This window comes from Acetobacterium sp. MES1, from assembly GCF_002237635.1.
GTDB lineage: Bacteria > Bacillota > Clostridia > Eubacteriales > Eubacteriaceae > Acetobacterium > Acetobacterium wieringae.
The window spans coordinates 1-115,343 of sequence record NZ_MJUY01000060.1; the positions used below are offsets into that span (position 1 = coordinate 1).

At 44.1% G+C, this 115,343-nt stretch carries 105 protein-coding genes, 5 tRNA genes, 1 pseudogene and 1 riboswitch (1 of these 112 running past the window's edge); of the genes and pseudogenes, 91 read left to right on the forward strand and 20 right to left on the reverse strand.

Going from position 1 to position 115,343, the window contains the following annotated elements:
• Window positions 1–129: 129 nt before the first annotated feature.
• The 19 genes from BI182_RS16105 to BI182_RS16195 all read left to right on the forward strand — a co-directional run bounded on the left by BI182_RS16105 (window position 130) and on the right by BI182_RS16195 (window position 16,039).
• Window positions 130–561, forward strand: coding sequence for an arsenic metallochaperone ArsD family protein (locus tag BI182_RS16105; protein ID WP_286809351.1), 432 nt, complete (start codon window positions 130–132; stop codon window positions 559–561).
• Between the two features lie 254 nt (window positions 562–815).
• Complete coding sequence (locus BI182_RS16110) at window positions 816–2,249, forward strand: nicotinate phosphoribosyltransferase (protein ID WP_286809353.1); 1,434 nt, start codon at window positions 816–818, stop codon at window positions 2,247–2,249.
• Between the two features lie 42 nt (window positions 2,250–2,291).
• On the forward strand, window positions 2,292–3,338 hold the full coding sequence (locus BI182_RS16115) for an L-threonylcarbamoyladenylate synthase (RefSeq protein WP_286809355.1): 1,047 nt from the start codon (window positions 2,292–2,294) through the stop codon (window positions 3,336–3,338).
• Window positions 3,339–3,356: 18 nt separating this feature from the next.
• Window positions 3,357–3,806: a ribose 5-phosphate isomerase B gene (gene rpiB / locus BI182_RS16120; protein ID WP_286809357.1), complete on the forward strand. Its 450-nt coding sequence runs from the start codon at window positions 3,357–3,359 to the stop codon at window positions 3,804–3,806.
• Between the two features lie 179 nt (window positions 3,807–3,985).
• Window positions 3,986–4,327 (forward strand): AtpZ/AtpI family protein, encoded by a 342-nt coding sequence (locus BI182_RS16125; protein ID WP_286809359.1) that lies wholly within the window; start codon window positions 3,986–3,988, stop codon window positions 4,325–4,327.
• The gene (locus BI182_RS16130; protein WP_263992895.1) at window positions 4,305–4,706 is read left to right on the forward strand and encodes an ATP synthase subunit I; all 402 of its coding nucleotides are present in this window, start codon (window positions 4,305–4,307) and stop codon (window positions 4,704–4,706) included. Before BI182_RS16125 ends, BI182_RS16130 begins: the two co-directional genes overlap by 23 nt.
• Window positions 4,707–4,768: 62 nt before the next feature.
• Window positions 4,769–5,431, forward strand: a complete 663-nt coding sequence (gene atpB, locus BI182_RS16135) for a F0F1 ATP synthase subunit A (RefSeq protein WP_286809361.1) — start codon at window positions 4,769–4,771, stop codon at window positions 5,429–5,431.
• Window positions 5,432–5,455: 24 nt separating this feature from the next.
• Window positions 5,456–5,758, forward strand: coding sequence for an ATP synthase F0 subunit C (gene atpE / locus BI182_RS16140; RefSeq protein WP_026393411.1), 303 nt, complete (start codon window positions 5,456–5,458; stop codon window positions 5,756–5,758).
• Between the two features lie 71 nt (window positions 5,759–5,829).
• On the forward strand, window positions 5,830–6,081 hold the full coding sequence (gene atpE / locus BI182_RS16145) for an ATP synthase F0 subunit C (RefSeq protein ID WP_026393412.1): 252 nt from the start codon (window positions 5,830–5,832) through the stop codon (window positions 6,079–6,081).
• A 48-nt stretch (window positions 6,082–6,129) separates the two neighbouring features.
• The gene (gene atpE / locus BI182_RS16150; RefSeq protein WP_026393412.1) at window positions 6,130–6,381 is read left to right on the forward strand and encodes an ATP synthase F0 subunit C; all 252 of its coding nucleotides are present in this window, start codon (window positions 6,130–6,132) and stop codon (window positions 6,379–6,381) included.
• A 60-nt stretch (window positions 6,382–6,441) separates the two neighbouring features.
• A complete protein-coding gene (atpF, locus tag BI182_RS16155; RefSeq protein WP_070371628.1) occupies window positions 6,442–6,948 on the forward strand; it encodes a F0F1 ATP synthase subunit B in 507 nt (168 codons plus the stop codon).
• Window positions 6,945–7,487: a F0F1 ATP synthase subunit delta gene (locus BI182_RS16160; protein ID WP_070371627.1), complete on the forward strand. Its 543-nt coding sequence runs from the start codon at window positions 6,945–6,947 to the stop codon at window positions 7,485–7,487. Before atpF ends, BI182_RS16160 begins: the two co-directional genes overlap by 4 nt.
• 16 nt (window positions 7,488–7,503) lie before the next feature.
• Entirely contained in the window at window positions 7,504–9,012 is a 1,509-nt protein-coding gene (atpA, locus tag BI182_RS16165) for a F0F1 ATP synthase subunit alpha (RefSeq protein ID WP_070371626.1), read from the forward strand.
• A gap of 23 nt (window positions 9,013–9,035) precedes the next feature.
• Complete coding sequence (gene atpG, locus BI182_RS16170) at window positions 9,036–9,926, forward strand: ATP synthase F1 subunit gamma (protein WP_070371625.1); 891 nt, start codon at window positions 9,036–9,038, stop codon at window positions 9,924–9,926.
• A gap of 87 nt (window positions 9,927–10,013) precedes the next feature.
• Window positions 10,014–11,414: a F0F1 ATP synthase subunit beta gene (gene atpD / locus BI182_RS16175; RefSeq protein ID WP_070371624.1), complete on the forward strand. Its 1,401-nt coding sequence runs from the start codon at window positions 10,014–10,016 to the stop codon at window positions 11,412–11,414.
• 15 nt (window positions 11,415–11,429) lie between these two features.
• Window positions 11,430–11,831 (forward strand): ATP synthase F1 subunit epsilon, encoded by a 402-nt coding sequence (gene atpC, locus BI182_RS16180; RefSeq protein WP_070371623.1) that lies wholly within the window; start codon window positions 11,430–11,432, stop codon window positions 11,829–11,831.
• Window positions 11,832–12,048: 217 nt separating this feature from the next.
• Window positions 12,049–13,380 carry a UDP-glucose dehydrogenase family protein gene (locus tag BI182_RS16185; protein WP_148636760.1) on the forward strand — a complete coding sequence of 444 codons (1,332 nt, stop codon included), beginning with the start codon at window positions 12,049–12,051 and terminating at the stop codon, window positions 13,378–13,380.
• A 1-nt stretch (window position 13,381) separates the two neighbouring features.
• Window positions 13,382–14,257, forward strand: coding sequence for a UTP--glucose-1-phosphate uridylyltransferase GalU (gene galU, locus BI182_RS16190; protein ID WP_286809365.1), 876 nt, complete (start codon window positions 13,382–13,384; stop codon window positions 14,255–14,257).
• 84 nt (window positions 14,258–14,341) lie between these two features.
• Complete coding sequence (locus BI182_RS16195; protein WP_286809367.1) at window positions 14,342–16,039, forward strand: phospho-sugar mutase; 1,698 nt, start codon at window positions 14,342–14,344, stop codon at window positions 16,037–16,039.
• Between the two features lie 129 nt (window positions 16,040–16,168).
• Here the strand turns inward: BI182_RS16195 and BI182_RS16200 are convergent, their stop codons facing one another.
• Complete coding sequence (locus BI182_RS16200) at window positions 16,169–17,692, reverse strand: LCP family protein (protein WP_250934390.1); 1,524 nt, start codon at window positions 17,690–17,692, stop codon at window positions 16,169–16,171.
• Between the two features lie 283 nt (window positions 17,693–17,975).
• Between BI182_RS16200 and rfbD the strand changes: the two genes are divergently transcribed.
• The 19 genes from rfbD (at window position 17,976) to BI182_RS16295 (ending at window position 42,719) form a co-directional block, all read left to right on the forward strand.
• The gene (gene rfbD / locus BI182_RS16205) at window positions 17,976–18,836 is read left to right on the forward strand and encodes a dTDP-4-dehydrorhamnose reductase (protein ID WP_070371618.1); all 861 of its coding nucleotides are present in this window, start codon (window positions 17,976–17,978) and stop codon (window positions 18,834–18,836) included.
• A gap of 98 nt (window positions 18,837–18,934) precedes the next feature.
• Complete coding sequence (gene rfbA, locus BI182_RS16210) at window positions 18,935–19,804, forward strand: glucose-1-phosphate thymidylyltransferase RfbA (protein WP_148636751.1); 870 nt, start codon at window positions 18,935–18,937, stop codon at window positions 19,802–19,804.
• Window positions 19,805–19,812: 8 nt separating this feature from the next.
• A complete protein-coding gene (gene rfbC, locus BI182_RS16215) occupies window positions 19,813–20,379 on the forward strand; it encodes a dTDP-4-dehydrorhamnose 3,5-epimerase (RefSeq protein ID WP_070371616.1) in 567 nt (188 codons plus the stop codon).
• 33 nt (window positions 20,380–20,412) lie between these two features.
• Window positions 20,413–21,516: a dTDP-glucose 4,6-dehydratase gene (gene rfbB, locus BI182_RS16220; protein WP_070371615.1), complete on the forward strand. Its 1,104-nt coding sequence runs from the start codon at window positions 20,413–20,415 to the stop codon at window positions 21,514–21,516.
• Between the two features lie 82 nt (window positions 21,517–21,598).
• Window positions 21,599–22,408, forward strand: coding sequence for an ABC transporter permease (locus BI182_RS16225; RefSeq protein WP_286809371.1), 810 nt, complete (start codon window positions 21,599–21,601; stop codon window positions 22,406–22,408).
• Window positions 22,409–22,440: 32 nt separating this feature from the next.
• Window positions 22,441–23,637, forward strand: coding sequence for an ABC transporter ATP-binding protein (locus tag BI182_RS16230; RefSeq protein WP_286809373.1), 1,197 nt, complete (start codon window positions 22,441–22,443; stop codon window positions 23,635–23,637).
• Window positions 23,638–23,658: 21 nt separating this feature from the next.
• Entirely contained in the window at window positions 23,659–25,869 is a 2,211-nt protein-coding gene (locus BI182_RS16235; RefSeq protein ID WP_286809375.1) for a glycosyltransferase family 2 protein, read from the forward strand.
• A gap of 116 nt (window positions 25,870–25,985) precedes the next feature.
• The gene (locus BI182_RS16240; protein WP_286809376.1) at window positions 25,986–28,811 is read left to right on the forward strand and encodes a GBS Bsp-like repeat-containing protein; all 2,826 of its coding nucleotides are present in this window, start codon (window positions 25,986–25,988) and stop codon (window positions 28,809–28,811) included.
• Window positions 28,812–28,931: 120 nt separating this feature from the next.
• Window positions 28,932–30,935: a GBS Bsp-like repeat-containing protein gene (locus BI182_RS16245; protein WP_286809378.1), complete on the forward strand. Its 2,004-nt coding sequence runs from the start codon at window positions 28,932–28,934 to the stop codon at window positions 30,933–30,935.
• A 110-nt stretch (window positions 30,936–31,045) separates the two neighbouring features.
• Entirely contained in the window at window positions 31,046–32,029 is a 984-nt protein-coding gene (locus tag BI182_RS16250) for a glycosyltransferase family 2 protein (protein WP_263992905.1), read from the forward strand.
• 92 nt (window positions 32,030–32,121) lie between these two features.
• Window positions 32,122–32,988 (forward strand): glycosyltransferase family 2 protein, encoded by an 867-nt coding sequence (locus tag BI182_RS16255; RefSeq protein WP_263992906.1) that lies wholly within the window; start codon window positions 32,122–32,124, stop codon window positions 32,986–32,988.
• Window positions 32,989–33,009: 21 nt separating this feature from the next.
• Window positions 33,010–34,407 (forward strand): undecaprenyl-phosphate glucose phosphotransferase, encoded by a 1,398-nt coding sequence (locus BI182_RS16260; protein WP_070371608.1) that lies wholly within the window; start codon window positions 33,010–33,012, stop codon window positions 34,405–34,407.
• A gap of 190 nt (window positions 34,408–34,597) precedes the next feature.
• Window positions 34,598–36,574 carry a DUF7657 domain-containing protein gene (locus BI182_RS16265; RefSeq protein WP_263992907.1) on the forward strand — a complete coding sequence of 659 codons (1,977 nt, stop codon included), beginning with the start codon at window positions 34,598–34,600 and terminating at the stop codon, window positions 36,572–36,574.
• A gap of 10 nt (window positions 36,575–36,584) precedes the next feature.
• The gene (locus BI182_RS16270; RefSeq protein ID WP_286809381.1) at window positions 36,585–37,529 is read left to right on the forward strand and encodes a glycosyltransferase family 2 protein; all 945 of its coding nucleotides are present in this window, start codon (window positions 36,585–36,587) and stop codon (window positions 37,527–37,529) included.
• Between the two features lie 84 nt (window positions 37,530–37,613).
• A complete protein-coding gene (locus BI182_RS16275) occupies window positions 37,614–38,774 on the forward strand; it encodes a glycosyltransferase family 2 protein (RefSeq protein WP_286809382.1) in 1,161 nt (386 codons plus the stop codon).
• Window positions 38,775–38,853: 79 nt separating this feature from the next.
• The gene (locus BI182_RS16280) at window positions 38,854–40,557 is read left to right on the forward strand and encodes a hypothetical protein (protein WP_286809384.1); all 1,704 of its coding nucleotides are present in this window, start codon (window positions 38,854–38,856) and stop codon (window positions 40,555–40,557) included.
• Window positions 40,554–40,922, forward strand: a complete 369-nt coding sequence (locus BI182_RS16285; RefSeq protein ID WP_286809386.1) for an EamA family transporter — start codon at window positions 40,554–40,556, stop codon at window positions 40,920–40,922. The genes BI182_RS16280 and BI182_RS16285 overlap by 4 nt, the downstream gene beginning before the upstream one ends.
• On the forward strand, window positions 40,912–41,262 hold the full coding sequence (locus BI182_RS16290) for an EamA family transporter (RefSeq protein WP_286809388.1): 351 nt from the start codon (window positions 40,912–40,914) through the stop codon (window positions 41,260–41,262). Before BI182_RS16285 ends, BI182_RS16290 begins: the two co-directional genes overlap by 11 nt.
• 71 nt (window positions 41,263–41,333) lie before the next feature.
• The gene (locus BI182_RS16295) at window positions 41,334–42,719 is read left to right on the forward strand and encodes a DUF3329 domain-containing protein (protein WP_286809389.1); all 1,386 of its coding nucleotides are present in this window, start codon (window positions 41,334–41,336) and stop codon (window positions 42,717–42,719) included.
• Window positions 42,720–42,821: 102 nt separating this feature from the next.
• On the opposite strand, the gene BI182_RS16300 is transcribed toward BI182_RS16295, so the two are convergent.
• Window positions 42,822–44,084 (reverse strand): LCP family protein, encoded by a 1,263-nt coding sequence (locus tag BI182_RS16300; protein ID WP_286809391.1) that lies wholly within the window; start codon window positions 44,082–44,084, stop codon window positions 42,822–42,824.
• A 273-nt stretch (window positions 44,085–44,357) separates the two neighbouring features.
• Between BI182_RS16300 and BI182_RS16305 the strand changes: the two genes are divergently transcribed.
• From BI182_RS16305 to BI182_RS16330, 6 genes are all read left to right on the forward strand, one after another.
• Entirely contained in the window at window positions 44,358–44,927 is a 570-nt protein-coding gene (locus BI182_RS16305; protein WP_286809392.1) for a hypothetical protein, read from the forward strand.
• A 4-nt stretch (window positions 44,928–44,931) separates the two neighbouring features.
• Window positions 44,932–46,506: an MFS transporter gene (locus tag BI182_RS16310; protein ID WP_286809394.1), complete on the forward strand. Its 1,575-nt coding sequence runs from the start codon at window positions 44,932–44,934 to the stop codon at window positions 46,504–46,506.
• A 256-nt stretch (window positions 46,507–46,762) separates the two neighbouring features.
• Window positions 46,763–47,533 (forward strand): transporter substrate-binding domain-containing protein, encoded by a 771-nt coding sequence (locus BI182_RS16315; protein ID WP_070371598.1) that lies wholly within the window; start codon window positions 46,763–46,765, stop codon window positions 47,531–47,533.
• A gap of 160 nt (window positions 47,534–47,693) precedes the next feature.
• A complete protein-coding gene (locus BI182_RS16320; protein ID WP_286809395.1) occupies window positions 47,694–48,359 on the forward strand; it encodes an amino acid ABC transporter permease in 666 nt (221 codons plus the stop codon).
• The gene (locus BI182_RS16325) at window positions 48,340–49,068 is read left to right on the forward strand and encodes an amino acid ABC transporter ATP-binding protein (RefSeq protein ID WP_070371596.1); all 729 of its coding nucleotides are present in this window, start codon (window positions 48,340–48,342) and stop codon (window positions 49,066–49,068) included. The genes BI182_RS16320 and BI182_RS16325 overlap by 20 nt, the downstream gene beginning before the upstream one ends.
• A 125-nt stretch (window positions 49,069–49,193) precedes the next feature.
• Window positions 49,194–50,339: a hypothetical protein gene (locus tag BI182_RS16330; protein WP_286809396.1), complete on the forward strand. Its 1,146-nt coding sequence runs from the start codon at window positions 49,194–49,196 to the stop codon at window positions 50,337–50,339.
• Between the two features lie 50 nt (window positions 50,340–50,389).
• Here the strand turns inward: BI182_RS16330 and BI182_RS16335 are convergent, their stop codons facing one another.
• The gene (locus tag BI182_RS16335) at window positions 50,390–51,628 is read right to left on the reverse strand and encodes a glycosyltransferase family 2 protein (RefSeq protein ID WP_070371594.1); all 1,239 of its coding nucleotides are present in this window, start codon (window positions 51,626–51,628) and stop codon (window positions 50,390–50,392) included.
• Window positions 51,629–51,917: 289 nt separating this feature from the next.
• Window positions 51,918–52,130, reverse strand: coding sequence for a hypothetical protein (locus BI182_RS16340; RefSeq protein ID WP_286809399.1), 213 nt, complete (start codon window positions 52,128–52,130; stop codon window positions 51,918–51,920).
• A gap of 151 nt (window positions 52,131–52,281) precedes the next feature.
• Between BI182_RS16340 and BI182_RS16345 the strand changes: the two genes are divergently transcribed.
• The 6 genes from BI182_RS16345 (at window position 52,282) to BI182_RS16370 (ending at window position 58,968) form a co-directional block, all read left to right on the forward strand.
• Entirely contained in the window at window positions 52,282–53,157 is an 876-nt protein-coding gene (locus BI182_RS16345; protein WP_286809400.1) for an efflux RND transporter periplasmic adaptor subunit, read from the forward strand.
• Window positions 53,157–53,846: an ABC transporter ATP-binding protein gene (locus tag BI182_RS16350; RefSeq protein ID WP_286809402.1), complete on the forward strand. Its 690-nt coding sequence runs from the start codon at window positions 53,157–53,159 to the stop codon at window positions 53,844–53,846. Before BI182_RS16345 ends, BI182_RS16350 begins: the two co-directional genes overlap by 1 nt.
• On the forward strand, window positions 53,839–55,011 hold the full coding sequence (locus BI182_RS16355) for an ABC transporter permease (protein WP_148636926.1): 1,173 nt from the start codon (window positions 53,839–53,841) through the stop codon (window positions 55,009–55,011). Before BI182_RS16350 ends, BI182_RS16355 begins: the two co-directional genes overlap by 8 nt.
• 20 nt (window positions 55,012–55,031) lie before the next feature.
• Complete coding sequence (locus BI182_RS16360; protein ID WP_148636927.1) at window positions 55,032–55,703, forward strand: response regulator transcription factor; 672 nt, start codon at window positions 55,032–55,034, stop codon at window positions 55,701–55,703.
• A gap of 18 nt (window positions 55,704–55,721) precedes the next feature.
• Window positions 55,722–57,035, forward strand: a complete 1,314-nt coding sequence (locus tag BI182_RS16365; protein ID WP_070371588.1) for a sensor histidine kinase — start codon at window positions 55,722–55,724, stop codon at window positions 57,033–57,035.
• A gap of 244 nt (window positions 57,036–57,279) precedes the next feature.
• Complete coding sequence (locus tag BI182_RS16370; RefSeq protein WP_286809405.1) at window positions 57,280–58,968, forward strand: HD domain-containing phosphohydrolase; 1,689 nt, start codon at window positions 57,280–57,282, stop codon at window positions 58,966–58,968.
• A gap of 87 nt (window positions 58,969–59,055) precedes the next feature.
• Here the strand turns inward: BI182_RS16370 and BI182_RS16375 are convergent, their stop codons facing one another.
• From BI182_RS16375 to BI182_RS16385, 3 genes are read right to left on the reverse strand one after another with little or no spacing between them, the layout of a single operon-like run.
• Window positions 59,056–60,984, reverse strand: coding sequence for an ABC transporter ATP-binding protein (locus tag BI182_RS16375; RefSeq protein ID WP_228880875.1), 1,929 nt, complete (start codon window positions 60,982–60,984; stop codon window positions 59,056–59,058).
• On the reverse strand, window positions 60,981–63,215 hold the full coding sequence (locus BI182_RS16380; RefSeq protein ID WP_286809407.1) for an ABC transporter ATP-binding protein: 2,235 nt from the start codon (window positions 63,213–63,215) through the stop codon (window positions 60,981–60,983). The genes BI182_RS16375 and BI182_RS16380 overlap by 4 nt, the downstream gene beginning before the upstream one ends.
• Window positions 63,212–63,739, reverse strand: a complete 528-nt coding sequence (locus BI182_RS16385; RefSeq protein WP_286809409.1) for a MarR family winged helix-turn-helix transcriptional regulator — start codon at window positions 63,737–63,739, stop codon at window positions 63,212–63,214. The genes BI182_RS16380 and BI182_RS16385 overlap by 4 nt, the downstream gene beginning before the upstream one ends.
• Before the next feature lie 195 nt (window positions 63,740–63,934).
• Here BI182_RS16385 and BI182_RS16390 point away from each other — a divergent pair, with 195 nt between their 5' ends.
• The 3 genes and pseudogenes from BI182_RS16390 to BI182_RS16400 form a co-directional block, all read left to right on the forward strand.
• Entirely contained in the window at window positions 63,935–64,663 is a 729-nt protein-coding gene (locus BI182_RS16390) for an AzlC family ABC transporter permease (protein ID WP_286809414.1), read from the forward strand.
• Complete coding sequence (locus BI182_RS16395; RefSeq protein ID WP_070371582.1) at window positions 64,660–64,995, forward strand: branched-chain amino acid transporter permease; 336 nt, start codon at window positions 64,660–64,662, stop codon at window positions 64,993–64,995. Before BI182_RS16390 ends, BI182_RS16395 begins: the two co-directional genes overlap by 4 nt.
• A 38-nt stretch (window positions 64,996–65,033) precedes the next feature.
• A pseudogene (locus tag BI182_RS16400) lies at window positions 65,034–65,171 on the forward strand (MerR family DNA-binding transcriptional regulator); the annotation flags it as partial.
• A 203-nt stretch (window positions 65,172–65,374) separates the two neighbouring features.
• On the opposite strand, the gene BI182_RS16405 reads toward BI182_RS16400, so the two are convergent.
• Window positions 65,375–65,731, reverse strand: coding sequence for a winged helix-turn-helix transcriptional regulator (locus BI182_RS16405; protein WP_148636934.1), 357 nt, complete (start codon window positions 65,729–65,731; stop codon window positions 65,375–65,377).
• Between the two features lie 138 nt (window positions 65,732–65,869).
• On the opposite strand from BI182_RS16405, the gene BI182_RS16410 reads away from it, so the two are divergent.
• Window positions 65,870–66,178 (forward strand): pyridoxamine 5'-phosphate oxidase family protein, encoded by a 309-nt coding sequence (locus tag BI182_RS16410; protein ID WP_148636935.1) that lies wholly within the window; start codon window positions 65,870–65,872, stop codon window positions 66,176–66,178.
• A gap of 236 nt (window positions 66,179–66,414) precedes the next feature.
• Window positions 66,415–66,891 (forward strand): tRNA (N6-threonylcarbamoyladenosine(37)-N6)-methyltransferase TrmO, encoded by a 477-nt coding sequence (tsaA, locus tag BI182_RS16415; protein WP_286809418.1) that lies wholly within the window; start codon window positions 66,415–66,417, stop codon window positions 66,889–66,891.
• Between the two features lie 8 nt (window positions 66,892–66,899).
• Here tsaA and trmB read toward each other — a convergent pair whose 3' ends face one another.
• From trmB to BI182_RS16430, 3 genes are all read right to left on the reverse strand, one after another.
• Window positions 66,900–67,556, reverse strand: coding sequence for a tRNA (guanosine(46)-N7)-methyltransferase TrmB (gene trmB / locus BI182_RS16420; protein WP_286809424.1), 657 nt, complete (start codon window positions 67,554–67,556; stop codon window positions 66,900–66,902).
• Between the two features lie 24 nt (window positions 67,557–67,580).
• Window positions 67,581–69,059: a ribosomal protection-like ABC-F family protein gene (gene abc-f / locus BI182_RS16425; RefSeq protein WP_250936207.1), complete on the reverse strand. Its 1,479-nt coding sequence runs from the start codon at window positions 69,057–69,059 to the stop codon at window positions 67,581–67,583.
• Between the two features lie 335 nt (window positions 69,060–69,394).
• Window positions 69,395–70,297, reverse strand: coding sequence for an SPL family radical SAM protein (locus BI182_RS16430; protein ID WP_286809426.1), 903 nt, complete (start codon window positions 70,295–70,297; stop codon window positions 69,395–69,397).
• Window positions 70,298–70,474: 177 nt separating this feature from the next.
• Between BI182_RS16430 and BI182_RS16435 the strand changes: the two genes are divergently transcribed.
• The gene (locus BI182_RS16435; RefSeq protein WP_286809428.1) at window positions 70,475–71,620 is read left to right on the forward strand and encodes a transglutaminase domain-containing protein; all 1,146 of its coding nucleotides are present in this window, start codon (window positions 70,475–70,477) and stop codon (window positions 71,618–71,620) included.
• Window positions 71,621–71,683: 63 nt separating this feature from the next.
• Here BI182_RS16435 and BI182_RS16440 read toward each other — a convergent pair whose 3' ends face one another.
• The 3 genes from BI182_RS16440 to thrC are packed head-to-tail and all read right to left on the reverse strand — an operon-like array spanning window position 71,684 to window position 74,511.
• Window positions 71,684–72,118 (reverse strand): ACT domain-containing protein, encoded by a 435-nt coding sequence (locus BI182_RS16440; RefSeq protein ID WP_286809432.1) that lies wholly within the window; start codon window positions 72,116–72,118, stop codon window positions 71,684–71,686.
• A gap of 4 nt (window positions 72,119–72,122) precedes the next feature.
• Window positions 72,123–73,013: a homoserine kinase gene (thrB, locus tag BI182_RS16445; protein WP_286809437.1), complete on the reverse strand. Its 891-nt coding sequence runs from the start codon at window positions 73,011–73,013 to the stop codon at window positions 72,123–72,125.
• Window positions 73,006–74,511 carry a threonine synthase gene (gene thrC / locus BI182_RS16450; protein WP_148636940.1) on the reverse strand — a complete coding sequence of 502 codons (1,506 nt, stop codon included), beginning with the start codon at window positions 74,509–74,511 and terminating at the stop codon, window positions 73,006–73,008. The genes thrB and thrC overlap by 8 nt, the downstream gene beginning before the upstream one ends.
• A gap of 150 nt (window positions 74,512–74,661) precedes the next feature.
• Between thrC and BI182_RS16455 the strand changes: the two genes are divergently transcribed.
• Together BI182_RS16455 and BI182_RS16460 are read left to right on the forward strand one after the other, a co-directional pair.
• A complete protein-coding gene (locus BI182_RS16455; protein ID WP_148636941.1) occupies window positions 74,662–75,915 on the forward strand; it encodes a homoserine dehydrogenase in 1,254 nt (417 codons plus the stop codon).
• Between the two features lie 20 nt (window positions 75,916–75,935).
• Window positions 75,936–77,144, forward strand: a complete 1,209-nt coding sequence (locus BI182_RS16460) for an aspartate kinase (RefSeq protein ID WP_286809444.1) — start codon at window positions 75,936–75,938, stop codon at window positions 77,142–77,144.
• A 66-nt stretch (window positions 77,145–77,210) separates the two neighbouring features.
• Here the strand turns inward: BI182_RS16460 and BI182_RS16465 are convergent, their stop codons facing one another.
• Window positions 77,211–78,659 carry a TrkH family potassium uptake protein gene (locus BI182_RS16465; RefSeq protein ID WP_286809445.1) on the reverse strand — a complete coding sequence of 483 codons (1,449 nt, stop codon included), beginning with the start codon at window positions 78,657–78,659 and terminating at the stop codon, window positions 77,211–77,213.
• Entirely contained in the window at window positions 78,659–80,029 is a 1,371-nt protein-coding gene (trkA, locus tag BI182_RS16470; protein WP_187389185.1) for a Trk system potassium transporter TrkA, read from the reverse strand. Before trkA ends, BI182_RS16465 begins: the two co-directional genes overlap by 1 nt.
• A 238-nt stretch (window positions 80,030–80,267) precedes the next feature.
• Here trkA and BI182_RS16475 point away from each other — a divergent pair, with 238 nt between their 5' ends.
• Complete coding sequence (locus tag BI182_RS16475; RefSeq protein ID WP_286809452.1) at window positions 80,268–81,932, forward strand: GspE/PulE family protein; 1,665 nt, start codon at window positions 80,268–80,270, stop codon at window positions 81,930–81,932.
• A 9-nt stretch (window positions 81,933–81,941) separates the two neighbouring features.
• Window positions 81,942–83,168, forward strand: coding sequence for a type II secretion system F family protein (locus BI182_RS16480; protein WP_286809456.1), 1,227 nt, complete (start codon window positions 81,942–81,944; stop codon window positions 83,166–83,168).
• 149 nt (window positions 83,169–83,317) lie between these two features.
• Here the strand turns inward: BI182_RS16480 and BI182_RS16485 are convergent, their stop codons facing one another.
• Window positions 83,318–83,602: a hypothetical protein gene (locus BI182_RS16485; protein WP_070371565.1), complete on the reverse strand. Its 285-nt coding sequence runs from the start codon at window positions 83,600–83,602 to the stop codon at window positions 83,318–83,320.
• 428 nt (window positions 83,603–84,030) lie between these two features.
• Here BI182_RS16485 and BI182_RS16490 point away from each other — a divergent pair, with 428 nt between their 5' ends.
• The 28 genes from BI182_RS16490 (at window position 84,031) to BI182_RS16625 (ending at window position 110,366) form a co-directional block, all read left to right on the forward strand.
• Complete coding sequence (locus BI182_RS16490) at window positions 84,031–85,221, forward strand: FprA family A-type flavoprotein (RefSeq protein WP_070371564.1); 1,191 nt, start codon at window positions 84,031–84,033, stop codon at window positions 85,219–85,221.
• Between the two features lie 45 nt (window positions 85,222–85,266).
• The gene (mnmA, locus tag BI182_RS16495) at window positions 85,267–86,343 is read left to right on the forward strand and encodes a tRNA 2-thiouridine(34) synthase MnmA (protein WP_070371563.1); all 1,077 of its coding nucleotides are present in this window, start codon (window positions 85,267–85,269) and stop codon (window positions 86,341–86,343) included.
• Window positions 86,344–86,535: 192 nt separating this feature from the next.
• Window positions 86,536–88,596, forward strand: coding sequence for a hypothetical protein (locus BI182_RS16500; protein WP_286809467.1), 2,061 nt, complete (start codon window positions 86,536–86,538; stop codon window positions 88,594–88,596).
• Between the two features lie 11 nt (window positions 88,597–88,607).
• Window positions 88,608–89,291 carry a response regulator transcription factor gene (locus BI182_RS16505; protein ID WP_070371561.1) on the forward strand — a complete coding sequence of 228 codons (684 nt, stop codon included), beginning with the start codon at window positions 88,608–88,610 and terminating at the stop codon, window positions 89,289–89,291.
• Complete coding sequence (locus tag BI182_RS16510; protein WP_070371560.1) at window positions 89,278–90,591, forward strand: sensor histidine kinase; 1,314 nt, start codon at window positions 89,278–89,280, stop codon at window positions 90,589–90,591. Before BI182_RS16505 ends, BI182_RS16510 begins: the two co-directional genes overlap by 14 nt.
• Complete coding sequence (locus BI182_RS16515; protein ID WP_286809482.1) at window positions 90,588–91,727, forward strand: iron-containing alcohol dehydrogenase; 1,140 nt, start codon at window positions 90,588–90,590, stop codon at window positions 91,725–91,727. Before BI182_RS16510 ends, BI182_RS16515 begins: the two co-directional genes overlap by 4 nt.
• Before the next feature lie 97 nt (window positions 91,728–91,824).
• Window positions 91,825–94,032 carry a DNA helicase PcrA gene (gene pcrA / locus BI182_RS16520; RefSeq protein WP_070371558.1) on the forward strand — a complete coding sequence of 736 codons (2,208 nt, stop codon included), beginning with the start codon at window positions 91,825–91,827 and terminating at the stop codon, window positions 94,030–94,032.
• Between the two features lie 30 nt (window positions 94,033–94,062).
• The gene (gene ligA, locus BI182_RS16525) at window positions 94,063–96,054 is read left to right on the forward strand and encodes an NAD-dependent DNA ligase LigA (RefSeq protein WP_502691646.1); all 1,992 of its coding nucleotides are present in this window, start codon (window positions 94,063–94,065) and stop codon (window positions 96,052–96,054) included.
• A 138-nt stretch (window positions 96,055–96,192) separates the two neighbouring features.
• Complete coding sequence (gatC, locus tag BI182_RS16530) at window positions 96,193–96,480, forward strand: Asp-tRNA(Asn)/Glu-tRNA(Gln) amidotransferase subunit GatC (RefSeq protein ID WP_148636950.1); 288 nt, start codon at window positions 96,193–96,195, stop codon at window positions 96,478–96,480.
• Window positions 96,481–96,489: 9 nt separating this feature from the next.
• Window positions 96,490–97,962: an Asp-tRNA(Asn)/Glu-tRNA(Gln) amidotransferase subunit GatA gene (gatA, locus tag BI182_RS16535; protein ID WP_250934428.1), complete on the forward strand. Its 1,473-nt coding sequence runs from the start codon at window positions 96,490–96,492 to the stop codon at window positions 97,960–97,962.
• Between the two features lie 3 nt (window positions 97,963–97,965).
• Entirely contained in the window at window positions 97,966–99,402 is a 1,437-nt protein-coding gene (gene gatB / locus BI182_RS16540) for an Asp-tRNA(Asn)/Glu-tRNA(Gln) amidotransferase subunit GatB (RefSeq protein WP_148636952.1), read from the forward strand.
• A gap of 127 nt (window positions 99,403–99,529) precedes the next feature.
• Window positions 99,530–100,255, forward strand: a complete 726-nt coding sequence (rph, locus tag BI182_RS16545; protein WP_420840484.1) for a ribonuclease PH — start codon at window positions 99,530–99,532, stop codon at window positions 100,253–100,255.
• A gap of 13 nt (window positions 100,256–100,268) precedes the next feature.
• Window positions 100,269–100,868 carry an RdgB/HAM1 family non-canonical purine NTP pyrophosphatase gene (gene rdgB, locus BI182_RS16550; protein WP_070371552.1) on the forward strand — a complete coding sequence of 200 codons (600 nt, stop codon included), beginning with the start codon at window positions 100,269–100,271 and terminating at the stop codon, window positions 100,866–100,868.
• 56 nt (window positions 100,869–100,924) lie between these two features.
• The gene (locus tag BI182_RS16555) at window positions 100,925–101,410 is read left to right on the forward strand and encodes a metallophosphoesterase family protein (protein ID WP_070371551.1); all 486 of its coding nucleotides are present in this window, start codon (window positions 100,925–100,927) and stop codon (window positions 101,408–101,410) included.
• Between the two features lie 26 nt (window positions 101,411–101,436).
• On the forward strand, window positions 101,437–102,342 hold the full coding sequence (locus tag BI182_RS16560) for an ABC transporter ATP-binding protein (protein ID WP_148636955.1): 906 nt from the start codon (window positions 101,437–101,439) through the stop codon (window positions 102,340–102,342).
• Window positions 102,343–102,350: 8 nt separating this feature from the next.
• A complete protein-coding gene (locus BI182_RS16565) occupies window positions 102,351–103,133 on the forward strand; it encodes an ABC transporter permease (protein WP_070371549.1) in 783 nt (260 codons plus the stop codon).
• A 121-nt stretch (window positions 103,134–103,254) separates the two neighbouring features.
• Window positions 103,255–103,328, forward strand: a tRNA-Gly gene (locus BI182_RS16570).
• Window positions 103,329–103,347: 19 nt separating this feature from the next.
• Window positions 103,348–103,424, forward strand: a tRNA-Arg gene (locus tag BI182_RS16575).
• A gap of 25 nt (window positions 103,425–103,449) precedes the next feature.
• A tRNA-His gene (locus tag BI182_RS16580) sits at window positions 103,450–103,526 on the forward strand.
• 26 nt (window positions 103,527–103,552) lie between these two features.
• A tRNA-Gln gene (locus BI182_RS16585) sits at window positions 103,553–103,629 on the forward strand.
• A gap of 85 nt (window positions 103,630–103,714) precedes the next feature.
• Window positions 103,715–103,790 (forward strand) — tRNA-Lys (locus tag BI182_RS16590).
• Between the two features lie 135 nt (window positions 103,791–103,925).
• Window positions 103,926–104,666 carry an alpha/beta fold hydrolase gene (locus BI182_RS16595; RefSeq protein ID WP_286809510.1) on the forward strand — a complete coding sequence of 247 codons (741 nt, stop codon included), beginning with the start codon at window positions 103,926–103,928 and terminating at the stop codon, window positions 104,664–104,666.
• Window position 104,667: 1 nt separating this feature from the next.
• Window positions 104,668–105,210, forward strand: coding sequence for a peptide-methionine (S)-S-oxide reductase MsrA (msrA, locus tag BI182_RS16600; RefSeq protein ID WP_175440947.1), 543 nt, complete (start codon window positions 104,668–104,670; stop codon window positions 105,208–105,210).
• A 19-nt stretch (window positions 105,211–105,229) separates the two neighbouring features.
• Window positions 105,230–105,598 (forward strand): YccF domain-containing protein, encoded by a 369-nt coding sequence (locus BI182_RS16605; RefSeq protein ID WP_070371547.1) that lies wholly within the window; start codon window positions 105,230–105,232, stop codon window positions 105,596–105,598.
• A 362-nt stretch (window positions 105,599–105,960) separates the two neighbouring features.
• Entirely contained in the window at window positions 105,961–106,902 is a 942-nt protein-coding gene (locus tag BI182_RS16610) for a methionine ABC transporter ATP-binding protein (RefSeq protein ID WP_410171686.1), read from the forward strand.
• The gene (locus BI182_RS16615; RefSeq protein WP_286809528.1) at window positions 106,892–107,551 is read left to right on the forward strand and encodes a methionine ABC transporter permease; all 660 of its coding nucleotides are present in this window, start codon (window positions 106,892–106,894) and stop codon (window positions 107,549–107,551) included. The genes BI182_RS16610 and BI182_RS16615 overlap by 11 nt, the downstream gene beginning before the upstream one ends.
• 109 nt (window positions 107,552–107,660) lie before the next feature.
• A complete protein-coding gene (locus BI182_RS16620; RefSeq protein ID WP_148636957.1) occupies window positions 107,661–108,473 on the forward strand; it encodes a MetQ/NlpA family ABC transporter substrate-binding protein in 813 nt (270 codons plus the stop codon).
• A gap of 315 nt (window positions 108,474–108,788) precedes the next feature.
• A riboswitch (glycine riboswitch) is annotated at window positions 108,789–108,906 on the forward strand.
• A gap of 44 nt (window positions 108,907–108,950) precedes the next feature.
• Window positions 108,951–110,366: an alanine/glycine:cation symporter family protein gene (locus BI182_RS16625; protein ID WP_228880805.1), complete on the forward strand. Its 1,416-nt coding sequence runs from the start codon at window positions 108,951–108,953 to the stop codon at window positions 110,364–110,366.
• Between the two features lie 60 nt (window positions 110,367–110,426).
• Here the strand turns inward: BI182_RS16625 and BI182_RS16630 are convergent, their stop codons facing one another.
• Window positions 110,427–110,717, reverse strand: a complete 291-nt coding sequence (locus BI182_RS16630; protein WP_148636959.1) for a hypothetical protein — start codon at window positions 110,715–110,717, stop codon at window positions 110,427–110,429.
• A gap of 188 nt (window positions 110,718–110,905) precedes the next feature.
• Between BI182_RS16630 and BI182_RS16635 the strand changes: the two genes are divergently transcribed.
• From BI182_RS16635 to cobT, 3 genes are all read left to right on the forward strand, one after another.
• Entirely contained in the window at window positions 110,906–111,577 is a 672-nt protein-coding gene (locus BI182_RS16635; protein ID WP_250934433.1) for a response regulator transcription factor, read from the forward strand.
• The gene (locus BI182_RS16640; RefSeq protein WP_286809534.1) at window positions 111,574–113,199 is read left to right on the forward strand and encodes a sensor histidine kinase; all 1,626 of its coding nucleotides are present in this window, start codon (window positions 111,574–111,576) and stop codon (window positions 113,197–113,199) included. Before BI182_RS16635 ends, BI182_RS16640 begins: the two co-directional genes overlap by 4 nt.
• A 78-nt stretch (window positions 113,200–113,277) precedes the next feature.
• Window positions 113,278–114,330 (forward strand): nicotinate-nucleotide--dimethylbenzimidazole phosphoribosyltransferase, encoded by a 1,053-nt coding sequence (gene cobT / locus BI182_RS16645; RefSeq protein WP_148636961.1) that lies wholly within the window; start codon window positions 113,278–113,280, stop codon window positions 114,328–114,330.
• A 97-nt stretch (window positions 114,331–114,427) separates the two neighbouring features.
• Here the strand turns inward: cobT and BI182_RS16650 are convergent, their stop codons facing one another.
• Both BI182_RS16650 and BI182_RS16655 read right to left on the reverse strand, forming a co-directional pair.
• Complete coding sequence (locus BI182_RS16650; protein ID WP_286809535.1) at window positions 114,428–115,147, reverse strand: hypothetical protein; 720 nt, start codon at window positions 115,145–115,147, stop codon at window positions 114,428–114,430.
• Window positions 115,144–115,343: the final stretch of an ATP-binding cassette domain-containing protein gene (locus BI182_RS16655; RefSeq protein WP_286809536.1), read on the reverse strand. The gene runs 637 nt beyond the window's last position; the window shows 200 of its 837 coding nt (coding positions 638–837); the start codon falls outside the window, past its right edge; its stop codon occupies window positions 115,144–115,146. Before BI182_RS16655 ends, BI182_RS16650 begins: the two co-directional genes overlap by 4 nt.

Consider the following 115,343-nt stretch of genomic DNA (forward strand, 5'->3'; position numbering starts at 1 on the left):
TACTCCTCCTCACGTGATTTGTAGTTTACTGTTATCCCTATGGCTATAGAATAAAAACAATAACGCTCGAACGCAAGATGTTTCAGGACGTTTTGTGCCTTGAGTGAAACGAAAGGAATGGTTATAAATATGAAAAAAGTAGAATTTTACGAACCAGCTGGCTGTGCCAGCGGCATTTGTGACCCGATGATCGAGGCCGATCTGCTTCGCATTGAGCATATGGTAAAGGATTTAAGAGAACGGGGCGTTGCGGTAACCCGTTATAATGTGATGGATGATATGCCAGCTTTTATGGAAAGCTTTATTGTCAAAGAAGCCATTGCGACCAAGGGGATTGAGTGTTTGCCGTTGACCATTGTTGATGGAAAAATCGAAATGATGGGAAAATACCCCACTGATTTTGCTCTGGCAAAATGGGCGGGATTGCCCTGGAGCGATCTTGAAATTTATGCGGAACGGGAAAAGCGGGGAAAAACTGTGTTTTTGGGCTTTGGTGAGGAAATGAAAGGGAACGACTGCGACGATAGCGATTGTAGCGGCGATTGTGATAGTTGTGGCTGATTAGTAAAATAATTCGTAAAAAAAAATGAAATGCGAGAGCATTTCTTTTTTTTGACAAAAATTACCACAAGAATTTATTATCGCAATTGTATATTTATTAACAAGGAGAATATTAGCAAAGGATTTCAGCGAAAACGGGGAAAAATCGGGCAAAAATCGGGATTCGCCTGCAAATATTTATATTGAAAAAGTTTGTATTTTACCCTAATAAAGTGGTAGAATAATATGCAATGTGAAAAGAAGGAGAATTTAGTATGCAATTTGACCGAAAGCTTCAGCTTGCAACGGACTTATACCAATTTACCATGGGAAATGTATACGTTCAGGATGGCAAGGAAAAAGAAGAAGCAGTCTTTGACGTTTTTATCAGAAACAACCCATTTGCCGGGGGTTACACTGTTGTAGCCGGATTAGAGCAGGTGATTGAATACATCAAGGGCATCCGGTTTACCAGTGAAGATACGGCATTACTGAAAAAGAATCATCCTGAATTTTCACCCGCTTTTTTAGCTTATCTGGAGAACTTTAAATTCGAAGGGGAAATTTTTGCCATTCCGGAAGGGAGCATCATTTTTCCGATGGAGCCGATTATTCGGGTCAAAGCGCCGCTAATCCAAGCTCAGATAGTGGAAACGACGATTCTGAGCATTGTTAATCATCAGACCCTGATTGCCACCAAGGCTGCCCGGATTATTGAAGAAGCCCGGGGAGATGTGGTGATGGAGTTTGGGTTACGCCGAGCCCACGGAACCGAAGCCGGTTTTTATGGTGCCCGGGCGGCCGTTATTGGTGGCTGCGCCGGAACCAGTGTGGTGGAAACCGAAGCGATGCTTAATCGACCGGCGATGGGAACCATGAGCCACAGCTTTATTCTGAGCTATGATACTGAGCTGGAAGCCTTCGAAAAATACGTTAAGTACAATCCCGATAATGCCACCCTCTTGGTGGATACCTACAACACTCTGGAAAAAGGCGTGCCTAACGCCATCAAGGTTTTTAAAAAAGCTTTGGCCGAAGGGGCGATTACTGGTCGCTATGGGATTCGGATCGATTCTGGTGATTTGGCCTATTTCAGTATCGAAGCTCGAAAAATGCTCGACGAAGCCGGACTTCACGATGCCGGGATTGTGGCTTCATCAGATCTGGACGAACACCTTATTAAAGATTTAAAAAGTCAGGGGGCAAAAATCAATTCATGGGGTGTTGGCACCAAGTTGATTACCGCCTATGATTGTCCAGCTTTGGGTGGTGTGTATAAACTGTCGGTGATTTCCAGCAAAGCAAAACTGAAGGTTTCCAATGATCCGGAAAAGATCACCAATCCCGGATACAAGAAAATATTTCGCATCTATGGGAAGAGTAATGGGATGGCCCTGGCGGATCTGATTACCCTGGAAGATGAAACCATCAATGAAGATGAACCACTGACTATTTTTCATCCGGTGCATACCTGGAAAAAACGAATCATCAATGATTATTATATTCGGGAATTGCTGGTACCGGTTTTTATCAATGGAAATTGTGTTTATCAGTCACCGACGATTGCAGAGATTCAACAGCACTTGAAAGATGAAAAAAATAGTTTATGGCCAGCGTTTAAGCGGATGATCAATCCCCATGTGTATCATGTCGATTTATCTGAAAAGCTTTGGGCACTGAAACAAAAGCTGTTAAGTGAGGCTGAATAAAATTTAAGTTGTGATGATGACTTAAGAAAAATGGATACAATCATGAAAACAAAAATAATAAATATAGAAGTGCTTGATGAGTCGGCTTTAGCGGACTTGGAAGCGGTTGCCAGTCTAATCCGATCTGGGGGCACGGTGGTATTTCCCACTGAAACAGTTTATGGCCTGGGTGCCGATGCACTAAATCCTCAGGCGATTAAAAAGATTTTTGCGGCTAAGGGCAGACCGGATGACAATCCGCTGATTGTTCATGTCGCCAGTCTGGATGATGTGAAGCCATTGGTTGCCAATATTCCAGAGCAGGCAAAAAAACTGATGCAAGTATTCTGGCCAGGTCCGTTGACCATTATTATGGAGAAAGCGGCATCAATTCCCACTGAAGTAACGGGGGGACTGAATACGGTGGGGGTTCGCTTGCCGGATCATCCCATTGCTCAGGCCTTTATTAAAATGGCAGGTTGCCCGATTGCGGCACCCAGTGCCAATCGTTCAGGCCGTCCCAGCCCAACCCAGGGAAAGCATGTCCTGGAAGATTTGGATGGGCGGGTTGATGGTATTATTCTATCTTCCGATACGGATCTGGGTTTGGAATCCACGGTGATTGATGTGACGGTGGAGCCGCCAGTGGTGCTGCGGCCAGGGGATATTACCCTGGCAGAACTACGGGAGATTTTGGGTGAGGTGGCGGTTTCTGCCAATGTAACCGAAAATGTGGTGCCGGAAAAGGTTTCATCCCCAGGGATGAAATACACCCACTATTCACCCAAGGGCGAACTGGTGGTGGTTAAGGGAAGTCCGGAAGAAATCCGGGACAAAATTAACCGGGCACTATCGCATCATAAAGGAAAGACAATGACGATTGGGGTGCTGGCCAGCGATGAAACCATGGGCTTTTATCGGGAAGGCCTGATTATTTCTCTGGGCAGCCGAAATGATCCCAAAGAGATGGCCAAAAACCTGTTTTCACGACTTCGGACCTTTGATGAATTGGGGGTTGAAAAAATATTTGCCGAGGATATTCCCTTGAATAATGAAACGTTGGCATTAATTAATCGTCTGTATAAGGCGGCCGGTTATGCCTTTATATAAATAGGAAGGAAAATAAGAATGAAACTTGCAATTGGATCAGACCATGGTGGACTGGCATTAAAAGAGGTTGTTAAAACATTTTTAATCGAACAGGGACACGAGGTGGTTGACTACGGAACAAAAACAGCTGATTCTTGTGACTACCCCATTTACGGGGAACGGGTTGGCGAAGCGGTAAGCTTTGGGGATTGTGACCGGGGCATCGCAATTTGCGGAACGGGTCTGGGAATTTCCATGGCGGTTAACAAGGTGCCGGGTATCCGGGGAGCTTTGTGCACCAATGAGTTTATGGCCGAAATGTCACGAGAACACAATGATGCCAACGTCCTGGTATTGGGTGCCCGAGTTTTGGGAGAGGGTCTGGCATTGCGGATTGTCAAAGTCTGGCTGGAAACGGAGTTTGGTGGAGACCGTCATCAACGACGGATCGATGGAATTACAGCCATCGAAAAAAAATATTCAAAATAACAAAAAAATAGAATTGCTGTATATACAAGTCTATAAAATTGTGATACTATATGTAAAAGATTTCACGGAAAAGGATAAATATTAGTCTTTTCCTTTGGTTTGTAGATTAATTAACAAATTGGATGGCAAAAAATAACAGGAATACAACGAAATATTACTGTAAAGGTTTGGAGTGTTGAATGAAGCGGGAAAAAGAGAAACCGTATAAATACCTGGCGATGATCTCACAGATTGGGATATCCGTACTTGTCCCGGTTGGCATTATGATTTTTATCGGCAAGGTTCTGGATTTCTATTTTCATACGGGCAACATGGTGGTGATTATTTTAGCGGTGCTGGGAGTCATGGCTGGTTTGCGAAACATGTATGTAATTCCTCTGCGGTTGAGTGAAAAGGCTCAGAAATTAACAGAAGAAAATGAGACGGATGAAGAACGGGCCGCCAGAAAAAAGCGGGCACAAGACTATCGGGATCAGATAAAGAAGGAAGATGAAAACGATGAAAACGATACAGAGTTTTAACAAGTTATCTTTAGAAACACGAATAATGATTGAAGGTGGATTGGTCAGTCTCGGTTTGATGCTGTTTAGTTTTCTCACCAAAGATCCGCTGGCTTTTGCCTTGGGTGTGCTCTTTGGCGGCGCTTACAGTATTCTTAATTTTCGACTCATGCAATTAACCTTTAACAAAGCGATGAAAATGCCATCGGCGAGGGCTCAAAAGTATGTTCAGACCAGATATTTTTTGAGATACCTGATAACCGGTGTTGTTATATATGTGGCAATTATTAATCCCTGGGTGAACATCATTGGTGTTTTACTTGGGTTGGTTGCCGTAAAAATTTCAGTTTTAATCAATACAACAGTATCAAAAAAAAACGTCTTGATCAATGAGGCGTAAAAATCCAAAAACACAATAGGCGTTTTTAATTTAAAACGTCTGGACAATGAGGTGAAAAAACAATGGAAGGCCCAAAAATTTACGGGTATATCTACGGATTCCCAATCACACAAACACTTGTGAACACCTGGATAGTCATGGTGATGATTCTGGTTGTGTGTGCTATTTTGACAAAAAATATGCAAAAGCGTCCAGGAAAAGCCCAAGTCATTGCTGAAACCATTGTCACGGTTATGGATAGTTTAGTCGGCCAAACGATGGGAAAAGATAAGATGAAGTTTGCTCCTTGGATGCTTGCTCTAATTATGTTTCTCGCGTTTTCGAACACGTCTGGAATCTATGGTCTGAGATCTCCGACAGCCGATTTAAACTGTACAGTTGGCCTGGCTTTGATGACATTCTTTATGACCCAGTTCTTTGGTTTAAAATCAAAGGGATTGGGAGGCTACCTCAAGGGTTTCCTTGAGCCGATGCCGTTCTTGCTGCCAATTAATATCATTGGCGAATTTGCCAACCCGGTTTCTCTGTCTTTCCGTCTTTTCGGAAACATGCTTGGTGGCGGGATTATCATGGCACTGCTGTATTCAGCGTTAGCAGGACTGTACTTCTTCCCGATCGTACTTCCTGTACCATTCCATTTCTATTTTGATATCTTCTCAGGATTATTGCAAAGCTTTATCTTTACAATGCTATCCATGGTGTTTATTTCTGGGGCTATGGATTAATGGGAGAGAAAGGGAGGAAACGGTATGATTGGTGATGCGAATATTGTAGATTTTTTATTGCAGTTTCTCGGTCAGTTTGATGGTATTGATGTAATCAAAGCATTTTCAGCCATTGGCGCAGGGACTGCCATGATTGCTGGGGTAGGACCTGGTATTGGCCAGGGATTTGCCGCCGGTAAAGGTGCAGAAGCAGTGGGAATTCGGCCCGATTCCCAAAGTGATATTATTCGAACAATGCTATTGGGGGCAGCAGTTGCTGAAACCACCGGTATTTATGGGCTCATCGTCGCATTGATTCTACTCTTTGCGAATCCCTTCATGGGGTAGTTGTCGTACTGATTTATTCATTACGAATCCCTTTTAGAAGGGAAGGAAATTTTTAGGAGGAACGTTTAATTATGGAAGGTTTAGATTTTATTAAAGCGTGTTCAGCCATTGGTGCCGGTATTGCGATGATCGCTGGGGTAGGACCTGGTATTGGTCAGGGTTTTGCCGCTGGTAAAGGTGCTGAAGCGGTTGGTCGTCAGCCAGAAGCACAAAGTGACATCGTTAGAACCATGCTTCTTGGTGCAGCGGTTGCTGAAACCACTGGTATTTACGGGTTGATTGTTGCATTGATCTTATTATTTGCAAACCCATTTCTTGGTTAATTAAAAATAATTTTAAATTTCGGTTGAAATTAGGAGGAAGAAACACAAATGGAAGGTTTAGATTTTATTAAAGCATGCTCAGCTATTGGTGCCGGTATTGCGATGATCGCTGGGGTAGGACCTGGTATTGGTCAGGGTTTTGCCGCTGGTAAAGGTGCTGAAGCGGTTGGTCGTCAGCCGGAAGCGCAAAGTGACATCGTTAGAACCATGCTTTTAGGTGCAGCGGTTGCTGAAACCACTGGTATCTACGGTTTGATTGTTGCACTGATTTTACTTTTTGCCAATCCTTTTCTTGGTTAATAGGTGATTCTGTAATGAAATACGTTAATGCTTATGAATTAGAAAGGGGGCTATAACATTATGGTTGAATACGCAGGCTTAGTTGGAATTGACTTAAAACTCTTGGCGGCAACGATCGTTAACTTTATCATTTTCTTTTTGCTATTAAAAAAATTCTTTTACGAAAAAGTTAAAGATATTATTGCAAAAAGACAAGAGGATGTTTCGGCTGAAATCGTCGGTGCTACCGAAAAGAATGCCGCAGCAGCGAAATTAAAGCAGGAATACGAAACATTATTGGCGGATATCCGTTCCAAAGAACGTGAAATTATTCGTGATGCAAATGTGGAAGCACAGGCTCAAAAACACGATATTATCGAAAAAGCTCATGCTGATGCAAAACTGATCATGGAAAAAGCCATGGCTGAAATTGAAGTTGAAAAACGTAAAGCGATGAATGAGGTTAAATCAAACATCGTGGATCTGTCACTCTTTGCAGCTGAAAAGATTATCCACAAATCCATGGATCAGAAACAGCATGAAAAGATGATTCTTGACTTTATCGATAAGGTAGGGGAAGCTAAATGAGTTTAGTAGCGAAAAGATATGCCCAGGCCTTATTCGACACTGCCGTCGATAAAAACATTGTTGATGGAATGTATGATGAGTTTTCTTCGGTCATTGATCTTTTCAAGTCTGAAGCCGGATTAATGAATCTGATGTTAACCCCTTCAATGAATACTTCTGAAAAGAAAGGTGTTCTTGGCCGGGTTTTTGGAGACTCATATAATCAGTACTTGAGAAATTTTTTAAACATTCTTTTGGATAAAAATCGTTTCGAATTTCTGTTAGAAATCCACGATACATTCAAACAGTTGGTGTTACCCTATAAAAACACAGTGGAAGCCCGGGTTCTAACCGTGGTGCCCTTGGACGAAGCCCTGCGGGTCGCCTTGGAAGCGAACCTGGCCAAACGTTTTGATAAAAAGGTGATTCTTGAAAATGTCATCGATGATTCAATTCTTGGTGGTGCAGTGGTTTATGTTGGGGATCAGGTAATTGATGGGAGCATCAAAAATCAGTTAAGTCAAATGAAAACACAAATGAACAGTCTAAGACTACATTAAAAAGAGGTGAGTAAAGTTGAATCTCCGACCAGAGGAAATAAGTCAAATTATTAAAAATGAAATAGAGCGTTATCAAGATAAGCTTGAAGTCGTCGATGTCGGTACGGTCATTCAAGTTGGAGACGGGGTTGCCCGTGTTCATGGTCTTGAAAATGCTATGGCAGGTGAGCTTTTAGCTTTCCCGAACGAGGTTTACGGGATGGTATTAAATCTTGAAGAAGATAACGTCGGTTGTGTTCTTTTAGGTTATGATGATAACATCGTTGAAGGTGACATTGTTCGTTGTACCGGTCGTATTGTGGAAGTGCCAGTTGGTGACGCCATGATTGGCCGTGTTGTTAATGCTTTGGGTTTCCCCATTGATGGAAAAGGCCCAATTGCCACTGACCACCATCGTCCCGTTGAGGTTAAAGCACCGGGGGTAATCGAACGTGAATCAGTAAATCAACCGATCCAAACCGGATATAAAGCGATTGACTCGATGATTCCCATCGGCCGTGGTCAACGTGAGTTAATCATTGGTGACAGACAAACCGGTAAAACCGCACTGGCGATTGATACCATCATCAACCAGAAAGGTGAAGATGTTATCTGTATCTATGTTGCCATCGGCCAGAAAGAATCAACCGTTGCCCAGATCGTGGGACAATTGGAAGAAAACAACGCCATGGATTATACCATCGTTGTTTCAGCCAGTGCTTCACAATTGGCACCACTGCAATACCTGGCACCATACGCTGGGGTTACCATGGCGGAATATTTCATGAATGAAGAACAAAAAGATGTTCTGATCATTTATGATGATTTATCAAAACATGCGGTTGCTTACCGAGCCATGTCCCTGATTCTCCGTCGTCCACCAGGACGTGAAGCCTATCCAGGGGATGTATTTTACCTCCATTCACGGCTTCTTGAACGAGCTGCCAAGCTTAAAGCGGGCGGATCGATCACTGCTCTGCCAATTATTGAAACCCAGGCAGGTGACGTTTCGGCCTATATCCCAACCAATGTAATTTCGATTACAGATGGTCAGATCTTCCTGGAAGCTGAACTTTTCCGTTCCGGTATTCGTCCAGCCGTTAACCCGGGGATTTCGGTATCGCGAGTTGGGGGGTCTGCTCAGATTAAATCCATGAAAAAGGTTGCCGGACCACTGCGAATTGAGTACGCTCAATATCGTGAGTTGGCATCATTTGCCCAATTTGGATCAGATCTGGACGAAGCGACCAAGGCTCAGCTGGCAAAAGGGGAACGAATCGTTGAGATCCTGAAACAGGATCAATATGATCCAATGAATGTTGAGGATCAGGTTCTGATTCTTTATGCAGCAACCAATGGTTTCCTTTTAGATATTGAAGTTAAAAATATTCGTGAGTTTGAAAAAGGTCTGATTGCATACGCCCAGAAGAATTATGCACAAATCATGGCTAAAGCAAAAGGTAAGGATGGCCTTTCGGATGAGGTTGTTGCAGGTTTTGCTGAATGTATTGAGGCTTATAAAAAAGTTTTCAGTAAATCTGTATAGATTGTCAGCGGAGGTGATTCTGAGTGGCAGAAAATGTACAAGATATTAAACGTCGGATAAAAAGTGTAAACAGTACAAAGCAAATCACCCATGCCATGGAACTGGTGGCTTCGGCTAAACTGCGAAAAAGCCGTGAGCTGGCCGAAGGTCGTCGCCCTTATTTTGAGGCCATGATTGAAAGTATGGGACGCATTGTTGAAAAAAGTGGAAGCACCCGAAATGTTTTCATGAACCAGCGTGACGTTAAAAAAGTTGCCTATATTGTCCTGACTGGTGATAAGGGTCTGGCTGGTGGCTACAATGCCAATGTTTGCAAACTGGTTGAGGATCACATAACAAACAAAGAAGATGCTTATATTTATGCCGTTGGATCTCGTGGTCGGGATCATTTCAGAAACCGCGACTACACGATTCAGGGTGAATATCTCGGAATTTCCGAACGACCAAACTTTTTTAATGCCCGGGAAGTGGCGGCAGTAGTGATGGAAGGATTTAAAAAAGGCGAATATGACGAAGTTTATGTTGTCTACACCAAATTTATCTCTACCATTTCACAACATGCCAGCCTCATGAAATTACTTCCTCTCAGCGTGGAAGATCTCAAACCGGCAAAAAAAGTGGAAGCGGTCGAAAATGAAGGAAAAAGCAAAGATCTTACCGTCATGCTCTATGAGCCCGATCCGGAAGAGCTGCTAAATCAGCTGATTCCGAACTTTGTCAGTAGCACCGTCTATGGCGCAATGATCGAAAGTGCCGCCAGTGAACAAGGTGCCCGTCGAACCGCCATGGAATCGGCAACAACCAACGCCAATGAGATGATCGATGGTTTGACACTGAAATACAACCGTGTCCGTCAGGCAGCAATTACTCAGGAAATTTCTGAAATTGTTGGTGGGGCGGAAGCATTGAAATAATAACAATTTGCATAGGGCAGGATCACAATTCCTGCCAGACAGAAAATTATTAAGTGCAAATTAATTTGCACAAGGAGGTTATAGGGAATGGCCCAAAATATAGGGAAGGTTGTTCAGGTTATTGGACCAGTTGTCGATATCAAGTTTCAAAAAGATCAACTGCCAAAATTGAACAACGCAGTAAATATTGAACTCAATGGACACACCCTGGTTGTTGAGGTAGCTCAACAACTTGGAGATGACATTGTCAGATGTATTGCAATGGACTCTACAGATGGTCTGGTCAGAAATCAGGAAGCTGTAGATACTGGAGCATCAATTGCCGTGCCAGTAGGGAAAGCAACCCTTGGCAGAATGTTTAACGTTTTGGGTGAACCAATCGATGGAAAACCCTTTGATACGACTGGCGTGACGATGCACCCAATCCATCGTCATCCACCCAGCTTTGAAGAGCAACAAACCCAACCAGAAATGTTTGAAACCGGCATCAAGGTTGTTGACCTGATCTGTCCTTACGTTCGAGGTGGTAAAATTGGTCTGTTCGGTGGTGCTGGTGTTGGTAAAACCGTACTGATCCAGGAACTAATTAACAATATTGCAACCCAGCATGGTGGTTTATCCGTTTTTGCCGGTGTTGGTGAACGTACCCGTGAAGGAAATGACCTTTACTACGAAATGATGGAATCTGGGGTTATTGATAAAACATCCCTCTGCTTTGGTCAGATGAATGAGCCACCAGGAGCCAGAATGCGTATTGCCTTAACTGGTCTGACCATGGCAGAATATTTCCGTGATCAGGAAGGTCAGGACGTACTGCTGTTCATCGATAATATCTTTAGATTTACCCAGGCGGGTTCAGAAGTATCGGCGCTTTTAGGTCGGATGCCAAGTGCGGTTGGTTACCAGCCAACTCTGGCAACTGAAATGGGTGCCTTACAGGAACGAATTACCTCTACCAGCAAGGGCTCAATTACATCGGTTCAGGCTGTTTACGTACCTGCCGATGACTTAACTGACCCGGCACCAGCGACTACCTTTGCCCATCTGGATGCCACCACGGTACTTAACCGGGCCATCACCGAAAAAGGTATTTACCCAGCAGTAGATCCATTGGATTCCACTTCTCGTATTCTTGATCCCAAAATTGTTGGACAGGATCACTACGACACGGCTCGTGAAGTACAGGAAATTTTACAACGTTATAAAGAACTGCAGGATATTATCGCAATCTTGGGGATGGATGAATTATCAGACGCTGATAAAATTACCGTATCCCGAGCGCGAAAAATTGAGCGTTTCCTTTCTCAACCATTTAACGTTGCGGAACAGTTTACCGGTACTCCAGGGGTTTATGTAACCATTGGCGAAACAATCAAGGGCTTCAAAGAAATCCTTGAAGGAAAACATGATGATTTACCAGAAAGTGCCTTCCTGATGGTTGGGACGATCGAAGACGCAGTTGCAAAAGCAAAAAAAATCAAAGGTTAGTTGAGGTGAGTTTTAATGGCTGAAACGTTCAGATTAAAAATCATTGCTCCAACCGGTATCTTTTTTGACGATGATATCGAGCGTATTGTCATCCGGGGAACAGAAGGGGAGTTTGCCGTGCTTGCAGAGCATACACCGCTGACAACCTCAGTAGCCATTGGTACCTTTAATATTATTTTTGGCGATAAAAAAAGTAAAAGCGGCACCCTTTTAGGGGGCGTTGCCACCATTAATCCCAGAGAAACCATTATTTTAACCGATGCAGCTGAATGGCCGGAAGAAATTGATCTTAAACGGGCTCAGGAAGCAAAAGAGCGGGCACTACAACGTCTTAAGGACGACAAGTATGATGCGGCTCGGGCTCAGGCAGCTTTGGAAAGAGCAATTGCTCGTATCAATTCAAAAGAAGGTTTATAATTAAACAATTTATAATAAAAAGACCATCGGGATTCGATCAGGGATCCCGGCGGTCTTTTTTTATTGGGGCAAGTATTTTAATGCGCTTTTTTTTGTGCTATAATTCAAGTTGAAAGTTAAGACCATTGGGTGTCAATCGAGGAATGGTTAAAGTGAGAATGAACAAGGCTGCAATGGAGAGAAAACTTAAGCGATCATGGCAAACGGAGGATAAAGAATGAATATTTGTATTATTGGTTTGGGTATTTTAGGAATAACCTACGGCTCGATTCTGTCCGACTCGGACGTCAATGTCATCTGTGTTGATACCGATGAGGAAACAATCGATATGTTATCCGAAGGCGAATTGCCAATTTATGAACCGGGCTTAAAAGCATTGGTGTCAACCTCAGTATCAACTGGCCGCTTGTACTTCAGTTCGAATATTCAAAGCGCTATCAAAAAAAGTGAGATTATTTTTATTACCTGTGAAGTGCCAACCAATGATCATGATTTTCCAGATCTGCGCTTTATGAAGCCGATTGCCCAGAGCATTGGCAACCATATGGAAACCCCGATAACGGTGGTGATTAAATCCACCGTTCCCCCGGGTACCTGTCAGATCATAAAACAGACCATTCAAAAAACGCTGGATGAACGGGAAGCAGATATTGCCTTTGATGTGATCAGCAATCCTGATTTTGCCCGGAAAGGTTCGATGATCAAGGATTGTCTGGTACCGGATATGGTGGTGATCGGATCGGATTCAAAAGCAGCAGTGGAACGGTTAAAAAGTGTTTATGACAGTCTTCACGTCCGGGAAGAGAATTATGTGATTACGGATCCCCAGAGCGCAGAAATGATCAAATATGGGGTCAACGCCTTTCTGGCCACCAAACTCTCGTTTATTAACGAGATGGCTTTGCTGTGTGAAAATGCCAATGCCAATATTCTCGATGTTTCCAATGGCATGGGTCGGGATGAGCGAATTGGTAAAGGCTTTCTGGAAGCCGGTCCGGGCTATGGTGGCAGCGATCTGCCTAAGGACTCCAAGGCCCTGGTGGAAATCGCTAAAGCCTATGGCGAAGATTTTATGGTGCTTAAAGGTGCCATTAAAGCCAATGAAAAACAGAAAAACAAGATGGTGGAAAAAATTAAGCGGACAATGGGCAATCTGGACGGAAAAACCATTGGCATTTTAGGTTTGTCCTACAAACCGGAAACGACTGACATGCGGGAAGCGCCCTCGATTAATATTGTTAAGGGTTTAGTTGCCGCTGGGGCCAGGATCCAGATTTATTGTCCGGAAGGAAATCAGGAAGCCAAATGGCGGTTACATAACGAAAAAGATGAGATTAGCTATTGTCACAATGTTTATGAAGCGGCTCAAGATGCCGATGCCCTGGTGCTGATTACCAGTTGGCGGGAGTTTAAAGGGATGGATCAGGAGCGGGTTCGCACGGTGATGAAAGATCGCTTTTTCTTTGACTTCAGAAATTTGTTTGGCGATGAACCGCCTAGAGGCTTTATATATTCAGGCTTGGGGATTCCAGAAAGGGAGATAAATTAGCATGAAAAAAGTACGCAAAGCGGTGATTCCAGCAGCAGGATTGGGTACCCGGTTTTTACCAATTACCAAGTCAGTGCCAAAAGAAATGCTGCCAATTGTGGATAAACCAACGATTCAGTATATCATTGAAGAGATTGTGGCATCAGGAATTGAGGAGATACTGATAATCAACGGCCGCAATAAAGACAGCATCATCAACCACTTCGATAAGGTGCCAGAGCTGGAAGCGCTGTTAAAAGCCGGTGGCAAAACTGCGGCGCTGGAGCAGGTGGAAGCCATTACCAACATGGCAAAAATCTTTTCAGTGCGACAGAAAGAAGCCAAAGGTCTGGGGCATGCAGTCCTTTGTGCTAAAGAATTTGTGGGCGATGAACCCTTTGCGGTGGTTTTGGGGGATGATATTGTCTATAACGATGAAAACCCAGCCCTGATGCAAATGGTCGATGTTTACAATGCCTATGGAGCCTCAGTTATCGGGGTACAGCAGGTGGCGCCGGATCAGGTCGACAAGTATGGAATCGTATCCGGTGAGGCGGTCAGTGACCGGGTCTTTCAGGTTAACGATCTGGTTGAGAAACCGGCCATCGGCACGGCACCATCAACCCTGGCAATCCTGGGACGGTATATTATCACCCCGGGGATCTTTGAGGTGCTGGAGCACACTGGTAAGGGGGCTGGCGGTGAAATTCAACTCACCGATGGACTAAAAACCCTGGCCACCATGGAAAAAATGTTTGCCTACGACTTTGCTGGCAAACGCTATGATGTGGGTGACAAGCTGGGTTTTCTCCAGGCCACGGTGGAATATGGTTTAAGAGACGGTAAACTGGGTAAAGATTTTAAAAGGTATTTAGAAACCCTGTTAAACGACAAATAAACAGCCGATTCCGACTGGCATGAAAACGGGCCGATGCCCCGATTCAGAGACATTCATCCGTAATGGATTGGAGAAAGGAACACGATGGACTATAAAAAAGCGTATCAAAACTGGTTAGATCAGTTGGAACTCAGTGAAGAACTCCGGCAGGAATTGGAAGCCATCACCGATGAAAAAGAAATTGAAGATCGCTTCTATACCGATCTGGAATTTGGCACCGGTGGCATGCGGGGGAAAATGGGTGCTGGCACGAACCGCATGAATATTTACACCGTCGCCAAGGTGACGTATGGCTTAGGAAAGTACTTGTTGCGGCAGGATATTCAGAACTGGGAAAAGGGGGTCGTCATTGCCTATGATTCCCGTCACAACTCCCGAAAATTTGCGGAAGCGGCCGCTGGGGTGCTGGGTAAAATGGGCGTTACCGCCTACCTTTTTGAAGAACTGCGGCCCACTCCGGAACTGTCATTTGCTGTCCGCGAGCTGGGAGCCGCTGGCGGGATTGTGATTACAGCGTCCCATAATCCCAAGGAATATAATGGGTACAAGGTCTATGGGCCCGATGGCGGTCAGATGGTAACCGCTTCGGCGGATGCCCTGATTGCCGAAATCGCCAAGATACCGGATGTTTTTGGCATTCCGATGATGACATTGGCAGAAGGCCGTAATCAAAAGGTCATCAAAATGGTTGGTGAAAATATGGATAATGCCTTCACGAAAGCGGTTACCGCTATTTGCAAGCCCAATCCCAACAGTGAATTGAAAGTTGTTTACACGCCACTGCATGGATCTGGTAATCAGCCGGTGCGTCGGGTGTTGGCAGAACTCGGTTATCGGCATGTGACGGTAGTACCAGAACAGGAATTGCCGGATGGCGATTTTACGACCGCACCCTATCCCAACCCGGAAGACCGATCTGTCTTTACCTTGGCCATGGCGTTGGCCGATGAATGTGGTGCCGATATTATTATTGGCACCGATCCCGACTGTGATCGGGTTGGTGTGGTAGGCCGAAATCAAAAAGGGGAGTTTGAAGTCTTTACCGGCAACCAAACCGGGGCCCTTTTGGTTGATTATTATCTTAAAACCCGCACCGATCTGCCGGATAACAAGGTGGTGATTAAAACGATCGTTACCAGTGAACTGGGTGGGCTTGTGGCCAAATCGCATGGTGCTGGCGTTTTAGATGTTCTGACCGGTTTTAAATACATCGGTGAATGCATGACTGATTTTGAACAAACCGGCGATTATACCTTTGCCTTTGGTTACGAAGAAAGTTATGGTTACCTGGCGGGCAATTATGCCCGGGATAAGGATGCCGTGGTTGCTTCAGCCCTGGTTTGTGAAATGACCGATTATTATAAGAAACAGGGTAAGACTCTTTACGAAGCCCTGATTGAGTTATATAAACAACATGGTTATTTTATCGAAGATGTGGTGGCCTTGACCCTTGAGGGAATCGAGGGGAAAACAAAGATTAATCAAATTATGGAAAAATTCAGACAAGTCAGCTTTCCAGGTTTTGCCGATGCCAAACTGATTTGTTTTAACGATTATGAAGCAGGCATCAGCACGGACATGGTTTCGGGAGTGAAAACAACAATTGATCTGCCCCGATCAAATGTTCTAAAATTTGTTTTTGATGACTATTCCTGGTTTGCCCTGCGGCCATCAGGAACTGAGCCAAAACTAAAGATTTATTTCTCGGTAACCGGGAAGACTGCAAAAGAAGCTGGAGAAAAGAAGGATCTGCTTAAACAGCAGGTAACGGATTTAATCTAAGCGTTACAATCACAGGTGTTAGCAGAGTAAAAGAAGAAAAGAAAGGCGTTATCCCGATGCTTGGGATAACGCCTTTATACGTTTAGGTTTGATAAGTTTTTATAATTAGATTTAGTAAAATAATCTGCACTAATTACTGCTCTCTGAAGACGTGTCATCGCTACCGCTGCTATTGTCGGTGGTACCTGAATCCGTTGAGCCTGAATCATTGCCTGAATTGGAGCCCGATCCAGAGTCAGTACCAGTACCAGTACCAGAAGCAGAGTCACCTGAACTGGAATCAGATCCTGAAGAACTGCCGCCCGAACTGGAAGCGCCCGAACCGCTGGAGCTTCCCGACGAACCGGACCCTGAGGACTCAGTGTTGGAATAGGATGATCCCGAACTGCTGGAGTTGGAATAGTCACTGCTGCTGTCACTGGAACTGGAATCAGTGTAGGATGAGGATGAGCCGGTACCTGCGAAGTAGGCAATGGCATCACTGATTTCCTTGACCCGGGCTGATGGCACATAAGCTGTATAGTTACTAGAACCCGAGCTGGTGCCTGATGAAACGCTGGTGTTTGAACTGGTGGTGGGAGCGCTGACGTTGGTTCGATTACCAGTACTGGCGGAGGTGCTGTCAGCGCTGGCGTTTTGTGTTGCGGTGGTAGAACTGCCGCTGGTTGATGCGGTGTCCGTTGTGGTGGTCGTCTGAACGGGTCCATAAATAAAGGCATGGAGGGCAATGACGTTATCCACCAGACTGGTTGGTACCACATAAGAAACACTGCTGATCATGGCGGTGGTTGCATGGGCGTCAGTAGGCAATCGGAACTCCAGAAATTGCTTGTCCGGAGAGTCTAAAAAGGCCTTGGCATAGGTTGTGATTTCGCTAATTGAAAGGGTGGTTTTGATGTAGGGATAGACCTTGCTTAATAGACTGAGGCCGGTGGTCATATCGATATTGAAGGCTTTGTCAGCAATTTGTCCGACAACTTCCCGCTGTCGTTCGGTTCGATGGAAATCATCGTCACTAAAGCGGTTTCTGGCATAGGCCAGGGCCTGAACCCCAGTGATGGTTTGAACACCCGTTGTTTCCAAATAGGGGTCAGCCTTGCCAACTTTGTCGTTGACATCGTCAATATATTTATTGGTCCATTCCAATACGTCTTCGTTCTGAACATTGACTTCGACCCCGCCCAGGGCATCAACGGTATCGACCATCGCATCGAAATTAACAATGACATAATCTTTAATGTTTAAATCAAAATTCTCGTTGAGGGTTTTAACAGCCAGTTCCGGTCCGCCATAGGCATAAGCAGCATTAATTTTATCAAGACTTTCATAGGTGTCTTTGGTTTCCGGTATCTGAACCAATAAGTCACGCATTACTGAGGTGACCTTGATGTTGCCGTTGCGGAAATCCATGGAGACGATCATAATCGTATCGGTACGATCCCCTTCAATGTCGCTGCGTCCGTCAACGCCAAAAACAGCAATATTGACGGTATCGATATCGAGGTCGTTATTGACGGCCAATTCGGTTTCATCCATCTTGGGTTCGGCGACCATTTCATTTATCTGGCTGATGGTATTAAAGCCATATACTAGTCCAGTGCCTATTAATGAGACGATCAAAAACAGGATGACTAAAATTATTTTCTTTTTCATGAAGGTTCCTTTCAAATTAGCGAACTAAAATCATATCAACCAATAATACCATAAATTTGCTTAAAAAAACATTGAATATTATTAAGGAAATAATAAATTGTGGGAAAAACAGGATTATGTGGGTAACGGAATAATCTTAAATACCTGAAAGAATCTAGAAAAAAATAGACTTTTATGGGGATATCAAGTATAATGACAATGAATTTTTATGGCTTAACTGCATAAAAACAGCGAAAAATCAGAAAAAAATAACAGTAAAAAGAATGATGAAATAAGGTGAAATATGAAAATTTTATTAACCGGTTCCAATGGACAGCTGGGTCGGGAGTTAACCCGGCAACTCGCGAAAAAAAAGATTGACTTTGTTGGATATGATATTCCCGAGTTTGATATTACTGATAAAGAAAAAATGACGGCCATTATTACCAGTGAACAGCCAACCGTGATCATCAATTGTGGGGCACTGACCAATGTGGACGGCTGTGAAACCCAAAAAGAATTGGCCATGGCCATTAATGCGACTGGCCCCCAATATTTAGCAGAAATCGCCCGGGATCGGGATATTGTGTTGGTTCAGGTTTCGACCGATTATGTTTTTGATGGGAGTGGGATTATTGAAGCAGGTGCGGTACGGCCTTATCGGGAAACCGATCCCACTGATCCCAAAACGGTCTATGGCGAAAGCAAAGCGGCTGGAGAAAAAGCCGTTTCTGAAATAGCGCCCAAGTATTTTATTGTCCGCACCGCCTGGCTGTATGGAGACGGCAACAACTTTGTTAAAACGATGCTGGAGCTGGCTTCAAAACATCCAAAATTGACGGTGGTCAATGACCAGATCGGTTCGCCGACCAGCACCGTTGATCTGGCGGCAGCGATTATTGATTTAATCCATACCGATCATTACGGCATTTATCACGGCACCTGTGAAGGACAATGCAGCTGGTACGATTTTGCCATCGAGATCTTCCGCTTATCAGGGATTGACATCCCGGTGGAGCCGGTAACCTCCGAGCAGTTTGTCCGGCCAGCGCCCCGACCTAAATACTCGGTGTTGGAGAACAAAGCGCTAAACGACCTGCAGCTGAACCAGTTCAGACCCTGGCAGATTTCCTTGGTCGAATATCTGGATAATTTAACGAAGTAAGCATTTAAAAGCGTACCCTTCATGGTTTTGCGGCAACCCGCCTCAGAACTTACGGTACGCCAGGAATCTGAAAATAATTTACAAGAGAAGAGGTTATTATGAAAGGTATTATATTAGCCGGAGGTTCCGGCACCCGACTTTATCCCATCACCCGGGCAGTGTCCAAACAATTATTGCCCATCTATGATAAACCAATGATTTACTACCCCCTGGCAACCTTGATGTTGGCGGGGATTAAAGATATTTTAATTATTTCCACACCCCACGATCTCCCGATGTTTGAACGACTTTTTGGTTCCGGGGAGGAATTGGGGTTGAATTTTGCCTATGAAGTCCAGGAAGCTCCCAATGGTTTGGCCGAGGCCTTTATTATCGGTGAAAAATTTATTGGGGACGATAGTGTTGCCTTGGTTTTAGGGGATAATATTTTCTATGGTCATGGCTTTACGGATACCATCAGAAAAGCGGCAGAGTTGCAAAGTGGGGCAGTTATCTTCGGATACCCGGTAACCGATCCGGAACGTTATGGGGTGGTTGAGTTTGCTAAAGATGGAACCGTCCTCTCCATTGAAGAAAAACCGGAAAATCCAAAATCCAATTTTGCGGTGCCGGGGCTTTATTTTTATGATAATAAAGTAGTAGAGATTGCCAAAAATATTAAACCCTCGGAACGAGGGGAACTGGAAATTACCACAGTTAATGAAACCTATTTAAAACAGGGGAATTTAAAGGTGGAACTGTTTGGTCGTGGTATGGCCTGGCTCGATACCGGTACCCACGATAGTTTAATTGAAGCCTCCAATTTTGTTGAAACGATCCAGAAAAGACAGGGGCTTTATGTATGCTGTGTCGAAGAAATTGCCTACTTACGAAATTTTATTGATAAAGAACAGTTGTTAAAACTGGCAGAACCGCTGAAGAAAACAGCCTACGGTCAGTATCTGATTCAGCGTGCGACAGGCAAGTAGGTGGACTGATGGCAAAGATAAATGTAATTAAGACAAAAATTGACGGACTGGTGATCATTGAACCATCGGTTTTTGGCGACCATCGTGGTTATTTCATGGAAACCTACAATGAAGAAGAATTTCACAAAGCCGGTTTAACGATGCGCTTTGTTCAGGATAATGAATCTAAATCCGGTAAAGGCGTCTTACGGGGGCTGCATTTTCAGACCAAATTCTCCCAGGGAAAACTGGTACGGGTGACCCGGGGCGAGGTTTATGATGTCGCCGTCGATCTGCGAAATGGCTCACCCACCTATGGGCAATGGGCCGGGGTGTTGCTGACTGAAGCAAACAAGACCATGTTTTATATCCCGGAAGGCTTTGCCCATGGCTTTTTAGTGGTTTCTGACGAAGCCGTGTTTAACTATAAGTGCACTAATTTATATGCCCCGGAATATGATGGCGGAATTCGCTGGAATGATCCGGAAGTAGGGATCCAGTGGCCGCTTGATACAATCGATGAGGTGCTGCTTTCAGAAAAAGACGGACAGCTGCCCTTCTTAAGCGAGATCCGAGATAGCTTAAGATTTGAATAGATTGAATTTGATAGAGATAGAAATGGAGTAATCATGAAAACAGTATTAGTCACCGGTGGTGCCGGATTTATTGGCTCAAACTTTGTAAAATACATGCTCGATCAGCACCCGGATTATAAAATCGTTAATGTCGATGCGTTAACCTATGCTGGAAATCTGGAAAACTTAACGGATATTGAAAAGAATCCCAATTATGTTTTTGAACGTGGGGATATTGTCGACCGGCCGTTTATTCAGAATCTTTTTAACACCTATAATTTTGATACGGTCGTGAATTTTGCTGCCGAATCCCATGTTGACCGCAGCATTGAAGATCCGGAGATCTTTATTAAAACCAATGTGATGGGAACCCTGGTGCTTTTGGATGAAGCCAAAAATCACTGGCAAACCGGAAAAGATGACTGCGGCTACCCGACCTATCGGGACGGTGTTCGCTATCATCAGGTTTCCACCGATGAGGTTTATGGGGCCCTGGGAAAAACCGGGATGTTTACCGAAACCACCCCGATTGCGCCCAACAGTCCTTACTCGGCATCCAAGGCCAGTGCTGATTTGGTGGTCCGATCCTATGGACAGACCTTTAAGCTGCCAATCACCATCAGTCGTTGTTCCAATAATTATGGACCCTATCATTTTCCGGAAAAATTGATTCCGTTGATGATTTCTAACGTGGTGGCCTTAAAAAGCCTGCCGGTTTATGGCGATGGCATGCAGATCAGAGACTGGCTCCACGTTAAAGATCATTGCAGTGGCATCGACACCATCCTGGAAAAAGGGGTGGCTGGGGAAGTCTATAATATCGGTGGCAATAATGAAAAAGCGAATATTGAGATTGTCAATTTAATTATTGAAAATGTTGGGGAAATGCTCCGCTCCGGGAAATACCCAATTGATAATGATGGTTCAAAAATCAGCAAAGAACTGATTACCTATGTCGAGGATCGCCTGGGACATGACCGTCGTTACGCCATTGATAACACCAAAATCACCACCGAACTGGGCTGGGAACCATCCTACACCTTCGAACAGGGAATTGTTGAGACCATTGAATGGTATCTAAACAATCAGGAATGGCTGGAACAGGTGAAGTCGGGTGACTACCAGCAGTATTATCAAAATATGTACGGAAAAAAATAAAACTAAGAAAAAGTAGAATAGATGTAAATGAAAAAGCACAGTTTTTGTGCTTTTTCATTTAAAATAAGAATGAGGTGTCAGTTTGTATTTGTTTAAAGATTTAATGGATTATATCAGAGATTTGGTTGCAAATCGGAAACTGATTCAGAAATTTTCCATCAATGATTTTAAGTCCCGGTACGCCGGTTCGTTTTTGGGGATTATGTGGGCGTTTATACAGCCGACGGTTAACATTGCCGTATACTGGTTTGTTTTTGGGGTGGGATTAAAATCACCACCAACTAATGGTGTACCATTTATTTTATATCTCATCACTGGTATTATTGTCTGGTTTTTCTTTTCTGAATCATTTGTCAATGGCACCAATTGTTTTCGGGAATACAGTTATCTGGTTAAAAAAGTGACCTTTAATATTAAGATCCTACCGACAGTAAAAATAATTTCATCATTATATACCCATATTTTCTTTATTGGTTTTGCAATAGTGATGTTACTCATCTACAATCATTCATTGTCACTGCACTTTATTCAGATTTTGTATTATCTGCTTTGCCTAATGGTTCTGTTAACGGGTCTAACTTGGATAACTGCATCGCTTCAACCGTTTTTTACGGATATTCTACAATTTATTAATGTTGGGATGCAGGTGCTCTTTTGGGGCACACCAATTGTAGTACCTGTTGAAACATATCCTGAGAATCTATTATGGATTATGAAATTAAACCCTTTGTACTACATTGTCCAGGGATATCGGGAGGCATTTTTTGGAACAGGCTGGTTCTGGGAACACCCGGTAATGACGGCATATTTCTGGGGTTTTAGCTTTGTATTGCTGCTAATTGGAATTGCGGTATACCGGAAATTAAGACCTCATTTTGCTGATGTCTTATAGAAAATGTTGATCACGGATCAGTGGAGGAAATTATGTCAGATGTGGCAATTAAAATAGCCGACGTTACAAAAATATATCAGCTCTATCAACGGCCGATGGATCGCCTAAAAGAATCCATGAGTCTGTTTAAGAAAAAAGAATACCATCATAAATTTTATGCCCTGAACAATATCAATCTGGAAATAAAAAAGGGTGAATCGATTGGGATTGTGGGTAAGAATGGATCAGGAAAGTCGACTTTACTGAAGATTATTTCTGGCGTACTAACCCAGAGTAAAGGTAATGTTACTGTTGACGGCAAGGTGTCCGCCCTGTTGGAACTGGGAACCGGCTTTAATCCCGAATATACCGGAATCGAAAACATCTATTCCAATGGTCTGATTATGGGTTACAGCAAGGAAGAAATGGATGAACGGTTGGATGATATTGTCAATTTTGCGCAAATTGGCGAGTACATTTATCAGCCAGTCAAAACTTATTCCAGCGGTATGTTTGCCCGATTGGCCTTTGCGACCGCCATTAATGTCGATCCGGAAATATTGATTGTCGATGAAGTTCTGGCTGTTGGTGATGCAAAATTCCAGATCAAGTGCATCAACAAAATGGAAGAATTTAAAGCTTCGGGAAAAACAGTACTTTTTGTTTCACACACCCTGGAACAAATCAAACGTTTCTGTACCAAAGCAGTGTGGATTGATCAGGGCGAAATGCGGATGTTTGATGAGGTCACCCACGTCATTGACATGTATGAAAGTGAAATGCTAAAAGAATCGATGGAACAGAAGGCTCTTGAAGAGGGCAAACAGCTACAGGATAACTACGAAATTGAAGCCCATCTGGGAAAAATCACGGCGATGCGCTGTAATAAAGAAACATTGAACACCTTTGATGATTTTATCGTGGATATTGAGTATGAACTGTACGATGATATAAAAAGCGAGCCGTTGGTGGGGGTGGCCTTTTACACCATCGACCGCCAATATATTTTTGGTCCAAACACCCATTTGGATGGGGTGACGATCCCAAAAACAAAAGGAATCCATCATGTCCGTTATGTCGTGCCCAAGCTGCCTCTGCTGGGTGGAAAATACGAGGTAGACATCGGACTTTTTACCAATAAGAGCATTGTCAACCTGGACTATGAAACAGCGGCCTTTGTAATTGCGGTAGTAGCTGACTATTTTACCGAGGGTCTGGTTCATATGGAACACCAATGGGAAATCGTTTAGTTTAAAAGAAAGGTTATGGGAATGAGAAAGAAATCAGTTATTGTGCAGGAAGAAATTAAATATTTTATCGACAAGATTGTCAAGGATGAAGCAAGTCAATGTGCCACGGTTCAGGGCTGGGCCTTTAATACCAAGACCAAAGAGCCGGTCGAACTTTATTTATTGGGAAGAGAAGCCGTCGGGGTTCAGTTTAAACGGGATTTCCGGATCGACGTCAATAACAAGTATGCCTTGCCTGATGATGCCAAGGTTGGCTTTATTATCGAGTTTGATAAAAACACTTATGGTGAAAAACTAAAACTTAAACTAACAGATGACACGAATATTCGCATTGTGCCGATTAACTTGAAGAAGAATTACGATTATTTAAAAAAGCCGAATCTGTTTAATGCCAAACGATTGGCTGGTGTGACAACCCGAACTGTTGGATATCTCAGTCGCAACGGCTTAAAAAATACGATCCGAAAAATCAAGTTTGAACTGAAATATAAGAATCAGGAAAACTATGATTTTTGGATTGACGTTCATGAAGATTATGACAGGAAAAAAGTTCTGGCAGAAATCAGTGGTTTTTCATATAAACCTAAGGTTTCCATTGTTATGCCGGTGTATAATGTAGAAGAACAATGGCTCAGGGCCTGCGTTGATTCGGTTTTAAATCAATATTACGAAAATTGGGAGTTGTGCATTGCCGATGACAATTCGACGGATGCCCATATAAAACCATTACTGGAAGAGTTTAAAATGCTGGATTCTCGCATCAAGGTGGTTTACCGGGAAGAAAATGGTCATATTTCAGAGGCTTCCAACTCAGCCCTGGCGATCGCCACTGGAGAATTTGTGGGTCTATTGGATAATGACGATACTCTGGCCGAATTTGCTCTCTACGAAGTGGTTAAATTATTAAATGAACACCCGGAAGCAGATCTTATTTATAGCGACGAAGATAAGCTAAGTGAGGACAATAAACGCAGCCAGCCATTTTTTAAAACCGACTGGGCGCCCGACATTCTGCTGGCGACCAATTACATTTGCCATTTTGGGGTCTACCGCAAAACCATCATCGATGAGATCGGCGGCTTTAGAAAAGGCTATGAAGGGGCTCAGGATTACGATCTGGTGCTGCGTTTCACCGAAAAAACGAATCAGATCTTCCATATTCAAAAGATTTTGTATCACTGGCGGATGATCAGTAATTCCACCGCCGTCAACCCGGATTCAAAAGGTTATGCCTTCGAAGCTGGTCTTAAGTCTCTGGAAGATGCTCTGGACAGACGGGGAATAAAAGGGATGGTCAGTCATGGAGCCTTCCCAGGCGTCTATAACATTGAGTATGAAATTGTCAATGCAGGCCTGGTATCGGTGATTATTCCCACCCGGGATAATGCTGCTGACTTAAAAGCCTGTATTGATTCCATCTATGAAAAAACGATCTATGAGAATTTTGAAATTATCGTCGCCGATAACGGCAGTGAAAAAGAAGACACCTTCAAACTGTTTGAGTATTATACCAGAAAATATCCGCAGCAGTTTAAGGTTGTGCGAATTGATATTCCGTTTAACTTTTCAAAAATAAATAACCTGGCGGTTAAGGAATCGAAAGGCGAATATCTACTGTTTTTAAATAATGACATCACCGTGATCACCAAAGGCTGGATGAAACGAATGGTCAGTTATGCGCAGCAGGAACATGTTGGGGCAGTCGGGGCAAAACTTTATTATCCCGACAACACCATTCAGCACGCAGGCGTTCTATTGGGAATGGGCGGCGTTGCCGGTCATGGACATGTGGGATTCCCCCGGGGGGATTATGGTTATTTTGGAAAACTGGTCACCACCAATAACTATACCTCCGTGACGGCCGCCTGTATGATGGTGAAACGGGAAGATTTTGACCGGGTCAATGGATTCGAAGAAAAATTGACGGTTGCTTTCAACGACGTGGATTTCTGTCTCAAACTTTACGAAGCCGGAAAATTCAATGTCTGGCTGCATGATGTAGAGCTTTATCACTATGAATCAAAATCCCGAGGGGCTGAAGATACCTATTCAAAATACAAGCGTTTTAACAGTGAAATCAAATACATGAAAGATCACTGGTTGAACTATATCAAGAATGATCCTTACTACAACCGGAATTTAACCCGGGTTGACGGAAATTACGCCATTTGTGTGGATATTGTGGGTTATGTAAAAGGTAAAACAATTGAAGATGAAGAAAATGAGATTTAACTTAAGTACGCAAAAGATGTAACGAATAAATTGACGATGTAAAATTTTTATGCTATTATCGTTACAACTATCAATATAATGACAACAGGAAAAATTTAAAAGAAAGGAGGAAAATAATGACGCAGATAAAAAATTTAAGAAAGCAGATTGCGCTAGGAGTGGTGATGGTTCTGGCCTTGCTGACCTTTTTTTCGTATTTTAGTCTGAGCGTGGAGGCAGCAAGCACCACTATCGTGGTTAATCCAGGGCACCAGTCAGGAACCGATACGGGAGCAGTTAATAAAACAACCGGTATTAAGGAAGTGGATCTCAATAATGCGTTGGCTATTAAAATCGTCACAACTTTACGGAATAATGGCTATAATGCCATGCTGAGTCACCAAATTCCTGGAAACCCTGGATTGCCAACCATGCTGGCAACAACAACCAATAATTCGACAGCGGTATGTAGCGCTGCCAACAGTTTAGGAGCTGATTTGTTTATCAGTGTTCATCATAACTCCGGGGCAGCGACAGCCAGTGGTTATGAATTTTACTGGAGCAGTTATCACCCATCGGTTGATAACAACGGAATTTATCAGAAAGCCGGCTTATGGAGCGATGGGTCGCTGGCAGATTTGGATGCAACACCCCCAACCATAGCCTTGAAATCCAAGGAACTGGCCAACTTGATGAATACTAATTTCAGCAAAAATTTAACCTATGTTCCCAGTCGTAATAAGATTGTGGAGCGGGATGATGCTTATACAAGAAAAACAAGCATGCCATCAGTGCTGATTGAAGCGGGTTTTGTGTCAAACAATGCGGAATCACAGAAATTGGCCGATGGAACCAATCAGCAAAAAATGGCGGATCAGGTTTTAGCCAGTGTCACTGAGATTTTTGGCGCTGCCACATCACCAATGACTGCATCTGGTTTTACGGCCACGGTGAGTGGTGATAAAATCACGGCCACGGTTAAAGGTGTTTCGGCACCTAATGGATTACAGGTTATTTATATCCCGACCTGGAGTGATGATTGTGGCCAGGATGATTTGAAGTGGTATACAGCTTCCAAACAAAGCGATGGCTCTTACAGTGTGACTATTGATGTAAAAGACCATGGTTATACTAGTGGCGATTACCAATTGCATTGTTATGGTGTCGATTCAAACGGGAAGTATACAAAACTCGGCGAAAGCACAGCTAATGTTAATGCATCTGTGCAGAAAAAAATGAGTGCCAGCAGTGTAACAGCAAGTGTGACAGGGAATACCATTACGGTTAACGTAAAAGGTATTAAGGCACCGGGAGGCATCACCGATCTGTTTATCCCAATTTGGAGTGAAACCGGCGGTCAGGATGATTTGAAATGGTACACTGCCACCAAACAAAGTGATGGCAGTTATAAGATCACCGTTGATATTAAAGATCACAAATATGATGGTGGAACCTATAATATTCATGCTTATGGAAAAGATAACACTGGTTTAATGACATTTTTAGGTAGCACGACAACAGCGGTGAAGGTTGATTCAATGACGGCAACCAGTGTCACCGCAGTGGTATTAAACGGAAAAATTACAGCAACCATAAAAGGCATTACGGCTCCTTATGGCATTACCGAAATGTTAATCCCTGTCTGGAGCGAAACCGGTGGTCAAGATGATATTAAATGGTACACCGCCACCAAGCAAAGTGATGGTAGCTACAAGTTGACGCTGGATATTAAAGATCATAATTACAACAGTGGAGACTATATTCTTCATGCTTATGGAAAAGACAGTAATGGCAAAATGACCTTTGTCGGCGCTGCAAAAGCTAACGTTGTGGTTCAACCGATGACGGCAACCAGTGTTACGGCCAGTGTCTCCGGCAATAAGATTACGGCAACGATAAAAGGAATTAGTGCCCCTGGTGGTATCAAACAAATTTCGGTACCGGTTTGGAGTGATGCTGACGGTCAGGATGATCTGGTTTGGTACCTTGCTGAAAAACAAAGTGATGGCAGCTACATGGTCACAGTCGACATTAAAGATCACAAGTATGTTGGCGGTACTTACAGTATTCATGCTTATGGAACCGAGTTTAGCGGAAGAATGACCTTATTAGGGAATACCTCAGCGAATATTACGGCGACAAAACCGATGACCGCATCAACCGTGAAAGCAGTTGTTAATGAGAATATTATTACAGCAACAGTGAGCGGTATCACCGCACCGAATGGAATTAAAAGTATTTTGATTCCAACCTGGAGTGACATAAATGGTCAGGATGATATTAAATGGTATACAGCCACCAAAAAAAGCGATGGCAGTTTTCAGGTGGTAATTGATACCAAGAATCACAATGGTAACAGTGGTACTTATTCGATTCATGCCTATGGTGTTGAATCCGATGGACGATCGGTATTTCTGGGCAATACGTCAGTGAGTGTCCGTTATGTAGAAACCCCGATCATGGGGGCTTCGACAGTGACTGCGGCACAACTTGTAGCCTATTATAAAGGAACTGGAAGTGTCTATCCACAGCTTTACAATGATCTTGGTGTTAATTTAGAAAGATTTGCAGAGCTTTATGTGCAGGAGTGTAATGCCGAAGGCGTTCGGGCGGAGGTTGCCTTTGCCCAGGCAATGCTGGAAACTGGAAATCTTCAGTTTGGTGGGGATGTCAAAGTTTCCCAATTCAATTTTGCCGGGCTGGGAGCCACTGGCGGCGTACCGGGATTTGATTTCGCAGCAGTATACGGAAGTAGCAGCACAGGTCTCCAAACTGGAATTCGAGGACATGTACAGCATCTAAAATGTTATGCCAGCAGTGCAGCGCTCAATCAAACCAAGGTTGATCCACGCTGGAATGATTCCCTGCGATTGCGCGCCGTTTCTGTTGAAGAACTGGCCGGAACCTGGGCAGCTGATACCACCTATGCAGGTAAGGTTAAGGCGATTATGAAAAAGTTTTAGTTGATTAAAAGACGGAGCTGAAGAAATTCAGCTCTGTTTTTTTATATCTTAGACTTGACGCCGACAATGGTTCAATGATAGGGTAGTGAAAAGTCCGGGATTAATTTAAGGTGAGGGGAAATGAAAAAAAAGAAGTGCAATTCGATAAAATCGTTGGTGATCTGTTGGGCATTGATTATGTTTGTTTCAGCAGGTCAAATCCTGGCACAGGATGAAATGGAATTTGCTGTTCAGGAAAATGCGTTATCAGAAAAAACGGAAGTACGGACAGACACAAAACCGGCATTGCAACCGGAAAACCCGGAAACAACTAAAGATACTGCAGGCAGTGATAATGCAGATGTAAAGGTTGATGAAGTGGATGCGGTAACAACGAACGATCAAAATCCGGATGAAGAATTGAGTGAAACAGTAAAAACAACAACTGGGGTTAGTGATCTGAGAATCATCATTTCACAAGCGGCAGAGAATAAGACTCAGTTTACGGTCAGTACCATCGGTTGTGCTGGAAAAGCTGAGATTGGCAGGGTTTTGTTTCCAACCTGGACAGCACGGAATGGCCAGGATGACTTGCATTGGTATGAGGGAACCCGGGATAAAAATGGGGAGTTTTGCATCACCATCGATAGTAAAGACCATGGATACGAGACAGGATCTTACTTGATCCATACCTACATCCATGGACAGCAGGGTGAAATACTAAAAGTTGTTGGAAGTAGTTATAATCTTGAAGAATCTCAGCCTGTTATTTCGATGACAGAAGTATGGAATAACTGTTTTAAGGTAAGTATTTCAGGGCTAAGCAACCGCTATGGCGTCAGCGATGTTGTTGTGCCAACCTGGACACAGATCAACGGTCATGACGATCTGCGCTGGGAAAAAGCTACCTATGTAGGAAATGATACCTGGGAAGCGGTGATAAATATCGCTGATTATAAACAAAGCTATGATACCTTTATCAGTCACGTCTACGTTACCGATAAAAATGGACAACAGAAGTATCTCGGAGCGACAACGAAAATCAGTGACAATCCGTTTATAAAAGATCCATTAAAAGTTGCGGCACATCAGCAGGAAAATGATGGATCGAAGTTTGTCATTAGCACTCAAAACTGCAGCAAAAAGCCTGGGATTAAGCAGGTCGATTTTGCGGTATGGTCAAATCGCAATGGCCAGGATGAGATAAGATGGTATCAAGGGGTGCTTGGCGCAAATGGAGAATACCTTGCCTCGGTGGATATTGAAAACCATGGATTTGAAACCGGCCCATTTATTATCCATACTTATATCAAGGGAAATAATGGAGAGACTATTTCTTTTGCAAGCGTTAACTTTACATTGGCAAAGCTTAATCCCATCATCGAGTATGATAAGGCGGTGCTGAATAATACCTTCAAAATCCGGATCAGGAATGTGGGAAGTGAAAACGGTGTGACCGCCATCATGATGCCAACCTGGAGCCGTTCAAATGGTCAGGATGATCTGCGTTGGGAGCCGGCAACCTATATTGGCAATCACACATGGGAAGCCAACATTAATCTGCGAAACTATAACATTATTGTTGATGCGTTTATTTCGCATGCTTACCTGGTTGATAAAAACGGAAAAATGGTTTTTGTTAAGGACTCCAGTAAAACGATTTTACAGAATACGGCAACAGTATATGGTTTTTATAATTATCCGCTGGATAAAAATTATAAACCCAATCCCAGCGATCCCACCGATTGGTTTGGACCACGCTGGGGTGATATTCACGAAGGGGTTGATATCCCGGCACCCTATTATGCCTCCTGCTATGCAGTTGGCAATGGTATTGTCGAAAAAGCCGGTTTTTTTATGGGCTATGGTCGCTACGTCCGAATCCGCACCACTGATCGCTACGGTGAAAGTGTTTCCTTCTTTTATGGACATCTGCAGGAAATTAACGTGGGTGTGGGACAGTCGGTAAGTAAGGGCCAAAAAATTGGCTCAGTCGGGGGCTCTGGTTATAACGCCCAACGAACCTATATCGATAATGCCTATGGACCGCATCTGCATTTTGGAGCAATCGCCAATGCTGATGATGCCTGTGTCGATCCGGAAATATGGATTGACTTTCACAACCCTTACAGCAATGCAAATTGAGATAGTGCCCAAAAGAGAGACTGGGAAAAGTTCCTGGTCTCTTTTTGTTTAGTAAAGGAAGATCCTATGTTATAATAAAACGGATTATGGATAGAAAAAAGGACGGTTTTATGAAGTGTGATATTTCAGTTATTATACCAAATTTCAATGGGGAGAAGTTTATTGCCAATTGTCTGGATAGTATGATGATACAAAGTTTTAGAACATTCGGGCACATGGAAATTATTGTCGTGGACGACTGCTCCAGCGACGCCAGTATCGAAATCATAAAAAATTATGAAAATGTAACACTGGTGGAAAACCCTGTTAATTCGGGTTTTGATAAGTCGGTCAACCAGGGAATTCTGGCCAGTCATGGAAAATATTGTCTGCTTTTAAATAACGATGTGGTGGCGGATCCCGATTTTGTGAAATATTTATATCTGCATATTGATGATAATCCCCGAATCTTTTCGGTGAGCTCGAAAATGATCCGTTTTTATGAACGGGATAAGCTCGATGACACCGGCGATTTTTATAATATTCTGGGCTGGGGATATAAACGGGGCGATGGCCAATCGGTAAATGCGCATAATAAGCCAACTGCAATTTTTAGTAGCTGTGCCGGGGCGGGGATTTACCGCCGATCGATTCTAAATGAGATTGGCTTGTTTGACGAAGCTTTTTTTGCCTATATGGAGGACGTTGATATCGGATACCGTGCATTGATCAATGGTTATAAAAATCGATATGAACCCAAAGCAATCTGCTACCATATTGGCAGCGCAACCACAGCAGAAGGCCAAAAGTACAGTCCCTTCAAGGTTCAGATTTCAGCCCGCAATAATATTTATGTCGCATATAAAAATATGCCATTTGTTCAATTACTGGTTAACAGCCCGTTTTTATTTTTGGGGTTTATCGTTAAATACATAACGTTTGCCAAAAGGGGCTTTGGCCAGGATTATCGAGCTGGGATTAAAGAAGGTCTGAAAAAGCATCGAATCATGACGAAGGTTCCTTTTCAGTTTCGAAATCTGAAGCATTATTTTTTTATTGAAGTCCAATTGATAGTGAATGTATTTAGACAAGTTGAAAATAAAATAGGCAAGTAAAACAGTTTTTAGATCGGCCCTTCCATATTTGTGGGGGGTATGGTAAAATATAATGTCTTTTGAAAGACAAAATGGCTTAAGAAAGGCTGAAAATGGATTTATCGATTATTATTGTTAATTATAAAACAGAAGAATTGACATCAAATTGTATTGATTCAATTATAAAAAGTAATACCAGAGGATTGTGCTATGAAATTATTCTGGTCGATAATGCTTCTGATGATGGCAGCATCGAAGCCATTGAAAAGCAGTTTCCAGAAATAACGATTATCAAAAACAGCGAAAACCTGGGCTTTTCAAAGGCCAATAACATCGGTATGGCGGTGGCAAAGGGCGACTATATACTCTTGCTCAATTCCGATACCATTGTTGATCTGGATACCTTAAAAGGTGCCCTGGCTTTTATTAAAGATCACAAACATATCGGGGCATTGGGTTGTAAGGTATTGCTGCCATCAGGAAAACTGGATCCGGCCTGTAAACGAAGCTTTCCGACACCGATGAACGGACTTTATCACAGTCTCAATCTGGACCTGGCCTTTCCCGAAAGCACCCGTTTTGGGGCCTATAATCTGACCTATGTGGATGAAAATAAAACCTGTTCCATTGATTGTATTATGGGGGCGTTTATGTTGGTTCCCAGAGCCGTAGTCGATACGGTAGGGATGCTGGATGAGGATTTTTTTATGTATGGGGAAGACGTCGATTGGTGTTATCGGATCAAACAGGCCGGGTATCAGGTCATGTATTATCCGGAAGTTCGAATTTTTCATCACAAAAAAGCCAGTGGCATCGGCAAACGAAATCCCAAAGTGATTGCCGCATTTTATGATTCGATGATCATTTTTTATAATAAACATTATCAGAATAAATATAATCGGTTTACCCGGTGGTGTGTGATTACAGGAACGACAATCATGAAAAAAATGGCCTTAGCAAAAAATAATCGCAGAAAATAAAAACAGGGAAGGGAGACAGGCATGATAAAAAGCAATCAGCGTTTTTTTAATTTTATATTGGTGTTGTTTGATTTGTGTGTGGTGACAGCGTCTCTTTTATTTGCCTGGTATATTCGGTTTGTCTCACCTTTCTTTGATGATGGCGTGCGGACCATGAACCTGAGGGCTTATATTGATTTGCTGGCAATCATTATCCCCCTCTATCTTGTTCTTTTTCTGTTCTTTGGCCTCTACAAACCATATCGCAAACAGCGTTTTTTTAAAGAATGCCGGGAAATCGTCTTTGCCAACATTATTGGCATTGCGATTTTAATGTCGGCCTTATTTACCATGAAAAGCATCCATTTTTCACGGTATATGCTGGGGATTTTCTTTATTACCTCTACGGTGATGATGATTTTGGAGCGGGGATCGATTCGCAAAATTCTCCGAATGGCCCGGGAACGGGGTTTTAACATCAAGTATATTATTATTGTGGGTGCTGGTAGTATTGGTCAAACCTTTGCTGCAAAAGTCGCTGGAGATCGTCAGCTGGGTTATAAGGTAACCGGGTATGTTGATGATTATTATCACAAAAGCGATAAAGATGGGATCCCGATCCTGGGAAAAACCCGGGAAATGAATGAAATTCTGGAAGAATATCAGGTGGATGAGGTCATTATTGCCTTGCCGAATACCAGTTTTAAACGAATCGATGAAGTCATTGATATCTGTGAATACCAGGGTGTTAAAACCCAGATTATTCCAGATTATTTTCACTTGATTCAGGGAACAACAGCTTATTTTGATGAACTGGATGGTATTCCATTGATCAATACCCGTTACATCCCCCTGGATCAGCCCTTGAATAAATGGATCAAGCGAGCAATTGATATTATTCTTTCAATTCTGATTTTAATTCTGGTTTCACCAATTATGTTGGTTACGGCAATTCTGGTTAAAGTAACCTCACCTGGGCCGATTATCTATAAGCAAATTCGGGTGGGGATGGGCCGAAGGGAATTCTGGATTTACAAATTCAGATCGATGCGTTGTGATGCCGCCATTCCTGGGGAAATCGGCTGGACCACTGAGAACGACCCGCGTAAAACAAAATTTGGTGCATTTATCCGAAAAACCAGCATTGATGAACTGCCACAGTTCTACAATGTACTTAAAGGGGATATGAGTATTGTCGGACCCCGACCCGAGAGACCCCATTATGTCACCCAGTTTCAACACGAAATTCCTAAGTATATGATCAAACACCATGTTCGGCCGGGGATCACCGGTTGGGCTCAGGTTCAAGGCTGGCGTGGGGATACTTCGATTCATAAACGGATCGAGTGTGATATCGAGTATATCGAAAAATGGACACTGTGGTTTGATATCAAAGTATTTTTTATGACATTTAAAGCGGTGTTTGAGAGTGGGTATTAAGTTGAATGGAATATTAACAAATAGAAAGATCAATATTTTCATTTTAATAATTTTGTCATTAATATTAACCGGTTTTAGTGAATTGTTTTTTTTAATGATTGAAAACAAAATTGCGATTGAATCGTTCCAATCATGGTCAGGAATTGCCCAGATTATTCAGACTTTCGATTTTGTCAGGTTATTCTTTTTTATGAGTATTGGAATTGGCTTGAGCATTTTGGTGAATCATTACGGAATGGAAAAACTGACAGATAGTGCCTATCGATATCGTTTTTGGATTTCGGCGATATTGGGGATTTTCCTTGTTTTTTTTGAAATTCATGGCTCATCAATCTTGTATTGGCAGAATTATTTAACTAATTTAACCAATATTTCACAACCATTGATTGGCATATCAAGAGCAATCCGTAGTGACGAGTGGGCGGTCAATACACCGATGATGCTGTCGCAGTATTATAATCATTCGGGTTTGTTTCCTTATTTCAGTGAAACCATTCGGGGGGCACTAACCGACACCTTTATCATATATGGTCAACCGGTAAGAGATATTGCGATATTTTTTCGACCATTTCATTGGGGTTATTTACTGTTGGCTCCGGCAAAAGGGCTGTCATTTTTTTGGATCGGTCGAACCATTGCCTTGTTTTTAGTATCCTTTGAATTTGGGATGATCCTCACGAATAAGAGTAAATTGCTGGCCTTGATTTATACCCTGATGGTTACCTGGTCTCCCGTTGTGCAGTGGTGGTTTGCCATCAACGGTCTGGTTGAAATGCTGGTTTTTGGTCAACTGGCGTTGATCATGATCACCCTGTATATGAATAATCAGAATTACTATCGACGGTCACTGTATGCCTTGGTGATGTTAATTTGTGCCGGTGGATATATTTTAACCTTTTATCCAGCCTGGCAAGTACCACTGGTATATGTATTTCTGGCATTATTCATTGGCGTTGTGCTGGAAAATCGGAAGCATTTTGTCTGGAATAAAAAAGATATTGGAATTGGCGTTGGTTTGATTCTATTATTGAGTTTGGGCATGATTTATATTTTGTCTAAATCTGGAGGAACAATTGACTCGGTGATGAATACGGTTTATCCGGGAGGAAGTGCTGAAACCGGGGGAAACCAGGGGTTGCGATTGTTTTTATATCCGGGCAACCTGTTTTTTGCTTTTTCACGGGAACTGACGTATGCAAATCCCTGTGAGCTGGCAGTTTATTTTGATTTCTTTCCGTTGGGAATTGTTTTGTCTGCGTGGGTAGTGATAAAACAAAAGCAGCAGGATAAATTCTTGATCCCGCTGCTTTTAATAAATGCCATGATGATAGTATGGTGTTTGTTTCCGTGGCCGGAATGGTTGGCAAAAATCACCTTGCTCAGTTATTCAAAGCCGGTTCGAGCTTTTTTGGCAGTAGGATTCATAAATATTTTATTGTTGATCCGGGCCCTTGCTTTATTTGACGGTGCGTTTTCAAAATGGTTTAAAGTGGGTAGTGCACTGCTCATGAGCCTCGGAATCACGCTATTGGCGTTTAAAACATATGACGGTTATCTTGATCTGAAAATGAGTATGATTAGTTTACTTCTTTTGTTTGGATCATTTTACGTCATCTTAAGTGGAAACAAGGAGTGGGCCCGTAAGACGTTATTGGTGATTGTCTTTGGTATCATTTTTATTGCAGGATTATTTGTGAATCCAGTTGTTAATGGACTGGATGCGATTTACCAGACGAATTTAATCAATAGAATTCAACAGATCAATACGACGGAAAACGGATTATGGATTGTCGATTCGGGAGCGGAAATTGGTTTTCCAGTGATTAATTTTCCATTAATGGCTGGCGCACCAACAATAAACTCCACAAATGTGTATCCGAATCTGGAAAGATGGCATCTACTGGATCCGGATGGATCAGCAGAGGAAATATATAACCGTTATGCCCATATCAGTGTCAATCTGATTAACACAAGTAATGAAACACACTTTGAACTGAAATCGCCAGATCTTTTTGAAGTGAATTTAAATATTATGGATCTGGAAAAACTAGAGGTAACCTATGTTTTCTCAAAACGGGATTTATCGATACTTTCAAATGAGGCTGTAAGCTTTACGGAGTTAGCAGATGAAAACGGATTTAAGATATATACAGTAAATTATAATTAAAGGAGTAATGATGGAAAAAGGACAAAAAACAGCGATTTTAATCCCCTGTTATAACGAATCTAAAACCATTGAAAAAGTAATCAAAGATCATCAGGCAGTCATGCCTCATGCTGATATCTATGTATATGACAACAATTCCAGTGATGGGACTGATGAAATTGCCAGAAAGGCTGGCGCCATTGTGTGCTACGAATATCGACAGGGGAAAGGCAATGTGGTTCGATCGATGTTTCGGGATATTGATGCCGACTGTTATATTATGACGGATGGAGACGACACCTACCCCGCCGAATTCGCCTTGGAACTGGAAAAACAAATTTATCAAAAACGAGCCGATATGGCCATTGGGGATCGCCTGTCATCAACTTATTTTACGGAAAACAAACGTCCTTTTCATAACATTGGCAATGTTCTGGTGAGAAAGCTAATCAATGTTTTGTTTAAGGCTGAAGTAAAAGATATTATGACCGGAGCTCGGGGCTTCACCCGGGAATTTGTAAAATCCTTTCCGGTTACATCAAAGGGATTTGAAATTGAAACGGAGATGACAATTTTTGCCCTGGACAACAATTTTAAAATAGTTGAAGTGCCGATCGACTATCGGGATCGACCAGAAGGCAGTGTCTCAAAACTCAATACCTATTCAGATGGATATAAAGTGTTGATGACAATTGGAACCTTATTTAGAGATACCAAACCCTATTTGTTTTTCTCGATGCTTTCATTAGTATTGTTGATTATCAGCGGGATCTTTTTTACGCCCATTTTAATTAATTATTTTGAAACCGGCCTGGTCGACAAATATCCGACCTTGATTGTCATTTCGGCCTTGTGGATCATCGCCATTATCAGTTTTTTCAGTGGTGTCATTCTGCAAGTGTTAAAAAAGCAACATCGGCATAATTTTGAAAGGCATTTGAATCTATTGAATGAGATATGGAGAAAAGAAGTCTAAGCAGATCGTGTTGACGGCGGTCTTCCCAACGTTGGAATAAGCGAACGTGAGTAATAAAATATAAAGTATAAAGAGGAAAAGCGATTGGAAGAGAGAGAAATCGAATTAACGATATTAATGCCGTGCCTGAATGAAGCGGAAACATTGGAGATTTGCATAAAAAAAGCGATGTCCTTCTTAGAAGATAACAATGTCGATGGCGAAGTGCTCATTGCCGATAATGGCAGTACCGATGGATCTCAGGAAATAGCCATCAGAAACGGAGCCCGGGTTGTCAATATCGAACAGAAGGGATACGGGAGCGCATTAAGAGGTGGGAGTGAAAACGCCCGAGGTCGATATGTTATCATGGGCGATGCAGACGATAGTTATAATTTTTTAAACCTGATGCCGTTTCTTGAAAAACTAAGAGAAGGCTATGAATTGGTAATGGGAAACCGCTTCAAAGGAGGAATTGAAAAAGGGGCGATGCCGCCGCTGCATAAATATTTGGGAAATCCGGTCTTATCATTTATCGGGCGGATTTTTTATCCCAGTGATATTAAAGACTTTCATTGTGGGCTTAGGGGTTATAACCGAGCGGCGATTCAGAGTCTTCAGTTGCAAACGACAGGAATGGAGTATGCCAGCGAAATGGTTGTTCAGGCTACCTTGCATAAGCTGAAAATGATTGAGGTGCCAACGACCTTATCACCGGATGGTCGGTCACGTCCCCCGCACTTAAGAAGTTGGCGGGATGGTTGGCGGCATCTCAAATTTTTGATGATGTACAGTCCCAATTGGACATTTTTGTATCCTGGCATTATTTTATCAGCCATTGGGTTGGTGATGATGGTAGCAATTGGCGTCGGTCCCACAAAAATCGGTAATGTGAATTTTGGTATAAATACCATGATGTATGGTTCGGCAGCATTGCTGGTTGGGGTTAATATCAGCTTATTTTCAATGTTTACCAAAGCTTATGCATTAAGTTCAGGATTTATACCCAATAGTCCTAAAACCATTGGTATCCTGGAAAAGTTTACCGTCGAAAAAGGCGTTGTAATCGGGGTTTTGTTAACCGTACTGGGGATTGTGGCGACGATTATTGCCTTTGTTATTTGGGGCAACAATTCGTTTGGCAATCTACAGCCAGAGTCAATCATGAAAATAACAATTCCGGCGACAACACTAATCGCCATCGGTATTGAATTGATTTTTGCCAGTTTCTTTCTGGGGATTTTGGAAATTGAACGAAAAAAATAGGATGGTTTCAGACAAGCTAGAGAAAAATTTAGGTTGTCTGTTATTTTTCATTGAAAAAAATTGAGGAGGTGAAAAGAGGGTGTCAACACGTTTTGGAAACGCAAAGAATCGATTGAGGATAGTGATCGAAAAATACCGGTTGGTCATTTTTATGATTGCTTTTATTCTGTTCAAACAACTGCTGGTCATTGGCATGCCTCTTTTTGCCCATGCCGGAGCCGGACACGATGATCGCTTAATGATCAATATGGCCAATTCGTTAATTCAAGGAGAGTGGTTAGGTTCTTACTCGGAAAAGACGTTAGTCAAGGGGCTGTTCTTTCCGCTTTTTTTAGTCGCAAATGATTGGTTTGGAATCCCCTATTCGGTGTCAATTCCAGGAATCTATTCCATCGCATGCGTAATTTTTGTCTTTGGGATCAAACGACTGTTTAAAACTGAATTTCCGCTTTATTTAATTTTTTTGGCGTTGCTGTTTAATCCGATCTCATTTGCCGATGAAACCTTTCTCCGGGTCTATCGAAATAGCTTAACTGCCGCTCAGGTTCTCGTCATCAGTGGCGGGATGTTTGCCGTTTATTTAAACCGCTTTGAAAAAACGGCAATTCAGCTGGTCTGGGCAGTTATTGCCGGACTCGGTTTGGCCGCTTTATGGCATACCCGGGAAGATGGGATCTGGATTATTCCATTGGTGCTGGGCGTCATTATTATTACAGGCATAACGATTATTCTAAAAAAAGAATTATCAATAAAAGAAAAGCTTAAAAAAGGGATGATTACGCTAGTCCCGATGGGAATTCTGATCATATCTACGATAATTATCTCCAGTGTAAATTACGCATATTATGGAATTTACACCACGAATGAGCTCAATGACAGCAATTTTACGAAGGCAATAAAACTCATCTATGCTGTGCAACCGAGTGAAGAAATTGAGCGGGCATCGGTTCCCAGAAGTACGATGACAAAAATTTATGCGGCATCCCCATCGCTAAAAAGTATTGAAAATGAGTTGGAATCAAGTCTGGATCGATGGTCCTGGTACGAAAAAGATGCCAAGGTAAGACAGGTAGAGGATGGTTTTTTCTTTTGGGCGTTGCGGGAAGCGGTTTCCAACTCGGGGTACTATGATGATGCCGAAACGGCCAATCGTTTTTATGAAGCGGTGACCAATGAATTGGAGGCGGCCTTTGACAGTGGCCAGCTTATGCGTCGACCAACCATGCCATCTGCTTTGATGTCTCCCTGGCGGGATGAATATGGCGAAAAACTGGCCAGCGCTTTTTTAAAAACAACTCAGTATGTCACCGGGTTTGAAGCAGTCAAAACCAGTATGGTTGACAGTATTGATGATGGGCAGAATGGGATCTTGCTTTTTGAAGACATTACAAATAATGCGGCCCGAATAAAGGGTGAACCAATTCCATTGAATGTAAAAGTCAGACTTGTGTTAATGAACAGTATTACTGCGATTTATCAAAGCTTGGGCGAAGTGGTCTTTATGGTGGCGCTGGTAGTCTATGGCCTGCTTTCGTTTTTTGTACTGATAAAAAAAATGCGTAACACGTATGCGTTAATGGACTGTTGGTTGGTTTTATCGGCCTTGCTCTTTAGTGCGGCTGTACTGGCTGGTGGTGTCGCCTATACCGATATTTCGGCTTATGTAGCCATTTCATATTGGTATCTGGCAGGGGCCTACCCATTGGTTATCGCATTTAATGTTATCGCGCTCTATAAAATGATGGAAGTATTTGTAAAAATGAGGTATGAGAGAGAAAAATGAGTAAATCGGATGAGAACAGAGGAACACTGAGATTAAAAAACTATTTGTTTTTACATGCAAGTTTATTATTATATTCAATCGGATCGGTTTTTTCAAAAATGGCCAGCAAAGAAGCATTTCTTTCCTGGGCGTTCATACTTTATTACGGCTTGTTTTTATTGATATTATTTGTCTATGCTATTCTCTGGCAGCAGATCTTAAAGCGCTTTCCCTTAACAGTGGCTTTTGCCAATAAAGCGATTACCATTTTATGGGGAATTGTCTGGGGAGTTCTGTTTTTTGGAGAAGCGCTGCGTTGGGGGATGTTGTTGGGTTCGGTGATTATTGTTTCAGGAATATATTTGGTGGTAAGTGATGACAAATAATGAATGGATTTTTTATGCTCTCTATTTGTTTTCGGTTTTAGTGGCTTCCCTTTCACAAGTTATTCTCAAAAAAAGTGCCATGATTCATTATGAAAGTCGCATCCGAGAGTATCTGAACCCCTATGTGATCGGGGCCTATTTTTTCTTCTTCGGATCATCCTTGTTAACGACCTTTGCTTATCGTGGGGTGCCGTTAACAATGGGACCGGTTTTAGAATCAACCGGCTATATTTATGTTGGGATTTTGGGGATGCTGATTCTAAAAGAAAAACTCAGTCGGCGTAAGATTATTGGCAATGTGTTGATTGTCGGGGGGATTTTTGTTTATGCGTTTATCTAAGGGTGTCGTTTCGAGTGATCATAAACGGATCACGTGCATGGCGAAAATCGGTGTTTAGAAGGTAGAGTGTAATGATGAATAGTGACCGTTTTGGAAAAAAATATGGAAATCGAGCGATTCAAAATTTAATCGAATCCCGAAAAACGAATCTAATTCTCTTTTGGGTAATAGTAGCAGTTACATTTGCTTACATGGTGTTTTTAAACAGCAAAACCCCTTTGATTGCTGATGATTTTGTCTATACCTTTATTTTTGCTACCTCAACGCCGGTAATGAGTTTTGGGGATATCGTTACCTCGCAGATTTCCTATTACATGACTTGGGGAGGGCGGGTGGTGGCTGAAACATTGACGCAGCTCTTCATGTTTTTAGGAAAAGATGTTTTTAATGTGGCCAACAGCCTCTGCTATATTGTCTTTTGTCTGGCGGTTTACTTCTTGGCTATGGGTCGTAGAATCCGCTTTGAATTAGTGTTGTTAACGACAATCTTAGTCTGGTTTTTTATCCCAATGTTTGGTCAGACGGTGATGTGGTTAACCGGCTCCTGCAATTACTTATGGTGTGGTACCATTATTCTATTGGCACTTTTGCCATTCCGGCTGTATGAAGAAAAACAGACCAGGCTGTTAAACAGCATCTGGTTTGCCGTGCTGATGATTCCCTTATTTTTTACCAGTGGGATTACCAATGAAAATACGGCAGGTGGGATGATTCTAATTATGCTGCTGTACTGCGGCGTTAACATTAAACGCAAAATTCGGATTCCTGCATTTGCTTATACCGGGTTATTGTTTTCGATCGCTGGCTTCTTATGTATGCTTTTTGCACCAGGAAACAGTTTGCGGGTGGCAAATGAATCGGCGGTTGCCGAGGTCACCATGATGGTGGGATCAAACCCGATTATCACTCGGCTTTCATATTTTGCCTATAATCTTTATGCGCTGATGCCGCTGGTGATTTTGGCGGCGATTGCTTTTGTCATGTTAAGAAATGAAAAAGATCGAAACGCATGGGTGAATTTTGGGATTTTTACTGTGGCAGCTGCAGCGGCCATGTTTGTGATGCTGGCACCACCTAAGTTTCCGCCTCGGGCGATGTTTGGATTGGCGGCATTTCTGATTATTGCTGTGGTATATGCGTTTGGGCAACTCAAATTGAGCGAAGAACGGACCAGGAAATTTGTAATCATTCCCGGTTTGGCAGTGCTGTTATTTTACATCATGTCCTGGGGGTACGTGGGCATCGATGCCATTACAGTTAATAAACAATATGTCGCTCGGGTTCAAATCATTGAGGAACACCAAAATGAAGCGCTGATTCAGGTGCCGGAAATTGTACCCCTGTCCAGCCACAACGGCATGTACGGATTAAAGGATGTTCAATTGGATCCCAATCATTGGGTGAATCGCGCCCTGGCTGACTATTTTGGTGTTCCCAATATCGTTCGCCAGCCATAAACGGACACAAAACAATGATAATATACTGTTGATCTTCTGAAAAATAAGCGCATCAAAAATAAAAGCCACCCGTTGTCAAGGACAGCAGGTGGCTTTATGATTTTAATAGGACAGTTCTTCCACATCAGATCCAGATGTGTTCGATGTGCCTTTGACAGCTGTTTTGATCTCATCGCTAATCTCTAAGGCAGTATCCGAAGGGGTATAATCGGTTTCGTAGACAAATTGATAAAAGGCTTCAATATTTTCGGATAAGGTGTTGGGGACAACATAGGAAACCCCGTCGAGCATATCCAGGGAAATCAGGTCATCGGTGGGGAAACGACTTTGCTCGATATCTTTTGAAGGCATTAAAGCCAAATTGGCACCATATTTGAGCATCTCGAGGGTGCTTAAAGAAGTTTCCACATAGGGTAAGGTCGCCATTACCAGATTATATTGTTCTTGAAGATCCAGATCAAGAGCTTTTGACAAGACCTGCTCAAAAACAACCCGTTGTCGCAGGGTTCGATCAAAGTCGCCATCGCCGACATACCGAACTCGACAGTAGGCCAGGGCTTGGGAACCATCAACGGTTTGGGGTCCAGTTTCTTCCAGAAAGGGGGAACCGGTTTCTACTTTTTCATTGACATCCATCAGATATTCATTGACCCATTCCAGCTCTTCGTCGGTTTCAATATCGATGGTGACCCCACCGACGGCGTTGACCATTGAAACCATGGCGTTAAAATCAATGGTGACATAGTCGGTGATGGTGGTATCAAAATTCTGATTGATCGTCTTAAGGGCTAAATCCGGTCCGCCATAAGCGTAGGCGGCATTGAGTTTATCATATTCGTATTTTTTGTCGATATAAACATAGGTATCACGCATCAGTGAGGCCACCTTGACCTTGCTATGTTCATAATCGGCAGTTGCGATCATGATGGTATCCGTTCGGTCGCCTTCAACATCATCACGACCGTCGACGCCGAAAACAGCAACATTAACAATTTTATGTTGTTTGGCAAAGTTAGCCGCTTCACTGCTGATTCCATACTTGCTTAAATTTCCTTTCAGGTCGCTGGTGACATTTCCTAAGAAAAAGGCGTTAACGGCAAAAGCAGTGGCCATCAGAAAAATAATGATCAGCAGAATAGTGCGGAAAAACTTTTTTACAAAGTCATTGGATTTTTTCTTTTTTTTTGGTAATGGATCGGGTAAGATTACCGGCTTTGTTTTTGACTGCTTTGATTTGGGTTTCGCTTTTGTTTCTGATTTAATGGTCTTAAGGGGACGGGTATCAGGCCTTGGATTCGTGTTGGATGTCTTTTTTGAGCCTGGATTTCGTCTGTTTTTAATCACACTCTTTTTTTTATCGTTCAAATTTTTACCTCGTTGGGAAAGAACGCTGTTTGCAGATCGTTTTACAGACGCATCGGTGCCGGTAATTTGCAAAGTGTTTTCCCATCTTTTACTTAAAAATAAATTCTGATTACGCCAATTTACGACTACTGGTAGGCTATTATATCATAAATGTAAATATTTGTAAAAATAATATAAATAGAAAAAACAAACATTAAATCTTATTATACATTTTAGGAAAACTTTGTTATAATAGATGCAAAGATTGATAGCGAATATAGGAGTAGGGTTAATATGGCAAACGAACAGGAACTCAATGAAAAGAATGAGTACTTTGAATATGTAGAATCGCGCATTGAAAATTTAGAAAAACTGATTTTAAAAAAAGATGAAGAGTTAAAATCACTAATCCTCAAAACGGTTCAAAATGGCCCAGCACAACCAGAGAAAAGCGCAGCTGGGGCTACCGCTCTGCGCCCAGAAGCCAACCACTTCGAGCGGGTCTTCGATGATTTGAAGGAAGAAGAATCCCGCTTTTTGAAAAGTGAAGGTGAAATTCCCAATTATAAAGCCGATGAGTTGAATATCCAGCTGGCCAATATTGAAAAGCGGGAAAAAATGGTTCAGGATATGCTGGATTCCTTAGGGACGGCTCTGGCGATTTTGAAAAAGCGACACGAAGAAGTGAATCGAAAAGAAGAGACGCTCAATCGTGAATATCAGAAGCTTCAGGAAATTGAAGCTTTGTATCGCAACACGGAAGGTTTGGATGCGCTGACGTCGACCTTTGGAAAAGTTACGATTGATAAGGGGAGTTCACGAGAAAACGATGGAACAACCTTTATAAATGACAGCAAGGAGTGATTTGATGAAATTAAGTTTTGGTAAATGCTGGGGTTTGTTAATTTTTGATATCATTGGCTTGGCAATCGCTGGTTATGCTTTTTTATTGGGTTATCAGGTTTTAATGACACTTGAAAACGCCAATGCTTATATTATTCTGATGGGTTTCTTTGTCGGGATCAAGACAATTGTGCTGGCTTTGTACGATTTAAACAGAAACTTATTGCGAAAGAATATTCCCTTCATCGGCGGCGGGATTACGATTCTTGGCAACGGAATTATTTTTGCGATGTGCTTTTTTCTTATTCCAGATGTACCGACAACATTTTTTATTGGTTTGGCTGTGGCGGACTTCTTAATGATAACGCTGTGTCATCTGTTATGGTGGGTTCTGATTGGTAAAGATGATGATTATACCCGAGAACAGAGTGTATCTTCAGATGAAGCACGAATGCCTAAGAAAGAAAAAAAGAAGACGACTAAAAAAGACCGGAGTAATGATCAAAAACAGGAACCGGTAAAAATGGATAAAAATTCAGGGAAAAAAGTGAAAAGCGATAAAAAAACCTGGTTATCCCGAAATGATGAAGAAGAGTCAGAGTACGACAGCATCTTTACCAGTTTGCTGGAAAATGAAAAAAGAGGACAGCAACGCTATGTGGAGTCCCCCAGAGCCGATGAGCCGAGGGCTGTTGCAGAAGAAAAACGCTATCAGACCAGTGATTTTCTCAATGAAATCAAAGAAAATTTAAAAAAAGAAAATAAAGCACCATTAAGTCAAACTGAGGCTCCGGGTGGAACCCGACAAAAACCAGTAAGCCAGGAAATAAACCAATCGCCACAAAAAATACCTGTAGGCTTATCCCCAATGGAATCAGACGGGAAAAAAGCAGTGGGGATTGAGGCAAACTCGCTGATGGGTAATCACGCACCGGAAGCGACCATGATACTGTCAACTCAGAAGCCGTTAATCGAAGTTCCTAAAAATAGCAGCACGGAGCTGTTTGGTGATTTACCAACAGTTAAAGAAAAAAAATCTGATTTTCAAAAAATAGCAGTCAATAATTTAGGTGCTGCCGGAATGAAAACAACAGAAGTGGATGATAACGAAGAGGGCTTTCTTTCCATTGAACGGCGACTGGGCTATTTGTTTCATGAGATCGAAAAATCAATGAAGGAAACCCAGTATCTCCAAGGGGCTATCAGTGATTTTCAGAAAGAAGTGGAAAACTATGAACCCATTGCCGGGGATGAAAAAATTGTGGCCGCCGGTAATCTGATTCGCGAAAAGTTGAAAATGATTATTGATAAACAATTCGTTGTTGATGAGGTTCTGGATGATCTGATTCGGCTATCCAAACTGATTAATAAACGGATCAATGATTTGGATATCATTGAAGCGGGACTGAACCAGCGCAAGATTGCATTGGATCAAAAAGATTTGCTTTTGGTTGAAGCCCGAAACCGAACCCCAGTGGAGAAAGAGGTTGAGATTCTCCCGGAAGAAGTAGTGCTGGAAAATCTGGATGCCGAATTCATCGTGGCTGAAGGGGACTACGAGTCGATTCGCAAATATCTGACTGAGAATCCGGAAGAATAAACACAATAAGGTGATTATAAGGTGATTAAAAGAGATGATCTGATTGTGCGCTGAGCGTGTACGAGCTTGGCGTACAAATGAAGTTAAGCAGTCGTCTCCATAATGATACTAAAGAATAGATTAAACCATCCTTTACTATAATCGATGGTTTTTTTTATTGCGAAGTTTTTATAAAAATGATATACTGCTACCTGTATGAAAGTGGGTGTATTGGCTAAAGATGCACCAAAACTTATTATTATTAGGAGGAAAAGAAATGAAAAGAATCGCAAAGCTTGGTGTTTTGGTAATGGTAGCGGCAATGGTATTTTCATTGGCTGCTTGTTCCAGCGGAACAAAAACTGGCAGTGATACGAAGACATATGTAATCGCTACAGACACAACCTTCAAACCATTTGAGTATGAAAATGAAAAGGGTGAACGGGTCGGAATTGATATCGATCTTTTAGCAGCAATTGCTGAAGATCAGGGTTTCGAATATGAATTAAAGGCCGTCGGGTTTGATGCTGCACTGGGTGAAGTATCGACAGGTCAATCGGATGGGATGATCGCCGGTATGAGTATTACCGATGAACGGAAAAAAACCTTTGATTTTTCCGAGCCATACTTTGACTCAGGTGTTGTAATGGCAGTATCAGCTTCAAACGACACAATTAAGTCTTACGCAGATTTAAAAGGACAAAAAGTAGCGGTAAAAACCGGAACGGAAGGGGCAACCTTTGCTGAGTCAATCAAAGATCAATATGGATTTACAACTGTTTCCTTCCCGGATTCAGCCAACATGTATGAAGATGTAAAAGCCGGAAATTCAGTTGCCTTGTTTGAAGACTACCCAGTCGTTGGTGATGCCATTGCCAGTGGTGTGCCACTTAAAATGGTTACTGACATGGAAAAAGGAAGTTCTTATGGTTTCGCTGTGAAAAAAGGTCAAAATCCAGAGTTGATTGAGATGTTTAATACTGGATTGGCTAACTTGAAGGCTAATGGTAAGTATCAGGAAATCCTGGACACCTATATCAAAAAATAATCTGTTAGAAAAAACTTAACACATTATTAATTTGAAATCATCTGTCAGCATACACTACTGGCAGATGATTTCTCTAAGTTATCTAAAAGTGTTTACTTGCGTGACTTCTTGCGTGTGAGTAAAGACTGTTGGACAACTCAAACTATTGAAGGAGGTTGACGTGAGTATTCCAGAATTAATTGTACAGTATTGGCCCCGCCTGATGGCAGGATTGGTATTAACGGTTGAAATAACAATTATTTCGCTATTTTTTGCAGGTGTTTTAGGCCTTGTTTTTGGTCTCTTGTCAGTATCAAAGAAAAAAGGTTTGAGAGCAATTGCTCTGGTATATGTGGATATTGTTCGGGGAACGCCTTTGTTGGTACAGGCGTTTTTCATCTACTTTGGGATTCCACAGGTTTTGGGAATTCAATCAGATCCGGTAATTTCTGGAATTATCACCCTTAGCCTGAATGCTGGCGGTTATCTGGCCGAAATTTTCCGTGGCGGGATCGAGTCCATCAGCAGAGGGCAGATGGAAGCTGCCCGGAGCCTGGGTTTACCCTACGGAATGGCGATGCGGAGTGTCATCTTGCCTCAGGCAGTCAAAACGATGACGCCGGCGCTGATCAATCAGTGTATTATTACCCTGAAAGATACATCACTCCTCTCGGTTATCGGGGTGACCGAATTAACCCAGACCGGACGACTGATTATTGCCAATAATTTCCAATCCTTTGAGGTGTGGGCGATTGTTGCGGCGATGTATTTTGTGATCATTATGATCTTATCAAAGATCTCAAAACGACTAGAAAGGAAAATGTCTTATGGGAAAAGTAAAAATTAAGAATCTCAAAAAGAGTTTTGGGGATTTAGAAGTCCTGAAGGATATTAACCTGGAAGTTAAAGAGCAGGAAGTGATCTGTATTATTGGGGCTTCTGGTTCGGGAAAGAGCACCTTGTTGCGCTGTATCAATGCCCTAGAAGAAGCCAGCAGCGGGACCATTGAGGTCGATGGGAATGATATCACCAGAGCCGATGGTAATATCAATAAATATCGGCAGGATATTGGAATGGTCTTTCAGCAATTTAATCTCTTCCCGCATATGACAGTTTTGAAAAACATTACCTTTGCGCCAGTGGCCCTTAAACTTAAAACCAAAGAAGAAGCTGAAGAAACGGCACGAAAACTACTAAGAAGTGTTGATCTGGAAGAGAAAGCCAATGTTTATCCGGAACAGTTATCCGGGGGACAACAGCAACGGGTAGCGATTGCCCGGGCCTTGGCCATGAATCCGGATGTTATGCTCTTTGATGAACCCACCTCGGCCCTCGATCCTGAAATGGTTGGGGAAGTTTTAAATGTTATGAAACAGCTGGCAAAAGATGGGATGACCATGATCGTCGTTACCCATGAAATGGGCTTTGCCCGAGAAGTTGCCGATCGGGTGATCTTTATTGATGAAGGCTTTATTGTTGAGGAAGGCCCACCCAGCGAAATCTTCGGGAATCCTAAAAATCAGAGAACCATCAATTTCCTGAACAAGGTCTTGTAATGGCAATTGCAAAAACCATTAAAATAGAGTTTAAAAAACCATCTCTTTGAGGTGGTTTTTATATTTCGATGATAACGCTTTAAAATTAAGGGTATAACTCAAAAAAACGATCAGGAGGGGTAAAAGTGATAGTAAAAGAGTGGTTTATGAACGGGTTTGACTGGATCAAAACAAAGATTATGGAGAATAAGCTGCGAACTGGAGCCTTGCTGTGCCTGCTGTTGGCTCTGGCTGGTTTTTTCTTGCCATTTATGAGTGCAAAAATGAGTGCTTCTGTCACCGGAATCATGAATAATACCTTGGAAGTCATTAGTCCGGAGTATGATATGATCAATTTTTCGCTGAGTGACTTTGTCCTTCAGGAACCCATTGACGAATTTGAGATCTATGGAGTGCCCCTCGGAAATATCAAAGTTTTGGATCAGTCGGTGCTTGATATTTTAAGAAGTCCACTGCCTGATAAAGGCTATGTCAGTAGTATCAACGAAGCCTTAGCAAGTCCGGCGTTGGACTACCTGGTAGATCCTCAGGTTCAACAGATTGTGATAACCCGTTTTAATAATGGCGAGGCGATCAATGGGATTCTCAAAGATTTATGGAATGTCATCCAAAGTGCCCGAAACATTGCCAACCAGGTTAATGATATCACCATTTCGGCCCGGCAGTCCATGGACCAGGTCAATGCGACCATGGCCACCATCGATTCCTATAAAGCCACAGCTAATGGCGGAATCTTGATTCTTTTCCTTGTTGTCATTGCTTTAATGGTACTGATTCTGTATAAACGGGCCAGTATTAAACTGTCAATTTTTATATCCGGGGTTCTGTCAGTGTTGTTTTTAGGAGTGGGAATTGGTACGGCTGTTGCCAACAACCGCATTAATGAACAGCTCAGTAGTCTGGCCAGTCAGGTAAATAGTGGTATTATGGAGACCTTGCGGGCGATACTGACGGGTACCTTTGGTGATGTGGGCACTTTTATCGCAAACTATATCAGTGGTCAGGCAAATTTTGTGGCCCTGGCATTTACCCTGCAGTTAGAAGTCGGCTATTGGATTATTCTGCTGGGATTGTTGGGAGCTTTGGTACTATTGATAGTGCTTGCGAAAAAAGAACGGATAATCAAGGATGAAACGGAAATGGAGATAGTCCTTGATGAATCAGCACTAGCAGAAGAAATTGACGAAGCCATTGAAGCCCAGAATGATGAGCAGGTAAGAGCCGTGTTAGATGAAACAACAAAAGGAGATGCAGCGAAGGACGAAGCATAAATTAATTATCAGCAAAAAAACAAGGATGATCCGAAGATCATCCTTGTTTTTTATTCGACTAATTGTGAGATCTTAATACTTTTGGTATGTTCGATAGGTTCCCAGATTTCGATTGGTTTGATAAAACATAAAACATTAATGGGAATCCAGGAAGCCAGATATAACCAGAAAGAAAAAACCGAAACATTATTAATCTGACGAATCTTTTTACCTTCCAACCATAATACCATGGCGGTAAAGACCACACTGAAGATGACACCACCAACTGAAAAGAGGATGGCAAAGGTTAAAGCGTTGGACCAGACAGAGGTGGTGACAAAGAGCATACCCAGGATGATAAATGAACAAATAGTATAGATACAGGTCAGTACCTGCATAAAGGGGGAAACCAGGAACATTAGCATATCCAGGGCACAACGGTTTTTATCGTTGATCACGGCATCGATGAGCTGTTGGGAATACTGGTTAAAACATTGAATGGTACCAGTCGACCAACGTTTACGCTGAGACCAGGATTGATCAAAGGCAATCGGGTGCTCGTCATAGGTAATGGCTTCAGGTACCCAGGCGACCCGGTAGCCCTTAATAATGCATTGGGTGGTAAATTCGATATCTTCAGTCAGACTGAACGTTTTGAATCCTTCTTTTTTGATGACATCAGCATGCATCATAAATCCGGTGCCATTTAAGGTGGCTGACCAGCCCAGTTTGTGACGGGCCAGATTCATAAAGCGGTTTAAGGTCCAATAAAACACGGACTGACAACCAGAAATCCAGGAATCATCCGGATTCTTGCTGTCCCGGTAGCCTTGGGCAATTTTTTCACCTGATTCAAGAACATTATTCATGGTCGAAACAAAGTGCTTATCGACCAGATTATCAGCATCGAAAACGCAGAAAGCATCATAGATGTCATTTTCGGCAAAAATATAATCAAAAAACTGGGAAAGGGCAGCTCCTTTTGATTTGACTTCTGCTGTACAGGTCATGATTTTAGCACCATGTTCAAGGGCCACTTCTCTGGTATTGTCAGTGCAGTTATTGGGAATCACATAGACATCCATCAGTTCTTTAGGATAATCCTGCTGATGCAGACTTTCGATGAGGTTTCCAATCACCGCAGCCTCATTTCGGGCGGCAACCACCACAGCAATGCGGTTTTTGGGAGGGGAGAGGGTATATTTATTGTGTTTGGTATATCCAAATAAGCCAATTCCGAGATAATAGATACCATAAATAAAAAACGGGATACCTAAAATAAATAGCAGAGTAAAAATTTGTGAAACCATCTCTCTTTAATTTCTCCTTTATATTCAGTTACATCGATCGTTTTGAGAACCGAAAACAAGTTGTGTTGTTCGGTTCAAGTAACTACCTGATATAGTATAAATGCTTTTTTATCATGACACAACCACCAGGAATGGTTATTCATGGTGGTTGTGTGAGTTTATGTTCGTCGCATTTAAGTTGTCTCATTTTAACATGAAACAGACTTTTTATCAAGGATAGGGACTACTTCCTGAAAACGAGATCATCAATATTTTAAGGTTATTCAAAGGTTTGTATCGGTTATTCGGCTTATATATCCTCTAAATTATCTTTGATCAGTCGAGTTCGGGGCATTTCATTTTTATGCATGTTGGCATAATAGCCCCAAACCATTAGCAATCCAATTGGCCAAAGCAGAAGGCACCACAATAACAACCACCACTTAGAGTAATAAAAGGGTTTTTTTTCTGAGTTATCATCGGGTATCTTTTCTTCCATCATATCTAATTTATTATCTAACATTGTCACATCCTCCTTTAATTTCTTTTATTGAAGTATAGATACCCAAAAACTGTAATAAACAACAAAAAATAAAATTAAAGGGTTCATTTTTAATTCATATTGATTGGTTAGAATGCCGATACTAAATAAATTCAGTAAGTGGAGGATCGACGTGAAAAAAGGAAGTACAAAGAAGATTGTGATTGGTAGTATCATTGGGATGTTGATAATTGGCGGAGGATTTCTGGGCTATCAGGTACTGGCAGACTCGGCAACGACTCAGTACACAAAAACCACCGTTACAGTGGGTAATATTATTAATGACAACCGTTTTACAGGGGTCATTGAGAGTCAGTCCCGGGAAGCGATTGTTGCGACCAGTGCCTTGGAAATAAGTGAGCTATATGTCAGCGAAGGCGAGTTGATTGCTGAAGATACCGATCTTTATGAACCCGTCACTGGGGATATTGTCACATCATCTGTGGCGGGAGAAGTCGCCGAGATTTTTTATGAGGTCGATGATACGGTGGCGGCCGGGGAGAAAATTATGGAAATCGTTGATTTTAATAACCTTCAGTTAAGCATCAAGGTCGACGAGTATCAGCTGTCAACGCTGAGCGTTGGGGCTCCGGTCACCATTAATATTGACAGCATCGGGCGTAGTGTTCCGGGCACTGTCAGTGAAATCAGTCGGGAAGCTAAAAATGAAAATGGGGTCGCTTATTTTACGGCGATTGTAGATTTTTCAGGGGATCCGCAAATTCGCATTGGCATGAATGCCGAGGTGGTTATTGTCAAGGAGCAGGTCGAAAATGCCGTGATGGTTCCGGTGACGGCCATTTTATTTGGGGAAGATAATATGACTTATGTGCTGGTCAAGGGCGAGTCAACAGATCCCGAGCAGCGCCCGGTAACCACCGGGATTACCGATGGCATTAACATTCAAATCATCACCGGTCTAAGCGAGAATGAGGTGGTTTGTGTGCCCATCCTTGACGCCACCGAGGCAGCAACCTTTCAGCGTCCGGAAAGCGGCGGTGAAATCTGATGAGAGAAAAAATTCTGGAAATGAAAAATCTCGTCAAAACGTATACCATGGGTGATGAGGAGCAGGTGGTTCTAAAAGGCATTGATTTGGAAATCAATCGGGGTGATTTTTTATCGGTACTGGGCCCATCGGGCTCGGGCAAATCCACCTTGATGAACATTATCGGTTGTTTGGATGTACCCACCAGTGGCAGCTATTATCTGTCCGGAGAACGGATTGAGGATCTGCCGGAGACGGCGCTTTCGCATATCCGCAACCGTGAAATCGGCTTTATCTTTCAGCAGTTCCAACTACTGCCCCGGCTATCAGCCCAGAAAAATGTCGAGCTGCCACTGATTTATGCTGGCGTCCCGGAGAAAGAGAGGCAGCTCCGCAGTGCCGATATTTTAAAACGGGTGGGACTGGCCGAAAAAATGAAAAACCGGCCCAATCAGCTATCCGGCGGTCAGCAGCAGCGGGTGGCCATTGCCCGGGCGCTGGTGACTGAACCAACCATTTTGCTGGCCGATGAACCCACTGGTGCCCTGGATCAACAGACCGGTCATCAGATTATGGAACTGTTTAAAGAACTGCATCAGGAAGGAAAAACCATTGTAATGATTACCCATGATAGCGATGTCGCTAAAAATGGTAGTCGGATTGTGCGGATTGTTGATGGGAATCTCAGCGAGGGGGTATACAATGCTTAAGGAAAGTATTAAAATGGCGTTAGAAAATATCATCAGCAATAAAATGCGCTCCTTTCTCACCATGCTGGGGATTATTATCGGGGTGGGATCGGTGATTGCCCTGATTACCATTGTCTCGGGAGCGACCAGCACGGTTACCGATCAGGTGGCCTCAATGGGGGCCAATACGGTGACCATTCAGGTTCAGGGAACACCGCTGAAACAGGGGCTGACCCAGGGGGATGTCACTAAAATTTCGGAGCTTTCAAATATTGAAGGAATTGCCCCGACCATTTCCGGCCAAACGACGGTGGCTTTCGACGGCAAGACCATGGATGAGATCAGCCTCCAGGGAAAAAATGATGTTTACTTTCAAAACACTGAAGATGTCATTTCGGCTGGGCGAATCATTAATCCTGTTGACACTGAAAATAAAAGCCGGGTGGCTTTAATTGGAAATGATATTGCCAACGAACTTTATGTCGGGAAAAACCCCATTGGCCAGGAAATAAAAATCGGCGGCATTACCTATCAGGTCATTGGCATCTTACAGGAATCGGACAGCTTTGCTCAGGCGGATACCAATAAGGCAGTGATGATTCCCTACACCACCGCTATGGGGGTCGTTGGCGCCAAGTACATTAACAGCTTGACTGTTTACATTGCTGATGAGGCTCTGGCGGACACGACCACCCGGCAAATTGAAGGGGTTTTAACCAAAGCTTTTAACGGTGATGATGATGGCTACTCGATTGTAAACATGCAGAGTATTCTAGAGACCATAGCAGAAATGACCAGTATTCTGTCGATGATGCTGGGTGGCATCGCCTCAATTTCGCTGGTCGTCGGGGGGATTGGAATTATGAACATGATGCTGGTTTCGGTCACTGAACGAACCAGCGAAATCGGCTTGCGCAAGGCCCTGGGAGCAGAGCCGAAGCAGATTCAGCTCCAGTTTCTAATTGAATCAGTGGTGCTTTGTCTGATTGGTGGCATCATCGGCTTTGGGCTGGGGGTCATTCTGGCCTGGGTCGTGGCCAACCTGATTGGAACCAGTTTTGCTCTGACGGCTTCCACCGTTTTATTGGCAATCGGCTTTTCCGCTGCCATCGGCGTTGTTTTTGGCTTCATGCCAGCCCGCAAGGCGTCCCGACTCAACCCGATTGATGCCCTGCGCAGTATTTAGGAGAAAAACAGGAGAAAGAAATGTTTCGTATTTTGATTTGTGAGGATGATAACCATATTCGCCGACTGTTTCGGGATGTTCTGGAGAAAGAAGGTTATTCGGTGTTTGAAGCGATTGATGGAGTTATGGCCTTGGATGCACTGGAAAAAAACCACATTGATCTGCTGATCACCGATGTGATGATGCCCCACATGGATGGTCATGCCTTAACCAAAACCCTGCGGGACGGCGGCCTGGAGCTGCCGATCCTGATGATCACCGCCCGGGAAAGCATCGATGATAAAAAATCCGGTTTTAAAGCCGGAACTGATGATTATATGGTTAAGCCGGTGGACATGGATGAAATGCTGCTGCGGGTCTTTGCCTTATTACGGCGAGCCAAAATTGCCAATGAACAGCGGCTGGTGGTGGGAAAAACAGTTCTGGATTATGAAGCCTTGACCTTAAGCATCGGGGATGAAACCATCACCCTCCCTAAAAAAGAGTTTCTGTTGCTGTTTAAACTATTATCGGCACCGAACCGGATTTTTACCCGGGCTCAGATTATGGATGAAATATGGGGCTATGAAAGTGAAAGTGATCACCGCACGGTGGATGTTCATATCAAACGGTTACGGGAAAAACTGGAACACAATCAGGATTTCGAAATCATCACCGTTAAGGGCCTGGGATATAAGTCCCGGGTTTTATAGTGGAGACTAAGGAGTTATATGAAAAATAAAATTTTTCATTCAATTTATACAAAATTTCTGGTGACCTTTTTAGGGGTGCTTTTTTTCTCCTCGACCCTCACCTTTGGCGTGATTTACTGGTCACAACTGGGCAATATTCTCGAACAGCTCCGGGTAGAACTGGTCAATCAGGCCCAGGCAGTTCAGATTCTTAATCAGGAAAAGTTGGGGGATGATGTCATTGTCAATTTATATAGCCAGGGCATTGTGGTGTCCCGGATTGTTGCCAGCTTGGATGAAGTGGGGGTAACCTTAACCGATGCGGAGCAAAAAAAAATCGAAGCCGGGGAGATCGTCTATCTGAATACCCACCAGGCCCAGGATTTACCAATGGCATTGGGAAAACTGGCGGATGGCTATGTGGTCAGTCGGCCGAATCTGGAAAAAAATCAAATTGCTGGCTTTATGGAACTTCAGCGCACCACCATGCTGGTCACCTTGTTGATCGGATCGGTGCTGATTGTCATTGCGGTTGCGATGATTGCCAGACCGATTAAAGCGGTTTCTGAGGCTACAAAAAAAGTAGCCAATGGTGACTTTGATGTCAGGCTAACGGTTAGAGGAAAGGATGAACTGGCCGTGCTGGCGCAAAATTTTAATATCATGACGGCTGCCCTTTCCCGTAATGACTATATCCATCGAGATTTTGTCAGTAACGTGTCCCATGAGTTTAAAACCCCCATCGCTTCGATTAAAGGCTTTGGCAAGCTTTTAAAAGATCCCGATCTTTTGGAAACCCAGCGGCAGGAATATATTGATATTATTGTCGACGAAAGTGACCGGCTATGGAAACTATCAGCTAATGTGTTAAAACTCTCGGAGCTGGAGAATGGGGTTCTGGGTTTGAGAAAAGAAGCCTTTGCCCTGGATGAAGCCATCCGGCGGGTGATCTTGCTGCTACAGGAAAAGTGGGAAGCTAAAAATATCGATTTGGATATCCAGTTGGATGATACAATCTACCAGGGTGATCCCGAGCTTATGGCGATGGTTATTATCAATCTGTTGACCAATGCCATTAACCATAGCCCGACAGCTGGTCACATCAGCATTGCGCTGCACAAAACCGCCAAAGAAGTGGTTATCGAAATAGCCGATACCGGAAAGGGTATCGCTAAGGAAGACCAGAAAAAGATCTTTGATCGCTTTTATAAGGCCGATCAATCCCGCAGTACGCCTGGAACCGGTCTGGGACTCACCATTTCCCAGCGGATTGTGACGCTTCACGGGGGCACCATCGGGGTGGAGAGTGAGCCGGGAAAAGGCAGTCGTTTTTTGGTCAGACTGCCTCAATAAACAGTCACATATCAGTCAGTCCTCGATGCCTAAGTAGACGTTCCAACGGCTTTGCTGTTGAAACAGTTTGCTTAAAGGTCGGAGACTGGCTTTTTTACGTTGTCAGCAGCAGCAAAAAAGGTCAGAAAGACAGCTCTTTTTAAGATGCGCAGGGATTTAGTAATAAATTCTATTGAAGTTCACAAAAAAATAATATATCATGAAATTAGTTTTATTTCGATTACAATAAAGGATGTTGGCTGATATGACAATCTATGATTCGCTGTTTCTTTTATATTCCATTGGACTGGTTATTTCAATCATCTGTATTATCGGTGTGGCGCTTCAAAAACCGTCCGATGAGCAGAAGCTGATGCTCCTGATTGCTTTTTTTGCGTTTTTAATATCGCTGGGATATTGGTTGGGGATTCAGGCCAATTCGGCCGAAGCCATCATAATTGCTTACAAACTGATGTATTTGGGTGGCTGTGGTCTTTATTTTTTGTTTGTCCTGTTTTTTGTCCGTTATTATAAGATTAAGGCACCAATCCTTTTTTTTCCGCTCTTTGGCCTGCTTTGTCTGCTGTTAATTGGGGCGACCCTGACGATGGATCTGCACCACTGGTTTTATCAGAGCTATGCCTTTGTTTATAAAACCGGTGTGCCGGTGCTGCTTAAAGAATATGGCATTCTTCATACCATCTACATGATCATGGAAGCAGCTGTGGTCGTGGGGCTGATTGTGGTGGTGATCGATCAAAGTCGCAAACGGAAAGACAAGGAATGGTGGGAGCCATTGCTTCTGGTGGCGGTACCTTTAATTCCGGCAGCTATTCATCTGAGCAAATTATATCTGCCAATTCAAATTGAGATAGCAGCCATTGGCATTTTGATTTCCGAGCTCTTATTGATTGTGCTGATCTATCGACTCAAGATTTATGATATCAACGATACCGCCAAACAATTGATCATTGATTCGATGGATGATGCCATCATCGTGGTTGATCACAATTACCAGTACAAAGAAGTCAATGAACAGGCCATTGTACTGTTTCCGGATTTTGCCAAAGCCAAAAAAGACACCGGTCTGGCGGAGATCTCCCCGGATCTCGATCAGATCCTCAGAGCGCAAGAAACCAGTTTATGCTATCGTGAAAGCCGGATTTATGAACCGCGGATCAGAACGATCCGCCGCAACAGCCAGATCCGCGGCTATGTGATCTGGTATCAGGATGTCACGGAAGCGGAAAAACGCAAAGAACTGATCCTTAATTACCAACAAGATCTACAGCAGGAAGTGGTGCAGAAAACCGCCCAAATCAAAGAGATTCAGGAACAGGTCATCATCAGTTTTGCCAATATTATCGAAATCCGGGATACCATCACCGGGGAACATGTCCGCCGAACCAGTCTTTACGCCGAAAAAATTGCGGCAGTACTGCTTCAAAATGGTGATTATCCGGAGACCGTTAATGAACACTTTATCCGGCTGCTCTATGCGGCGGCACCGCTGCATGATGTGGGGAAAATTATGGTTTCTGACAGTATCTTGAATAAGCCGGGAAAACTGACAGAAGCAGAATGGATACTGATGAAAAAACATGCCGAAAATGGACAGAAGATTTTAGAAAATGCCCTGTCAAAAATTGAGGATGTAGATTATTATAAGATGGTTTGCGAGGTTGCCAGGTACCATCATGAGCGCTGGATTGGCGGGGGCTATCCGGATGCTTTATCGGGCGAAGCGATTCCTCTGAGCGCCCGGATTATGGCCATTGCCGATGTCTTTGATGCCCTGACGTCGGCTCGGCCCTATAAAGAGATCTATGATTTTGATACGGCCTTTGACATTATCAAAAACGAACGGGGCCTGCAATTTGATCCGATCCTGGTTGATGCATTTTTGTCAATTCGCAAAGAAATCGAAGCGATTGCGATTGATCAGGGAAACTAAAAAACGTTACATTAAAACAGGGAGCTGTTCGGATCGGTATGTCGACCCGGACAGCTCACTGTTATTTGAAAGAATCGGTGAGATGAATTAGCTAAGTAGCGGATTAACCGCCAATAAATCTTCGGCCAATTCGTTTTCCAGCTCTTCGGCTTTTTCAAACTGCGAATTATAAAGCTTGGCATAAAAGCCATTTTCAGCCAGCAGATCGTAATGGTTGCCCTGTTCCACAATATCGCCTTCATTCATTACCAGAATCAGATCGGCATTTTTAATGGTCGATAAGCGATGGGCGATGACAAAGCTGGTTCGCCCTTCCATCAGGTTATCCATGGCTTTCTGAATCAGCACTTCAGTACGGGTATCCACCGAGCTGGTAGCTTCATCAAGAATCAGGATTTTCGGATCAGCTAAAATGGCCCGGGCAATGGTCAAAAGCTGTTTCTGACCCTGAGAGACATTGCTGGCTTCTTCATTTAAGCACATGTTATAGCCATCCGGTAGAGTGTGGACAAAATAATCCACCTGGGCGGCTTTGGCTGCCGCTTCCACCTCGGTATCAGTGGCATCGAGACGACCGTATTTGATATTGTCCCGGATGCTGGCATTGTAAAGCCAGGTATCCTGAAGGACCATCCCAAAGAGGCTGCGCAGATCACCCCGGCTGAAGTCTACAATATTGTGGCCGTCCACCAGGATGGCCCCGGATTCGACATCGTAAAAACGCATCAGAAGTTTGACAATGGTGGTTTTGCCAGCGCCGGTAGGGCCAACAATGGCGACCTTCTGACCTTCTTTAATGTGGGCCGAAAAGTCTTTGATAACTGGTTTTTCGGGATGATAACCAAAGTTCACGTGGTCGAAGTCGACCTGACCAGAAACGCTTGCCAGATCAAAAGCCGTAGTGCTTTCTTCCACTTCTTCCGCTTCATCCAGAAAGGCGAAGACCCGTTCGGCGGCAGCGGTGGTTTGTTGCAGAATGTTTGAGATATTGGCAATCTGCATAATTGGCTGGGTAAACTGGCGGACATATTGGATAAAAGCCTGGATATCACCAACGCTTAAGCGACCATTCACGGCCAGATAACCGCCGAGGATACAAACCGCTACATAGCCCAGGTTACCAATAAAATTCATCATTGGCATCATCAGTCCCGATAAAAACTGGGACTTCCAGGCTGAGCTGTAAAGGGTGGTGTTATAATGGTCAAAGGTTTCAAAAGAAGCTTCTTCACCGTTAAAAGCCTTAACCACGTTGTGGCCACCGTACATTTCTTCGACATGGCCGTTAATGTGGCCCAGATAGGTTTGCTGTTCACTGAAATGAGGCTGGGATTTTTTAACAATGTTTACCACCACCACAAATGAGATCGGTACGATCAGCAGCGCCACAATGGTCATTTGCCAGCTGATTGAAAACATCATGATCAGTATACCCACCAGAGTCGCCACGGAGGTAATGATCTGGGTGACGCTCTGGTTCAGGGTCTGATTGACCGTTTCAATATCGTTGGTCAGAAAGGAGAGCACTTCGCCATAGCTGGTTTTGTCAAAATATTTAAAGGGCAGACGATTAATTTTGGCAAAAATATTGCGTCGCAATTCATAGGTGACTTTCATCGAAATGCCGGTCATGATATAGCCCTGTATATAGGAAAACAGCGCCGCAATGACGTAGAGACCAAGGAGCAGTAGCAGAATCTGACTGATATAGCCAAAGTCAATGCCCTTGCCATTATCGGCAATTAGATTCATAACCCCTTCAAAAAGAGCCGTGGTGGCATTACCCAGAATTTTTGGTCCAACAATCATAAAGACCGTCGAGGCAACGGCGAAGATCAGCACAAAGAAGAGTCTGATTTTATAGACCGACAGATAACGGGCCAGTTTTTTAAGGCTACCTTTAAAATCTTTGGCTTTTTCGCCGGGCATCATGCCAGCGGGGCCACCGGGACCCCGGCCCATTCCGCCGCCCATATTACCTCGTTTGGGTATTTTAATGTTTTTTTGATCGCTCATATGTTTAGTTCCTCCTCTGATAATTGTGAGGATGCAATTTCCTGGTAGGTGGCACAGCTTTTTAAGAGTTCATGATGGGTTCCCTTGCCAACGATTCGGCCATGATCCAGAACGATAATCTGTTCCGCTTGCATAATCGTGTTGATTCGTTGGGCGACAATCAGTACGGTACTGTTGCCGGTATATTCTTTTAAAGCCCGGCGCAGAGCCACATCGGTTTTATAATCCAAAGCCGAAAAGCTGTCGTCAAAAATATAGATATCCGGTTTGCGGACCAGTGCCCGGGCAATCGAGAGCCGTTGCTTCTGACCGCCGGAAACATTGCTGCCACCCTGGGCGATTTCCCGCTCGAAACCATCAGGACTGCCTTCGATAAAGTCGGCGGCCTGTGCAACTTGAGCAGCAAGGGCCAGATCGTCATCACTGGCATTTTGATTGCCATAGCGCAGATTGGAAGCGATCGTGCCCGAAAAAAGCACCCCTTTTTGAGGAATGTAACCAATTTTTTCCCGCAGATCATGTTGGGTAACCTCCCGGATGTCAAGACCATCGATTTTGATCACACCCGCAGTCACATCAAAGAAGCGGGGGATCAGATTGATCAGAGTTGATTTACCCGACCCGGTGGACCCAATAAAGGCTGTGGTTTCGCCGGGATTCGCAATAAAGCTGATATCATGAAGGACATCTTCCTCGGCACCTTCGTAGCGGAACGAGACGTGGTCAAATTCGAGGGTAGTCTGGGCCTTCAGCGGCAATTCTTTGGGGGTAGCCGGATCGACAATGCTGGGTTTGACCGCCAGCACTTCCTGAATCCGATCACCGGAAACAGCTGCCCGGGGAATCATGATAAACATCATCGACATCATCAGGAAGGAGAAGATAATTTGCATGGTGTACTGCATAAAGGCCATCATATCACCAACCTGCATGGCGGCATCGGCGATTTGTTGGGCACCGACCCAGACAACCAGAAGGGTCACACCATTCATGATAAACATCATCGTTGGCATCATAAAGACCATCACCCGGTTGACAAAAAGATTATTGGCAGTAGTATCCTTATTAACCTGATCAAAGCGGTTTTCTTCAAATTTCTGGTTACCGAAAGCCCGGATGACCATCAAACCGGTCAGGCTTTCCCGGGTGACCAGATTCAATTTATCAACCAGTTTCTGAATCAGTTTGAAACGGGGCATGGCAACGGTAAAAACGACCCCAATCAGGAGCATAATCGCCACAACGGCGACAACGATAATCCAACCCATTGAGGTGGTTCGACGCAGTGCCATAATAATCCCGCCAATGGCCAAAATCGGTGAATAGATGAGAATCCGGATACCCATAATCAGCATCGTCTGGATTTGGGTGATGTCATTGGTGTTTCGGGTGATGAGTGAGGCGGTCGAGAATTTATCAAATTCGGTATTCGAGAAGCACTGAACTTTTCTAAAAACATCCTGGCGGAGGTTTTGGGAAACCCCGGCAGCGATGCGGGCTGAAAAGAAGCCGATTAAAATTGATGCCAGGGCGGCAATCAACGATAACAGCAGCATCAGGGCACCAATTTTTAAGATATAAAGATTCTGTATCGCACCAACATCAACACCCAGTTCAATATAGAATTGTTTGGTGAATTGAACGGCGGTCTGAATCTGCATTGATTCTGGAGTTTGGGCAGCCTGTTCCCGGGCCTCATCAAAGGTTGATGAAGGCAACTGCGTCAGCATTGGCAGAGCTGCATAAATCTGGGTAAAATCCAGGTCTGTCATGCTTTCGGACGCGCTGGCATCGGCGGCTCCGGTATCCAGCGAACGCATGTAATTAATAAAGGTCCAGGTAGCTTCGCCAAAAATGGGGTCTAGCGTAGCAAAGGTTTGCTCGGAAGGATCGGTCAGCACATAGATACTCTCGGTTTCCAATGCCGGAAATTTTGCCAGGGTGCTCTCATAATTGGGATTACTGGTATCCTCCGGGCTCATCAGTAGATAGTTATCGGCTACCGTTTGCTGATCATCCGCAGTCATAAAGGTTGTCATCAGGGTATAGCCGTCTTCACTGATGGCTTCCGGGGTGGCATGCTCGATCCCGTTTTGCTGGATACCGACATTGACAATATCGGACATATAGTTGGGCAGATTCAGATCGGATATTGCTTGCACAAAAAGCAGCACCAGGGTAATGAAAAGCACCCCCAGATAGGGTTTTAAATAACGTGAAAGCTTGATCATGTTGTTTTCCTTTCGGCTTTTTCATTTTGATTCTGGTCACCTTGTTTTCGATCAATCTGATCAAAGGCGACCGTTAACTTGTCTAACAAAAGTACCAGGGCGCGGGTATCTTCTTCGCCCAGCAGGGTGGCGGCTTCGTCATAGATTTGGAAGCAGGATTTTGATACATCGGTTTCCAGCTGACGCCCAGCATCAGTGAGATTAACGTAAACCAGACGGCGATCCTTGCTGGAGGCGATCCGCTGTACATAGCCATGTTTTTCCAGAGTAGAAATGGTTTGAGAAACACCGGGCATGGAAATGGCGGTTTCTCGACTGAGCTGGGAAATTTTAACCCCAGGGGCCAGCGGAAGATTATTAGTCAGGGCTGTTTTTTGTTCCTCGTCATACATTTTTTTAAGGGTTTTTAACATAAAAAACTCATGGGGTTTGAGATCCTGCATAAATTCTTTATGAATTCGCCCCATGCTTGATTTTTTAATGCGATGAAATGCCTTAAAAAGATCGTGTCCATTTAAATTCAATGATAACTCCTTTCGCAGATTAATGATTAACTGAGATAACAGTTAATCACCATAATAGTTAATTTACTTAAGTAAACATATTATAAACAAAGAGCAGAATTATGCAAGGTAAAAAACTTTTGAAAAGCATTAACACAAAAATTTATGCTATAATAGTTCAGTAACTTAAGGAAAATTAAGATAAGGAGCAGAAAATTGAATACAACCAAGAAAAAAGAAGCATTTAAAGAGACGTTAAAGTTTGCCTTCGTCCAAACTGTGCCGGTACTTTTCGGCTATGTTTTCATGGGCATCGCCTTCGGCATTCTGCTGGAAAAAGCCGGATACAATTTCATCTGGGCATTCTTTATCAGTCTGATTATATACGCCGGTTCGATGCAATTTGTATTAATTGGATTACTGGGTGGCGGAATGGGATTATTGTCGTTGATTGTCCTGACCCTGTCGGTACAAAGCCGTCATATTTTTTATGGATTATCCTTTATTGAGAAATTCAAAGCGATGGGAAAATGGGGCTGGTATATGATTTTTTCGCTGACTGATGAAACCTATTCGCTACTTTGTGGGATGAATATTCCCAAAGAACTAAATGAGAAACAGGTTTTTTTTACCGTAGCGGCCCTGGATCAGAGCTACTGGATTATTGGCTGTACCCTTGGGGCAGTCATCGGCAGCTTCATCGGCTTTGATACTACCGGCATTGATTTTGCCATGACGGCTCTGTTTGTGGTAATTTTTATTGAGCAGTGGTACAGTTATCAATCCCATTTACCGGCACTGCTGGGGACGATTTGTGGGGTGGCATCGCTGTTTATCTTTGGGCCTGGGGCGTTTATTCTGCCAGCGCTGATTGCGGCGGTATGCTTGCTGCTGGTTTTTAAAAACAGCATTAAAATCGGCGAGAATCAGGAGGTGTGTCAATGAGTACAGAATTTTTAACGCCGTTATTGGTAATTCTGGTGGTGGCCGCCTGCACCTTCCTGACCCGCTTTTTGCCCTTTGCCCTGTTTGGCGGGGGGAAGGAAGTACCCGCTCTGGTTAAAACCCTGGGTGATCTGCTCCCACCGGCGGTGATTGCCATTCTGGTGGTTTATTGTTTAAAAGGCGTCAGTGTGATGGTGGCACCCCATGGTTTTCCCGAGTTTATTGCGGTTGCCATTGTGGCGCTGCTGCACATTTGGAAGCGTAATAATCTGCTTAGTATTGGCGGGGGAACGCTGGTCTACATGGTGTTGATCCAAATGGTGTTTGTATAGATAGTCACCAGAATCAAAGCAGATGATAAGAGGTAGAAATGTTTAAAATTGGTGAGTTTTCTAAGCTAACCCAGGTATCGATTCGGATGCTCCGTTATTATGACGAAAATAATTTGTTAAAACCGGCGAAGACGGATCCTTATAGTGGCTATCGCCTGTATTCGGTGGAGCAAATTCCGCCGAAAATATTGCCGGGGTCTATCGTTCACTGGCCTATTGGCTGACTGAGCATGGTGGGTTTAGAATGAAAGGAAATAACCGACAGATTTGTCACCGGGGGCCCTGGAATGAGGAAAACCCGGCTCATTACCTGACCGAAATTCAGATTGGATTGGAAAAAGCAAATTAAAACATGGGAGATAGTATTATAGATTTTTAATCAGTTTTTTATGTCCTTGCCCCATGCAGAAAGACTTCCCAGAATCGGAATAAGACGATTCGTGTTTTTGGTTAATTCATACTCGACTCTTAAGGGCATTTCGTTGTATTGTGTGCGGAGGATGAGACCATCCGCTTCGAGTTCCTTCAGTGAGGAAGCGAGCATGGTGTTGGTTACGCCTTTAATTTTTTTTCTTAACGCATTATAACGTGTCGGCCCGTCGTTATACAGTGCACACAGGATGGGAATCTTCCATTTACCTCCAATGATTTCAAGAGCAGCTGAAAGTGGGCATTTTTCTTGGCATGGGCAGATGTTTCCGGAACATAAGGAAGTTGTGTTTTCAGAGATAGTCATTTTTTTCTTATCTACTTTCTATTTTCGTATTTGATCATATTTTTTTGCGTAGTTTACAAGCTATTTAAGTTAGTATTATAATTGTATCAGGTAGTAATTACGGAGTCAATTGCTATACTAAACTTTGGAGGAATTGAAATGGTTATTAATGAAGAAATGAAAAGTGTTATCGAAAACTCGGCGTTCCTGACAATTGTAACAATGTGTCCCGATGGTAGCCCACACCCAATTATTGTTGGAGGTGGTACAGTTGAAGGGGACACTGTTTCGGTGGGCGTCTATGCAATGAAGGTTACGCAGGAAAATATCAAGAAAAACGACTGTGCGATGTTGCTGGCAGCTCAAAAATTTGAAGGTGGAGCCAAAGGTTGTCGTTTTACTGGCAGTGCAAAAGTTATTGACGGGAAATTTGTATTTACGGCAACAAAGGCTGAAGCCCTTATTTAAATCAATAAGAATAATACCGCTATTAAAAAACCACTGATTATGTGAGACCTTGAGAGTCTTTGTAATCAGTGGTTTTTAATTGGACACTAATATTAATGCATTTTTCAGGATTAAAGAGATTTCGATTAAGTTTAGTAGAGGTGCTTTCTTTCAATTATATAATTATGATTCTTATTGACTCTCACATGGTGTCAGGGTCTAGAATAAGAATATAATAAAGTTATGGAGGTAAACAAATGAAACAAGGTTACGTAAAACCAATTGGCACCATTCGTGTTCAGGGGGAGGAGATCTTTATTGAACTGGAAGAAGCCTATCGGGAAGGGCTGGAAGGACTGAACGGGTTCTCGCACATCAATGTTTTCTGGTGGTTCAGTGAGTTTGATAATGAAGCGGCCAGGAAGGTTCTTTCCGGCCCCCAGCCCTATAAACAGGCCCCGGCGGTAATGGGGGTATTTGCCACCCGCTCACCGATTCGGCCCAACCCCATTGCCTTAAGCCCGGTTTCGGTGCTGGAAATCGATTATCAAAAAGGGATCATCCGGATTCCCTACATTGATGCCAATGACGGCACCCCGGTGTTGGATATTAAACCCTATACCCCCAGTCTGGATCGGGTACAAAATCCTTTAGTGCCACATTGGTGTGAACATTGGCCTAAAAGTGTGGAAGCATCTGGTGATTTTGATTGGGCGGCGGAGTTTAATTTTTAAGTTCAGAGCTAAGTTAAGCTGGCAATTAAGAACTTTATCTTAATCCCCTGGTCACTAAACATTCTTTCATGTTCGGTTTCAATGTTGTCGGAATAGTCTGCGGCGTGAAGATCATTAATTAAAGTTGTGATGGTAAAGCCGGCGGATTCTAAATACTTGATGGAATCCCGGAATAAATCATCACTGTCAGTTTTAAAATAAATCTCGCCATTTTCAGCTAAGAGTTTTTTATACTTTTCCAGTTGTTTAGTGTGCGTCAGCCGCTTTTTATGAAAGCGGCGGCGAGGCCAGGGATTACAAAAATTAATGTAAATCCGCTCGACCCCATCCTCGGGAGCGAGGATCATATCAATCCGTTCAATATCCCAGGACATGATCTGGACATTGTCAATGGCTTGGTTCTTGTCAGCGTAGGCTGCTTGAATATTACGTTTGGTTAAACCCAGAACGGCGTCAATCAGATCAATGGCCAGATAGTTGGTTTCGGGATGGCGGCTGGCCAGTTCGGCAATAAAGGTTCCTTTTCCGCAGCCCAATTCAATATGAAGGGGCTGCTTTTTCTTAAATAAGTGGTGCCATTGGCCGCGATGAACCGGCGGTGTGGCCTGAAAAAAGCCACAAGCTTCCAGCTCCGGGCGGGCCCAGGGTTTTGGTCGTAGATGCATGGGTTACTCCTTTGGTAAATTGTTTTATAGTTCTATAATTTTTGTCGCAATATGGTCAATGAAGGATCGGTCATGTTCCACAAAGATCATCGTTGGCGGGGTCTGTAGCAAAAGCTCCTCAATCTGCAACCGGGAGAGGACGTCGATATAATTAAGCGGTTCGTCCCATAAATATAAGTGGACCGATTGACAAAGGCTGCGGGCTAAATAGACTTTCTTTTTTTGCCCCTCACTAAAGCTAGTCAGGTTTTTCTCAAATTGCTCCCGGTTAAATCCCAGCTTTCGCAAAATGGTTTTAAAGAGACTTTCGTCAATCCCTTGGCAGCGGGAAAAATCACGAAGATCACCGGTTGGTAAGTCGGTGTCTTGCGGAATATGCGATAGCTGCAGCTGACTGCCCAGCTCCAGATTGCCGGAAAAGCTGATTGGCTGGCCCAGTAGCAGTTTAAGCAAACTGGATTTACCCGAGCCATTCGGACCGACGATGGCAATCCGGTCGCCCTGGTTGATCGTAAAATTTAAATCGTTCAGAATGGGGCGGTCATCATAGTAAAGGGACAGGTGGTTGGCCGAAATCAGCCGCTCTTTTTGATAAGCCCGGGGCCGTATCTTGAGACTGTCGTTCCAGTCGATATTTTTCATTAACTTTTCTTTTGACTCAATATTCTTTTGCTGACGCTTTTCCAGCGATTTGGAGCGTTTCATCATTTTCGCAGACTGATGACCAATATGGCCCCGATCCGGGCGAAGGCCGGAAACCCGTTGTCCGTTTTTTGACTTCTCAACGGCATTCGACCAATTTTCGGTGCGTTTGGCAGCGGTTTTTAATTGATCGATTTCCTGTTTGAGTTTTTTATTTTGATTGCATTCAAACTGATCCTGACGCTGTTTATTAAGAAGCCAGCTGGAATAGTTGCCTTTTTGAATCTCAATGTTCATTTTGTTAATCGACAAGACGTGATCGACGCAATTATCCAGGAAGGTGCGGTCGTGGGAAACCAGAATAAAACCCGGTTTCTTTTTCAAATACTGACTGACAACACGTCGACCTTCCAGATCGAGATGATTGGTCGGCTCATCAATTAAGAGAAATTGATTTGGTTTTAAAAATAAGGCCGCCAGTAATACCTTGGTTTGCTCGCCCCGGCTCAGGCTGCTAAATGGCCGCTCCAGCAGCGCTGCATCCAGGTTCAGTAGCGACAGCTCCCGCTGCAGTTCCCAGAGCGGGTAATCAGGATAAATCTCATCGACAAGAGTGCGGGTCAGTTGGGAAGGGTTCTTGATTGCAAAAGGAAAATATTCAAAATCGACCGCTGCGGCGATCACGCCGCTATAGTCATAAAGACCCATCAGAAGTTTTAAAAAGGTCGTTTTGCCGCGACCATTACGGCCGATAAAACCCAGTTTCCAGTTTGTGTCGATGGTAAAGGAAACATCTTCAAAAATATTTTCGCAACTGCTTTCGTAGTTAAAGCTTAAATGTGATATGGAAATTTGTGACATCATTGTACCTCTCTTGCCAAGCCAGATAACAGTAGCTTGGACACATAAAAAACCGCAAGAAAATTATCCTGCGGCTCAATGATGGGCAGCCCAAAAAATCCATAAATAAGGAGTTGATGGTGCTAGAGAGGCAGTGCTTTTCTTGTAATTCTCTTGCTTAAGCGCACCAAAACAAGCGGTTTAACCGCAGGTTTTGAAAACACTTTCCAATTGTTTCTTAGCAAGATAAATTACGCATCCTCTTTACTCCTTTTTGTAGTCTGATTACAGTCTAACATCTTTTTTAAAAGAATTCAATCCCAAACCGGGTGATTAGTATCTATTGCTGGATATAATTAGGGCGTTAAAAAGGAAACCTGTTCTTCTGATGGCGGATAGACCTTCAGCTTTTCTTTAATCGGTTTGCTGTAGCTATTGGATAGACCAAAGGACTGACGCAGGGGATTGAGTCGGCCATAGAGTTCGTCTTTATATTCTTTGGGAGCGCCGCCTTTTTTGTAGAGCTTCCACAGGGTATCGTATTTTTCGGGATAGTTGGTTTTAATGAAGTCAAAAAAGGCTGGCTTGGTGGCTCCCCGCAGATACAGGGCGCCGGGCAGCACATAATCGATACCGGCATCCTGGCCGGCGGCAAACAAAGCCGAAAGGGTCTCGGAATCATCGGTCAGCGTGGGAATAATCGGCATCAGATGGTGACCGATGGAGGCATTGGTTTTTTTAAATTGTTTGAGCATTGCAAAACGGGCAGAACTGGAGACAGCGCCGGGCTCGATTTTTTTTCGGACAGCTTCATCTAAAGTCGTCACCGTGGCGGCAACATTGATATAGGTAATCCGGGACAATTGGTCAATCAGGTCATAATCCCGGAGCACCAGGTCTGATTTGGTGGAGATAATCGCCGGGGTCTTATATTTGATCAGGAGCTTTAGTATTTCCGGCATCAGCTGATACTGGGCTTCCGCTGGCTGATAGCTGTCAGTAACGCCACCAATATTGATGATTTCCCGTTTCCAGTTTGGCGAGGCGAGTTGTTTTTCCAGTACGTCGACGATATTGGTCTTGACCGAAATGTTGGTTGTGAAATCAGCAAGGCCGCTAAAACCATGGGTTCCCATGGCATAGCAGTAGCGGCAGCCATGGCTGCAGCCCTTAAAAATATTTAAATCCCAGCCATAGGGAGTTTTTCGCTTCAATTCATGCAGAGCCGTTGTGCAGGTGATTGGGTGATACGTTGGCATAGTAGCCTCCTTAAGATTTCTTTATCCTTACTTAAGTATAGGTCATAAAAGTTTAGGGTGTCCATAAGAATTTGTGGTAAAATTATTTACTGTTTGGCATAAATCTCGGGATAATAAATGCAGATGTTTAAAATAAAGGGTAATAAAGAAAAGAGATCACACAAGGGGGCAACAGGCATGAGCAATCATAACGGAAGAAAAGTAGTTGCAGTCATCATTATTTCAATGCTGATTATTTTACTGGTAGCAGCCGGGGCCTATCTGGCTTTGGAAGATCTGGTTGGCGGCATGGATATCCAGTCATTTTTTGAGGATAGTCAAGCTCAGCAGAATGAAGAAATCGCCGCCAGTCAGCAGCAGGCCTTTGATGGCTATGCCTTTCTGGAGGATAATGAAAAACAGGCCTATGCCAGAGTGGTTGGTATGCTCACCGATTTTGATACCGAGGTGAAAGTCAGTGGAGTCGATACTGAAGAAATCGAGCGGGTTCTGGCGGCCATCGATTATGACTATCCGGAAATATTTTGGGCCGGGGAGTTTTCCTATTATTTTGATGAGGGCAATCAGAAGGTCAGCAAGGTGATGGTTGAATATCCCTACGATGAAGCCGAGAAAGAAAGACGGCAGACCGAAATTGAAGCGGCTTTTCAGGAATACAGCAGGGGTATAAAAAGCGGCATGAGCGACTATGACAAAGTCAAATATGCCTATGAATATGTAATCAAAAACACCATCTATCAGGAAGACCTTGAGGATGATCAAAACATCTACAGCGTCTTCGGGAAAAAGGGCTCAGTCTGTGCGGGTTATTCCAAAGCGATACAATATCTGTTAAAGCGAACTGGGATTGAGTGCTCCTATGTGGCCGGTGAGGCCATTGGCCAGGGGGCCCATGCCTGGAACCTGGTGCGGGTTGATGGGGAGTATTATTACCTGGATGCCACCTGGGGGGAGTTTAACATTGCTGATAACGCTGAGCCGGAAAAGAGCATCTTCTATGACTATTTCTGTGTCACCACGGCGGAATTGCTTAAATCGCATCATCCCGATCAGACCTTGATTGCCTACCCGGAGTTTACCGCTACGGCAGCCAATTATTTTGTCAAAGAAAATAAGCTCTATGACCTCAACAAAAAAAGCGAGGAAAACCGCTTTGTTGACGATCTGGAAGTAGCCCTGAATACCGGAGAAAAGTATTTTCATTATGCCATAACCGACGCCAATACCATCGGCGTTGCTGAAGATCTGATGGATGATGTGTTGGGATCTTATTACTGGTTTTCCAGTGAGGACAGTTTATCAAATACGATTGAGCTTTATTAAAGTGGAAACACGTTTTGTGTTGTCAAAAAGCCCCATTCTGATTTTTCAGAATGGGGCTTTTATTTATTCCATCGCAATCAGATGAACACCGTGAACGCCATCCAGGGCTTCCAGTATGGCCATCAATTCATCGATAGTCAAGATCAGATCTTTGCCGTCCAGAGTCACAATCACAATGGCGGCCTGGTTAATGGGGATATCCTGATGAATGGTGATAATGCTGGTCTTATGATCCCGAAGAATATTTAAAATATTGGAAAGGATTCCGGGCTGGTCATCCAACTTAAACGACAGGGTGAACTTCCGGCCATAGTTTTCCGAAGGGGTAAAAATATAGTCTTTATACTTATAATAGGTGCTGCGGCTGATGCCGACCTTTTTGACCGCATCACTGACCGATTTGCACTGGGAGGACTCCATTAGGATCCGGGCTTCCACCACCTTGGAATAATAATCGGGCAGTATTTTTTTATTAACAATCAGATAATCTTTAATCATCGGCTTAACCTCCCAAAATCTGGACACCAGTATGATCAGGCGCCAGGGGAATAATCTGCCAGCCTGGTGCTTTTTCCGCTAAATAACCAACAATGTCCTGCTGAAAGCTGGGGTTATCGACTGAATTAATCGCCAGAATGGTGGGCCCGGCCCCACTGATACAGGTGTTGAGGCAGCCCATTTCCCGGGCTTTTTTGGTAATCACATCGTAGTGGGCAATCAGTTTTTTACGATAGGGCTGGTGCAGGCGATCCTTCATACACAGCTTTAAAATATCAGCTGACCCATTGGTTAAAGCCAGATAGGTCATGGTGGCCCGGGGCAGATTATGGGTGGCATCGGCAAAGCTGATTTTTTTCGGCAAAACCTGGCGGGCATCGGATGTCGACAAGGGAAAGTCCGGCACCAGGGCATAAAACTCATAACTGGGATGTACTGAGCTCTTGATATAGATGTTTTTGCCGTGATCGTTCATTGATACCACCAGGCCGCCGAAGATGGCCGGGGCGACATTGTCGGGATGGCCTTCCAGTTCTACCGCCATATCAAGCAGTTCCTCTGTGGATAAGGGTGATCCAATCAGGGCATTGGCGCCAAAAAGTCCCCCGACGATGCAGGTGGCCGAACTGCCTAGACCCCGGCTGATGGGGATATCGACAGCAGTATGGATATAAAGACCACGGGGACGGTAGCCCACTTTTTTAAAGACCTTCTGCATCGAACGGTAAACCAGGTTGGTATCGCTTTGGTACTTCCGCTCCACCCCTCGGATTGTCAGCTTGCCGTCATTTTTTTCTTCAAAACTAAAGGTATTATAAATCGACAGCGCCAGACCGAAGGCATCAAACCCCGGGCCGAGGTTGGCACTGGTTCCCGGTACCTGAACCTTAATCATTTTTGTCCACCTGATCATTTAAAAAATCAAGAACGGCCTGGGACATGTCGGTTTTATCGCATTGACCCTGATGCTGATTGGCTTTTTTGTCGAGATCCTTTAATGGCTTGGGAATGGTGGTGCCGGTTTTTTGTGCCAGAATATTTAACAGCTCATAATCGTTGCAGTCACAGTCACCGAAGATGCTTTCATAAACCGAACGGCCGAACTTGTAGGGGCTGGCGGTAGAGACAATCACCGTTTTGGTGGTATCTCCGGTTTCATTGAGATAGTCGTCATAGACCTTATTGGCAACGGCGGTGTGGGGATCCATCAGATAATGACTGTCGTCAAAAATGGCTTTGATGGCCTGGGCGGTTTCAGTCTCGTTGGCAGTACCGGCATAGAAAAGACCGGTTTTTTCCATCAGGGTTTGTGAAGTCTGATAAGCACCCTGATTTTTAAGCTGGGCCATCAAATCACTGACAGCATCGGGATCGGCGCCGGAGACATCGTAAAGTAGCCGCTCCAGATTGCTGGAAATCAGAATGTCCATGGATGGTGACGAGGTTTTATAAAAATCCCGATTGCGGTCATAACTGCCAGTTTTAAAGAAATCCGTTAAAACCTTGTTGGCATTGGAGGCGCAGATCAGCTTGTTAATCGGTAAGCCCAGCAGCGCAGCATAGTAACCGGCCAGAATGTTGCCGAAATTCCCAGTCGGGACGACAAAATTTATTTTTTCATTCGGCTGGATTTCACCCCGCTTAAGCAGTTCATAATAGCTGTAAAAATAATAAACCACCTGAGGCAGCAGCCGGCCGATATTAATCGAATTAGCTGAGGAAAAGATCACATTGGCATTAGCCAGTTCAGCCGCCAGTTGAGGATCATTTAAAATCAGCTTAACACCATTTTGGGTATCGTCAAAATTGCCGTCGACACCGACCACACAGGTGTTATCTCCGATTTGAGTCAGCATTTGTTTCTCCTGAACGGTGCTGACCCCATCCTTGGGGTAAAAGACGATGATGCTGATGTCCGGGACGTTGGCAAAACCCTCTAAGGCGGCCTTGCCGGTATCACCGGAGGTGGCGGTTAAGATCATAATTTTCTGTTGGTTATTGACGTTTTTCATGGACTCTACCATCAGATATGGTAAAATAGTCAGAGCCATATCTTTAAAGGCACAGGTGGGCCCGTGAAAGAGTTCCAGAAAATAACGGTCGTTGACTTTTTTTAGAGCAACCGGTTCCTTTTCTTCAAATTTACCGGAATAATAAGCGCCCTGAATCGAATCATCAATTTGTTTGGCGCTGAAATCATCAAGAAAAGCGCAGAAGATCGCCTTAGCCATCTCGCCATAGTTTTTTCCGATAAATTGGGTTGGGTCTAAATTAATCTGATCAATAAAGTTGGGGACAAAGAGTCCACCATCCGGAGCCAATCCTTGCAGGATGCCCTGGGATGCAGTAACGTTGATGTCTTTGGATCGCGTGCTGTTATAGCCTTTTTTCATGTAATTCCTCCAAAAAAATATGGTGTGCCGAGAAAAATCGGAAAAATTTATTCCCGGGAGGGTATTGAATAACCCCTAGCTATATGATAGAATGTTTTCACTGAAAAAACAAGTGTTTTTAGAATAAATACATATACGAGGTGAATTTTATTGAATATCGCACTTTTAGGCTTTGGGACCATTGGTTCTGGTGTCTATGAACTCATCAATTTAAATAAAGGCAAGTTTGCTGGTAATTTTACCGATGTGGAGTCACGCAGGTCAAGTCCGGTCATTACCAAGGTGCTGGAACGGGATGCATCCAAAGATTTGGGCGATACCGTCGGAAAAATTGTGACCCACCCCAGTGAAATCCTGGAAGACGAAAGTATTGGTCTGGTGATTGCCCTGATGGGTGGCATGGACTTTGAATATGAAATGATCAAGGAATGTCTCCGGGCGGGAAAACATGTCGTGACCGCCAATAAGGCTGTCATCTCCGAGTACTTTCAGGAATTGTTGACGTTAGCCGAAGAAAATGGCGTGGTCCTGCGTTACGAGGCGTCTGTTGGCGGCGGGATTCCGATCATCGGCAGTTTAAAAGAAGAAATGAAAATCAATCGGGTGACCGAAATCAAAGGGATTCTAAACGGAACCACCAACTTTATTTTGTCCAAAATGACCGAAGAAGGAGCCGATTTTGGCGATACCCTGGCCCTCGCCCAGTCGATTGGTTTTGCTGAAGCGGATCCGACGGCCGATGTGGAAGGGTACGATGTCTCCCGGAAGCTCTCGATTCTCTCATCGATGGCCTATGAAAGCATCATTCGCGATGAAGATGTATATAAGCGGGGGATCACCGATATTCGGGCTGCTGATATCGAGATGATCGGATCGATGGGTTACGTGGTCAAGTATCTGGGACACTCCATTTTGGATGAAAAAAATGTCTATACCACCGTGGAGCCGGTGCTGTTTAAGGAAGCTTCGATTATGAGTAACGTCAACAGTGAGTTTAATATCATCTCGATTACCGGGGATATCATCGGCGAGCTGCAGTTTTATGGCAAAGGTGCCGGGAAAGACGCGACTGCCAATGCCGTTGTTGGCGATGTCCTCTATATCCTCAATATTGTCGGGGAACAGAATTTGCCCAAACCGCTGCGGCTTAACCGCCATCTCAATAAAATGGGTACTGACATTTTTAAAGGTAAATATTATTTACGAGCAAATCTGGCTGACAAAGAAATGCTTGATCAGGTGCTGACTGCCGTGGAAACGGTGGCCGCCCGAAAAACCGTCATTGTTAATGATAATCAGGTCTATGTGGTGACAAACGCCATTGCCGCCAATGATTTTAATAAAATGGCAGAAAAATTAAAAGAAACGGTGCCTGAATGTTTTTATGCCCGGATCTATGAATAAGGAAAGAGTGACTGAGGTAAATGCAAGATCTAATCGTACAGAAATATGGTGGCTCCAGTGTCGCCAATGTTGAAAGAATAAAGCGCGTAGCAAGTCGGATTATTGAGACCAAGGAAAAAGGAAAAAAGGTAGTGGTGGTGGTCTCAGCCATGGGCGATACCACTGATGACCTGATCGAATTGGCAAAAAAAATCAATGATCATCCCCCCAGCCGGGAAATGGATATGCTGCTGGCTACCGGTGAGCAGGTTTCGATATCGCTGCTGGCGATGGCGATTCAGGCGACGGGCCACGATGTGGTCAGCTTAACCGGTGCTCAGTGCGGAATCGTGACATCCAATGTTCACAAACGGGCCCGGATTAATGATATTCACACCCATCGGATTGAAAAGGAACTGGCCGCCGGTAAGATTGTCATCGTCGCCGGTTTTCAGGGGATCAACGAAAACAAGGATATTACCACCCTGGGCCGTGGCGGTTCCGACACTTCGGCGGTGGCGGTGGCAGCGGCATTAAAAGCCGAGCTGTGTGAAATCTATACCGATGTTGATGGGGTCTATACTGCCGATCCCCGGATCGTTGAAGAGGCCTCGAAAATTGATGAAATCTCCTATGAAGAGGTGTTGGAAATGGCCAGTACCGGGGCCAAGGTATTGCATCCCCGGTCGGTCGAAATGGCCGAAAAGTTCAAGGTGCCGCTGGTGGTACGATCAAGCTATAATCACAACGAAGGAACCATTATTAAGGAGGAAGTTATTATGGAAAAAGTATTAGTTCGAGGGGTATCTCTTGATGAAAATATCGCAAAAATCTCAATCTTTGAAGTGCCGGATCAACCGGGGATTGCCTTTAGACTGTTTTCAGCCCTGGCAAAAGCTAATATTCATGTGGATATGATTGTACAGAATGTCAACCGGACATCGGTTAACGATATTTCCTTTACCATCGATGTGGATGAGCTTCAGGAAGCCGTTTCGGTAGCCCAGAAATTTGCCTTTGAGGTCAATGCCCAAAAAGTTGAATACGATCAGGGCGTTGCCAAACTTTCAGTAATCGGCACCGGCATCGTCGCCAATGCCGAAATTGCCTCCAAGTTTTTTGAAGCGCTGTTTGAACTGGGCATCAACATCCAGACCATCAGCACCTCGGAAATTAAGATTTCCTGTCTGATTGATAAAGAACGCGGCAAAGAAGCAATGGTCCATATCCATAAAAAATTTGATATGTAAATAAATCTGCAAAAATCCCTGAAACCATGTCTATGGTTTCAGGGATTTTTTACAGAATTTAACAAATTATCCGCGGCGCCAGGTGCGGGGACTGAACAGCACCAGAAGCGGGAATAATTCCAACCGCCCCATGATCATGGCCAGACTCAGGGTAAGTTTTGTCAAATTATTAAAGCCCGAGTAGTTTCCCATCGGGCCAACCATGTCAAGGCCGGGTCCAATATTGTTAAAGGTGGCTGCAACGGCGCTGAAGGCAGTAATAAAGTTGGGGGATGATAAGGCGGTTATCATCAGAAAAAACACAAACATAAAGGCATAGGTGATCAGATAAACACTGGTCTGGCGGCTGAGCAGGGCACTGATCGGTTTACCCTCAAAGAGAATTGGCAGTCGCCGGTTGGGGCTGACATTAACCCGGATTTCCTGGATCGTCGTTTTAATGTAAATAGCAATCCGGCTGACCTTAATCCCACCGGCGGTGGAACCGGCCATCCCGCCCACAAACATCAGAAAGATGAGAATGATATGAGAAAATACCGGCCAGGTATCAAAATTGGCGGTAGCGTAACCGGTGGTGGTAATGATTGATGAAACCGTAAAAAAGACATCCCGCAACAGCAGGCCATTCGAGCTATAAAGGGGACTGACATTGATACAGATCAAGATCACACCTGCGGCAATAAAACCAAGATACCAGCGCAGTTCTTCGTTTTTAAAAATATTTTTTGTGTGCATAAAAAACAGGGCATAATAAAGATTAAAATTGACCCCAAAAAGAATCATACTGACAGCCAGCAGGTAATCGATATACGCACTGTTATAATAGGCAATCGAGTTGGATTTAATGCCAAAACCGCCGGTTCCGGCTGCTCCGAAAGCATGGAGAAAGCTGTCGAAAATCGGCATCCCACCCAGGGCTAGCAAGAGAACCAGGAGCGCAGTCATGCACAAATAGATGATATAGAGGATCCGGGCCGAACTGCGCAGCTTGGTTCGAACTTTCCCAAAGGTGGGACCGGGAACCTCGGCCCGCATGATAAAGACATCACCGGATTCAATTTTGGGCATGACTGCCAGAGCCAGGACCAGGACGCCCATTCCGCCAATCAGATGGGTAAAGCTGCGCCACCACAGCAGTGAGTGGGGCAGGGCTTCAACATCGGTTAAGATGCTGGCCCCGGTGGTTGAAAAACCACTGGCCGTTTCAAAAAAGGCATCAATGGGATTGGGGATGGCCCCGCTCAAGATAAAAGGCAGGCTTCCGAAAAATGACAAAGCCAGCCACGACAGCGCCACGGCCACAAAGCCTTCACGGGCAAAAAAATCCGATCGGGTCGGCTTTTTCAGGCTAATCAACAGGCCGATGGCACAAGTAATCCCGATGCTCAGAAGGAAAGGCCATAAGCCCTGCCAGCCTTCCCGGTAAATCAGTGCCACGACCAGAGATGGGACCATCAGGACTCCGGTAATAAACAATATTCGTCCGAGGATATAACTGACCATTTTATGATTCATTATTGGCCTCGGTTCTTCTCAAAAATATCGTCGATATCCTGAAAATTCTTGTGCTTGGTGGTGACAACAATCACATCATCTTCCGGTAAAATCTGAATGGCACCATGGGGATAGATGATCTTGCCATCACGGACGATACAGGCGATCAGAAGCCCTGGTTTTGTTTTGAGATCAATCAGAGGAATATTCACCTCACAACAGTTGCCCTTGACTTTAAACTGCAAAACTTCGACCCGGCCGTCCAGCAGCCGATAGAAGGCGCTGACATTGGAACCCTGGGAGTTCTCAATTGATCGGATAAAGCGAATAATGTGGTTGGCGATCAGTCGCTGGGGGGTGATAATCGACTGCAATCCAACGTTGTCGAGAATCTTTAGCAAATCAGTTCGATTAACCTTGGTAATGGTTTTTTTGACCCCGCTGCGGTAAGCGTAAATGGCAATCAGAATATTTTCTTCATCGACTCCGGTTAGAGGAATGACGGCATCATAGTCTGAAAAATGCTCTTCATTTAAAAAAGACTGCTTGGTACCGTCGCCAAAAATAATTTCGGTTTGGGGGTATTTGATGGCGAGCCGATCAGCATTTTCGGTGTCAATTTCGATCACTTTTAGCTTCATGCGCATTTTGACCAACCGGGCTAATAAATAGTCGGTCAGCTTGCCGCCACCGATGATGACCGCAGAGTTAATCTTATCGAGATCAGGCTGGCAGAGCTTGCTGAAGCTGCGGACTTCGCCCGGACTGCCGGTCACCATCACATGGTCGCCAGCCCGCAGAATCGTTTCGCCGTCGGGGATCATCACCCGGTCATCGCGGATGACGATACAAATGACCACATCACCAAAGCGGCCTTTGTGGTCTTTGAGTTTGACATCAACCGGGGCGGTGTTTTTTTGCAGGACCACCTCAATCATATTAACCCGGCCGTGCACAAAAGACTCGACTTGAAGGGCCGAGGGGAAAATCAGGGTCCGGGCAATTTCCTGGGCGGCTTCCAGTTCCGGGTTGATAATCAGAGTGATCCCCAGACTTTCCCGCAGAAAGCTCATTTGTTTGGAATACTCCGGGTCACGAACCCGGGCCACGGTGAATTTTGCGCCCAGTTTTCGGGCGGTAATGGCAGCGATGAGGTTGGTTTCGTCGTTTCGGGTGACTGCGATAAAAACGTCACAGGTATCAACGCCGGCTTCGGTTTGAATATCAAACATGGCGCCATTACCGTGAATACCGCTGATATCATAGAGATTAATAAACTGATCCAGCCGGGATTCATTTGGCTCAATCAACATAATATTATGGTTTTCACTGGCCAGATCACGGCACAGAACTTCACCAACTTTGCCAGCTCCGGCGATTACGATGTTCATAGTGGGACTCCTAAGATTAATATGTTTGCAGCGATGCATTGTCTCTCATTATATAGAATCGGCCAGTGATTTGCAATATAAGGTTAAATCAGGAACAATAAGCGGTGCAGGTGCTATCAATTTAGTGAAACAACGGTAAAAATTCCGGCTATGGTTGATTTGTATGGATATTTATGGGCAAATCAGCTATACTGCAAGTATTGAGATGAACGAATAAGCTCTGACATGAGGAGGCGAAATGAAGGAAAATAAATTGGTTTTGGAAATGCTTCTCAGAAACCAGATAATTACCCGAAAAAACATAGCTGAACGAATTGATGAAGCAGAGCGATCCGGGAATTCAGTTTTAGATATATTGATTAAGGATCGGATAGTTGCCCAGGAGCGTTTAGTGACTATTTTTCACAATGAATGGGGATTTGAGTTATATAATCCACAAAAAGATCGATTGGAGCTTCGGGCAATAAAATTCTTTTCAAAAGAACAGGCTAAAAAATATTTGGTTTTTCCTCTGAATCAGGAGGATGAAGATCAGTTGACGGTGCTGATGGCCGATCCTACCGATGAGGAAATCCTGCGCCAGGTGAAACGAATCGCTGATAAACGGCTCAAACTATTAGTCGCCACCCGGGATTGCATCCTGGGTTTGATTGGCAAATACTATCATCAAACGCATGTTTATCGGGACAACATGGATTTAATGAATGCGGGGGGAAATAAAGAAACGGCCCCGGAACCCACTGTCGTCACCTTAGTTAATGATCTGATCGATGAAGGTGTTTCCCGAGGTGCCAGTGATATTCATATGGAAGTCTTTCCTCAGAAAATTCAGGTGCGTTTTCGAATTGACGGCGTCTTAATACCGGTTGGGCTACTTAGCAAAGAAACCTGGAAGGGTGTAATTACCCGGCTGAAAATAATGGCTGGTTGCGATATTGCCGAGCAACGTCAGCCTCAGGATGGTGCTTTCACTACCACATATGAACATCGGCAAATCGATGTGCGGCTATCGATTATTCCGACCATTCACGGGGAGAAAATTGTTCTGCGGCTGCTGGATCAAAAGAATTTTCTTGTTTCAGTTGATGATCTGGGTTTTTCCAGTGAACAAAAACGTTTATTAAAGGAATTATTGGAAGCCCCCCATGGCATGATTCTGGTTTGTGGACCCACCGGAAGCGGAAAGTCAACCACACTGTACAGTCTGCTAAATGGGATGGATCCCCGAACACAGAATATTATTACCATCGAAGACCCGGTGGAGTTCCAGATGGACGATATCAACCAGATTCAGGTGAACGAAAAAATCGGCCTGAACTTTGCCAATGGCCTGCGGGCGATTCTGAGACAGGATCCCAATGTGATTATGGTCGGCGAAATTCGTGATGAAGACACCGCAGAAACGGCTATCCGGGCGGCGATTACCGGACATCTGGTATTATCGACTATCCATACAAATAACGCCATTGCGTCCATCAATCGGTTGATGGATATGAAGATCCCCCTTTACCTGTTGTCGGCAGCGCTCCGAGGGGTAATTTCCCAAAAATTGATCAAGCGCCTATGTCCAAACTGCCGGAAAAAAGCGCTGGCAGGTGAAGCAGAAAAAAAGCTGTTGGGCATTGGGAATCAGGATGTTGCGCTTTTCTATCCAGTGGGCTGTTCACTTTGTCATGGGTCTGGGTATCAGGGGCGCATCGCGGTACAGGAAGTGTTGAAAATCACCAGAAGAATCCGGGAAGTAATTGGTCAAGGAGCGGACTATGATACAATTCGTAAAGTAGCCATTGAAGAAGGGCTTCAGCCCATTGAAGAATCCTTAAAGCGCCATCTCCTGTTGGGAAATACATCCATCAACCAGGGGTTGGAGATTTTATCATTCGAAAATGCGTGGCATCGTTAGGGTGGAGCGATGGAAAAATGGTATTTTTATAAAGCAAAGGATAGGCAGGGTGCGGACGTCAGTGGAACGGTAACCGGTTCAAACCGGCGGGAGGCAGCCCAGGTTCTTCAGGCTCAAAATCTGATTGTACTGGAAATCAGAGAAAAAAAGAAATGGGACGAGTTATTTAATAAAGAGTTCAATATTCGGGTTCGCTCAGTAACCGGCAGTGACTTTAGCCGTTTCTGCCGACAGTTTCATATCATGTTAAATGCCGGAATTCCAATTTTGACATGTTTGGAACTCATTGGTGGTGAGACTCCCAATCCCGGCTTTTCTCGGGACATTTTTGGAGTCCACCAACGCATTCAATCAGGAGAAAACCTCTCCCGGGCGATGGTCGCCTTTCCCAAGTCATTTCCGTCGTTATTTATTTTTATGGTGGAAGCAGGAGAAACGAGTGGACATCTTAATGAGATCCTGTTAAAAATGGCAGAGCATTACGACACGGAAGAAAAAAATAGGCGTCAGCTCCAACAGACGCTTTTCTATCCAATGGTTCTGAGTATGGTATTTGTATTGGTGCTGATCTTTCTGATCACCATGGTACTGCCAACCTTTGCGGATATGTTTACAGTAATGAATGCCGAACTGCCAGGTCCAACCCGGTTTCTGATGGGACTGAGTCACAGTTTAAGTATCCGGTGGCCAATCATTCTATTAAGTCTGATGGGGCTGGCAGGCGGTTTTGCGTTCTTTTGCGAAATTGATACGGTGGCAAAGCTTAGGGATCGTTTGAAGATAAGAATACCGCTTGTGGGAGTCCTGAATCATAAAGTCTGTCTGGCCCGGATGGCGACAATCCTGGGTATGTTTCTGGAAAGTGGAATTGATTTGCTGGTAGCATTATCACGATTGGAAGGTGTAGCGGATAATCGATACATTAAAACAGAGCTGAGTCAACTGCGCAATAAGGTAACGAATGGCGTAAGTTTGAGCCAGGGAATGGCCGAAAGCGATGTTTTCCCCAGACTTTTTTGCCAATTGGTGGCCACCGGGGAAGCATCTGGGTCTTTGCCGGAAGTGCTGGATACCTTGAACCGCATTTATGCGGATGAGGTTCGATCACGAATTCAGCTCCTTCATACATCATTGGAGCCGCTTATTCTGCTGGTGTTCGGAGGATTGGTGCTGTTCATTCTGGCTGCCATTATGTTGCCAGTATTTGATATATATTCGGCGTATTCCAGTATGTAGGTAAAACGTGTTAAAATATTTAAATATGGCAAAAAAGCTTGAAAAACCTCAAAGTTGTTCGAATATGGTTCATGTTGGACTTGTTATTAACAGTATCAAAAAAGGGCTTTCTCTGTAAGCAGGAGAAAGCCCTTTAAACAATGTACTAATTAAATATGATTGCGCCCGGATAAAATGGCGTGACATTCGTTGTAATAGAATTTTTTTGCATCGCTGACGGTCAATTCATCGAACAGATGATAAAGGGTGATCGCCAGGGTTTGGGTCGTTTTGATGTCCAGATTGGTGCGTTGGCAGGTTTTTAAAAAGTATCCCATGCAAGCTTCCTTACTCCAGTCATCGCCCCCCAGAAATAAACGACGTAACTCTTCTTTGATTTCTTTTTCGGTCCATTGTGAATCAGTTGAAGAGACGGAATCTCGTGTTTCAGTCATTTAACCAGCTCCTTTCACTTCAGATAAATGCTTGATCGAATTCATTATAGCACAGCTTCAAAAAAACTGTAATGAGAATGGAGGATAAAAATTTTTCTAAGTTTTTGTTAAGCAACGAAGGCAGTAAATGAAAAAAAAATTAAAATAATGCATAAAAAAATTAAAAAAGCACTGGATTTTTAAAATGTAATCGGTTATAATAAATCCATGGTGTGAAAACGTTTTAATTTCCTTTCTTAATTTTCTTGAAAAAGAGGTGTGCATGCATCTCTTTTTTATTTTTTGCCACGTGTTCATTCATATCGGCCAAGCTTAATTTTGGCTTATTCTCTAGATCCATTCCGGTTTATCTGTTTTTTTCTCTTGAAATATTTTCTATTTAAGGTTATATTTAATTTCGAGAGAACATCAGGAAAGTGGGGAATAAAATGAATGCAGTAAAAATTAAAGACGATATTTTTTGGGTCGGTGTGAATGATTATCAAACAACACTTTTCGAGGGGCTTTGGCCAATTGATCAGGAAGGGGTTTCCTATAATGCTTTCGTGATCAACGATGAAAAAGTCGCCATTATCGATACGGTAAAAACCATCAAAGCTGATGAATACATAAAAAAAATCAAATCCCTGATTGGCGATAAAAAGGTAGATTACCTGATTGTTAATCATATGGAGCCGGATCATTCCAGTGGGATTACTGATCTGTTGGCTGAGTATCCGGAGATGGTCATCGTTGGGAATAAAAAAACCTTCCCGATTATGAACAATTTTTATAAAATAACGAAAAACCTTCACGAGGTTGGTGAAGGTGATACCCTTTGTCTGGGAAAACACACCCTTCAGTTTTTCATGACACCGATGGTTCATTGGCCGGAATCGATGGTTACTTACGATGTCACGGATAAGGTGCTCTTTTCCATGGATGTCTTTGGTAGCTTTAAGGCGCCAGTCGGCAGTATTTTTGACGGAGAAAATGATCTGGACGCGTTTGAAGAGCCAACCCGTCGTTACTATGCCTGTATTGTGGGCAAGGTGGCTGGACAGGCCTTAAAAGCACTCAATAAGCTGGGTGGCATTGAAATCAACACGATCTGTCCTTCACATGGATTGATCTGGCGGGATAATCCTAAACATATTTTGGATATGTACATAAAAATGAGCGCCAAAGAAACTGATCCTGGGGTTGTCATCGCCTATGGTTCGATGTATGGCTGTACCCAGAAGGCGGCAGAGACTTTAGCGATTGCCTTAAAGAATGAAGGGGTCAAAGAGGTGAAGCTCTATGATGTGGCTAAAACCGATATTTCTTTTATCGTTTCGGATATCTGGAAATATAAAGGTCTGTTTTTAGGTGCCCCATCTTATTACGGACAGATTTTCCCCAAAATGGCCAATCTGCTTTATAAATTGGGCGAAATTAGAGTTGATAATCACAAAGTCGGTTTTTTTGCCGATTACAGCTGGAGCGGTGGTGCCGATAAAAGCTTTAATGAATTTATTGAGCATGCCAAGGTGGATACCCTTGATGAAATCTTGATGATTAAGGGCACCCCAGACGAACAGGATGTCGCAGATTTAAATGAATTAGCCAAAAAAATGGCAAAAGAAATAATCCAGTAGAATAAAGCGTGAATTCGGTAGAAAAAACGGAGGGGGAAAACATAAATGAAAATCGTTGTGGGCATGTCAGGCGGGGTTGATTCATCGGTTGCAGCATTATTGTTAAAAGAACGTGGTTACGAGGTCATCGGGGTCTTCATGAAAAATTGGGAAGAACAGGATGAATCGGGAGTATGTACGGCCACAGAAGATTATGATGATGTGCGACGGGTGTGTGATGCCATTGACATTCCCTACTATACAGTGAATTTTGCCAAAGAATATTACGACTCTGTTTTTTCTTATTTTCTGGAAGAGTATAAAAAAGGGAGAACGCCCAATCCGGATGTTCTCTGTAACCGAGAAATAAAATTCAAACGCTTTTTGGATTATGCGCTGAAGGTTGTTGGCGGTGATTACCTGGCCACCGGTCACTATTCGCAAATTGATTTTGTCAATGAACAGTACCGGTTAAAAAGAGCTTTTGATCATAACAAGGATCAAACCTACTTTCTTTGCCAACTGGGACAAAAAGAGCTGGCTGATGTGATGTTTCCGATTGGACATCTTTCAAAAGAAGAAGTACGGCATATCGCCGAAAAAAATAATCTGGCTACGGCCAGAAAAAAAGATTCCACCGGCATCTGCTTTATTGGTGAACGCAATTTCACCCAGTTTCTTAGTCAGTACCTGCCCGCTCAGCCAGGCCAAATCGTGGATCTGGCTGGCAATGTGAAGGGGACGCATCAGGGGCTTATGTATTATACCCTGGGTCAACGAAAAGGTCTGGGAATTGGCGGCGAAGGAAGTGGTGAACCATGGTTTGTAGTCAGTAAAGATCTGGAGCGGAACGAATTGGTGGTCGTCCAGGGAGAAAGCCATACGGCCCTGTATTCAAAGTCGCTGGAAGCTACCGAAATGAATTGGGTGGGGGGCTATCCGCCTGCCAAAGAGTTTAAATGCACGGCTAAATTCCGCTATCGCCAGGCTGACCAGGACGTAATGGTTCGGGTAGCTCCGGATCGGATCTACGTTAAATTTGATCAACCTCAAAAAGCGGTAACCCCGGGACAGGTTGTGGTTTTATACCAGGATAATATCTGTCTTGGAGGCGGAACCATTGAATCAATCGAAATGGTTTAAACAGTCAAATTAAATCGATAAAAGAGCAATCTTAAATTAGCTTGCTCTTTTATTTTTTTTGAGTAAAAACCACGGTTTTATGGTAAACTATATTCAGTGATATTCGTATAATGGGTGAAGCTTGTTAAAAAACAAGTGAAATTTGTGAATATAGAGAAAAGATAGCAGGACGACAGGGAAGGATTGTAGAAAATGAAAACGCCGTGTAATAAGTGTGGGAAAACAATCGGTTTTTTTGATAGAAGTTATAAGATAGAAAATGAAAAGTTAAACATAAAGTATGAAGGCCTTTGTAGTGATTGCAATAATGTTTTGAAAAAGGGCATTGAAAAACTGGATGACATGTATCAATGGATGATGAACAACCTTAAAAAAAACAAGGATGTTCAAAAAAATGGATTGGTTTCGGTCGAGGCAGATCTGCTGATCTTACTGGCAGTTGAAGCACTCTTTTCGGTGGCACCAGACTATTATCAATTAGACTCGCCCCTCAATCAAACTTTTATTCGAGCCAAAGAAAGCCGGGGCGTTGATCGGCAACGGGACATTGTCCGGATCGTCCACATATTGTTGCTTTATGGCTTTGAAGCCAATTTAAAAGAGCAGGGTTTGGACACCACCCGAAATTTTATTGCCTACATGATTCAGAACGAGCAATTTTTAGAAGAAGTGGAAGTCAATTGCGGTGTTGAGGAAGAACTGATTAAAGCGAATGTCTTTTTAAGCCGTCGGGGTTTGATCATTGATACGCTTGACAACCCCAAGTTGATCTATATTTCGATCCCCAGTGATTTATTGGTGGATTATCAGGTGCAATCTTCGGAAATTATCAATGAAGTGATTCTCAAAAATGTTTTCTACCCCTGGGATCGGAAGAAAAAGGTTGTTTTGACCCTTGTTTCCGAAAGTGTATTGTTTTCCGTGGCTAACGCCATTGATCGTTTTAACCAGAAGACCAGTAAGCTTCAGGATAAGCTGAAAAAAGACAGTCTGGAGTATTTTAATGACCGGGTTGTGGAGGATCTGGAAAAAATAAAACCCGGCGAATTCATTGAGGCAATCCATTTGGATTGTTTGCTTTTGTGTATCGTCAAAAATCTAAAAAGTCAAAAAATGTTCTCGATGGAAGCGCTGTTTGATCCTAAAGGTACCGCCATTGAGTTGCTATGGGCTTACTATCGACAGAACCTGCGAAATATGGGGATCGACAATAACGAAAAGATTGTCACCTATCTGTTGAAGAACTGTCTGTATGCCGAAGGCTTTAATATCAAACACGGCAATAAACCAAGTGACAAAGGCTGGGGGTTTTTCACCACCAAGGGTTATATTATTTATTTCCGACGTAGCCGGCAGGTGTTTTTCATTTACACGGAAACCTTCCCCAATCCCCTCTATCATCCCTGTAACCGGGTGACTTATGAAAATAAGCAATATTTGCAACTGATTATGAACAACGGCCGCAGTCTCGGGGAAGAACAGCGTGAACTGGATGAACTGATCTTTTACAGCGACGAACCGGAAACCATCACCCAGATGGAACGTTTTTTTGAACGCCATAACCTCTATTATCAGATGGAGACCTTTCTTAAAAAACAGAAAGAAGTACAGCGCAAACGGGAGAAGTATCTGCAAGTGCAGCGGATTATCAACCATATTTTCAATGATTTTGGATTTCTTCCCTACTGCATCTATGATGAGTGGTATGTCATTCAAAACGAGCTGAAAAAGGATGATATTCTACTCAATAAGCTTATTGATACGGATGCCGGTCTGAGAAAAAATTATACCCTGGGCCAGATTACCTATGCTCCCAAAATCATCGAAGCCTTTAACCGGGGGGCGGAAGCTGTTCAAAGTTCACTCAATATTGTTGAAGATTCAGTGGCCCGGGCAATCCTTTGGGTGGCCTTCAAGGAGGCTGTTACCGAGACATTGTCTCAAGAGTGGGTGCGAATCGCTGGAGAAATTCTGGATAAGGATGATAATGCCCTGTCAGCCTTTTTTAAATACGCAAATCTTAAAAATATCGAGCCGGATAAGGTTTATTTTATGGGATTGTTTATCTACCATCTGATGGATCGGGAGATCCTGCAAGCGGATAATTTTCTGGAGAACTATGAGGGGGCCGTACGGATTTTCCTGGAATGTCGCCGGGTTATTGAAGAACCCCAGTTAGCTGGGGATATTTTGCCGATGGACGAACTGTTAAAAGAGGTGTTTCCGGAGAAGAAGAACGAGAGCAATCTATAAGGAGAAAAATCATGCGAGTTCTTTTAGTTGAGGATGAAAAACCTCTGGCGGCGGCATTAGGAAAGATATTTGAGAAAAACAAAATCCTGGTTGATGTTGTCAATGATGGGATTGAAGGGAAGCTGCTCAGCGAGAACGATGTCTATGATGTGATTATTCTGGATATTATGCTGCCGGGAATGACCGGTCTGGAAATTTTGCGTTCGATCCGGGAGGCGGGCAAAAATGTTCCGATTCTTTTATTGACCGCTAAAGACGATACCAAGGATAAGGTGAATGGACTGAATATGGGCGCCGATGATTACCTGGTTAAACCCTTCGTTACGGAAGAGTTAATTGCCCGGGTAAGGGCTTTGGGCCGACGACCCTGGGAGGTTTATCAGGACAATGTGATCCACTTTTCAAATATTTCGCTGAACATTAATTCCGGGGAACTGTATGTCGATGAAGTCTTAAACCGACTCACTGCCAAGGAAGCCCAATTACTGGAAATGTTTATCCGAAATCCCGGCATGACCATCTCCAAAGAGCAGATTCTGGACCGAATCTGGGGAATTGAGAGCATGGCGATGGAAAACAGTGTGGAGATTTATGTCCACTATCTGCGAAAAAAGCTGGATAACTCTAAGGCTTATATCAAAACCATTCGGGGCTTGGGTTATGTTTTAAAGGAGAAGGAGAATGTTAAGTCTTAACAAGCTTCGGATCAACCTTACCCTGATGAATACAGGAGTCCTGATCGGACTCCTATTATTTATTTCCATTTTTCTGTATGTCGTTTTGAGTATGGATGTGGAGACAAATGTCAATAACAATCTTAAAATATATTGTTCCCAACTGGCCAATGAAATTGAATATCTGGAACGGCAGGAAGCAGGAGAAGCAGTTACCGAGGAAGAAAAGCAGGGTTATTTTGAATATACCCGCAGTCTCGTCCAGAATAATATCGCTTATGTAATTTTTGACCAACAGTTTGGCGTTCTGGATCAGTCCTATTCGCTGCCGCTTGAAGAGGCCAAACTGGTGGAGATATCGAAACATTATTTTGCTGGTAACAAAGAAAAATATCTGATCAGCAATTATAAACAGGGTGACAAAGACTATAAAATTTGCACCTATGCGGTAGTCAATAAAAATGGCGAATTAAAAATTGTCCAAGCGATGAAAAATATGGCCTCGGAACGGTCGCTATTGGGAAATGCTCAGGAAATGGTGGGATTTACAATCCTGATTGGGGCATCACTATCCTTTTTAGGTGGTTATTTTTTGTCTGGCCGATCCCTGATTCCGATAAAAAAGAGTGTTGAACGACAGCAGGAATTTTTAGCGGATGCTTCCCATGAGCTGCGGACCCCAATTGCGGTGATTCAGACAAATCTGGAAGTGGTTAAGGCCAGCACCGATGAAAGTGTGGAAAGCCAGCTGACCTGGATCAATAACGCCTATGATGAAATCCAGTGGATGCAGCACATCGTTGAAGATTTGATGTTTCTGGCCCGGGCCGATTCCGGGGACATGGTGGTACAGCAGGAGCCGGTGGATTTAACTTATGCAATCAAGGTGGTTTGCGAAAAAATGGCGCCCATAGCCGGGAAAAAGGGAATTGCTTTGATCAATAAGCTGGAGGATGATCTGATTATCACCGGGGATGAAAAACAGATTACCCAGTTGCTGGTGATTTTGTTGGATAATGCCATCAAATACAGCGGTGAAAATACCATTATTCGGATCATCGGAAAGCAGACCCTCCAGGGCGTTGCGGTGGAAGTTATTGATCAGGGGATCGGGATTCCCAAAGACGAGATCAGCAAAGTAACCCAACGGTTTTATCGGGTCGACAAAGCCCGTTCCCGAACGGAGGGGGGCACCGGTCTGGGGCTATCGATTGCCAATTGGATTGTGGACGAGCACCATGCTGGCATGATAATCGAAAGTGAAGAAAAAAAAGGAACCAGGATTATTTTGAATTTTGATAAGGGGGTAGAGAAAAAATGAGCAGTTTAAAATTTTGCGGCGATGAGATTATCACCGGGCCAGGAACACTGGATGCCATAAAAAAGATCGATGGACAGCGGTTCTTTTTAGTAACCGGAAAGTCTGCCTTGTTCAGAAATGGAACAATCAAACGGGCCGAAGGCCTTTTAAAAGAGAGCGCTAAGGCTTATGATATCCTCAGCGGGATCGGAGCCAATCCCAGTGTTTCTGATGTGGAAGCTGGCTTGATTAAGATGAAAGATTTCGATCCGGATGTGGTCATTGCCATTGGTGGCGGATCGGTTATGGATGCGGCCAAGGTGATGACGCTGATGTGCGAATACCCGGGATTAACGATTGAGGCAATCAAAAATGGCCAGGCACCGGAAAAACGGGAGCGGATTAAACTGGTCGCCATCCCCACGACCTCGGGGACGGCCTCGGAAGTCACCCGGGCAGCGGTGATTACCTTCCCGGAAGAGAATATCAAAATCGGGCTAAAGACCAAGGCCTTTATTCCCGATCTGGCGATTCTGGATGGGGAGCTGGCACTGTCAATGCCGAACAGTGTGATGGTGGAATCCGGGATGGATGCCCTGACCCATGGTCTGGAAGCCTATATTAATAAGAATGCCGATGACTTTACCAAAATCATGGCCAGAGGGGCGGTGGAGGGGCTGCTTGGGCACCTGCGTCCGTCTTTTGAAAATGGGGACATCGAAAGCCGCCAGCATGTCCATAATTTTTCCTGTCTGGCCGGGTTTGCTTTTCAGAATGCCGGATTGGGAATGGATCATGGGATTGCCCATGCCTTTGGGGGCCGTTTTGGAACCAGTCACGGGCTCCTCAATGCCATTGCCCTGCCCTTTGTGTTGGAATATAATCAGCGGGATCGCCAGGCAGCTGAGGATCTGGAGAAGTTATCCCGGTTAATCGGCAAAAACATCATTGACGAAATCAAAGCGCTAAATCAAAGCTTTGGTATCCCTGATTCGTTTCAGGCCGCGGGAATCCCGGAAGAACACTTTAAAGCTCACTACGAGGAGTTATTGAAAAATTCACTGCTGGGCTCCACTCAGCGGAATCCCGTGAAGATGGATGCTGAACAAATGGATAAGGTCCTTACCAGCATTTATTATGGGGAAAAGAAATTTTAATAAGGAAACAAATGCGGTAATTGGAAAACTTGTTAAGGCCCAACCAAGGCAGCAGAGCTTTCTTACCTACCGGTGAAATAAATATTTAGGAGAATACATGAGTTTATTAGACGGGTTAAACGCTCGACAGAGAGAAGCAGCAGAAACCATCGATGGGCCGCTATTAATACTGGCTGGGGCCGGATCGGGAAAAACACGAACCATTATCCATCGCATTGCCCACATTATTGAAACCGGACAGGCATGGCCGTCGCAGATTCTGGCGATCACCTTTACCAATAAAGCCGCCGGTGAAATGCGGGAACGGATTGCCAAAATGAATATAGAGGACAGTAAACGGATCTGGATGTCGACCTTCCATGCCATGTGTGCCCGGATCATGCGAAGTCATGCCCAATGGCTGGGTTATGATGATAATTTTGTTATTTATGATATGGACGATCAGAAACGATTGTACAAGAGCCTGATTAAAGAATTGGGTCTCAACGACAAATATTTTACCAATCAGTTTTTAAGTGGTGAAATCTCCACTGCCAAGAATAATTTTGTCAGTCCTGACGCCTATTTGAAAGAAAATTCTGGAGATTTCAGAAAAGAAAAGGTTGCTGTTTATTATAAACGCTACCAGGAAAGCCTCAAAGCCAACAATGCGATGGACTTTGATGATCTGATCTACAATACCCTGGTATTATTTAAAGGCTTTCCCGAAATTCTGGAACAATACCAGAATCGCTTTAAATACATCATGGTTGATGAATATCAGGATACCAATCACAGCCAATACGAGTTGGTCAATATGCTGGCCGCCAAATATAAAAATATTTGCGTCTGCGGCGATGATGACCAGAGTATTTATGGCTGGCGGGGCGCAGATATCAATAATATTCTGGACTTTGAAAAAGACTATGCCAGTGCCCGGGTAGTTAAACTGGAAGAAAACTACCGCTCCACCCAAACCATCCTGGATTGTGCCAACAGTGTCATCGCCAGAAACACCGGTCGCAAGGAAAAGGCGCTGTGGACCAATAATGACGGCGATGAAAAAATTATGATTGCCTCTTTTAACCAGGGTTATGATGAAGCCCGGTTTATTGTGGATGAGATTAATGACACGATCAATAAAGGCCAGGGTATCTATGGCGATTTTGCCATCCTTTATCGAACCAATGCCCAGTCCCGGCTGTTTGAAGAAGCCCTGATGCGGGCCGGTCTACCCTATCAGCTAATCGGCGGAACCGGATTCTACTCCCGAACCGAAATCAAGGACATTATTGCTTATTTAAATGTCCTTAGCAATCCCAAAGACAATATGGGCTTTATGCGGATTGTCAATGTGCCGAAGCGGGGGATCGGTTCGGCAACCATTGAAAAGATTGCCGAATATGCCAATTTTAAAAGCTTCAGCCTGATGCAGGCCTTCCATCACGTTGAAGAAATTCCAGAGCTGAGCCCCAGTGTCAAAAATAAGGTTCGGGCCTTCAGTGAACTGATGAAAGAACTGGCAGCGATCCAGGAGACGGCCAGCTTAAGTGAGCTGATCGCAGCAGTGATTGAAAAAACCGGTTATCTGGAAATGCTGGAAACCGGAAAAATGGATAAGGGTGAAAGTCGACTGGAAAATCTTCAGGAACTGGTCTCCTCAGCCACCGACTTTGAGAAAAACAGTGATGACCAAAGCCTCAGCGCCTATCTGGAAACGGTGGCCTTATCGTCAGAAACCGATAAATACGATGGCGATCAGGGCAAGGTGTTGCTGATGACTTTGCATAACGCCAAGGGTCTGGAATTTCCGATTGTCTTTATCCCCGGCCTCGAAGAGGGGATTTTTCCCCATGGTCGAGCGATGGATTCCCCGGAGGATATTGAAGAAGAACGGCGCATCTGTTATGTGGGTATTACCCGGGCCATGAAACGGCTCTATATTTCCTGGGCCGCCGAAAGAACCCTCTATGGTCGCCGTCAATTGCAAACCCCGTCCCGGTTTTTAAAAGAAATGCCGGATGCGGTGTGTGTGGAGAATAAACAGCGTTACGAGCGCAAGCCGGAGATTGACATTGAAATGAAGAAAAATAAGACCTTTTCCGAACGGGTGACCCAGTCGAAGGTGGCGATCCGCAGAAATAATGCCAATGCCGTTAACCTGAACAACAGCCCCTCAGAAAATAATTTTGGACTGACCGATAAGGTTAAGCATAAAAAATTTGGCATTGGCACTGTGGTTGAGGTAAAAAGCAACATGATTTCGGTGGCCTTTCCGGGGGTCGGGATCAAAAAAATGGATCCGACCTTTGTGGAAAAAGCATAGTTAATAAGCAGTTAAGGATAGGAAATGCGTATGAGTAAAACCCGAATTGAAGACTTAAAGAAAGAAATTGAAGCTCATAACCGGGCCTACTATCTTGATGATGCCCCCCTGATTTCAGACTACGACTATGATCAGCTGATTAAGGAACTGATTGACTTAGAAACCCAAAACCCAGAGTTGATTACGCCGGATTCCCCGACCCAGCGGGTTGGTGGCAGTCCTTCTGAGGGCTTCGAGAAGGTGGTTTATAGTCGTCCCAAGCTGAGTCTCAGCAATGCCTTTGATGCGGCAGATCTCCGGGATTTCGACCGCCGGGTGCGGCAAACCTGTCCCGAAGCCACCTATGTGGTGGAATACAAGTTTGATGGGTTAACGGTTGTGCTCAATTATGAAAAGGGTCTGTTTGTCCAGGGGGCCACCCGGGGCGATGGGGTGGAAGGAGAGAATGTCACTACCAACCTCAAAACGATCCGGTCGGTTCCGCTGCGTCTTTTGGAACCGATAACCCTGGAAGTCCGGGGTGAGGTGTTTATGGGCAAGGCTGATTTTGAAAAGCTGAATCAGCGGCGCCTGGCTGAAGCGGAAAGCCCTTTTGCCAACCCCAGAAATGCCGCCGCCGGTTCATTGCGGCAACTGGATCCCAGGCTAACAGCTTCCCGGCCGCTGGATATTTTTATCTTTAATCTGGAAGCGACGGCAGGGTTTGAACCCAAAACACATCAGGAGACGTTGAACTATTTAAAAAAGCTGGGTTTTAAAACCAGTGCGGTTAAAACCTTTAGCGATATCGAAGCGATCATTGACTATTGCAGCGAGATGGAAGTGGAACGACGGGAGTTACCCTTTGAGATTGATGGTCTGGTGATAAAAGTGGATCAATTAGCCTATCGGGAGCAGTTGGGTAACACCTCAAAGAGCCCCCGTTGGGCGATAGCCTATAAATTTGCCCCGGATCAGGCACTTACCACCGTCGATGCCATCACCGTTCAGGTGGGCCGCACTGGCGCCCTGACCCCGGTGGCCGAACTTAGGCCGGTATCACTGGCCGGGTCGGTGATTGCCCGGGCCACTCTCCACAATGAAGACAATATCCGCAATAAAGATATTCGCATTGGTGATCATGTGGTGATCCAGAAAGCCGGTGATGTAATTCCGGAAGTGGATCATGTGGTGTTTGAAAAGCGATCAGGCAACGAGGTGGTTTTTCAAATGCCAAAACGCTGTCCGGTTTGTGATGAACCGACCTTCCGAATTGACGGAGAAGCGGTGACCCGATGCCTGAACATGGCTTGTCCGGCCCAGGTGTTTCGCAAACTGGTGCATTTTACCTCCCGGGATGCGATGAATATTGAAGGATTGGGGCCGGGGGTGCTGCGATTGTTGATGGACGAGCAGCTGGTGAGTAACCCGGTGGACATCTATCATCTCGATCACAAAAGAGCAAAACTGGTCACCCTGGAAAAGCTGGGTGAAAAATCAGTTGACAATCTTCTGGCCGGGATCGAAGCCTCTAAAAAACGCGACCTGTCACGGCTGATTTTTGGTTTGGGGATTCCCCTGGTGGGGGCCCGAGGGGCGAAAATTCTGGCCGAGCATTTTAAGACAATGGACAGTTTGATCCTGGCCCAGGCAGACGATCTCAAAGCGATTTTTGAGATCGGTGAAAAAATGGCTGCCGAAATCGTCGATTTTTTTCAGACCCCCACCAATCTTGAAATTATCAGCGGGCTTTCAGCGGCGGGAATCAATATGGTTCAGGAAACCGGTCAGGAGTCCCAGACCCTGGTTGGCAAGACCTTTGTACTCACCGGCACCCTGCCCACCCTCGACCGCCGGGAGGCCAAAGCCCTGATCGAAGCAAACGGTGGCAAGGTCGCTGGCAGCGTCAGCAAAAAAACCGACTTTCTTCTATCCGGAGAAAAATCCGGGTCAAAATACACCAAAGCACAGGAGTTGGGAATTGCAATAATTGATGAAGATGCGTTTTTAGCCCTTGTCACAGGTGGTGGGTTTGATCTATAATGAAGGGTGATTTTTAGAATCAGACTGACAGCTTTGGCTGTTAACATAGCAAATCAGTGCATTTATAGTAAATAAAGTGCGTAAACAGTGACCAAAAGAATAAGATCGAAAGTCAGCAGCAAAGAAAGGATAAGAACTATGAGTTTAACACGAGAAGATGTCACCTACGTGGCCAATCTTGCCCGTTTGGAATTTTCCGAGGATGAAGTGACCGCTCTGGCCGACCAACTGGGAGCCGTGCTGGATTATGCCGAAACCCTCAGCGGACTCGACACCTCCCAAATTAAAGCCACTGAACATGTGTTGGCCGTCCAGAATGTGTTTCGGGAGGACGAAATCAAGTCCTGTCTGAGCAATGAAGATGCGTTGGCCAATGCGCCGGAGAGCGAAGCCGGGTGCTTTAAGGTTCCCCGGGTTATGGAATAGGAGGCAATAATGGAATTATATCAAAAAACCATACATGAAATAAATGACCTTCTGGATAAAAAAGAAGTGACGGTTACGGAGGTAACCCAGGCGGTGGTTAACCGCATTAACGCCGTTGAAAAAAGTACCGATGCCTATCTCAGTCTCCAGACCGAAGTAGCATTGGAAATGGCTCAGGGGTTGGATGCCGAGCTGTCCGTGCGAGCCCAAGGGACCCCGCTGGAAGGGATTCCTTACGGACTCAAAGACAATATGTGCACCAAAGGGATCTTAACCACCTGTGCGTCAAAAATGCTGTATAACTTCAATCCGCCTTATAATGCCGAGGTTTACGACCGTCTTAGCGAAGCGGGGGGGATTTTGCTTGGAAAAACCAATATGGATGAGTTTGCCATGGGTTCTTCCACCGAAAACTCAGCTTACAAAAAGACCCGTAATCCCTGGGATTTAAACAAGGTGCCCGGCGGTTCCAGCGGCGGATCAGCCGTTGCCGTGGCAGCCGACACAGCCTTTTACACATTGGGATCAGACACCGGTGGATCGATCCGTCAGCCAGCAGCTTTTTGCGGAGTAGTGGGGATGAAACCAACCTATGGTCTGGTCTCCCGTTATGGTCTGGTAGCCTTTGCCTCATCACTGGATCAAATTGGACCGTTCACCAAGGATGTCGAAGACTGCGCCCTGGTGCTGAACGCCATTGTTGGTCATGATGCCAAGGATTCCACCTCTCTCAATCTGGGAAAAATCGATTATACCCAAAACCTCAAACAAGGGGTTAAGGGGTTAAAAATTGGCGTGGCCAAAGAATTTTTCGGCGAAGGTCTGCAACCGGAAGTCCGCAAAAGTCTGGAAGAGGCCATTGCCATCTATAAAACCCTGGGGGCCGAAATTGTCGATGTGTCTTTTCAGCATCTGGACTATGCCTTGTCCGCCTACTATATGATTTCCTCGGCTGAAGCCAGCTCCAACCTGGCTCGTTATGACGGTATTCGTTATGGTTTCCGGGCCGAAGAATACAGCGATCTGGTTGATCTTTACAAAAAAACCCGAAGCCAGGGTTTTGGCGACGAGGTAAAACGACGGATCATGCTGGGGACCTATGCCCTCAGTTCTGGTTATTATGACGCCTATTATAAAAAAGCCATGCAGGTGCGAACCATCATCAAAGCTGACTTTGATCAGGTCTTTGGTGGTTGCGATGTGCTGCTGACCCCAACTGCTCCGACCACTGCTTTTGGTATTGGCGAAAAAACCAGCAATCCGCTGGAGATGTATCTGACCGATATTTATACCGTACCGGTTAATATTGCCGGGATTCCCGGGGTTTCAATTCCCTGTGGCCTGGACAATAACGGGATGCCGATTGGGATGCAGCTGTTGGGGCCGATTTTAAGCGAAGAGACGCTGTTAAAAGCCGCATGGGCCTTTGAGCAGGAATCCGGTCTGACGAATTTAAAAGCACCATTGGGAACGGAGGTCTAAATCATGGAATATGAAATTGTCATTGGAATGGAAATCCATGTGGAGTTGGGCACAAAAACAAAGATATTCTGTTCGTGTCCAACCGAGTTTGGCCAGGATGAAAATACCCATACCTGTCCGGTGTGTTTGGGGATGCCGGGAGTCTTGCCGGTACTCAATGAAAAAGTGGTCGAATATGCGACCCGGGCCGGTCTGGCGCTTAATTGCGAAATTGCTCATTTTAGCAAGATGGACCGAAAAAACTATTTCTATCCGGATTTGCCCAAAGCCTATCAAACCTCGCAATTTGATTTACCGATCTGTACTGGTGGTGCAGTCGGCATTGAGGTAGACGGGGTTAAAAAAGATATCGGCATTACCCGCATCCATATCGAAGAAGATGCCGGTAAGCTGCTGCACGAATCGGCCGATGGAACCCTGTTGGATGTCAACCGTTGTGGCGTCCCACTGATTGAGATCGTCACCGAGCCGGATTTGCGCAGTGCCGAGGAAGCCCGGGCCTTTGCCGAAAAGGTTCGGAATATTCTGGAATATACCGGCGTTTCTGACTGTAAGATGGAACAGGGCTCGATGCGTTTTGACGTGAATTTGTCAATTCGGGAAAAAGGCTCCGAAGTGTTGGGAACCCGAACCGAAATGAAAAACCTCAACTCCTTCCGGGCACTGATTCGAGCGGTTCAATATGAAAGCAAACGCCAGATCATCGAGCTCAAAAAAGGTCGGGAAATCATCCAGGAAACCCGTAAATGGGATGATGCCAAAGGGGTTTCCTCATCGCTTCGAAGCAAGGAAGAAGCGCACGATTATCGCTATTTTCCGGAACCGGATCTGGTCCCGATTGTGCTGGAACCGTCATATATCGAAAAAATTAAAAGTGAACTGCCGGAATTGCCGGAAGCTAAAAAACAGCGTTATGTAGAAGAATATAAACTGCCGGAATACGATGCCGGGGTATTGACAACCACTGGTGTTACCGCCCGCTTCTTTGAAGAAGCGGTGGCGCTATATAACGAACCCAAACAGATTTCCAACTGGATGATGGTGGAAATTCCGCCGCTTTTAAAAGAAAATGAACAAAGCATGGAAACTATCACCATTACCCCGGCGCAACTGGTGGAACTTTTGAAACTGGTTAAGGATAAGGTCATCAGCGGAACCAGCGGCAAGGAAGTTTTAAAAGAAATGTTTGTTTCCGGTAAAAACGCCGGAGATATCGTCAAAGAACAGGGTTTGGCGCAGATGAGTGATACCGGCGAACTGGAAGCCATCATCGAAAAAATTGTTGCGGATAACCCCAAATCGGTTGAAGATATCGGGGCTGGTAATGAAAAAGCGTATGGTTTCTTAACCGGACAGGTGATGAAGGCCACTAAGGGAAAAGCCAATGCCCAGGTTGCCAACGAAATTATTCGGGCGGTCGTGGCCAGACATCTGGCTTAAGATGCGATAACGGGAAGCGTATAAAAAACAGAAATTTTGACTAAGGGATTATTGCATCGTTGCAGTAATCCCTTAAAAAATAATTAACGAAAAAAGGAATAATATGGACAATAGTGAGATAATAAAAGTGGAACAACAACGAATCGACGGTCGGGCGGCCCATCAATTACGACCGATGCGGGTGACCCGCAACTTTATTAAACATGCCCAGGGATCAGTGCTGATTGAAGTCGGCGATACCAAGGTCATATGCACTGCGATGGTTGAAGACAAGGTGCCGCCGTTTTTAAAAGGCCAGAAGAAAGGCTGGGTCACCGCCGAGTATGAAATGATTCCGGCATCAACCAACAATCGAAAAAGCCGGGATCGGAATCGCGGTAAAATCGATGGCCGAACCATGGAAATTCAGCGCTTAATCGGGCGGAGTCTGCGATCCGTCATCGATCAGACGATGCTCGGGGAACGAACCATCTGGATCGACTGTGATGTGATCCAGGCCGACGGCGGAACTCGAACGGCAGCAATTACCGGCTCATTTCTGGCTCTTCATGATGCCTTGTCAGGGTTGATCGAAGCCGGAAAAATTGCCGAAATGCCGATTACCAATTATGTCGCGGCCACCAGTGTCGGAATTTATCAGGGCGAAGCCATTGTTGATCTGTGTTATGAAGAAGATTCACATGCCGAGGTGGATATGAATATGGTGATGACCGAAGCGGGTGAAATCATCGAAATACAGGGCACCGGTGAAGAACGGCCCTTTAAAAAGGAAGAACTGCAAAAACTATTGGAACTGGGCGAAGCGAGTATCAAAGAAATTATCGCTTTCCAGAAAGATACATTACAGGATTAACGGGTAAATAATCATGAGAACGATACTGTTAGCGACTGGAAATCAGGATAAGGCCAATGAGTTGAAAGCAATGCTGGGCGATGATTTTGAAGTCATGACGATGAAGGATTTAGATATTGATCTGGATATTATTGAAGATGGCCGGACCTTTGAAGCGAATGCGCTGATCAAGGTACGGGCCTTGCAGCCCTATGTCCAGGGCAAAGATCTGATCATTATGGGAGACGACTCCGGTTTGTCAGTCGATTGCCTTGGTGGGGCTCCGGGAATCTATTCGGCCCGTTATGCTGGCGACAATGTCAGTTATGGCGACAATAATAAGAAGCTTTTAAAAGAAATGGCCAATGTTCCGGAAGGGCAGCGGGGCGCTGCCTTTATTACGGCCATTGCGATGATTTTGCCGGATGGTCGGGAGTTGACCTGTGAAGGACTGGTTCGGGGAAAAATTGCCAGTGACTATTGCGGCAGCGGGGGATTTGGCTATGATCCGCTGTTCATTCATGAAGCATCCGGACGTTGCTACGGTGACATGAGCAAGGAAGAAAAAAACCGCCTCAGTCATCGTGCCCTTGCCATTCAAAAGGCCCGGGAACTGCTGAATCAGGCACGATAAAAAACGGGCAATGGGGATTTTTATTTGTACGAAAAGACTAAGGGATGGGGGATAAAATGAAAATTGGCGTAATGAGCGATAGCCACGGCAATCTGAAAGCTGTAAAACAGGCTGTTGAGGAAATGGGTCCGGTGGATGTGATTATCCATTTGGGGGATTATGTGGAAGATGCGCTGTATCTGCGAACGATCACGAACGCCCCCGTTCACATCTTAAAGGGCAACTTGGACTCGTTTGCTGATCAGGGTAGTATGTCACTGGAAACCACATTAGGTGGGTTTAGAGTGTTTGCCTGTCATGGTCATAAACACGGGGTCAAGAATGATCTGCATCATCTTTACTATGCCGGGTTGGAAAAGAGTGCGCAAGTGATTCTCTATGGACATACCCACCACGCTTACATTGAAGATGATGGCCAGGTGTTGCTGATGAACCCCGGTTCGGTAGGGGCACCCCGCTTGGATGATCCCGCAAGCTATGGGCTGATTACCATAGAAAAAGGGGAAATCGAGGCAAAAATCATCCCGCTTTGGAATGATTGATTGTAGCAGGGAAAAGGAGGCAAGCGATGCTCAGTGTAAGAGATGTATCAATGATCTATCAAAAGGGAAAAAAAGAGGCTTTAAAAAACATCAATTTAGAAATTGCTGAAGGGGAATTCACCGCCCTGCTGGGACAAAATGGGGCGGGTAAAAGCACCTTGATCAATATCCTGGCCGGTAATGTGAAAAAGACCCAGGGGAGTGTCAGCATCGGTGGTTACGATCTTGATAAGAAGGAACTGGAAACAAAAAAAATTATCGGCATCGTCCCCCAGGATACGGGCTATGATTTTGTATTTACTGTTGATGAAGCCTTAAAAAAACAATCCGGTTACTTTGGGATCAAAAACAACAAGGCCTATATTGATGAAGTTCTGGAGGCCTTGTACTTAACCGAAAAACGTAGTGCCCGCATTCGGGATCTGTCCGGGGGAATGCGCAGACGGTTTCTGATTGCCAAGGCGCTGGTTCATAAGCCCAAAATCCTGATTCTCGATGAGCCAACAGCGGGTGTTGATATTGAAATGCGCCATACCTTATATGATTTTCTGGTTAAGCTGCATCAGTCCGGAACCACGATCATCCTGACCACCCACTATATTGAAGAAGCTGAAAAGCTGTGCAAGCGGATTGTGATTATTGATGGCGGGAAAATTATTGCTGATGAACCCAAAGAAGAACTGATGGATGCCTTTTCCCGGGAGTCAATCATCGAGGTTCACTTTGATCAGGCGCTTAATCTGGCTGACTTTGATTTTTTAAGTGACTATCATCCGCGTATTGAAGATAAAACCAGGCTGCAGCTGAAAGCCTCAAAAAAAGACTTGTCCAAAGTCTTTAGGCAACTATCGGAGAAAAACTTAGAATTCACCAATCTGGTGGTCGAAAGACCAAAACTGGAAGATATTTATTTAAATATCATTAAACATTAGGAGGGCAAATGAAAAGTAGAGTTTTTTATAACAGAGTTGGATTTGCAACCCTCTTAAATAAAGAAATCCATCGGTTTATGAAGGTTCCGGTACAGACAGTACTGGCGCCACTGATTTCGAATATATTATATATGCTGATCTTCGGGGGAATGCTGCAAACCAGAGAAGTCGGGATTGATGGAATTAGCTATCTCAATTTTCTGGTTCCCGGTTTAGCGACGATGGGAGCAATTTTTGCGGCCTTTCAAAATCCCGCTTTTTCAATGATCTCACAGAAATTTCAAAACACCATTCAGGATCTAAACAGCTATCCCATCTCACTGGCAGAAAAAATTCTGGCTTTTGTCTTTGGTGGAATGTTTCGCGGGGTGCTGGTTGGCATTTTGACTTATGTGGCGACGATATTTTTCGTGGGCTATGAAGTTGCATATCCAATCTTTTTTGTCCTCTCACTGACGGCAACGTCCTTTGTTTTTGCCTCCGTGGGTTTAATTGCCGGTCTGGTACTGGACAATTTTGAAAAGATGAATTTTGCTCTGGCAATTATTATCACGCCACTTACCTATTTAGGAGGGGTCTTTTTTGAGGTTTCCAAACTACCGGGATTTCTGGCCAATCTAATCTATCTCAACCCGATCTTTCCGCTGGTTAATGTTTCCCGATACGCCTATATCGGCGTCTGCGAGGGCAATATTGTGATACACGTTCTTTTGACAATGGGATTGCTGATCAGTTCATTTTTGATTGCGGCCTATATCTTCAAAAAAGGTGTTGGAATTAAAATAGTCTAAGCCTTGTTTCGGTTCAGACTGACCGAGTTTTGAGCGCCCATAAAAAGAAAAAATAATTAAAAAAGAGTTGACAACACTGCCTATTTCAAGTATACTAACACTTGTCTCTAAGAGAGGCAATGCGGGTGTAGCTCAGTGGTAGAGCCCTGGCCTTCCAAGCCAGTCGCGAGGGTTCGATTCCCTTCACCCGCTCCATTTTTGCGAAAAGGATTGAGCGCCTGTAGCTCAGTAGGATAGAGCAACGGCCTTCTAAGCCGTGTGCCAGGGGTTCGAATCCCTTCAGGCGCACCATTTTTTAGTTTGTTTTTATATCGTGGTGGGTATAGTTCAATCGGTTAGAGCGCCAGATTGTGGTTCTGGATGTTGTGGGTTCGAGTCCCATTATCCACCCCATTTTTTTATATCGTTATTATTTTTATAGGGGTATAGCCAAGTTGGTAAGGCACCAGATTTTGATTCTGGCATTTCGTAGGTTCGAGTCCTGCTACCCCTGCCATTTTTATTAAGCAGAGAAAAGAAAAACAGCATCTGACCCATTAACTCAGTCGTTTTAAGACAAATAAATATTAATTAATCTATCTGACCCATTAGCTCAGTTGGTAGAGCATCTGACTTTTAATCAGGGTGTCGGGCGTTCAAGTCGCCCATGGGTCACCATTTAAAAAACAGAACCGCAGCGATTGCGGTTTTTTTATTTTTTGAAAAATTAAAATGACGAAATGGTTGTTTTATAATGGGTTGGGGTATAAAAGTGAGATCAGAAGCAACCGCCCACATCACTAAGGAGCAGCGATGAAAGAAGGAAAAACCGCTAAAAAAATTGTAAAAATAATTGGAATTGTATTGGTAGTTTTGGTTATTGGGATATTGACGTATTTGGGGGACTACTATCATGCCGATCAAACGGCTCATGATGCCCTGATTTCAAGTGATCAGGTGAATGTTCGAGAAGAAGGTAATCTGACGATATTTATGCCAACAGCAGGTCAAAATGAAACAGGTTTTATTTTTTATCCCGGCGGGAAGGTGGAAGACATCGCCTATGCTCCGTTAGTACGGGCACTAGCAGAACAAGGCTATCCGGCAGTGATTGTCGGCATGCCCTTTAATCTGGCGGTGTTTAATATAAATGGAGCTGATGCGGTAATCGAAACCATACCGGAGATTGAGAATTGGGTGATGGTTGGGCACTCCCTGGGTGGGGCGATGGCCTCGGACTATCTGGCTGGACATGAAGATCAGGTATCCGGGTTGGTGCTCTTAGGTGCATATCCCAATGAATCGCTGACTCAAAGCAGTCATCCGGTACTAAGTCTCTATGGCAGTGCCGATCAGATTATTGATCAGCAGGGTCTGGCTAAAGGCCGGGATAAGATGCCGCGGGAAGCCAGCTATTATGAAATTGCTGGGGGCAATCACAGTGGCTTTGGCAATTATGGATTGCAGGCTGGCGATGGTACAGCATCGATCACCCAGGCTGAACAGCAAGTGATCACGGTCGAAAAAATTATGGAAATCTGGAAAGGAAACTGATATGATAAGAGAAAATTTGAATAATAATGTCAGAGAAATCACCTTGGCTGGCGGCTGTTTCTGGGGAACGGAAATGTATTTTAAAGCCATTAGGGGAGTCATCAAAACCGAGGTCGGTTATGCCAATGGCAAAACCCAAAATCCCACCTACGAGGATGTCTGTCATCACAACACCGGGCATGCTGAGGTAGTTAAGGTCACCTATGACAATCAGGTGATCAGCCTACCATTTTTGTTGAGTATGTATTTTGAAGTCATCGATCCGGTTGCCGTGAATCGTCAGGGGAACGATGTGGGAATTCAGTATCGTACGGGTATTTATTATTCGGATCCTGCCGATGAAGCGGTGATCTTAGCGTCGGTTCAGGCATTAAGGATGGAATATGGGGTGCCGCTGGCCATCGAAGTGCTGCCGCTGGAGAACTATAGCGCAGCAGAAGGCTATCACCAGGAGTATCTAATAAAGAATCCCGGCGGGTATTGTCATATTGGCAATCGTGAGTTTAAAAAGGCTGCAGTCGCTCGGGATCCATCCATAAAATAAAAAATGAAAAGAGACTAGTATGAGTATTATTGGGAATATTATCTGGATTATTTTTGGGGGCCTGATTATGGCAATTGGTTGGTTTTTAGCCGGAATTCTTTGCTGCATCACGATTATTGGGATTCCTCTGGGGTTGCAAGCCTTTAAAATGGCGCAGTTGGTATTCTGGCCATTTGGAAAAACGGTCGATTATTCACAGATGGGAACGGGTTCGGTGATCCTGAATATTTTATGGATATTGATTTTTGGTTGGGGGCTGGCAGCGGCATCGGCGATTCTGGGGATTATCTATTGCATTACCCTGATTGGGATCCCGTTTGGACTACAGTGGTTTAAGTTTGCCAAACTGGCATTGTTTCCCTTTGGCGCACAAATTACCGATATTTAAGGTAGGGATTGCGCTATTTGGCTTGACAAGAAAATCAAATCGAGACTATAATAAACGGTGGGTGTGTTTTAACCCACTGTTTTTAATAGGACTTATGTCATTGTGAAGATCGGCAACGACAATGTGTATTAGACAAAATGATTGATGGGATTACTGTCAGATAGTGGCGGACAGTTTGAAACGTTGTCAAATAGCTAAACAAAGCGGGAATGCCTGATTGGTGTTAAGTTCATTAAAACAATAAATTTATTGAGTGTAGGAGGGTAAGGAACATCGAAACAGAAAAGACGTCTCTGAAACCCATCATTGAAATAAAGGATCTGGGGAAAACCTTTCGTCCCAAAAGTGGCGAAGTAAAGGCTTTGGATGGTATCAATCTAAGCATTAACCAGGGCGATATTTATGGGATTATTGGTATGAGTGGGGCTGGCAAAAGCACCCTGGTTCGTTGTATCAATCTTCTTGAAAAGCCCACCAGTGGTAGCGTTTTCATTGATGGACAGGATATTTCGAAAATAACTGAAAAAGAACTAAGAACGGTGCGTTATTCAGTGGGCATGATTTTTCAGCAATTTAATTTGCTGATGCAACGCACTGCCGAGAAAAACATTCTTTTTCCCCTGGAAATTGCCGGAGTGGATAAAGAAACGGCAAAAAAAAGAGCGGCTGAATTGTTAGAACTGGTGGGCCTGCCCGATAAAGCCAAGGCCTATCCGGCGCAGTTGTCCGGAGGTCAAAAGCAACGGATTGCCATCGCCCGGGCGTTGGCCAATAATCCCAAAATTTTGCTGTGTGATGAGGCCACCTCGGCTCTGGATCCCTCGACCACCAATTCAATTCTTAAGCTGTTAAAAGAAATTAATCATAAATTGGGGATCACGATTGTGATCATCACCCATGAAATGAGTGTGGTGGAGCAGATCTGCAGCCATGTGGCGATCATCGATAAAAGTCAGATTGCCGAAGATGGCGAAGTTGAAGACATTTTCCGGAATCCGAAAACCGATATTGCAAAAAAAATGATTTTTTCCGAGGGCGATCAGGGTTCGGTAGTAATGGGTAAGAACACCTATCGGGTCGTATTTGACGAAAAATCATCCAGTGACTCGGTGATGGCAAAAATGGTTCTGGAAACAAAATGCCTGGTGAATATTCTCCATGCTGATATGAAAAATATCGATGGCTTCGCTTTTGGACAAATGGTTATTCAATTGCCTGAGGATGAGCTGAGTGCGGCCCGGGCCATTAATTATCTGCGTTCACATCAAATTACTGTTGAGGAGGTGAGCGCTCATGTGGGATAATTCAATGACTGGCCTCATTGCTCAGGGAACGTTGGAAACCCTCTATATGACCTTGGCCTCAACACTCTTGGCCTATCTAATCGGATTACCCATGGGTGTTTTGCTGGTCACCAGCGATTCCGAGGGGATTGTGCCGATGAAGGTAGTCAACCAGGTGCTTAATATTGTTGTTAATATTACTCGATCGATTCCGTTTTTGATTTTACTGATAGCGGTGATTCCCCTGACTCGGATGATCACCGGAACCACTATCGGATCTACGGCTACGATTGTCCCGCTGGTGATTGCCGCAGCTCCGTTTATTGCCCGGCTAGTGGAGTCGTCCATTAAAGAGGTGGATTATGGCATTATTGAGGCCTCTTTGTCAATGGGGGCCAGCCCGATACAAGTGGTGACCAAGGTGATGATCCCCGAAGCAAAACCTTCCTTGATTATTGGGGCGGCGATTGCTACGACCACTATTTTAGGCTATTCAGCCATGGCTGGGATTGTTGGTGGCGGCGGTCTGGGGGACATCGCCATTCGTTTTGGTTACTATCGCTATGAAACCGGGATGATGGTGATTACCGTGGTGCTGCTGGTTTTAATTGTTCAGCTGTTCCAGGAAGTGGGGATGAAAATTGCCCAGAAACAGGATCGCCGAAAATAACGCGTTTGATGATCAGCAGCTGATTATGGTTGACAGCGGAGGAACTTCGTGTTATATTACATATTAATCAACTAGGGATTATATGAAAAGAAATGAAAAGGAGAAGATCATGAAGAAATTAGGTTCAGTATTATTAATTAGTGTTCTTGGTTTAGCCCTATTTACCGGCTGTTCAGCAAAGGGAACAGATGAAAAAACCATCGTTGTTGGGGCCAGTCCAGCACCCCATGCAGAAATTCTGGCGATTGCCAGCGACGTGTTAAAAGAAGATGGGTATACTCTTGAAATCAAAGAATTTACCGATTATGTCCAACCCAATTTAACACTACAGAATAAAGAGTTGGATGCCAACTTTTTCCAACACCTCCCCTACCTGGAAGACTTTAATGTAAAAAACAACACCAAACTGGTGAGTGCAGGCGTGGTTCACTATGAGCCATTGGGTTTATACCCGGGTAAAATTAAGACTCTGGATGCAATTGCCAGCGGTGCGACCATTGCCATTCCCAATGATACCACTAACGAAGCCCGGGCGCTGCTGTTGCTGGAAACCATTGGTTTGATCAAGGTTGATCCCAATGCTGGCCTGGAAGCAACACCAAAAGATGTTATCGAAAACCCGAAAAACATTGTCTTTAAAGAACTGGAAGCAGCACAGCTGGCCCGATCACTGCCAGATGTTGATTTAGCCGTCATTAATGGCAATTACGCCATTGAAGCTGGATTAAACGCCGGTACCGATGCCATTGCCAAAGAAGAAAAAGATTCCCTGGCAGCTCAGACCTATGCAAATATTGTTGCCGTTCGAGCCGGCGATGAAAAAAGTGAAAAAACGTTGGCACTGATGAAAGCACTGCAAAGCGAAAAAGTCATCAGCTTTATCGAAAGCAATTATCAGGGTGCCGTGGTACCAATGTCTTAAGTCAAAATATCCGGGAAGCGTCTCAAATAGAGATGTTACCGACTGTACAAAAGCTAACCCAGTACCGACAATTGTTAGATCATGTTGTGACCTAGGGGTCAGACCCTACGCATCGGAGCGGACACGGCAAAGCCTGTCCGATTCCGCGGCGAACAACAGATTAACAATTGGTCGGTACGGTAGTTTATCGATAACCTGAAACGTCACAAATCGAGGCGTTTCTTTTTTTGTTTAAAAACCAGGATGGGATTGATTTTTAAAATAATCTTGCACTCGTTAAATGAATTGTGATATTATTTTAACGCTGTTGTAAAATCGCAGCACTCTGGAGAGTCTCAAAGATGAGCGCCGAAGGTGTACCCCTGGAAAGATCAGTCTGGCAACGACTGAACATTTCAGGCTATCTCTCAGGCAAAAGGACAGAGCAACCCATTGGTGTTGTTCTCCCTCTTCACAATTAAGAGAAGGAGGAACAAAATGTTTCAACAATTTAATGAATTTTTAGTATGGTTTGACGACCTCGTATGGGGTGTGCCATTGATTGTGCTGATTCTGGCGGTGGGGATTTTTTTGACCATCCGCTTGCACGGACTTCAGATCCGCTATTTACCCAAAGCGCTGAAGTACATGGTGAAGAATGAAGAAGGGGGCGAAGGCGAGGTAACCAGTTTTGGAGCCCTGTGTACAGCCCTCTCAGCAACCGTTGGAACCGGAAATATTGTAGGTGTTGCCACTGCGATTGTCGCCGGAGGACCGGGAGCCTTGTTTTGGATGTGGATTGCCGCCTTGTTTGGGATGGCGACCAAATTCGCCGAAGGAGTTCTGGCCATTAAATATCGGGTTATTGAACCGGATGGACATGTCCTGGGCGGACCTTTTTATTATATCGAAAATGGGATGGGCATAAAATGGCGCTGGTTGGCAAAAGTCTTTGCCTTTTTTGGTGCCGGGGTTGGTCTTTTGGGAATTGGAACCTTCACTCAGGTGAATGGGATTGCCAGTGCGGCCAATAATTTTTTTGATCCCAATAATCAATGGACAGTCAACCTTCTAGGCATGGAATATTCCTGGAGTGTGGTGATTACCGGAACCATTGTTACGATTTTTGTGGGACTGGTGGTAATTGGGGGGCTTAAGCGGATTGCCAATGTTTCTCAGATTATTGTCCCCTTTATGATTGTTATTTATGTATTGTGTTGTGCGATTATTTTAATTACTAATGCCGGATTGATACCGGCGGCCATTACTGAAATTGTCGCCAGTGCCTTTGGTTTCCGGGCAGTGGCCGGTGGGGCCTTAGGCGCCGTGCTGGTTGCTATGCAAAAAGGGATTGCTCGGGGGATCTTCTCGAATGAGGCGGGTCTTGGTAGCGCTCCGATTGCCGCTGCTGCAGCAAAAACCAATGAACCGGTGCGGCAGGGGCTGGTTTCGATGACCGGAACCTTTTTAGATACCATCGTGGTTTGTACCATGACGGGATTGGCGATTGTCTTAACTGGATCATGGAACATCGGGCTGGAAGGGGTGGCGGTGACAACCAATGCGTTTCAGGTAGGATTGCCTTTTGCTCCGGAAGTTAGCTCGTTTTTGCTGATGATCTGTCTGGTATTCTTTGCTTTTACCACCATTTTGGGCTGGAATTATTACGGCGAACGTTGTCTGGAATATCTGTCAAATGGAAAAATGAAGGCTGTGTTAACCTATCGCTATTTGTATATTCTGGCGGTCTTTATCGGACCGTTTATGACCGTTTCAGCGGTTTGGACGATTGCAGACATTTTTAATGGGTTGATGGCATTGCCCAATCTGATTGCCTTGATGGCATTAAGTGGGGTGGTTGTTGCCGAAACCCGGGTCTATGTTAAAAAGCTTAAGAACAAAGAAGTGGAATAGTATAACCTAAAAAATGCCCAATGAAAGCGCGCTTTCATTGGGCATTTTAAAATGGGCTTATTAGCGGGTTCTGCCGCCATGATGCATGCCAGTGCCGTCTTGAGGTTGGGTGCCGTCACAGGTGCCATCACCATTGCCGTATTGGTGGGCCGTGCCGTCCTGGGTGCAATTTTCGTTGTCGCAGATGCCGTCGCCATTGGTATCATGGCTGGCTTGACGTTCAATCCGTTGCTGTTCGGTCAAACCATTGCAGGCACCAGTACCAGCGCCGTGGTTTGGAGCTGCCAGAGCGCTACCAGCGGTAGCCAGCATTAAGGCCAGGGATCCGACTAAAATAAGTTTTGTTTTCATTGAAATTCCTCCGTTTTTTTAGTGTGTTCTGTTGTTGTTTGTATTATATGACGGTTATATGTCAATACTGTGTCAAAAATAAAATTCATGTGATAAAATAAAAATAATTAAATGGTTCATACTGACACAGTATTGTCATAGTAATTGGGTAAACTTTTATAAATAAATAGAAAAGGGAGGGCATGTGAATGAAGGGGATTCGCATTCTGGTGGCAGAAGATGAAGATAAGCTACGGGAAATCGTTTTGAAATATTTAAATAAAGAAGGCTATCAAGGCTTCGGTGCAGCCGATGGAGAAGAAGCTCTGGATTTATGGGCTGAAAAAAAACCGGATTGCATCATTCTGGATGTGACCATGCCCAAGCTTGACGGTTTTGAGGTGCTGGCAGAAATCAGAGAAACCGATAATGTCCCGGTAATCATGCTGACGGCCCGTAGAGAAGAGGATGATAAAATCCAGGGCTTTGAAGTCGGTGCCGATGACTATGTGACGAAACCGTTTAGTCCCCGGGAGTTGATGGTGCGCATCAAAGCCTTATTAAAACGCAGTGGAGTCGTCACTACCGACAACCAGCTCGATGTCTGCGGAGTGCATTTAAATGCAGAAGAACGGCAACTGATCATTGATGATGAAATCATTAACCTGACTCAGAAAGAATTTGAGGTGCTGACCTTTTTTATCAATCATCATCAGCTGGTCTTATCCCGGGAACAGATTCTGGATCGGGTTTGGGGCTATGATTACGAAGGTGATATCCGGGTAGTTGATACCACCATTAAGCGGTTGCGTAAAAAAATGAATAAAAAAGGAGAATGTATTCAAACCGTCAGAGGGTTGGGATACAAGTTTAAGGAATGAGATCTTCGATATTTTTACGATTGATGCTCTATCTGGGGGCTTTTTTTCTGGTCTTGTGTTTGCTGACCTATTATGTGCTTGGTTCCTATTTTGAAGTCTATTATACCGAGAAAAGAACGGCGGTTTTAATTGACAAAACGAGTCAGGCTGCTGCAATGTACAACCAAGGGGGGTTAACCCCGGAACTGCAAGCGTATATTGATGTCGCCGAAGAAGAAGGAATTGTCATTCAGATTATTAAACAACAAACCGTGACAGAAGAAACGTCTTTGGGAAATGTTTCGCCGGAAAATGGGAGCATCGAAATAGTGGCGATACGTCAAGCATTGGATGGCATGGATCAAAGCGAAGGCTCAGGGCTGACTGTTGTTGAAACGAAACGTCTGGCCGCTGGTGGCGAACACAAGGGTGAGGGCAATGAAGCAGGCGAAGGTGCTGGTGGCGGATCCGGGAATGGCTCAGGATCTGGGAGTGGTGCTGGCAGCGGTGCAGAACATGGGGCCGGAGCTGGGCAACAGAACAGTGTCGAAAACCAGGTCAACGCACATCAGCATGAGGAAAGCTTTGTCATCGTGTTGGGAAGTGATGAGCATCAGGTGGAGTGGCTGACTCATAAGATTGTCGCCAATGACGGTGCCCAGATCATTGGCCGAATTCCCCTTTATTCGGTTCATGAGGTCATTGAGATTGTGGAAAATTTTCTGCTGGTATTTTTAATGATTATTTTCGGCTGTTCGTTGCTTTTCGCCTACTTTTTCTCTCGGGGTATTTCCCGCCCGATTATTTCATTAAATCAGCTTTCCCGGGAAATGGGTAATCTTAATTTTACAAAAAAATATCAGGGTACCAGGAAGGATGAGATTGGCCAGTTGGGTAAAACCTTGAATCATATCTCGGATGAACTGGAAGAGGCAATTCTAAAGCTCCAGGAAGAACTCAATAAGGAGCGAACCTTTGAAAAAATGCGACAGCGTTTTACTGCCCAAGTGTCCCATGAGATCCAAACCCCTCTGGCAGTGATCAAAAGCTATGCCGAAGCTCTGGAAGACGGGATTCTGGAGAATCGTGAGGAAGAACAGGAATATTTTGTGACGATTCAGAAGGAAGCCGATAAAATCAGCGGTATCGCCAGCGATCTGCTGGATCTGGCCCAAATTGAGTCCGGTGCCTATCAGCTCAAGAAGGAAGCGGTGTTCGGAGGTGAGGTCATCGCTTCGGTCGTTCAGCGATTTGTAAACACCTATCCGGAAAAAAATATCGTCTTTAATAATCACTGTGATCCGGAAAGAAAAGTGACGATGGATCGGAAACGGATGGAACAGGTTTTTTACAATCTCTTGAACAATGCCATCAAACATGTCAGTCCGGCCGATGGGTTGATTCAAGTAAGTTGCAAAACCCAGGGAAATGAGTGGATTGTTTCTGTTTATAATGTGGGTAAGTCGATTCCACAAAATGAGATCAATCAGATCTGGGAGTACTTTTATAAGGCGCAGTCGGATAAAAAAGGCACTGGTTTGGGTCTGGCTATCGTCAAAGGCATCATAATCTGTCATGGTGGCAAGGTGGCTGTGGATAACCGGGATAAGGGGGTGTGGTTTGAAGTGCGGCTGCCACTATAAAAACTTCAAAAATAGAATTTTCAAAAGCGGGAGATGTGATATAATGAGAAAAAACAGTCGAATTGACAGGAGATAAGAATGAGTTTGTTAAATGAAACATTGGAAAAAATCCAACCACTCAATGAAGAAATGATGAAAACAGCCAAGGATCGGGTCGATTTTTTGCTTAAACCAGTGGGCAGTTTGGGAACCCTGGAAGAGATCGCCGTTCAGTTGGCCGGTATCACCGGGGAAATGTATCCGGATGTCAGCAAAAAAGCGATGCTGGTTTTTGCTGCTGATCATGGTGTCTTTGAAGAAGGCGTTGCTGCGGCACCTCAGGAAGTCACCGGTTTGATGGCGCAAATGGTTATGGCCGGAAAAAGTGGCGTGGCTGCTTTAAGTAAACAGGCAGGTGCCGATATTTTTGTTTGTGATGTGGGCATGAATGCTGATTTGGAGCCGAAATCAAAAATTCTCGATAAAAAAATCAGAAAAGCCACCTCAAATATGCGAAAAGGTCCGGCGATGACCCGGGAAGAAGCGATTCAATCCCTGGAAGTCGGCATTGATGTGGCCCAACGGGCGATTAACAACGGCTATAATATTTTAGGTACTGGAGAAGTGGGGATCTCCAACACCACCGCCAGTGCGGCTATTATTTCAGCACTTAGCGGTGTTGATGCCGGTGAGTTGACCGGTGCTGGAGCCAACCTGTCAGAAGAAAAGCAGGTGGTGAAAGCCCAGGTAATTCGGGATGCTATTGCCCTGAACCAACCGGATAAAGATGACGCCATTGATGTGCTGGCAAAGGTGGGCGGATTCGAAATCGGTGCCATGGCGGGAGCGATGCTGGCCGGAGCGGCCAATCACATTCCTGTATTAATCGATGGTTTTATCTCAACCGCCGCTGCGGCCATTGCCATTGGGATTAATCCGGATGTCAAAGGTTATTTGATTTGTTCGCATGCGTCAGCTGAAAAAGGCGCCGCCTATGCTTCCGAATTTATTGGCGCTAAACCATTCCTGAATATGGGGATGCGTTTGGGTGAAGGCAGCGGTGCGGCCATTGCCTTTAATATTGTCGAAGCAGCCCTGTATATGAATCGTGAAATGGCTACTTACGGTGATGTCGGCCTGGGTGTTGTTTAAAAATTGAAGCAATAATATTAAAGCCCTTCAAAAGTGAAATCTTTTGAAGGGCTTTTTTCAGGCTTGACTGGGATAACATCAGGGATCAAGATAAGTTTTAGAATTTTGTATGTTTTAACAATTGAATTTGACCAATCATTAAAGCTAAACCATAACCAATGGTCAGTGTAACCGGTAATGCCATGGCCGGGAGAGCAAAATATTCCAGCTTTGTAAATGAGGCGAGGATCTCAAAAACAGGTGGAAAAACCCAGGTGATTAAGCAGGTTTGTGGGAAATAGCCAGCCAGGGCACCTTTTGATATGCCCATGACGGTGACAAAGAATAGCAGCAGCACAGCCATTTTCCGGTTTTTGATAATCCGGGGATGAAAAAAAGCACCGGTCATAGCGCCTAAAAAGGCCAATGAACAATGCAGACCAAACCCGATTGCGATATCATCAAACTGTAAACTACGGGTGAATAAGTGACCGTTGTTGACGCTATTTAAGATCATCGGATAGAGGATGCCAATGACACTCATGACAAGGCCGATGATCAGGAGCACCAACAGTCGGCTCAGATAATAACGGGTGTCGTTATTAACCCTGAGTAAAACCAGCTGTTCGGTAACTTGGTTTTCAAGTTCAGCATAACTAAAACCGACAGTGGCCATTATAAAGAAAAGTACGCCAGCCGACTCAGAAAAGCTCGAAACAATCGCAAAAGGCATGATGCCGTAGGCGGCAAACAAATAAATCAGATAGACTAAAAAGGGCAGCAAAAATTTATAAGATTTGAGATAGCATTTGAAATGATAGATTAACAGATTTTTCATTGCTTCATCCCTTCCATCGTGCGCAGTCTGAATTCATCTTTTAACAGCTTCTTGAGAACCGCATGACTGTGATCACTTTGAACAATCAGTTTTAGGCGGTTATGATCCCATTCAGCTCGCTCGATTAAATCCTGAAGACTTGAATCAATTTTCGTCCCAGGCGGGGCTTCGAAAATCAAGATATCATATTTAATTT

Excerpts from the sequence above, each read along its gene's own strand:
- BI182_RS16105 (WP_286809351.1), top strand. The coding sequence starts at position 130 with ATGAAAAAAGTAGAATTTTACGAACCAGCTGGCTGTGCCAGCGGCATT.
- BI182_RS16110 (WP_286809353.1), top strand. The coding sequence starts at position 816 with ATGCAATTTGACCGAAAGCTTCAGCTTGCAACGGACTTATACCAATTT.
- BI182_RS16115 (WP_286809355.1), top strand. The coding sequence starts at position 2,292 with ATGAAAACAAAAATAATAAATATAGAAGTGCTTGATGAGTCGGCTTTA.
- rpiB (WP_286809357.1), top strand. The coding sequence starts at position 3,357 with ATGAAACTTGCAATTGGATCAGACCATGGTGGACTGGCATTAAAAGAG.
- BI182_RS16125 (WP_286809359.1), top strand. The coding sequence starts at position 3,986 with ATGAAGCGGGAAAAAGAGAAACCGTATAAATACCTGGCGATGATCTCA.
- BI182_RS16130 (WP_263992895.1), top strand. The coding sequence starts at position 4,305 with ATGAAAACGATACAGAGTTTTAACAAGTTATCTTTAGAAACACGAATA.
- atpB (WP_286809361.1), top strand. The coding sequence starts at position 4,769 with ATGGAAGGCCCAAAAATTTACGGGTATATCTACGGATTCCCAATCACA.
- atpE (WP_026393411.1), top strand. The coding sequence starts at position 5,456 with ATGATTGGTGATGCGAATATTGTAGATTTTTTATTGCAGTTTCTCGGT.
- atpE (WP_026393412.1), top strand. The coding sequence starts at position 5,830 with ATGGAAGGTTTAGATTTTATTAAAGCGTGTTCAGCCATTGGTGCCGGT.
- atpE (WP_026393412.1), top strand. The coding sequence starts at position 6,130 with ATGGAAGGTTTAGATTTTATTAAAGCATGCTCAGCTATTGGTGCCGGT.
- atpF (WP_070371628.1), top strand. The coding sequence starts at position 6,442 with ATGGTTGAATACGCAGGCTTAGTTGGAATTGACTTAAAACTCTTGGCG.
- BI182_RS16160 (WP_070371627.1), top strand. The coding sequence starts at position 6,945 with ATGAGTTTAGTAGCGAAAAGATATGCCCAGGCCTTATTCGACACTGCC.
- atpD (WP_070371624.1), top strand. The coding sequence starts at position 10,014 with ATGGCCCAAAATATAGGGAAGGTTGTTCAGGTTATTGGACCAGTTGTC.
- atpC (WP_070371623.1), top strand. The coding sequence starts at position 11,430 with ATGGCTGAAACGTTCAGATTAAAAATCATTGCTCCAACCGGTATCTTT.
- BI182_RS16185 (WP_148636760.1), top strand. The coding sequence starts at position 12,049 with ATGAATATTTGTATTATTGGTTTGGGTATTTTAGGAATAACCTACGGC.
- galU (WP_286809365.1), top strand. The coding sequence starts at position 13,382 with ATGAAAAAAGTACGCAAAGCGGTGATTCCAGCAGCAGGATTGGGTACC.
- BI182_RS16195 (WP_286809367.1), top strand. The coding sequence starts at position 14,342 with ATGGACTATAAAAAAGCGTATCAAAACTGGTTAGATCAGTTGGAACTC.
- BI182_RS16200 (WP_250934390.1), bottom strand. The coding sequence starts at position 17,692 with ATGAAAAAGAAAATAATTTTAGTCATCCTGTTTTTGATCGTCTCATTA.
- rfbD (WP_070371618.1), top strand. The coding sequence starts at position 17,976 with ATGAAAATTTTATTAACCGGTTCCAATGGACAGCTGGGTCGGGAGTTA.
- rfbA (WP_148636751.1), top strand. The coding sequence starts at position 18,935 with ATGAAAGGTATTATATTAGCCGGAGGTTCCGGCACCCGACTTTATCCC.
- rfbC (WP_070371616.1), top strand. The coding sequence starts at position 19,813 with ATGGCAAAGATAAATGTAATTAAGACAAAAATTGACGGACTGGTGATC.
- rfbB (WP_070371615.1), top strand. The coding sequence starts at position 20,413 with ATGAAAACAGTATTAGTCACCGGTGGTGCCGGATTTATTGGCTCAAAC.
- BI182_RS16230 (WP_286809373.1), top strand. The coding sequence starts at position 22,441 with ATGTCAGATGTGGCAATTAAAATAGCCGACGTTACAAAAATATATCAG.
- BI182_RS16235 (WP_286809375.1), top strand. The coding sequence starts at position 23,659 with ATGAGAAAGAAATCAGTTATTGTGCAGGAAGAAATTAAATATTTTATC.
- BI182_RS16240 (WP_286809376.1), top strand. The coding sequence starts at position 25,986 with ATGACGCAGATAAAAAATTTAAGAAAGCAGATTGCGCTAGGAGTGGTG.
- BI182_RS16245 (WP_286809378.1), top strand. The coding sequence starts at position 28,932 with ATGAAAAAAAAGAAGTGCAATTCGATAAAATCGTTGGTGATCTGTTGG.
- BI182_RS16250 (WP_263992905.1), top strand. The coding sequence starts at position 31,046 with ATGAAGTGTGATATTTCAGTTATTATACCAAATTTCAATGGGGAGAAG.
- BI182_RS16255 (WP_263992906.1), top strand. The coding sequence starts at position 32,122 with ATGGATTTATCGATTATTATTGTTAATTATAAAACAGAAGAATTGACA.
- BI182_RS16260 (WP_070371608.1), top strand. The coding sequence starts at position 33,010 with ATGATAAAAAGCAATCAGCGTTTTTTTAATTTTATATTGGTGTTGTTT.
- BI182_RS16265 (WP_263992907.1), top strand. The coding sequence starts at position 34,598 with ATGAGTATTGGAATTGGCTTGAGCATTTTGGTGAATCATTACGGAATG.
- BI182_RS16270 (WP_286809381.1), top strand. The coding sequence starts at position 36,585 with ATGGAAAAAGGACAAAAAACAGCGATTTTAATCCCCTGTTATAACGAA.
- BI182_RS16285 (WP_286809386.1), top strand. The coding sequence starts at position 40,554 with ATGAGTAAATCGGATGAGAACAGAGGAACACTGAGATTAAAAAACTAT.
- BI182_RS16290 (WP_286809388.1), top strand. The coding sequence starts at position 40,912 with ATGACAAATAATGAATGGATTTTTTATGCTCTCTATTTGTTTTCGGTT.
- BI182_RS16295 (WP_286809389.1), top strand. The coding sequence starts at position 41,334 with ATGATGAATAGTGACCGTTTTGGAAAAAAATATGGAAATCGAGCGATT.
- BI182_RS16305 (WP_286809392.1), top strand. The coding sequence starts at position 44,358 with ATGGCAAACGAACAGGAACTCAATGAAAAGAATGAGTACTTTGAATAT.
- BI182_RS16310 (WP_286809394.1), top strand. The coding sequence starts at position 44,932 with ATGAAATTAAGTTTTGGTAAATGCTGGGGTTTGTTAATTTTTGATATC.
- BI182_RS16315 (WP_070371598.1), top strand. The coding sequence starts at position 46,763 with ATGAAAAGAATCGCAAAGCTTGGTGTTTTGGTAATGGTAGCGGCAATG.
- BI182_RS16325 (WP_070371596.1), top strand. The coding sequence starts at position 48,340 with ATGGGAAAAGTAAAAATTAAGAATCTCAAAAAGAGTTTTGGGGATTTA.
- BI182_RS16335 (WP_070371594.1), bottom strand. The coding sequence starts at position 51,628 with ATGGTTTCACAAATTTTTACTCTGCTATTTATTTTAGGTATCCCGTTT.
- BI182_RS16340 (WP_286809399.1), bottom strand. The coding sequence starts at position 52,130 with ATGTTAGATAATAAATTAGATATGATGGAAGAAAAGATACCCGATGAT.
- BI182_RS16350 (WP_286809402.1), top strand. The coding sequence starts at position 53,157 with ATGAGAGAAAAAATTCTGGAAATGAAAAATCTCGTCAAAACGTATACC.
- BI182_RS16355 (WP_148636926.1), top strand. The coding sequence starts at position 53,839 with ATGCTTAAGGAAAGTATTAAAATGGCGTTAGAAAATATCATCAGCAAT.
- BI182_RS16360 (WP_148636927.1), top strand. The coding sequence starts at position 55,032 with ATGTTTCGTATTTTGATTTGTGAGGATGATAACCATATTCGCCGACTG.
- BI182_RS16365 (WP_070371588.1), top strand. The coding sequence starts at position 55,722 with ATGAAAAATAAAATTTTTCATTCAATTTATACAAAATTTCTGGTGACC.
- BI182_RS16370 (WP_286809405.1), top strand. The coding sequence starts at position 57,280 with ATGACAATCTATGATTCGCTGTTTCTTTTATATTCCATTGGACTGGTT.
- BI182_RS16375 (WP_228880875.1), bottom strand. The coding sequence starts at position 60,984 with ATGAGCGATCAAAAAAACATTAAAATACCCAAACGAGGTAATATGGGC.
- BI182_RS16380 (WP_286809407.1), bottom strand. The coding sequence starts at position 63,215 with ATGATCAAGCTTTCACGTTATTTAAAACCCTATCTGGGGGTGCTTTTC.
- BI182_RS16395 (WP_070371582.1), top strand. The coding sequence starts at position 64,660 with ATGAGTACAGAATTTTTAACGCCGTTATTGGTAATTCTGGTGGTGGCC.
- BI182_RS16405 (WP_148636934.1), bottom strand. The coding sequence starts at position 65,731 with ATGACTATCTCTGAAAACACAACTTCCTTATGTTCCGGAAACATCTGC.
- BI182_RS16410 (WP_148636935.1), top strand. The coding sequence starts at position 65,870 with ATGGTTATTAATGAAGAAATGAAAAGTGTTATCGAAAACTCGGCGTTC.
- tsaA (WP_286809418.1), top strand. The coding sequence starts at position 66,415 with ATGAAACAAGGTTACGTAAAACCAATTGGCACCATTCGTGTTCAGGGG.
- trmB (WP_286809424.1), bottom strand. The coding sequence starts at position 67,556 with ATGCATCTACGACCAAAACCCTGGGCCCGCCCGGAGCTGGAAGCTTGT.
- abc-f (WP_250936207.1), bottom strand. The coding sequence starts at position 69,059 with ATGTCACAAATTTCCATATCACATTTAAGCTTTAACTACGAAAGCAGT.
- BI182_RS16430 (WP_286809426.1), bottom strand. The coding sequence starts at position 70,297 with ATGCCAACGTATCACCCAATCACCTGCACAACGGCTCTGCATGAATTG.
- BI182_RS16435 (WP_286809428.1), top strand. The coding sequence starts at position 70,475 with ATGAGCAATCATAACGGAAGAAAAGTAGTTGCAGTCATCATTATTTCA.
- BI182_RS16440 (WP_286809432.1), bottom strand. The coding sequence starts at position 72,118 with ATGATTAAAGATTATCTGATTGTTAATAAAAAAATACTGCCCGATTAT.
- thrB (WP_286809437.1), bottom strand. The coding sequence starts at position 73,013 with ATGATTAAGGTTCAGGTACCGGGAACCAGTGCCAACCTCGGCCCGGGG.
- thrC (WP_148636940.1), bottom strand. The coding sequence starts at position 74,511 with ATGAAAAAAGGCTATAACAGCACGCGATCCAAAGACATCAACGTTACT.
- BI182_RS16460 (WP_286809444.1), top strand. The coding sequence starts at position 75,936 with ATGCAAGATCTAATCGTACAGAAATATGGTGGCTCCAGTGTCGCCAAT.
- BI182_RS16465 (WP_286809445.1), bottom strand. The coding sequence starts at position 78,659 with ATGAATCATAAAATGGTCAGTTATATCCTCGGACGAATATTGTTTATT.
- trkA (WP_187389185.1), bottom strand. The coding sequence starts at position 80,029 with ATGAACATCGTAATCGCCGGAGCTGGCAAAGTTGGTGAAGTTCTGTGC.
- BI182_RS16475 (WP_286809452.1), top strand. The coding sequence starts at position 80,268 with ATGAAGGAAAATAAATTGGTTTTGGAAATGCTTCTCAGAAACCAGATA.
- BI182_RS16480 (WP_286809456.1), top strand. The coding sequence starts at position 81,942 with ATGGAAAAATGGTATTTTTATAAAGCAAAGGATAGGCAGGGTGCGGAC.
- BI182_RS16485 (WP_070371565.1), bottom strand. The coding sequence starts at position 83,602 with ATGACTGAAACACGAGATTCCGTCTCTTCAACTGATTCACAATGGACC.
- BI182_RS16490 (WP_070371564.1), top strand. The coding sequence starts at position 84,031 with ATGAATGCAGTAAAAATTAAAGACGATATTTTTTGGGTCGGTGTGAAT.
- mnmA (WP_070371563.1), top strand. The coding sequence starts at position 85,267 with ATGAAAATCGTTGTGGGCATGTCAGGCGGGGTTGATTCATCGGTTGCA.
- BI182_RS16500 (WP_286809467.1), top strand. The coding sequence starts at position 86,536 with ATGAAAACGCCGTGTAATAAGTGTGGGAAAACAATCGGTTTTTTTGAT.
- BI182_RS16505 (WP_070371561.1), top strand. The coding sequence starts at position 88,608 with ATGCGAGTTCTTTTAGTTGAGGATGAAAAACCTCTGGCGGCGGCATTA.
- BI182_RS16510 (WP_070371560.1), top strand. The coding sequence starts at position 89,278 with ATGTTAAGTCTTAACAAGCTTCGGATCAACCTTACCCTGATGAATACA.
- BI182_RS16515 (WP_286809482.1), top strand. The coding sequence starts at position 90,588 with ATGAGCAGTTTAAAATTTTGCGGCGATGAGATTATCACCGGGCCAGGA.
- pcrA (WP_070371558.1), top strand. The coding sequence starts at position 91,825 with ATGAGTTTATTAGACGGGTTAAACGCTCGACAGAGAGAAGCAGCAGAA.
- ligA (WP_502691646.1), top strand. The coding sequence starts at position 94,063 with ATGAGTAAAACCCGAATTGAAGACTTAAAGAAAGAAATTGAAGCTCAT.
- gatC (WP_148636950.1), top strand. The coding sequence starts at position 96,193 with ATGAGTTTAACACGAGAAGATGTCACCTACGTGGCCAATCTTGCCCGT.
- gatA (WP_250934428.1), top strand. The coding sequence starts at position 96,490 with ATGGAATTATATCAAAAAACCATACATGAAATAAATGACCTTCTGGAT.
- gatB (WP_148636952.1), top strand. The coding sequence starts at position 97,966 with ATGGAATATGAAATTGTCATTGGAATGGAAATCCATGTGGAGTTGGGC.
- rdgB (WP_070371552.1), top strand. The coding sequence starts at position 100,269 with ATGAGAACGATACTGTTAGCGACTGGAAATCAGGATAAGGCCAATGAG.
- BI182_RS16555 (WP_070371551.1), top strand. The coding sequence starts at position 100,925 with ATGAAAATTGGCGTAATGAGCGATAGCCACGGCAATCTGAAAGCTGTA.
- BI182_RS16560 (WP_148636955.1), top strand. The coding sequence starts at position 101,437 with ATGCTCAGTGTAAGAGATGTATCAATGATCTATCAAAAGGGAAAAAAA.
- BI182_RS16565 (WP_070371549.1), top strand. The coding sequence starts at position 102,351 with ATGAAAAGTAGAGTTTTTTATAACAGAGTTGGATTTGCAACCCTCTTA.
- BI182_RS16595 (WP_286809510.1), top strand. The coding sequence starts at position 103,926 with ATGAAAGAAGGAAAAACCGCTAAAAAAATTGTAAAAATAATTGGAATT.
- msrA (WP_175440947.1), top strand. The coding sequence starts at position 104,668 with ATGATAAGAGAAAATTTGAATAATAATGTCAGAGAAATCACCTTGGCT.
- BI182_RS16605 (WP_070371547.1), top strand. The coding sequence starts at position 105,230 with ATGAGTATTATTGGGAATATTATCTGGATTATTTTTGGGGGCCTGATT.
- BI182_RS16615 (WP_286809528.1), top strand. The coding sequence starts at position 106,892 with ATGTGGGATAATTCAATGACTGGCCTCATTGCTCAGGGAACGTTGGAA.
- BI182_RS16620 (WP_148636957.1), top strand. The coding sequence starts at position 107,661 with ATGAAGAAATTAGGTTCAGTATTATTAATTAGTGTTCTTGGTTTAGCC.
- BI182_RS16625 (WP_228880805.1), top strand. The coding sequence starts at position 108,951 with ATGTTTCAACAATTTAATGAATTTTTAGTATGGTTTGACGACCTCGTA.
- BI182_RS16630 (WP_148636959.1), bottom strand. The coding sequence starts at position 110,717 with ATGAAAACAAAACTTATTTTAGTCGGATCCCTGGCCTTAATGCTGGCT.
- BI182_RS16635 (WP_250934433.1), top strand. The coding sequence starts at position 110,906 with ATGAAGGGGATTCGCATTCTGGTGGCAGAAGATGAAGATAAGCTACGG.
- BI182_RS16640 (WP_286809534.1), top strand. The coding sequence starts at position 111,574 with ATGAGATCTTCGATATTTTTACGATTGATGCTCTATCTGGGGGCTTTT.
- cobT (WP_148636961.1), top strand. The coding sequence starts at position 113,278 with ATGAGTTTGTTAAATGAAACATTGGAAAAAATCCAACCACTCAATGAA.
- BI182_RS16650 (WP_286809535.1), bottom strand. The coding sequence starts at position 115,147 with ATGAAAAATCTGTTAATCTATCATTTCAAATGCTATCTCAAATCTTAT.